The following is a 115,343-nucleotide window of genomic DNA, read 5'->3' on the forward strand; positions in this document are numbered from 1 at the left end:
CCCCGCGGCGATGTGGCCGACCTCGTGGCCGATGACGAACCGCAGGGCGTCGGGGTCGGCCAGCCGTCCGCCGACCTCGAACAGGTCGCTGTTGATCGCCACGTACCTGCGCAGTCCGTGGCCCGAGGCGAACGCGTTGAGCACCCCGTTGCCCAGCACGATGTAGGCCTCCGGCGGCCGCCGCATGTGGAACGCGGCGGCCGCCTCCACGACCATCCGGTACGCCTCGGGGAACTGCGCCTCGGTGACGCGCACGCCGTTGACGCGCTGTCGCGCGAACAGCTGGCCGCGCACGAAGTACACGAGCGCGGGGACGCTCAGCAACAGGAGCGGCTCGTTCGGGTCGCCCCCGTAGGCACGGCTGACCGCGCCCACGACGGCGAGCAGCGTCACCATGCCGCAGGCGATCAGGAGGGGGACCTCCCAGGGGTGCCGCAGCGACGCGCGCACACGGCGGTCACCCCATCGCCAGGGGGTGTCCCCCATGCCCGGTCAGAGTCGGTACTGGGAGCCGCCGTCGTCCGGCCCCTGGGGTGGTGGCGGCGCGTCGTGCGCGTCGCCCTGGGGCGGCGGACCCGAGTACGCCGGACCGGTGGGCGGGCCCTGGGGCGGACCCGGCACGGGCGGCGGGCCCTGGGACGGGTCGTCGTCCAGGAAGGCCGCCATGTCGGCGGACAGGGTGGACTCCTCGGCCTTCTCCGAACGCCACTCATCGTCCTGGGACCGCATCACGGCGCGGATGTCGGCGTCGTGCGTGACGTGGGCGGGGTCCTCGTGGTCGGGATCGTCCCAGGAGGAGGCCAGGTAGGCGCTGTCGTAGGCGTCGTTCGCGCCCGTGTGCGCCGAGGGCGCGGACGGCTCCGGGTCGCGGACGGGTTCCGGGGGCGGGCCGGGGAAGGCGCCGCCCACGGGGGCGCCGACGGGCGGCGGCGCCGGGAAGGGCGTACCCGCGTCCGCGGGCGGCGGGCCGGGAACCGGCGCCTCCTCCGGGACCGGCGTCCCCAGCGGCACCGCCGGGGTCCGCTCCTCACGGCCCAGGTAGGACAGGGCGGCGACGGTGATCGCGGCGAGCCCGGCGCGCAGGGTGGGTTCGCGGGCGGGCGCGAAGTACGGGGAGTGGGGGCTGGGGACGTTGGACATCTTCTCGTACGGGCTGTCGCCGGGGGCGGCCTCCCACACGTCGTGCGGCGTGGCGCCGACGAACCAGAGCACGTACGGGATGGGCTGGGGGTCGTCGGGCAGGCCGAAGGCCCCGAGGTCCTCGCTGCCCGGCGACGGGTCGGGCAGGTGGATGACGTAGTCCTCGCCGAAGTAGGCCAGGTGCGCGGCGGAGACGGACTCGGTGCTCGCCGCGTCGTTGCGGGTGACCCCCACTGCCTGGAAGGGCTCGATCTCCGGCTCGCGCGTGGCGCCGGAGGCCGCGGCCTCGGCGCGCACGATCCGCCCGATCGCCGCCTCCAGGTGGGCGATGACGCCCTCGTTGAGCGCCCGGGTGTTGATCTCCAGGTACGCCTCGTCCGGGATGACGTTGGCCCTGGTGCCGGCCTGGATCCTGCCGACCGTGATCACGGCCGTCTCGCCCGGGCTCACCTCGCGGGCGACGACGCCCTGGAGGCGGGTGACGATGGTGGCGGCGATGAGCACGGGGTCGACCGTGGTGTGCGGCGCGGAGGCGTGGCCGCCCTCGCCGTACACGCGCACCCGGTAGGAGCGCGCGGCGCCCATGATGACGCCCGCGCGGTGGGAGATGAGCCCGGCGGGCTGGGGTCCCAGGTGCTGGGCGAGGATGACGTCGGGGCGGCCGAAGCGGTCGAAGAGGCCGTCGTCGAGCATGGCCCGGGCGCCGTCGATCGTCTCCTCACCGGGCTGGGCCACGATCATGACCGTCCCGGACCACTCGTCGCGGGTCTCGGAGAGCAGGTCGGCGGCTCCGACCAGGCACGCGGTGTGCGCGTCGTGGCCGCAGGCGTGCATCACGGGGACCTCGACGCCGTCGGGGTCCACCGCGCGCGCCGTGCTGGCGTAGGGCAGCCCGGTCCGCTCCTGCACGGGGAGGGCGTCCATGTCGGCGCGGAGCATCACGGTCGGGCCGGGACCGTTGCGCAGGACGCCGACCACGCCGGTGCCGCCGACGCCCGTGTGCACCTCGTAGCCGGTCTGGGTCAGCCACTCCGCGACGCCGCTGGCGGTGCGCTGTTCGGAGTGGGAGAGTTCCGGGTTCTTGTGCAGGTCGACGTAGAACCCCTCCACGAGCGGGAACAGCTCGTCGAGGAGTCGCATGACCACGCTCCCGTGCTGGGCGGCACGGTTGGGGTCCACCGCGTGCGGCACGGTTTCCACCGCCTTCTTCGTTCTCGACTGTGTGGGCGCTGCCCGCGGGCACTGCCGGGGTCAGCCTATCGGCGCGCACGTCACCGCCCCACACCGCGTCGGTCACCCAGGGTCCGCGCCCACCGTCGGATGGGTTATTGTCTGCACACGCACGGCGACCCGGGATCTGGTCGGTCGCACCCGTGCGCGCCGCGCCGCACGGCCTCCACGACCACGTCGCGACACTCCGGGAGCCTCGGCGGATTTGTGTGAACTCCTGGCGTGACGCAGTATGTCTCAGTAAGGTAACGCTGCACCCGACGGGTTCACCCGACCACCCGGTACTCCCTCCCCGCCGCCTTCCGCCACGGCCTCGCGCACACGAGGACCGCGCTCGGCGGGGGCCACCGGACCCGGCGAACCCGCGACGGCCCAAGGAAACACACCCGGATCGGCTCGGCCTCCGCCCGTTCGGCGTCGTTGTCGCCCGTACGGACCGGGGACCGTGCACCCGTCCCAGAGACCAGTGAACTCGGAGTCCACCCGTGGCCCCACCCATGACCAGTCCGCCCTCCCGCCAGCACGGCGCCGGCACGGCCGCCGCCGCGCCCGCGACCCGTGGCGCGGGTTCGGAGACGGCCCCCGCCACCGGCAGGGACGCCCGCCTGGACAACGCCAAGTTCGTCCTCGTCGCGCTGGTCGTGGTCGGCCACGCGGTCGAGCCGTTCGTCGGCGAGTACACCCCCGCCGGCGCGCTGTACTACTGGATCTACTTCTTCCACATGCCCGCGTTCATCCTGATCAGCGGGTACCTGTCGCGGAACTTCGACGCCTCGTCGAACCGCGTGGAGAAGCTGGTCCTGTCCCTCGCGGTGCCCTACCTCATCTTCTGGACGGCCCACCAGACGATCTACGCCGTCGAGCGCGGCGGCCTCCCGGAGTCCCTGTCGGTGCTCAAGCCCACCTGGACCCTGTGGTTCCTGGTGGCCCTGTTCCTGTGGCGGCTGAGCGTGCCGGTGTGGCAGCGGCTCCGCTGGCCCGTCGGCATCGCCGTCGTCATCTCCGTCTTCGCCGCCACCGCCGACCTCGGCACCACCCTGTCGCTGGGGCGCGTGCTCAGCTTCCTGCCCTTCTTCGTCCTGGGCCTGAGCCTGCGCCGGGAGCACTTCGCCTTCCTCGACCGGTGGTGGGTGCGAATCGTCTCGGTCGCGGTCCTGGCCGTCACCGCCGTCCTGGCCGTGCCGATCTCGGACCACCTGAGCCGCGACTGGCTGTTCTGGCGCGAGAGCCTCACCGACCGCGACATCGACCCGCTGCTGCCGAGCATGGGCCTCCGACTGGCCTTCATGGGCCTGGCCCTGCTGATGAGCGTGTCCGTGCTCGCGCTCACGCCCAGGCGCCGCACCTGGGTGACGAAGCTGGGCGCCTACTCGCTCTACGTCTACCTGGGGCACTCGGTGGTGCTCCTGCTGCTCAAGGACTCGGCCTGGTACGACGTCATGACCGGTCCCGTCGGCATGACCGCCACCGTCGCGTTGGCGCTGGTCGTCACGTTGGCGCTGTGCACGCCGTGGCTGCGCGTGGGACTCAGGTGGGCGGTCGAACCGCAGCTGACGTGGTTCCTGAACGAGGACTCCCCACTCCGTGGGAACCGGCGGCCCGTGGGCGCGCTCGCCCGGCGGACGCGGAGGAGGGGCACGAAGGAGACCGGCGCCGGGACCCGGTGACGGTCGGGACGGCGAACGGCCCCGGGGGCGCCCCGGGGCCGTTCGCGCGTGCGGATCGGGTCAGCTCCCGCTGGAGACGGGCGCCGAGGCCGCCAGCTCACGGGAGCGCGCCTCGAACCGGCGGGTCTCCTTCCACAGCCGGGCGACCAGGACGGCCTCGAAGAAACCGAGCGCCGCGCAGGAGAACACCGCGACCGGCAGGATCAGGCTGTCCAGGGGCGTGACGAAGGCGACCAGGACGGTCACCGGGGCGACCACGCACAGGAACATCTCGAACTCGATCCCGCTGAACAGGTGCGGGCGCACGCGGTGCCGGAGGAGATGGTCGCGGACCCGGGGGTACAGGCCGGTCGGCGCGGGAGCGCCCTCCCGGGCCGGGGCGTCGGCCCCGTCGTTCTCCGGGTCCTCATCGGCGGCGGCCTCGGGTTCGGTCTCCCCCGCCGCCTCGGCCAGGGCGCGCTTCATGGACCGGCGCGTCTTGGCGACCTGGGACGCGTTGAGGTAGCGCAGCAGGTCGAAGAAGACCACGACCGGAGCGGCGATCAGGTAGGCGACGCTTCCCGTCACGGCCCACTGGCCGACGAGCAGGGCCATCACACAGCCGAAGAAGCGGATGCGGTCGAAGACGAAGTCGACCCACGAACCGAACACCGAGCCGGTGCCCTTGAGGCGGGCGATCTTGCCGTCCATGCAGTCCAGCACGAAGCTGAGGTGGAACAGCAGTGCGCCCAGCAGCAGCCAGGCCCACCCGGTCGGCCCCGCCCACGCGGGCGCGGCGAAGCACAGGGCGGACAGCAGGCCGAGCACACCCGCGCCCAGGGTGAGCTGGTTCGGGGTGATGTTCGTGCGGTTCGCCGTCCAGACCACCAGTCGCCCGGCGAGCGGGTCGACGAGGAAGACCGTCCACCAGGCGTCCCTGGCCTTGTAGGTCTGCGCCTGGACGTGTGCGAGCGTGAAACGCGGCATGCGGGCTCTCCAGAAGCGCCCGTCCCGAGAAGACAAGACCCGGCGGCACGCGGCGTGGGGCCGGGAAGGGCTGTGACAGCGGGAATCCGGCCCATCATGCCAGATGGGGGGTCGTGCGACCTAATCGATGACGGCATACTTGACAGGTAAGAGGGGGATCAACAGGCGCCGCCTGCCGTGAGCGGCAGCGGAGTGGTCCACCCCCTTCGGTCTCGACCGAGGTAGAGGCATTGCGTTTTCTCAACGACCAGGTCCCGCAGCAGGACCTGACCTACAGCGACGTGTTCATGGTCCCGTCCCGCAGCGCCGTGGGCTCGCGGCTGAGCGTGGACCTGTCGTCGCAGGACGGCACCGGCACCACCATCCCGCTGGTCGTGGCGAACATGACCGCGGTGGCCGGCCGCCGGATGGCCGAGACGGTCGCCAGGCGCGGCGGCATCGCGGTCATCCCGCAGGACATCCCCATCGAGGTGGTGTCCGACGTGGTCGCCTGGACCAAGGAGCGGCACCTGGTCCACGACACCGCCATCACGCTCAACCCGACCAGCACCGTCGGCGAGGCGCTCAACCTGCTGCCCAAGCGCGCGCACAACGCCGTGATCGTGATCGACGACGCCCGCCGCCCGCTCGGCGTGGTCACCGAGGCCGACTGCTCAGGCGTCGACCGCTTCGCGCAGCTGCGCGACGTGATGACCACCGAACTGGTGACCATCCCGGCGGACACCGGGTCCCAGGAGGCGTTCGGGATACTGCACGACCACCGGCACCGCCTGGCGCCCGTGGTCGACGCCGACGGCGCCCTGGTCGGCGTGCTGACCCGGACCGGCGCGCTGCGCTCCACCCTGTACACGCCCGCCGTCGACGGCCGGAACCGCCTCCGGGTGGCCGCCGCCGTGGGCATCAACGGGGACGTGGCGGGCAAGGCCGCCGAGCTGCTGGCCTCCGGTGTGGACACGCTGGTGATCGACACCGCGCACGGCCACCAGGAGAAGATGGTCTCCGCGATCGCCAAGGTGCGCGCGCTGTCGCCGTCCGTGCCGATCGTGGCGGGCAACATCGTCACCGCCCGGGGCACCCGCGACCTCATCGAGGCGGGCGCCGACATCATCAAGGTCGGTGTGGGCCCCGGAGCGATGTGCACGACCCGCATGATGACCGCGGTCGGCCGACCGCAGTTCTCCGCCGTGCTGGAGTGCGCGGAGGCCGCCCGTGAACTGGGCAAGCACGTGTGGGCGGACGGCGGTGTGCGGCACCCGCGCGACGTCGCGCTCGCGCTGGCCGCCGGCGCGTCCAACGTCATGGTGGGCTCGTGGTTCGCGGGCACCTACGAGTCGCCCGGCGACGTCATGCGTGACGCCGAGGGCCGGCAGTACAAGGAGAGCTTCGGCATGGCGTCGGCCCGCGCGGTCAAGCTGCGCACCGCCGACGACTCCCCGTTCGACCGCGCCCGCAAGGCGCTGTTCGAGGAGGGCATCTCCACGGGCCGGATGTACCTGGACCCGGAGCGGCCCAGCGTGGAGGACCTCATCGACCAGATCGTCGCGGGTGTGCGCAGCTCGATGACGTACGCGGGGGCCACCTCGCTCGCGGAGTTCCACGAGCGCGCGGTCGTGGGCGTGCAGAGCGCCGCGGGCTACAACGAGGGCCGTCCGGTACCGACCAGCTGGTAACCGTGTTCTCCGCGCCCTCGCGAGCTCGGCCGGGGCTCGGGGCGCGGAGAACCGGGATTCCGCGCCCTCGCGAGCTCGGCGGGGGCCCGAACGGTCAGCCGGAGACCTGGCGTGCGGCGAGCGTCGCCTTGCGGTGCTCGCCGCACAGCCGGTCGGCGTGGCGGACCGGCTCGGGCACGCGGTACCTCGGTGACAGCCGCAGCACCAGGTCGGCCGCGCCGTCCAGGTCCACGCGGTGGCCCACGGAGACGTAGACGGGCTTGACCCGCTCGCGGGTGCGCAGCACGCGCCCGATCACCTCGCCGCCCTCGGCCGCGAGCGCCGCCGAGTCCTCGACCGTCTCCGAGCGCCCGGCGACCATCGGCGTCCACGCGCCCCGCTCGGCGCCCGGTTCGCTGTGCTTGCCGTACAGCACCGACTTGGCCGAGCCGACGACGGGCAGGTCGAGCAGGACGCCGAGGTGGCAGGCGACGCCGAACCGCCTCGGGTGGGCGAGTCCGAAGCCGTCGCACAGGTAGACGTCGGGCGTGACGGTGAGCGCGCCCAGCGCCTCCAGCACCGGGGGCAGCTCACGGAAGGCGAACAGCCCGGAGACGTAGGGGAACGCCGGTTCGGCGGAGATCACGGCCGAGTCGACGACCTCCAGCGTGCGGGCGTCGAGGACCACGGCGGCGGCCGACAGCGCCGAGTCGTCCTTGGCGTAGCTGACGTCCAGGCCCGCGACCAGTTCCACCGCCTCCGCGTCGAGCGGCTCCTCGCGCACCCGGTCGGCCATGCGCCGTTGCAGCGCGGTGGCCTCGCTCGGCACGCTCGGCCACAGCTCGGGATCGTCCAGCACCCGCCTGACGCGTTCGGCGATCTCCGACACCCTCGTCCCCCTTCACCTCATCCGTCACCGGTTCACCACCATCCAACCGCCCCTGGGCCGTGGGACGGACGTCGGCCCCCGCCCGGGCAAGGCCCCAGCCAATTCTCCGCGTGGTTTGGGCGGGCTCCGCGTGCGCCGCGTTGTGCGGCACTCCACAGTCCCGGACGCTCGTGCCGTCCGGGAGCGGCAGTACGCTGGAGCCAGAATTTGCACTGACCGGTCAGTTCAAAAATGGGAGGTTGAATGCGTCGGGCCACCGGAGCTCGCGTCCACGCCGAGGGCGTCACACTCACCACCCGTGAGGGCCCCGTCTACACGGACGTCGACTTCACCGCGCGCCCCGGGACACTCACCGTCTTCCAGGCCGACTCCGGCGGCGGGCGCAGCTCCCTGCTGCTCACGCTGACGGGCCGGATGCGCCCCTCGTCCGGGACCCTGTTCGTGGACGGCTACGCACTGCCCCGGCAGGCCCGCAGGGTGCGGCGGATCAGCTCGCTCGGCCTGATGGACGAGGTCAACGCCCTCGACGACCGTCTCCGTGTCCGCGAGCACCTCTCCGAGGGGATGCTGCTGCGCTTGCGGCCCGGCGTGCGCTCCCTCACCGACGAGTCGATGGCGGCCGTCGGCCTCGCGGACCTGGACCGGAACACACTGGTCAAGGAGCTGACCATGCTCCAGCGACGACGGCTGGGCGTCGCGCTCGCGCTCCTGCCCGAGCCCCGGCTGCTGGCGGTCGACAACGTCGACGGCGGCCTGAGCAGCGAGCACCAGGCCGACATGTGGCGCACGCTCAAGGACCTGGCCGACGAGGGGCTCACGGTGGTCGCCACCTGCGCCGACACCGACGAGGTGCACACCGTCGCCGGTCCCGACACCCAGGGACCGATCCCCATCCGCCAGGGGGAACCCGCCGGGGCGGCCGAGGGCCCCGAGCGGACCGGGCCCGACGCCGTCCGCCTCGACGCACTGTTCGACGACACGCCCGGCGACGACCGCGGCGAGGACGAGGAGGACCCCCGTGGCCAGGCGTAGACTCCCCCGCGCGCCGCGCGTGCGCCCCTTCGCGGTGCCCCGTCTGGGGCTGCTCACCATGCGCTCCTTCCTGCGGTCGCCGCTGCCCACGGCGGCCCTGGCGGCGCTGCTGCTCATCCCGCTGCTCTACTCCGGCATGTACCTGTGGTCGTTCTGGGACCCGTTCGGCCGGATGAGCCACCTGCCGGTCGCCCTCGTCAACGAGGACGTCCCGGTCACGGTCGAGGACGAGCGGATCGACGCGGGCGCCGAACTCGCCGACACCCTCATCGACGGTGGCGACCTGGACTGGCAGCCGGTCGACGCCGAGGAGGCCGCCCGCGGGCTCGGCGACGGCACCTACTACATGACCCTGACCATCCCCGCCGACTTCAGCGAGAACCTGACCTCGCCCTCCCGGGACCACGAGGAGCCCATCCCGGCGATGCTGGAGGCGCACTACAACGACTCCAACAGCTTCATCGTCCGCCAGCTCGGCAACAGCGCCTTCAAGGAGGTGCGCGACGCGGTCGCCGACTCCGCGATCGACGGCTACCTCGACGAGATCTTCCTCGGCTTCAACGAGATCCAGGGCCAGACGGAGGAGGCGGCCGACGGCGCGGGCCAGATCGCGGGCGGGGCGGGTGACGCCGAGGAGGGCTCGGGCGAGCTGTCGAACGGCATCGACACGGCGCACACCGGCGCCGGGGACCTGAGCAGCGGCCTGAACGAGCTCTACACGGGCTCGCGGACGCTGGCGGAGGGCGCCGACACCGCCTCCGAACAGGTCTCGGCCAAGGCCGACCGGCTCAACGAGCTGGCCGACGAGTACCTCCCCCGGTTGGAGGAGGACATCCCGACCATCCAGGAACGCGCGTCGCAGATCGCCGTGGTCGCCAACGGTCTGGTGACGGCCCTGGACGCCCTGCCCCAGGAGATCGACACCGCCCGGATCTCGGCGGCCGACCAGCGCCTGGACGCCTGGATGGAGCAGCACCCGGAGCTGGAGACCGAGCAGCCGGAGCTGTACGGCATCCTCACCGAGGCCCAGTACGTGACGGACACCGCCCTGTCCACGGCCGCGTACGTCAACGACAACCGCGAGGAGATCGACACCACCGCCCGGGAGGCCGCCGACCTGGCCGCGCAGGCCGAGAGCGTCTCCGAGGACCTGCCCGGGTACGTGGACCAGGCCGAGGCCGCCCGCGACGACGTGAACGACCTGGACGAGGGGCTGGCGGCCCTGGCCGAGGGCGCGGCGGAGATCCGCGACGGTCTGGCCGTGGCCTCGGGCGGCGCGAGCGACCTCGACGACGGCCTGGGCCAGCTCAGCGGCGGCGCCGGTGAGCTGCACGAGGGGCTGGGCGAGCTCGCCTCCGGGTCGGACGAGCTGGCCGACGGCCTGACCGAGGGCGCGGAGGAGATCCCCACCTACTCCGACCAGGGGCGCGAGACCGCCGCCGACATGATGAGCCAGCCCGTGCGGCTCGACACCCAGATCGAGAACGAGGCGCCCAACTACGGAACCGGCTTCGCCCCGTTCTTCGTTCCCCTGTCCCTGTGGGTGGGGGCGATGGTGGTGTTCATGGTGCTGCCCGCGCTGTCCTCCCGTGCGCTGGCCTCCTCCGCCTCCTCCTGGCGGGTCGCGTTCGCGGGTCGGGCCGTGCCGCTGCTGCTCGGTTTCGGGCAGGTGCTCGTCATGCTCGGCGCCCTGCACGCCTTCCTCGGCCTGGACGCGTGGGACTGGCCGCTGCTGCTCGCGTTCCTGCTGCTGACCTCGGCCGCGTTCACCGCGACGGTGCAGTACCTGAACGTGCGGTTCAACGCGGCCGGACGCGTGGTCGCCCTGGTCCTGCTGGTGCTCCAGCTGACCTCGGCGGGCGGCACGTACCCGATCGAGACCAGTCCGGGGTTCTTCCAGGCGATCGCGCCCTTCCTGCCGCTGCACTGGGCGGTGACGGCGATGCGCCAGCTGCTGGGCGGCGGCGACATGTCCATCGTGTGGACGGCCTTCGGCGTGATGTCGCTGTGGCTGGTCGTGCCGCTGCTGCTGACGTGGCTGGCGGTGGAGCGCAAGCGGGTCTGGACGATGACCTCCCTCTACCCCGCATTGAAGCTCTGATGGCGGGTACGGCCCGACGCGGAGCGGAAGGGATCGGATGAGTGTGAGCACATCCAACGGTGAGCGCCCCCGGAGCGGACGGCGCGAGGCCACCCGGCAGCGCCTGTTCGAGGCGGCGGTCGCCCTCATCTCCGAGCAGGGGTACGGGGCGACGACCGTCGAGGAGATCGCCGAGCGCGCCGGGGTCGCCAAGGGCACCGTCTACTACAACTTCGGCGGCAAGAGCGAGCTGTACACGGCCCTCATGGAGTGGGGCGTGACACGGCTGGCCGACACGCTCAAGGACGCGGTGCCCGACCCCGAGCGCGACGTCGGCCCCCGGGAGGCGCTCGCCGAGGTGCTGCGCGCCGGCGTCGTCTTCATCGGGACGCACGAGGCGCTCGCCCGCCTGCTCATGGCCGAGGCCTGGCGGACCAACCGGGCCTGGTACGCGACGGTGCGGCAGATCCGTACCACGGCGATCGGCGTGATCACGGACCTGCTCGACGCCCTCGTCGACGAGGGCCTGGCCCGGCCGGACCTGGACACCTCCCTTGCGGGATCGGCGCTGTTCGGCATGGTGGTGTCGGTGGCCCTCGACTGGCGGACACTCCAGCCGGACCGCCCGGTCGAGGACATCCACACCACCCTGGCGCACATGGCGGAGGGGCTCGTCGCCCCGTCGCGTCCGCCGGTGCGGTGACACCCGCACAGTTCACGAGAGGGCTCCGCGATGGCCGACCTGTATCCCCTGCTCCCGCTCACGGCGGGGGTGATCGCGCTCTGGCTGGTGACCAGGGACGCGCGTGTGGACCTGCGCCTGAGGCGCCGCGGCGTGCGGGCCAAGGGGCGGGTGATCGGCTACAACGAGACCTCGTCCTCCTCGCGGATGATCGTGCAGTTCCGCACCGAGGACGGCGTGGAGGTGCACGCCGAGCACGAGAACACCGGGTGGACGGCCTCACGCGCCGGGGAGATCGTCACGGTCTCCTACGACCCGGACGCCCCGGAGCTGGCCCGCATCATCTCCGCGCCGTGGCTGAGCCGCTGGGTGCGCGGGCTCTTCGGCGCGATGGGGACGGTGCTGGTGCTCAGCGGCCTGCTGCTGGGCTACCTGGCGTGGACGTGACGTCCGCCCCGGGCTCCGGCAGCGGCGGACGGTAGCAGACCAGGCGGTCGGGCAGCCCGCCGTCGAGGGTCGAGCGGGTGCGCACGCGGACTCCGCACACCAGGTCGGCCGCGCCCGCCCGGTCGCGCCGTACGACGGCCGTGCTGACGTGCACGAGGGCCACGGCCAGGGCGGCCCAGGGCCACCCGAGCGCGACGAGCGCGGTGACCGGCGCGTGGAGCAGAAGCGCGCGGAGCAGGACGCGCCACCGCGCGGCGGGTCGCGGGCGGTCCCGTTCGGACAGCGCGAGGCGCAGGAGCACCGCCGCGGGGGTGCACCGGTCGCGCCGGAGCAGCGGAACGACCAGGCCGAACACGAACGCCGTCCCGAACAGGACGAGGGTCCGGACGGCCTCGCCCTCGGCGGGGCGGACCAGGCCGAACAGTCGCGCGACGGCCGTGAGGGTGGCCGCCCCGTACCACCACAGGCCGAGGTCGAGCAGGCAGGCGAGCGCCCGACGGGAGGGTTCGGGCGCCGCGCGGTCGGCCACGGCGGAGGGCCAGCCCCGGACCGGGCCGCCCGGCCGCAGCGGCGGGAGCCAGCGCGCCAGCACCCATCCGAGGAGGACACCGACCACGCCGAGCCCCGCCACCAGCGGGGACGTCGTGGCGTACGCGCACGGGTAGACGCCCAGCAGTCCGGTGGCGCGCACCGCGCTCGCCGCCGAGGCCAGCGCCCCGCCGAGGGCGAGCGTGGTCCCGAGCCCCAGGCGGAAGCGCTCGCGGGCCAGGAACCCCACGGGGAGGAGGACGGCGCAGCCCAGGAGCAGCTCACGCGGCGCGTGGGCGGGGTGGGACCAGTCGGTGGGCTCCGAGCGCACGCCCCCGCCGGGGGAGGAGCACAGACCGTCGACGAAGGCGGGCAGCGGCCAGACGGCGTAGGCGACCACGCCCACGCAGCTGAGCAGGGACGCCACCGTGAGCTGACCGCTCCAACCGCGCACCAGACCGTAGCGCCGGTGTTGGCCGCCCAGGGCGAGTGCCGTCCCGGCCACGAACAGCAGCGGTACGGCCACGACGGCCACGTCGACCGCGGCCTGTCCCCCGCCGAGCGGTTGCGCCATGCACGTCTCCTCGCCTGCGCGCGCGAGGCCCCGACACCGCCCGAACGACGACCCCGGGAGGGTTCGTCTCAGGGGGAACGCGACCTGGGCCCTTCACTCCGGGGCGCAACGCTAGTACGCTCCGGCGAAGCGTGGAACCAGAACGCGCCTTTGTCCTGGTACCGTCCAATAGCGCTGAAGACGACCACTTGGCACAGGGAGAACATCCCCTCGCCCTACGTGACCTTTGTCCCACCACCCCGCCCTCAGACAAGGGATGTCGCGCGTGTGAGCAGTTGACGAGTGCGCCCCCACCCCCCGAAGACCCCCGCCCAGAGTCCCCCGGATCCGCCGAACAGGCCGTTCCGAGATAGCATCCCCAACGCCAAAACGGCGCAAATGTGGTTACTCTGCGGTAAGTCCCGCGTCGCCCCGGCCACCGGACGCGACCAGCGGAGCGGTGGGCCTCGCGCGAGACGCCCCACGGTGCCACCCCCTCGGCACCCGAAGGCGGGCCGACCCCCGGCACCGCACCGAGACGACTTCGACGCGGAGCGACAGGAGAACCGTGCAAGCAGTACAGAAGCGACGCCGGCGGACCATCGCCGCACGCATCCGGTCCATGGTCATGATCCCCACCGCCGCGCTGCTCGCGCTCTGGCTGATCATCACGTTCATCCTGGCCTGGGAGGCGATGTTCCTGATCCTGCGCGCCAGGGCGACCCACGAGCTGGTGACCCCCGCCGCCGTCGGCCTGGTGCGGGTGATGGACGAGCGGTCGGCGACCATCGCCTACATCGAGCGCCCCGACGACGCCGCCCTGGAGGAGGCGGTGGCGGAGGCGCGCGAGGAGTCCGACGCCACGCTCGGCGTGGTCATCGACGACCTCATCGGCTTCGTCGACATCGCCCCCGGCCGTTCCGCCGACCGCATCGAGGAGCTCTACGACCAGTACGGCGACATCGGCCAGATCCGCGCCGCGGTCGACTCCGGATCCGCGTCCCGTGAGGCGGTCCTGGCCTACTACGACTCCCTGATGATGGCGGGCGCCGACGTCTTCGACGCGCAGGGGCGCGACGGCAACACCGGCACGGCCACCAGCTCCGGCTTCACCGCCGTCTACATGTTCCGCACCGTCGACGCGTTCGCGCGCAGCGACGCCCAGCTCCAGCGCGCCTTCGCCACCGGGGAGCTCACCCACGAGGACCAGCACGTGTTCACCGAGCAGGTCGGCGCCTACCAGAACCTCCTGGAGTCCAACGCCCACTACCTGGAGGGCCCCGGGCAGCTGGAACGCTACGAGGCCCTGATGGTCAGCCCCGAGTACGCGGCGCTGCTGGACATGCAGCAGGAGATCATCCACCGGGAGATCTCCACGGAGACCGCCTTCGACCCGACCACGGGTCAGGAGGAGACCGTCCAGGACCTCACGATGCCCGTCGACGAGGAGGAGTGGGCCGAGGCCTACGACCACACGCTGTCGGAGCTGACCGACCTCGGCGCGAACGAGGCCCTGAACTCGGCCAACGTCACGAGCGACTACGCCTGGTCGCGGGTGTTCTGGGCCGCGACCGTCAGCCTCGGCTCCGCCGCCGTGCTCGCCACCGCCTTCATCCTGGCGCGCAGGTCCTCCCGGGATCTCACCGATCAGCTGCTCCGGCTGCGCGACGACTCCATCGACCTGGCCGAGACACGGCTGCCCGACCTCATGCGCCGCCTGCACGCGGGGGAGCGCGTCGACACCCGGGCGGCCATGCCCGAGCTGTCCACCGCCGACGACGAGATCGGCGACGTCGCCAGGGCGTTCAACACCGCCCAGCGCGCCGCCGTCGACGAGGCCGTCCAGCAGACCGAGCTGCGCCACGGCGTCAACCGGGTGTTCCTCAACATCGCCCACCGGAGCCAGACGCTGGTCCACCGGCAGCTGCGCCTGCTGGACAGGATGGAGCGCGAGCAGGAGGACCCGGAGCAGCTGGAGCAGCTGTTCAAACTCGACCACCTGGCCACCCGTTCCCGCCGCAACGCGGAGAACCTGCTCATCCTCGGCGGGGAGGCGCCCGGTCGGACCTGGCACCGCCCGATGCCGCTGATCGACGTCCTGCGCGGCGCCATCTCCGAGTCCGGTGACTACACCCGCGTCAAGCGTGAGCGCATCGCCCGCGTCCATCTCAACGGCCCCGCCGTCGCGGACGTCATCCACCTGGTCGCCGAGCTCGTCGACAACGCGGCGATGTTCTCGCCGCCCCACACGCACGTGCGGCTGAGCAGCGAGGACGTGCCCAACGGAGTGACGATCGAGATCGAGGACCGCGGTCTGGGCATGACCGACGGCGAACTCGCCGCGGCCAACGCGCTGCTGTCGGATCCGCCCGAGTTCGACGTCATGCGGCTCAACGAGAAGATGCGCCTGGGCCTGTTCGTGGTCTCCCACCTGGCGCACCGCCACGGCATCCGGGTCCACCTGCGCCCCTCCCCCTACGGTGGCGTGCAGGCGATCGTGCTGCTGCCGCACGAGCTGATCTCCGGCGACCGTCCGCAGTCCCCGACCGCCGTGGAGGAGGACATCTGGGAGGTCCGCGCGATCACCGACCGCCCCTCCGGCGACAGCGTCAAACCGCTGCTGACCCCGGTGGCGGATGCCCCGTCCGACGGGTCGGCCGACGACGCGGCCGATGACGACGAGGCGGCCCCGCGCTCCGGCGCCACCCTGGCCGCCGCGCCCGACCCGGCCGACGAGGCCCCGCCTGAGGAGACGGACGACGCCGACGGCGCCCCCGCCGACACGGACGGGGGCCCAGAGGACGACGGCGGCGCCACCGTCCCGGACACCTCCGGTGCGGGTGAGGACCTGCTGAGCACGAACGGCGACGGCCCCCTCCCCTCCCGCGTCCGCCGCCCCGGACCCGCCTCGTCCTCCACCGCGGACGCCCGTCCCCCCCTGCCCGTGCGCGCGCCCGGCGGCGCCTCCCCCATCGTGGTCGAGGCCGGCGGCGGCCGTCCGCCGCTCCCCAAGCGGCGCCCGCAGGAGAACCTCGCCCCGCAACTGGCGACCGACCCCTCCGACGAGGGGACCGGACCCGCCGCGGGGCTGGGCGGCACCAACGGCGGAGCCAAGGACGGTTCCCCTGACGGCGCGGAGCGGCTCGCACGCCTGCGCCGGAACATGTCCGCGTTCCAGAAGGGGACGGACCGCGGACGGCGCGAAGGCAAGCAGCAGACCCACGACACCGACAAGGACGCCTAACGTGACGAGCACCCCTGACAGCGCCGACCTCGGCAACGGCGCGGGCAAGAAGGACATCGACTGGCTCCTGGACGAGCTGCTCGACCGCGCGGTCGGGTCGCGGCACGCGATCGTGCTGTCGGCCGACGGACTGCTCATCGGCCGCTCGCGCGACCTCGTCAAGGAGGACGCCGAGCACCTCTCCGCGGTGGCGTCCGCCTTCCAGAGCCTGGCCCGGGGCACCGGCCGCCACTTCGGCGGCGGCGAGGTCCTCCAGACCGTCGTGGAGATGGAGAGCGCCTACCTGTTCGTCACGGGCGCCGGGCGCGGGGCCTGCCTGGCGGTGCTCGCCGAGGAGAGCGCGGACGTCGGGCTCATCGCCTACGAGATGAACGTCCTGGTCGACCAGGTGGGCCGGTACCTGAACGCCGCCCCCAGGCACGAGGGCGCGACCGGGGAAGCCACGCGATAGGGGACGGTTATGCAAGCGCACAACGAGCACGATCCCGGCGAGACGACGCACGGCCTCCCGCACCGCGACGCGGTCGGCGGCTTCGGCCCCGACGCCTCCGAGGCCGACGGTCAACAGGAGGCCGGTCCCCTCGTCCGTCCCTACGTGATCGCGCAGGGCCGCGACCACGCGGACTCCGTGCGGCTGGACATGATCAGCGTCGTGATCGCCGCCAAGCGGGCCGAGGTGGACGAGATGGCGCTCGAACCGGAACAGCTCCGCATCCTGGAGCTGTGCCGCCGCCCCCAGTCGGTGGCCGAGGTGTCCGCGCACCTGGACATCCCGGTCGCCGTCGTCAAGGTCCTGCTCAGCGACCTCCTCAACCGCGGCCTCGCCCTGGCCCGCGCCCCCTACACAGCGAAGAGCCCGGTGAGCCGGGACGTACTCCAGGCGGTACTCGATGGCATCCAGAGACTCTGAGAACGACGACCACGCGCCCGTCCCGTCGGCGCTGAAGATCCTCGTGGCGGGCGGCTTCGGAGCCGGGAAGACCACGCTGGTCGGCTCGGTGAGCGAGATCGCCCCGCTGCGCACCGAGGAGGTGATGACCGAGGCCAGCTACGGGGTCGACGACCTGTCGGGGGTCGAGTCCAAGGCGACCACCACCGTGGCGCTGGACTTCGGTCGCATCACCATCAGCCCCAGCCTCGTGCTGTACCTGTTCGGCACCCCGGGCCAGGAGCGGTTCTGGTTCATGTGGGAGGAGCTGTCCGAGGGCGCGCTGGGGGCCATCGTCATCGCCGACACGCGCCGCCTGGAGACGTGCTTCGCGGCCGTGGACTTCTTCGAGCGGCGCGGCGTGCCGTTCGTGGTGGCGGTGAACTGCTTCGAGGGCGCCGACCGGTACGAGGTGCACGAGGTGCGCGACGCGCTCAGCCTCGACCCCGCGATCCCGGTGGTGCTGAGCGACGCCCGGAACCGCGAGTCCTCCAAGAAGGTCCTGCTCACGCTGGTCAACCAGGTCGCCGCGCGGATAGCCGCCTAGCCGCGCTGGTCGGCGCGGCCGGGAACCCCACCGGCCGCGCCGGAGCGGACGGATTCCGCTCCTGTTGACATATGGCGCTTCCAGGTAAAGTTCGGGCCGTGAAGCACGGCGTGTACGCGCGTGGCACATCTTCGCGGACCCCCGCCCGGGGGCGCTCGGGCCCGCGCCGAGGCGACTGGAGAAGAGCATGAAGCGGTTCGAGTGGCGCGACCGGATCCACGCGCTGGACGCGGAGGCGGACTGCGAGCGGATCGTCACCATCCTCGGCGCCCACGAGTTCCCGTGGGACATCGAACAGGCCCTGGGGCTGGCGCTGTACCGGACGTACGCCGTCCCGAGCATCGGGGAGCTGCTGGCGCGGACGAAGGAGTTCACCTCCCGCACCCAGCACCGGTACGACGACACCGCGCTCATCCTCAACGACATCCTGGAGCACGGTTTCGGGCCCGGACGGGGCCGCGACGCCCTGCGCCGGATGAACCAGATGCACCGCTCCTACGACATCGGCAACGACGACTACCGCTACGTCCTGAGCACCTTCGTCGTCATGCCGGTGCGCTGGATCAACGACCACGGCTACGGCTGGCGGCGTCTGACCGAGCACGAGATCACCGCCAGCACGAACTACTACCGCAAACTCGGCAGGCACATGGGAATCAAGGACATCCCCGAGACCTACGCCGAGTTCTACGAGCTCTTCGACTCCTACGAGCGCGAACACTTCGCCTACACCGACGGCGGTCGGGCGGTCTCCGACGCCACCCTCGCGCTCATGGCGGACTTCTACCCCGCCTGGCAGCGGCCGCTGATCCGCCCGTTCACCCAGGCCCTCCTGGACGACCGCCTCGTCCGGGCCTTCGACTACCCCGAGCCCTCCCGCGCCTGGCGCGTACTCGCCCACGGCGCGCTCCGACTGCGGGCCAGGGTCGTGCGACGCATGAAGCCGCGCGAGGAGCCCCGTCGGGCCCGGCAGAGCCCGAACATCCGCAGCTACCCGGACGGCTACGACCCCAGCCGGATCGGCACCTTCCCCCAGGGCTGCCCGGTCCCGCACGACCTGGCCACCGTGGAGGTCCCCGGCACGGGGGCGCACGTGCCCGCGCCCGGTCAGGCGCTCGCCCCCGCGGCCTCGCCGGCCGCCGAACACCAGGCCCCGGCTCCGCGGACCGAGCCCCCCGCCGCCCAGCCCGCGGAGCCGTCCGAGCGCTGAGCGGAGCCCTCCCCGGCCATGTCCCAGCCGTGCTCCCGTGCCCCTCCCGTCCGAGGGCCCGGTCGCGTCCCCGCCCGACCGGGCCCTCGGCGTGCCCGGAATCCCCGCCGCGGCACCGTCGCCCCATCCCCCACGCTCCCCCGCCCCCACACCACCCCCGACGAAGGAGTGTCATGAAGCGCTTCGACCTGCGCGACGAGATCCACCGCCTGGATCCCGAGAAGGACTGTGTCCGGATCGTCCAGATCCTCACCTCCCAGGAGTTCCCCTGGGACATGGGCCGGGCGCTGGGCATCGCCCTGTACCGCACCTACGCCGTCCCCAGCATCGGCGAACTGCTGGGCAGGACCGACGAGTTCACCGGGCAGACCCAGAAGCGGTACGACGACACCGCCCTGATCCTGGGCAACATCATGCGGCACGGGTTCGAGCCCGGGAAGGGCCGCGACGCCCTGCGCCGGATGAACCAGATGCACCGCTCCTACGACATCAGCGACGACGACTACCGCTACGTCCTGAGCACCTTCGTCGTCATGCCGGTGCGCTGGATCAACGACTACGGCTACGGCTGGCGCGGGCTGTCCGACCACGAGGTCTCCGCGATCACGAACTACTACCGCAAACTCGGCAGGCACATGGGGATCAGGGACATCCCCGAGACCTACGAGGAGTTCCGCGCGCTGCTGGACGCCTACGAGGACGAGCACTTCGCCTACACCGACGGCGGTCGGGCGGTCTCCGACGCCACCCTCGACCTGATGGTCACGTTCTATCCGCCGCGCGTGGCCGGGCTGGCACGCAAGTTCTCCATGGCGATCCTCGACGACTCGCTCATCCGGGCCTTCCGCTACGACCCGCCGAGCCGCGCCTGGCGCCGGGCCTCGGACATCGCGCTCAGACTGCGCGCCAAGGTGGTGCGCCGGATGAAGCCGCGCGAGGAGCCGCTGTGGGCCGACGACAACCCGAACGTGCGCAGCTACCGCGGGGGCTACGACGTCAACCGGATCGGCACGTTCCCCGCGAGCTGCCCGGTGGCGCACGACGTCGACCCGGTGGCCCACGTCGAGGCTCCGTCGAACGGTTCGGCGTGACCGCCTCCGGCCCCCCGGCCGTCGACGACCGGCCGTTCCCGTCGCAGGAGGGCGGCCCCGGCCCCCGGCGCGGGCGCGCACTGCCCCGGTCGGTGCACCTCTGGTACGGCAGCGGGGCCGTGGCCACCAGCGTGTTCAACACCGTGCCGGGCCTGCTGCTGCTGATCTACCTGACCGACTCCCTCGCGGTGAGCCCCGCGCTGGCGGGGATCGTGGTCTTCCTCCCCAAACTGGTGGACCTTCTGGTCAGTCCGTACATCGGCATCTGGTCAGATCGGACACGCTCCTCCTGGGGTCCCCGCCGCCCCTGGATGCTCGCCGGTGCGCTGACCCTGCCGGTCCTGTTCGCGGCCGTGTTCGCGGGTCCCCCGCTCCAGGGCGACACGGCGGCGCTCTACGTGGCGCTGCTCTTCGTCGCGGCCGCCCTGGCCGGGTCGATGTTCCAGGTGCCGTACACCGCGATGCCGGGGGAGATCACCGACGACTACCACGAGCGGTCCACGTTCAACGCGTGGCGGACCGCGTTCGTGGGGCTCGCGCTGCTGCTCGGAGGGGCGGCCGCGCCGGTCATCCAGTCGTCCTTCGGCGACGACGCCACGGGGTACCGGGTCATGGGCCTGGTGATGGGACTGTTGCTCCTGGCGTCCATGCTCAGTGCCGTCGTGGGCACGCGGCGGGCCCCGAGACCCGCGTACGTCCACCGCTCCGAGGGACTCCTGCCCCAGCTCCGCGTCGCGTTCGCGCACCGGCACTTCCGCGTGCTGTTCCCCGCCTTCCTGCTCATGTCGGTCGCGGGCGGGACGATGGTGGCGGGTGTGCCCTACGTGACCGCCAACGTCATGGGCGAACCGGCGTACACGAGCATCCTCATGGTGTGCGTGCTCGTGCCGCTGATGGCATCGGCCCCGCTGTGGAAGCGGCTGTCGGTACGGATCGACAAGCGGGGCGCCGCCGGGTGCGCGGCCGCGGTGTTCGCGCTCGGGGGTCTCGGGCTGCTCCTGATCCCGCTCTGGGGGGTGCCGGCGGCGGTCCTGTCGTCCGTGCTGGTCGGCATCGGACTGTCCGGGACCACCCTGCTTCCGGCGTCGATGCTGGCGGACTGCCTGGCCGCCACGGACGAGGCGGGGCGGCGCCAGGGCGGCGTCCTCGCGGGGCTCTGGACGTCCGGTGAGGCGATGGCGCAGTCCGTGGGCACGGGGCTGCTGTCGCTGTCCCTGGCGGTGAGCGGGTACGTGGAGTCGAGCGCGGGCGAGGTCGTGCGCCAGAGCGACGAGGCGCTGCGCGGCATGCTCGTCGGAAGCACGCTCGTGCCCGCCGTGGTGATGCTCTCGTGCCTGGTGCCGCTGGCCTTCTACCGGCTGACCGCCGCCCGGACGAGCGAACCCGACCGCGCGGCCGTGTGACCGCGCCTCCCGGGTGTCCGCGCCCCCACGCGGACACCCGGTGCGCCCCGCCCGGGGCCGCGTCACGGGCCGGTCAGGCGGAGGGCCCGGTCAGCTCCCCGAGCTCCGCCAACGCCGCGTCGAGGTCGACCCTCGCACCGCGCAGCGTCGCGTCGAGGAAGACGAGCGTGGCCCGTGCGGTGATCCGGTGCACCGCGGTCCGGTCGCCCGTTCCGACCAGTGAGGGGACGGGCGGAAGGTAGAGGGGTGCGTCGGTGAAGCTCAGGTGCGCGGCGTCCGGGACCGTGAGCCGGTAGCTCGGCCCGGCGCTGGCGCCGAGCACCTCCTCCAGGCTCTCCTCGTAGCGCCGGTCGCCCTCGGCGTCGCCCGTCCCCGCGCCCGCGACGAGCGCCAGCAGGGGCTGCGGGTACGCCGTGGTCTCCACCCGCCCCGGATAGCCGTCGAGGTCGATCACGGCCGCGAACCCGTGGTCGCGGACCGCGGCCGCGATGGCCGCGGCCCCGCCGAGGGAGTGACCGGCGGCGGCGACGCGGTCCAGGTCGAGCCGACCGGCGAACGGCCCCCGCCCGGAGTCGTTCGCCTCGCGAAGACGGGCGAGCGCCAAGCGCATGTCCCGCGCACGGATCGACGTCCACTCGGCGGCGCGCCGCTCGTCCTCGTCCGTCTCGCCGGTCGCCGCCGCCCGTCCCCGGACGACCGTCCCGTCCTCCAGGACGACCACCGCCGAGTCATGGGGGTGGTCCAGCGCGGCCACGACGTATCCGTGGCTCGCCAACTCCTGCGCCCACGCCGTGTTCTGGGAGCGCACGCCCCCGAGGCCGGGCGAGAAGACCACCACCGGGTACCGCGGCCGACCCTCCGCGACGTCGGCGTCCGCGGTGGCGTGCGTGCCGGCGCGGGCGGCGTCGTCCAGCAGGAAGCCCGGGACGCCGAACGCGCCCGCCAGTCCGTCGGCGACCACGCGCGCCTCCTCCGCGCTCCACCCCAGGTAGGGGGCGCGGGTGCGCCCGTCCTCGGGCCGCTCCGCCGGGTACCAGATCTGGGCGACGACGACCCGGTGGTCGTCGGGGTCGTCCGTCCACGTCTCCTCCCGGCCTCGGTCGTCCCACTGCACGGTGGTCGTGCCGACCGCGTACTCCCCCGTCGGCTCCGGGAGGTCGACCACCGGGAAGGACCACGCCGCCAGGGCCCCGACCGCCGTCACCGCCAGGGACGCGGCCGCGGCGGCCGTCACGGCGCGTCGGGACGCCCGCCGTCGCGCGCGTCGGCTCGCCGTGACGGCCACCAGGGCGAGGACCGCGCCGGCGATGATCGGCAGCCACTGCCAGCGCGGTTCACCGAACACGACCAGTCCGGCGCCGGCGGCCAGGAGCAGGACGACCGCGACGCGTGCGGACGACCGGTGGACGCGGGACGGCGACCAGACCGCGAGCGACGAGACGGCGGTCGAGCAGACGAGCAGGACTTCGGGCGGTGGCACGGGGGCTCCCTCGGTGGACGCGACGCTGACGTGGCCACCGAACCTACGGATCGTCACGGCGGCGGGGATCGGCCCGGAGTCCGAACCCCGCGGCCCCGGCCTACGACCGCGGTCCCGGGGGCCGCCGCGCGGCGGGGCGGGCGCCCTCGGTCGACGCCTCCGGCGCGGCGCCCGTCCTGTTCGGGGAGACCAGCCCGGACTCGAAGGCGAAGAGCACCAGCCCCACCCGGTCACGGCGGCCCAGCTTCGCCAACAGTCGGCCCACGTGGGTCTTGACGGTGCCCTCGGCCATGTGCAGGCGGTCGCGGATCTCCCGGTTCGTCGCACCGGCCGCGATCTCCCGGAGCACCTCGGTCTCGCGCGGTGTGAGCGTCGCCAGCCGACGGGCGTGCCCGCTCCGCGCGGGGCCGCCGGGCAGCGTGTCGACGACCCGGTCCAGCAGGCGCCGGGTCGGCCCGGGCGCCAGCACGGAACCGCCGTCGGCCACGCTCCGGACCGCGGACAGCAGGTCCTCCTGGCGGGCGTCCTTGAGGAGGAACCCCGCCGCTCCGGCCCCGAGCGCCGTGAAGACGTACTCGTCGAGATCGAACGTGGTCAGGATCAGGACCCGCGCGGGGTTCCCCGCGCGGGTGAGCCTCCTGGTCGCCTCGACGCCGTCCATCACCGGCATGCGGATGTCCATCAGGACCACGTCCGCCCGGACCCCGCGCAGGGCCTGGACCGCGTCGGCCCCGTTCCCGGCCTCCCCGACCACGGCCATGTCGTCCTGGGCGTCGATCATCATCCGGAAACCGTCGCGGACCAGGTGCTGGTCGTCGGCCAGGAACACGGAGACGGTCACGACCGCGCCCCGTCCGCCGTCCGCAGCGGAAGCACGGCACGCACCTCGAATCCGCCCCGCCGCCGCGGGCCGCACACCAGCGTCCCCCCGTGCACGCGCACCCTCTCCCCCATGGCGGGCAGTCCGTGGCCGCGACCGTCGTCGCGGGCGGCCGAGCCGAGGCCGTCGTCGATCACGTGGACCTCGACCGTCTCGGCGGTGACCGTCACGGCCACGTCGAGGAGGGCGCCGGACCCGGCGTGGCGCAGGAAGTTGGTCGCGGACTCCTGGACGAGGCGGTAGACCGTGAGGCCGAGCACCGGCCCGACCGTCGACGGTCGGCCCTCGACGCGCAGCCGGGCCCGCCCGCCGAGTCCGCCGACGAGTTCCCCAAGATCGGCGATCCCCGGTGGGGGCCGGTATCCCGCCAGGTCCCCGGGGGCGTCGCCCCGCCGCAGCAGCGCGACCGTCTCCCTCATGTCCTCCAGTGCCTCGCGCGCGGTCGCCGAGATCACCGACATCGCCTCCGCGGCGCGTTCCGGCTGGCGCGAGGCCAGCGCCCGGCCTCCCTCCGCCTGGACGGCGATCACGGACAGCGAGTGCGCCACGATGTCGTGGACCTCCCGTGCGATCCGGCCGCGTTCCCCGGCCACCGCCTCGGCGGCGGACCGGTCCGCGCGCTCGCGGCTCCGGCATCCGAGGACGTACGCGACGAGGACCACGCCCGCGTGGGCGGCCACGGTCGTCGCCACGTCGCCGAGGGTCGGCGTCCCGTCCCCGGTCGTCAGCCACCGTACGGGACCGGCCAGGGCTCCCGCCAGCGCGACTCCGAGCCCGGCCCGGGCCAGGGCCCGCCCGGACCACCGGGCGAGTCCGTGGACCAGGACGGGTACCGCGACCACGGCGGCCGTGGGTCCGGTCAGCAGGAGCGCGTGCGCGACCGCCGCGGCGGTCGCGCACGCCAAAGCCGCGGTCGGGGCGGTCCTGCGCACCGTGAGGGAGGCGCCCAGGGCCGCGCCCAGCGCCGCGCCGAGGGGGTCGGGGAGCGCGAAGGCGATCGCCACGGACGCGACGCCGCCCGCGAGCACGGCGTCCTCGGCCCACACGCGGCGGTCGGCGCCGACGTGCCGTGACGGAAGGGGTCTGCGGTCGGACATACCGGCTGATGCTAGTCAGACCGTGGCCGCCCGCCATCCGACCACGGTCTGACACCGGTCAGCGGCTCAGGCGCCGCCACACCGGCCGGGGGAGCACGCGCATCACCGCGAACACCGGCCCCAGCACGCGCGGAGACCACACGGTGGTGGCCCCGGAGCGCAAGCCGCGCGCGACCGCGTCGGCCACCTGCCCCGGTGTGGCCGGGAAGGGCGCGGGTTCCACGTGCGCGGACATCTGGGTCGGCACGTAGCCCGGGCGCACGACCAGCACGCGCGCGCCGGTGCCGTGCAGGGAGTCGGCCAGACCCTGGGCGAAGCCGTCCAGCCCGGCCTTGGCCGACCCGTACACGAAGTTGAACCGCCGCACGCGCACCCCGGCCACGGACGAGAGCACGACCAGGGCGCCGTGGCCCTGGGCGCGCAGCCGTGCGGCCACGGCGAGATCGACGGACACGTGCCCCGTGTAGTTGACCGCGGCCGCGCGGGCGGCCGACGCCGGATCCGCCTCGTACTCGGCCTGGTCGCCCAGGACGCCGAACGCGTCCACGACCACGTCCAGGTCGCCGACCAACTCCACCGCGCGGTCGACGGTCGCGGTGTGGGTGTCGGGGAGGGTGGCGTCGAAGTCCACGGCGTGCACCGTGGCCCCGAGCGCCGTGAGCACGCTCGGCGGGGCGTCCACCCCGCCCCGGGCCGCGAGCACCACCTCGCGGGCGCCGTCCCGGACCAGCCGTTCGACGACGGCCAGGCCGATGTCGCTGCGGCCGCCGAGCAGCAGCACGGTGCGCACGGTTCCCACCGAGTCGCGCATGGGGAATCCTCTCGTGTTCGGGGCCGCCGTGGTCGGCGTCGCCCTCAGACCAGGCGCAGGCGGCGGGCGAGGTCGGAGACGAGCACCCCGTCGGGGTCGACCCGGTCCCGGGTCCGCCGCCACGCGGGCAGGCCGGGGTACATGGCGTGCACGGTCTCGGCGCTGGCTCGGCTGTCCTTGGCCAGGTACAGACGGCCGCCGACCTCCAACAGGCGTTCGTCGAACCCGTGGAGCAGCCGCCCGAGCCCGGGCAGGTCGGCGGGCAGGTCCAGGGCCAGGCTCCAGCCCGGGCGCGGGAAGGACAGCGGCGCGGGGGTGGGGTCGCCCAGGCGCTTGAGGACCGCGAGGAAGGACGGCGCCCCCGCGTCGGCCAGGCCGGTCACGATGTCGGTGAGGGCGTCCTCGGCCCCGAACGGCACGACGAACTGGTACTGGACCAGGCCGCGCGGGCCGTAGATCCGGTTCCAGCCGCGCACGGCGTCGAGCGGGTGGAAGAAGGAGGACAGCGGCTGGACCCGGCCGCGGCGGCGCTCGGGCGCGGCGGCGTGGTAGGCGGCGTTGAACGCGCCGACTGACCAGCGGTTGAGCAGGCGCGGGGGCGCCCAGGGCGGCGTCGGCAGGGGCGCCGTGGGCCGGTGCCCCAGGGGGGCGCGGCGCAGCGCCCGCGGCAGGTCCGCGACGCGCGCGTGGTGGGCCCGGGTGAGGACGCCCCTGCCGACCGCCGCGCCCCGGGCGAGCAGGTCCAGCCAGCACACGGTGTAGGGGTGCTCGGCGCGCGCCATGAGGTCGAGGGTCGCGTCGAGCCCGCTGGTGCGGTCGGTGTCCACGCGGGCGTGGGCGGTCTCGACGGGGCGGACGGCGAGGGTGGCCTCGGTGACGACCCCGGTCAGCCCCATGCCGCCGACGGTCGCCCAGAACAGGTCGGCGTCCTCGCCGTCGGGGGTCAGTGCGCGCACGCGGCCGTCGGGGGTGACCAGGGTGAGGGCGCGCAGGTGCGCGCCCAGGGAGGACTCGACGTGGTGGTTCTTGCCGTGCACGTCGGCGGCGATGGCCCCGCCGAGGGTGACGTGGCGGGTCCCGGGGGTGACGGGGACGAAGTGGCCGCGGGGCAGCAGGTGGTCGATGAGCCGTCCCATACTCGTACTGGCGGGGGCCGTGACCTCACCGCGTGCGGGGTCGAGGCGGAGGGGGCCGGTGAGTTCGGTGCAGTCCAGGACGAGCCCGCCCGCGGTCTGGGCGGCGTCCCCGTAGGAGCGGCCGAGGCCCCGGGCGACCACCCCGCGCGGACCCGCGCTGGCGAGCGCGTCGGCGGCCTGCCGGGCGTTGCGGGGTCGGACCACGCGCGCGGCGGTCGGCGCGGTGCGGCCCCAGCCGGTGAGCAGGGTCGGGGGGTTCACAGGTGGATCCCTGCTGCGACGAGGGCCACGAGTGTGACGAGCGTGAGCTGGATCGGACGGTCGCGCAGGGCGATCTCCTCGGGTTCCTCGCCGACGCCCCGGTCGACGAGCAGGTTGTAGCGCAGGACGAACATGACGAACGGAACGATGCTCAGGGTGTGCCAGAGCGTGGTGTCGCCCGGCTCCAGCGCCCACAGGAAGTAGGTGACGATCATCGCCCCGGAGGCCATGGTGCGGGTCTGGGTGAGGTAGCTCCTGGTGTACCCGCACAGGGTACGGCGGACGGGCGTGCCGGACCCGGCGGCGCGCAGTTCGGCCTCACGTTTGCCGACCACCACCAGCAGTGCGCCCAGGGAGAGGACGAGCACGAACCAGGAGGTCAGCGGGACGCCGACCGCGACGCCCCCGGCGACGGCGCGCAGGACGTGGCATCCGGCGACCACGACGAGGTCGCACAGGATGACGTCGCGGAGGTAGCGGGTGTAGGCGAGGGTGAGGAGGACGTACCCGGCGAGCAGCCCGGTCACGCGGGGGTCGCCCAGGGCCAGGGAGGCCAGGGGCGCGGCGGCGCCGAACAGGACGCCCGCGGTGACGGCCACGGGAACGGGCAGGGCGCCGGACGCGACGGGGCGGTGGCGCTTGCGGTCGTGGGCGCGGTCGGCGGGGGCGTCGTGGACGTCGTTGAGCAGGTAGGTGCCGCTGGCCGCCAGGCAGAAGAGCGCGAACAGGCACACGCACACCAGGAGCGCCCGGGGCTCGTCGAGGGCGCCGGCGGCGCCGGGTGCGGCGAACACCAGCAGGTTCTTCAGCCACTGCCGGGGGCGGCAGGCCCGGACGAGGGCGCCCGCGAGACCGGTTCCGCGCACCCGTTCCCCCACACCCGCCAGGGGCTCCGGGGCCCGTTCAGTCACCATGGCGGCGGGCACCGACGCGCCCGGCTCTCCGGGCCGGGCACGTCGGTGACGGGCGGGGCGGACACGGGGAATCAGCCGACGTTCGCACTGCGGAGCCCGGTGTCCGTACCGCGGCGCCCGGTGGCGAGGAGGACGGCGGCGATGGCGACGAGGCCGAGTCCGAGGATGACGCCGCCGATCGGCAGCGTGGTGCGCAGCAGCGGCAGGTAGGTGCGCGCCGCCTCGGTCGACTCGATCTTGCCGTCGATGCTCGCCTGGTCGAACGCGAGTTCACCGCTGAGCAGGACCAGGACCTCCTCGCCGCCGACGACGACGGCGCGGTGCTGGTTCTCGACGATGTTGAGGGGGGTGCCCGAGACCGGCTCGACCCAGTAGGTGCGGGTGATGGAGAAGACCTCGTCACCGGTGACGTCGCCGTCGCCCTCCAGGCCGGCGACCGAGCGGGGGATGGTGCGCTCGCCGACGACGGTCGGTTCGACGGTCTGGACGAACCGGTAGGCCTCGACGCCCTCGACCTCCTCGACGCCGTCGTACTCCATCGGGACGACCTCCTGGACGGTGGTCTCGAAGAAGTCGTAGTCCCGCTGCTCCGTGAGGAAGGGGAACTTCCAGAGCTGGCCCGCCTGGACGACCGACTCCTCGTTGATCATCGCGTCGCAGCAGTCGACGGCCTCGCCGGTGACGCGGTCGTGTCCGGCGCGGCGGCTGCTGGAGGAGATCCCGAAGTCGCGGTCGTCGTCCCGGATCCAGGTGAACTGGTCCCAGACGACCGTCTCGTCGGTGCTGGAGGCCACGTCCGCGCGGATGGTGGCGTGGGCCTCGACGTTGGCGTTCTCGACGGACTCCACGTCCTCGATGTTGAAGTAGTCGACCTCCCCGACGTTGACGGTTTGGCTGTAGTAGTCCAGCGGAGTCCTCATCAGGGAGTTCGCCAGCCATGTGCGCATCATGGGGGCCATGGCGAGACAGAAGACCCCCAGCGCGATGAGAACGACCGCGGCGATACGGCGCATGTGCCCTCCTGGGCGGATGAGAGTCAGGATCCGAAAGCAGACTGGAACTAGCTTCAGTTCCAGGTAGAGTACTGCCCAGTAGTGAACAACGTCACCAGGGCGTGTCTGAATTTTTATAACACGTTCTAGTGCATCGCGTTTCAACGGACTCCCGCTCTGGAAGGCCCCATGGCGCCCACTCCCACCGCGCCCGAGGACCCCGCCGGGTCCCCCTCGGGGGGCGCGCGAACCGCCACCCGGACCGTCGACCCCTCGCTCGTGCTGCCCCAGGTCGACGGCCGCCACGAGGCCCTCGACGGCATCCGCGCCGTGGCCGCCGTGATGGTGCTCCTGTTCCACGTGGCCACCGAGACCGGCGACGCGCTCGCCCCCGGGGTGCTCGGCGGGCTGCTGGCCTCCATGGACCTGGCCGTCCCGCTCTTCTTCGCGCTCTCCGGGGTCCTGCTGTACCGGCCCTGGGCCCGCGCGGTGCTGGACGGCGTCCGGGGACCGCGCACCCGCCCCTACCTGTGGCGGCGCGCGGTCCGCGTGTTCCCCGCCTACTGGGTGGTGGCCGTGACGGCGCTGCTGGTCTACTCGCGGGAGGAACTCGGGTCCCTCCTGTACTGGGGCGAGGTGCTGACGCTCACCTTCCCCTTCGACACGGACCCGCCGTGGCTGGGCACCGGCCCCTACGGCCTCGGCCAGATGTGGAGCCTGTCCGTCGAGGTCAGCTTCTACCTGCTGCTGCCGCTGATCGCCCTCGCCCTGTCCCTGTGGGCCCGGCGCGGCCGGACGGTCGACGTGCGGGGTCGGCGGCTCATGGTCGGGCTGGCGTTGATGACCGCGCTCGCCTTCGGGGCCCTGGTCCCGCAGTTCTATCCGGAGGCGCGCGAGTACATGCACGCCTGGCTGCCGCGGTCGCTGGGGCTGTTCGCCGCCGGGATGGGGCTGGCGGTGCTGTCGGAGTGGGCCTGGCGCGAACCCGGACCGGACGGCCCGGTGCGGCGGTTCTGCCGGACCGTCGCCGCCTCGCCCGGAGTGTGCTGGCTGGTGGCCGGGGCGTTCTACGTCCTCAACGCCACCCCGGCGGCCGGCGGCCGGTTCATCGGCGCGGGCGACGTCTGGAGTTCGGCGCTGAACTCGGCGACGGGGATCGGGTTCGCCTTCTTCGTCATCGCCCCCGCCGCGCTGGCGCCCAGGCCGACCGGGGCTCCGGCCCGGCTGCGCGACGCGCGTGTGTGGACCGGCGGCCGGTGGATGGACGCGCTGCTGCGGCACCGGGTGTGCCAGTTCCTCGCCCGGATCTCCTACGGGGTGTTCCTGTGGCAGTTCATGGTCCTGTACCTGTGGCGGGACTTCACCGGACAGGAGATCTTCACCGGCTCGTTCTGGCTGGACGCGGTGCCGGTGACGCTCGTGACGGTGCTCCTGGCCTGGGCGACGTTCCGGTGGGTGGAGGAGCCCAGCCGCCGGTGGTCGCGCGGGAACGCGCCGAGGTTCGTGCGCTAGGGGCACTGTGCTTGCCTTGGGCCTCCGCTTCGCTTCGGCCCGTGTTCGGGCGCCCCAAGGCCAGGGATGCTTCCTCCTCGGCCACGCCTGACGCTCGTTCCTCGCTAGCGGCTCGCCTCGCCCACCCGTCGCCCACCACCACCCTCAAACGACGCCTCCGGCGCAGCCTCATCCTCAAGCACCCTGGCGGCGCCCGAACTACTCCGCCTCCCAGGGGTTGCCCTCGACCGACGGCGCCATCTCCCCCACCGACACCCAGGTCACGCACAGTTCCTCGGGGTCGGTGTGCAGGGTCAGGCGCTCCCCGGGCGAAGCCACGGGCACGTACCAGTTGGCGCCGCCCTCGGCGGCGGGCAGGTCGAGTTCGAGCCAGGAGTCGCCGAGCAGCAGCTCCGCCTCGGTGTCCTCCTCGGCCGTGTAGCCGATGGTGACCACCTGCTGGACGCCGCCGTAGACCCGCACCGGCCAGGACAGGCCGCCGCCCCAGGTCTCGATGCACTCGTCGGCCACGCCCGGGCCGAAGACGTATCCGCCCTCGCCGGGGCGGGCGTTGACCAGGTAGCCGGCGTCGTTGAACACGTAGGCGGTGTCGGACTGCTCGGGGGCCCGCATGCGCTCGGCGACGTCGGGCGGAGCCAGCGGCGCCAGCACCCAGGAGCTGAGCCTGCGGGGTCCGTTCCACTCCAGGACGATGTCCGACGGCACGGGCCGCGAGTACAGGCCGCCCTCCTCCGGCGCGGAGGCCACGGAGTTGCGCACCGTGTCCAGGTACCAGTGCAGGCGGTCGCCGTTGAGCGTCCCGGCGTAGGCGTGCGTGGAGTACCCGGCGGCGACCGCGTACACGACCGTCGCGAGGACCGCCGACACCCGCGCCGCGCGCCCGGGGCGGGCCCGGTAGGGGTGCGGAGGTGGGTCGTCCGTCCCCTCGGCGGCGCGGTCGCGTTCCTCGCGGGCGGGCAGGTAGGCCAGGGCCAGGCACAGCGCGAACACGAGCGCGGCGTCGGCGACGTACCGGGGGTCGGCGGCGGCCACGTCCTGGAAGCGGCCGCGCGCGATGATCGTCGGGATGATGTCCGCGCACAGCAGGTAGCCGAGCAGCAGGGCCCACGCCCGCCAGGCGCGGCGCCGCCACCACAGACTCCCCAGGACGATCCCCGCGAGGACCGCCCAGGAGCCCAGCACGATCCAGCCGCTCGGGTCGACGAGCCCGCCGGCCGGGGTCAGCGGGCCCCATTCCAACGGCCCGCCGAGCGCACCGACCGGGAAGACCTCGGTGAGCAGGCCGCGCAGCATCGCGAACGCGGGTTCGCTCTCGGGGACTCCCGCGCCCTCCCCGGTGTCGCTCACGCGCATCCGACCCAGGTACAGCAGCGTGTATCCGGCGAACAGGCCCGTCATGGCGCCCCAGAAGGTGCGGTGCGTGCGCCAGGCGCGCCGAACCGCGGTGGTCAGGCTCCCGGGGTACAGGTAGGCGACGGCCACGGCCAGGAGCAGCGGCGGCAGGAACATCCCCTTGACGGAGAACAGCATGCCGAACACCACCGACCCGCCCGCGAACCAGCCCGCGCGCTGGTCGCCGGTGCGCACGTACCGCACGGTCCACAACAGGGCGAGCGCCGTCGCCAGCTGGAGCGGGACGGCGTTGAGCGCGGCCGCCCACCACCCCAGGACGGGGACGGTCAGCGGGGCCAGCGCGAGCACGGTCAGCGGGACGAGCAGGGCCCACCGGCGGCCGAACAGCTCCCACAGCAACCGGAGGAAGACGACGAGGGAGAGCGTCTGGAGCACGAGCATGACGCCCGCGCTGATCCACCAGTCGAAGGGCCAGAAGGCGGTCTGGAGGTAGACGAGGAACATCGCCCCCGGCATGAAGTGGCCCTTGTGCAGCTCGAAGAGGTACTCGGGGGTGAGGTCGGAGGCGTGCGCGGCGGCGAAGAAGAGGTAGTCGTCCTCGACGAAGTAGGACGCGTCGAGCACGAGGACCCGGAGGGCCGCGGCGACCGCGATGACCGCCGCGGCGGCCAGGACCACGCGGTCGCGCACGAGCCCGCCGACCACGGCGGTGGAGGGCCGCCGCCCGGGTTCCCGTTCCTCCCCACGTACGCTGGAGTCGGTGTGCGGCGCCTCCACGGTGCCCTCCTCGCCGGAGGTGGGGGATACAGGCGGCATGGATGTCCTCCCGGCCCAGATTGGCCAACCCACAAAATGGGTGCCAGAATACAACACGTTCCACTTTTCCTCTCGAACGCCGCGTTGAACCAGGAAGACCTGTCCATCAGGAACAGGAACACGATCCATCCAGTGCGGCCCGGGAGCAGAGCACCGTGGGGGTGATGTCGGTGGGGCTCGAACAGGTCCGCCGCGACTGGACCCGGCTGGGTTCCACCGAGCCGCTGTGGGCGGTGTGCGTGGATCCGGCCAAGCGCGACGGAGGGTGGGACGACGACGAGTTCCTGGCCTCGGGCGCGGCCGAGATCGACCCGGCCCTCGCCCGCCTCCGTGAACTGGGCATCCACCCCGGCACCGGTCGCGTCCTGGACTTCGGCTGCGGCGCGGGGCGGCTGTCCAACGCGCTGGCCGCGCACTTCGACCAGGTGGTCGGCGTGGACATCTCGGCGCCCATGCTCGCCGAGGCACGGCGGCTCGACCGCTCCGGGGGACGGATCACCTTCCAGCTCAACGAGCGCCCGGACCTGTCGGCCTTCGACGACGACTCCTTCGACCTCGTCTACACCGACCTCGTCCTCCAGCACCTGCCGCCCGACCTGGCCGACGGTTACCTGCGCGAGTTCTCCCGCATCGTGCGGCCCGGCGGGGCCATGGTGATCGGGGCGCCCGAGTCCGAGCGCCGCACGTTCAAGGGGCTGGTCTTCCGCTACGCCCCGTTCCCGCTCATCCGCCTGGCCCAGCGGGTGATCCTGCGGTACCCGGCGCCGATGCGCATGCACACGCTCAGCACCGACCGCGTGGCCGCCCAGGTGCCCGGCGGCCGGATCGTCGCCTCCGACGAGTACTGGGGCGGCGACCACTGGCGGCACCTGCGCCACTTCATCGCCATGGACGGGAAGGCCTCCGGATGATGACCCGCCCCGACGACGGCACGGTCCCCTTCCGCGCCACGCTCGGCCGGTCCGTCACCCTGTTCTCGGCCTTCCGCAAGGAGCAGAGCGACCCGGCGTTCTTCTACGGGCTGCTGGCCCGCGACACCGTCGCCCAGCTGCGCTCGTACACGCCGCTGGACGGGCGGCTCGTGGTCGACGTCGGGGGCGGGCCCGGCTACTTCGCCGACGAACTGCGCGCCGCCGGGGCGCGCTGCCTGTGCGTGGACGCCGACGCGCACGAGATGCGGCTGCACGGGCGCGAGGCCGACACCCACGGCGTGCAGGGCAGCGCGCTCGCCCTGCCGCTGCGCGACGCCTCGGTCGACGTGTGCTTCTCCTCCAACGTCCTCGAACACGTCCCCGACCGGGTCCGCATGGCCGACGAGATGGTCCGCGTGACGCGGCCCGGCGGACTCGTGTACCTGTCGTACACCCTCTGGCTGTCCCCGTGGGGCGGCCACGAGACCTCCCCCTGGCACTACCTGGGCGGGTCGTACGCGGCCGAGCGGTTCGCGCGCCGGAACGGGCGGCGGCCCAAAAACGACTTCGGGCGCACGATGTACGCCGCGTACGCCAAGGAGATGCTGGACTGGGCGCGCGGGCGGACCGACGCGGACGTGGTCGACATCCGCCCGCGCTACCTGCCGACGTGGACGAAGCCGATCCTCCACGTGCCCCTCCTGCGCGAGATCGTCACGTGGAACCTGCTCCTGGTACTGCGCAGGCGGTGAGGCGGGGCTACTCCTCCGGATCCTCCGCGTGCGTCCGGGCCCGCTGCAAGGTGCGCTGCGCCCTGTTCCGGACCCGGTCGAGCTCGCTCCGGGTGCTCGCGTCGCGGCAGGCGTCCTTGAGCTCGGTGTAGGCGTTCATCAACCGTTCGAACTCGTCGAGCCGTTCCGGTTCGGGCGTCGGCGCCTGGGCCAGGACCTCGCCGAGTTCGGTGATGATCTCGTCGGTCCGCGGCCGCATCCGCTCCACCCACGCGGCGTCGCGCGCGGCCTGCTCCTTGTCCTGGGCGGCCTTCCGGGCGGCGTGCTCGCGGTCCTGCTGCGTGATCCGGCTACGTGCGCTCGCGGGCCGCCTGCTCGACGTCTTGCCCGCCGTCGACCGGCCCCGCCGGTTCCCACGCGTGCGGGCGCGACCTCTGGCGGCTCTCGTCTTCGTGAACTTGTACAGCTCGACCAGACCGATCGGAATCAACGGCCAGCAGCAGGAGAGCACACTCCCGACCACGAATAGCAGCACGAACGCCACCCAAACGGGGAGACCCAGCAATCTCGGTTCCCGGTCGGTGCCGAAGAAGCCGTCCGCCTCCTCTTCGAAAGCGGTGAGGATCTCCCTGGCACCGGCGTCACGCCCCACGAAATGGGCGTGGCCTCTCAGCGTCTCCGTCTCGGACACCTCCAGGGAATCCTCGCCCAACGGATCGACCAGGTACACGGCGACGTCACCGCCCGTGCCCTCGGCCAGCGCCTCGGCGACCCTGTCCCTGTTCCGGGCCAAAAGGATCTCCTCGCCCAGTACTCGCTCGACCGCCTGACTCGGCAGGATCGCCACCCGCAGGTCATTCTGGTAATCGGCCAAGGCTTCGGCGGCCCGGCCGAGTTCGGCCTCGGTGAGCCCGTCGGCGACCATCGGATGCACGTACAGCGCGTCCTCGACGAGAGCCGCCCCGGCCTGTTCCATCACGTCCGGGCCCAGAACTGCACCCAGTACCCGTGCCGCCCCGACCACCTGTTCCGGATTGTCGGATCCCCAGAGCAGGCTCTCGACGTCGGCGGCGGGCATGGCCTCCGCTCCGGAGGCGACGACGGCTTCGAACCCCCAGCGATCCCAGCTCATCAGGACCGCCATGGCATCGTCCGGGGCACCCTCCAGCATGTCCAGGGCCAGGTTCCGCTCGATGGTGTCGGACACCGGGGAGAGGTCCTCCTCAGAGTCCGACGCGGCGACACCGGCGACCACACCGAAGCGGACATCGCCCGCACCCTGCAGAGCCACCTCGATCTCCGCCGCGTCGACCTCGGGAAAGGCCGCCGACACCGCCGGATCCACGTACACGCCGCCGCCATCGGCGAGCGCGCGCAACTCGGCGCTCACCCCACCGTTGACCAGGTCGGGAACCGCGGTCAGGAAAGCCTGTCCCGGATCCACGTGGTGCAGGCGGGCGAGGGCCTCGTCGGTGACCCCGTCGCCGATCACCGCCCAGGACGTGTCAGCGACGTACCAACCGTAGCCCTCGGGCAGGTAGGTGTGCACGAGGTAGACGCCCGGCTCACCCACCGCCGCAGCGAACTCCTCGGCGACGCGATTGTCATCCCACCGGTCGCCGAAGTTCTCCCTGACCAGGGCGAGGCGGATCGGCACCTCGGACCGGTCGTAAGCCTCCTCCAGCAGAACGATCGTCTCCGGCGACAGCATGTCCCCGAAGTCGTCGGCGTCCCACACACCCGGTCCGTCCGCGAGCGCCTCGGCGGCCTCGGCGATCTGACCGCTGGCGTGCGCCGGAGGCGGCGACGCACCGAACACGGTGAGGAAGCCGGTCAGGGAGGCCAGGGCGAGGAGAGCGGCGAGGCGCCGGAAGGTGTCGCGCACGGGGAGTCTCCGTTCCAGCACAGAGCGGGGGATCGGCCTGTGCACTCCCTTGGACTCCGTGGACCCGGATCCGGTTCTCGGATGAGCGCGACGGCTCCTCCCGCAGCCGTCACCCCAGTCCTCGCAGTGCCTTCCTCGGCGACCGGGCGTGCCGCCACATCCCGGCGAACGGGCACTCCTCCCACCGCAGATCGACGGTGAACGCCCTCGCCGAGGTCAGCCCGTCCAGTTCCTCCCAGGTCACCGGTGCCGCGATCGGCGCCCCCGGCCTGGCGCGCACCGAGTACGGGGCGACCGCCAACTGGTCGCGGCCGTTGCGCAGGTAGTCGACGAACAACCGTCCCGCGCGCGCCTTCTTGCGCACTTTCGTCGTCAGCTCGTCCGGACGCCGTCGCGCCACCCGGTCCGCGATCGCCCGTGCCAGCTCGCGGACCTCCTGGTCGTCGACCTCCGGCCGCAGCGGCGAATGGATGTGCAGACCCCGCGAACCGGTGGTCATCACGTACGCCGCCAGGCCCAGGTCCTCCAGCACCTCACGCGCGTCCCACGCGGCCGCGCGGCACGCCTCGAAGGCCTCCTCGCCCTCCCCCGGCGGGTCGAAGTCGAGCATCATCCGATCCGGACACCCCAGATCCGGTTCCCGCGACGACCACGTGTGCAGGGTGATCGCCGCCTGGTCGGCACACCACACCAGCGCGGCGGCGTCGTCGCAGACCATCATCGTGCCGGACTCGACCTCCACGGTCCGCACCCAGTCCGGAGTGGACGGGTGCTTGACGAAGAAACCCTCCTCCCCGATGCCGTCGGGATAGCGTTCCAGGGCGACGGGACGGCCGCGCACGAGCGGCAGCATCAGCGGCGCGACGCGCGCGTAGTACGCGGCCAGGTCCTCCTTGGTGGGGCCGCCCGGCCCGAACAGCTCCTTGTCCGGCCTGCCCACCTCGACGGTGCGCCGACCGGCGCGGATCTCGGTCGCCATCGCCCCTCCCCCGATCGGAGCCGGTGGCTGCCTCCCGTACCCGGGCCGCGACCAGCGGAAACGCGGTGCCCTCACCCCTTGAGCAGGTCACCTCTCCGATCCATGTGCGCCCGGCCGGGGGCACCCCCGGCCGGGCACAACCATCACGCGCCCACGAGCGCCGCCCGGACCCGCCAACCGCCCTCCACGCGCCTCAGCACCGGACACAGACTCTCGTGCCCCGGACACTCCGCCTCCCTCCAGGCGTCCACCCACCCGCGCACCCTGTCCACAGCGCCCGACGCCCCGACATGGACGACGTCCCCGCCAACGCCCGGCGCGAGCACGGCGATCCCCGTCGCGTCCGCGAAGCCGAAGCCGGACCCGGCCGCGCCCATGCCCACCACGCTGAGCTCATCCGCCCGCGTCGCGTACAGATAGGCGGTGAAATCCCCCGCGGACTCCCCCTCGACCAGAACGCGGTGACGGACGGGCTCCAACACCGAGAGCGTCCGAAGAGCGTCGGTCGCCGCCTCCGGATCCTCCTTCGCCCACTCAGCCGCGATCCACCACTCCGGCCCGCCATCAGAGCGGACCAGGGCGTCAACCCCACGCGGAGGAACCAGCCACTGGTCCAGCACCTCGTCGTGCATTTCCACATAGCGCCCCTGCGTCAGCTCCTCACCGTGCAACCGCCCCTGGGCGTCAACGTGAGCCCGCAGAACAACGCTGGACTTCACACGCGGCGTGACCTCCACCGGAGTGACGATCACCGCTCCCGGAACGCTCTGGGCAACCCACGCCTCCGGAACCGCCTCCGGCGTCGCCCAGGCCACGATCCGGTCGAACGGGCCATGATCCGGCGCGCCACCGGCACCGTCCCCCGTGATCAGCTCGACGTTGACCCGCCCCTGGGCCTTGTGCAGCTCACGCGCCCGCTCACTCAGGTCGGCGACAACGTCCATCGACACCACCGAACCCGTGGGCCCGACCAGCTCCGACAGCAGAGCGCCGGAGAAGCCCGACCCGGTACCGATCTCCAGGACGCGCATCCCCGGTCGCACGTCCAACTGGTCGAGCATCCTGGCGATGAGGTCGGCGACCGTGCTCTGGGTGACGAGCCGCCCGTCCGGGCGCAGCGTGTAGAAGTCCTCGTCGACGGCCGCGAGAGCGGATGCGACATTGGCGCTGTATGCCATAGATGTCCCTTCGAGAGTGGATTCAGGTTCGTTGCAGCAGGAGGTAGGGGTGGTCCGGTTCCCGAGGCTCGCCCGCGGGCTCATCCGAGACCTCGATCCAGGCGTGTGCCGCGTACGGCATGAGTCGAGCGCCGATACACCAGTCGACGCGACGGCGTATCAGGAGAGTGGTGATCGTGGCGGCCAAGGAGTTCTCCGGGCAGGTCGCTCTGCCCGGGAGCCAGCCCGGACCCAGGAGGTGTACGTCGGCGCCTGCGGCTCGGGCGCCGACCGCGACCGCCCAAAGCCATCGTTCGATCCCGCCGTATCCGGCAGGGGGAAAAGCGTATCTACCGGGAAAGTCGCAGACGCCGACGAGCACTATGCCTCCGGTGTTCCATCCGCCGAGACACGGCGGAAGCCGAGATACGGGACGAGTGATTCGGGCAGGACGATCGATCCGTCCTCGTGCTGGCACTGTTCGAGCAGCGCGGCCAGGGTGCGGCCGACCGGAAGCCCCGAACCGTTGAGCGTGGCGACCAGCGTGGGCTTTCCGTCCGTGCCGCGGGTACGGATGTTTGCCCGTCGTGCCTGGAAGGTGCCGAAATTCGAGACCGACGAAATCTCGCGGTAGGTGTTCTGGCTCGGGAACCAGACCTCCAGGTCGTGGGTGAGCTGGGCGGAGAAGCCCGTGTCACCTGCAGCCAGGGTCACCACGCGATAGGCGAGGCCCAGCTCCTTCAGGCAGGCTTCGGCGTGACCGAGCATCTTCTCAAGCTCGGCGTCGGCCTCCTCCAGATCGCAGATCCGCACCATCTCCACCTTGGTGAACTGGTGCTGGCGGATCAGGCCCCGGGTGTCGCGGCCGTACGAGCCGGCCTCGGAGCGGAAGCACGGAGTCTGCGCGGTGATCGCGACCGGCAGCTCCGCGCGCGGGATGACCTCATCGGCGTAGAGGTTGGTCAGGGGAACCTCGGCCGTCGGGATCAGGAACAGCTCGCGATCCGCGACGCCGGTCCTGAACAGGTCCTCCTCGAACTTCGGCAGCTGGCCCGTGCCGGTCATGGTCTTGCGCGTGACCAGGTACGGAACCGAGTGCTCGACGTAGTCGTGCCGACGCGTGTGAAGGTCGAGGAAGAACGTGGTGAGCGCTCGCTCAAGAGCGGCTCCGGCTCCTCGCGCAACAGCGAAGCGGGGGCCTGACAGCTTCGTGGCCCGAGCGAAGTCGAGGATGCCAGTGGCCTCGCCGAGATCGACGTGGTCCTTCGGGGTGAATGAGAACGACGGCGGAGTGCCGACCCGGCGGACCTCGACCGCGAACTCCTCGGAGTCACCGTCGGGCGACCGGTCGTCGGGGAGGTTCGGGATGGTGAGGAGGAACGTGCGGAGCTCGTCCTGCACCTTCTCCAGATCGACCTCGATCTCGCGAATCTGTTCCTTGATCTCGCGGGCACGCTTCTTCAGCTTGGAGATGTCGCCGCCCTGCTTCGCGGTCTGCTGAACCTCGCTCGCCACCCGTTTGGACTCTGCCCGCAGCTCGTCGGCCGAGCGGATGTTCTGGTTGCGCCGCGACTGGAGACCCTCCAGCACGGACAGGTCCAGCGAGTACCCGCGACGGGCGAGACGACGAACTGCTTCGGCACCCATGTCGATGAGGGCGCGGGCATCATGCATGAGGACGTTCCTCTTTCTCCGGCGAGTGGGCTACAGCCTCGAAAGTAGCGGCCGGTGAACCTCGGCCGAGCAGCAATTTTGCGGCACCGCCGCGTACGTCCTGATCTCGTAGTTCCTCCTCGCCGAATCTCCTCGACGGGGATACGGGAGGTCCGAGCGGCCGTAAGCAAGTGCCGGGTTCGTCGAACCAGGAGATAGGGACAGCGCGGACCTCCCCGGATCACCGAGCGAGGCCCCCTCACCTACGACCACTGCGGCCAGGTCACTGCCCGAACATCTGCTTGACCAGGGACGCCCCCTCGAAGTCGGCGGGGATCGCGTCCATGTGGACTTCGTTGACCCGCTGGCCGAGCCACACGTTCGAGTCCCGCCGAACGCCCTGCTTCTTGAACCCCGCTTTCTCGTAGGCACGGATCGCCTTGGTGTTGGGTTCGAGCACGGTCAGGTAGACACACGCCATGCCCGCCACATGGAAGGCGTAGTCCAGGACGAGCCGGGTGGCCTCCGTACCGATCCCCTGACCGTGGTGGCCCGGGTCCAGGGTCACGAGGTATTCGGCGTGGCCGCGCGCTGTGTCCATCGCCAGCTTCGCCAGCCCCACCGGGGCCTCAGGTGTCTGGGAGACGTCGTAGATCGTGAAGCGGATCTCGTTGCTGCTGCCACCGTCGATGAGGATCGCCCGGGTTGTCCTCATCGGTTGGGGGCTCTGGCGGTTGTAGCCGACAATCGTGGTGATCTGCTGGTCGAGCCGCCAGTACGTTTCCAGGAGGTCATCCCGGATCGGTCCGAGTCCCGCGACCTTTCCGCGAAGCCAGATCCACGGTTCCTTGTCATCGCTCATGTAAGGTCCTTCGTATTTTGGGTCGGGATCGTCAGGAGGGCCGCGCATCGCCGTGTGCTGGGCGGTTCGGCCACCGGCTCACCGTCGAGCGAGACCCATGCATGCAGCACGACCGGGTCCGGACGGACTCCGTGATGCCAGGTGACCTTCCGCCCTTGGAGGGCGAGCGCGACGACTACAGCCACCGATGATTCCAAGCAGGCGATGCGCATGGGCAGGAATTCGTAGTACCGGACCGCGTTCGCCGCTTCCTCAACGAGCGACTTGACGGCGTACGCCCGGGGCAGGGAGGCCGCGAGGTAGACCAACCGCACCAGGCGACGCATCCGTTTCCTGCGTGGGCCGAGCTTCGCGGCCGCCACCGTCGCCATCAGGCCCACGCCGACGGCTGCGCGCACTCGCAAGGACACCGGGGGCGGAGGCTCCCACCCGAAGGGCACTTCGTGAGTACCGCGCGACGGTGCCCATGGCACACGCTTCACCGAGTAGACGTCGGAAGAGCAACGCCACCGCTCAGCCGCCACCGGGTCAAGCAGCCGCGTGGACCCGTTCAGATAGTCCACGACGACCAGCCACCCGCCATCCAGTTCGCACGCCCGCTCAAGGTTCGTCATCGCTGTACGCCTGCCTCCCATGGGGTACGTGCCATGGCCCGCCACCACGCCTCGAAGGCGACGATGGGTTGGACGGTCCCGAGACTGCCTGCACCCGCCGCGATCCTGCGGAGGTTCGCCCGCATGGTCGGTACGTCAAGCAGGCCGACCTCGGCGAGGTATCCGTCGAGCAAGGCGTCCACCTGTGCCAGGGAACGCCGGAGCCCTTCGTAGTGATCGGCGGTCGTGCTCGCCTTGGTGACCCGGCGCTGCAGGGCAGCGGGGAGCACATCCCGCATCCCCTCGATCAGGAGCGGCTTGTACCGGGCAGGCTCGGGCATCTCCTCCAAGGGCAGAGACAGATAGGCGTCGATCACCTGAGCGTCGAAGAAGGGGTTCTCCAGCCGAACACCGAGCGTGGCCGCCAGTTCGACATCGGCCCGCGCCGACCGCGCGCTGTCGATGAGAGCAGCCAGCGCGGCGTGGTGGGTTCGGCTGGAAAGCACCAGCCCCGTGTTCCTCGGACGAGCGGCGCGAGCGTGGGTCAGGGCTTGACGGAGAGACAGGCGGCGCACCTGAGCGAACCGGCTTGCCGCCGTGAAAGCCGTGAACATGCGGCGGTGCTGGAGCATCTCGGCGATGTAGGAGGGGCGCGTCACCAGCAGGGCGTCGCCCCCGTCGCCGGTCATGTGAACCTCACAGCCGTGATCAGCCACCCAGCGCATCTGCGCGGTGAAGCTGGCGACGGAGATCGCGCTCACAGGTGGCTCGTCGGTCGGCGGCAGGGTGGACAGATCCCGGTAAGGGGCGGCGCTTTCGGCCAGGCCGATCCAGGCGTGATCGAGCCCTGGAGCCGTGCCCGCCGCCGTGGCGTAGTCCATGTCCCCTCCGGTCGTGATCCCCGCAGGATGCAGCGTCGTGCCGATGATCGTCCGTCCCACAGGAGCGAGCCGGCGGGCGGCAAGCAACGCGAGGCTGGTGGAGTCCAGCCCTCCGGAGAAGTCGCACGCGGGGTGTTCGGCACCGTCCACACGCACAGCCACGGCGGCCTCCAACGCTCGGCGTAGTCTGATCGCGGTCGGAGTAGGCGACGGGTGGGGTGCCCATACCGGGGTCGCTGACCAGCCGCCCCGCTTCAGCCGGACGCGGTGACCGGCAGGAAGGCGTTGGACGTCAACGAACAGCGAACCCGCGATCGGCTCTCCCTTGATGAACGCCGTTACGGCACCGAGGTCGAGCGCTGGAGCGGTGTCAAGGGAGGCGAGCGCGCGGGCGCTCGTGGACCACATGACCTCCCTGTCGCTCACCCCGCGGACATAGACGGGGACCGACCCGAGGTCGGTCCAAACCTCCAGCCCGTCGGCTTCCACGTGCACCACCACGTAGGCGCCCGGCCATCTCCAAGCGATGTCATCGGGGACACCCTGGCGGGCGGCCGACCGTACTTGGGTTCTGGTGGCACCACACACTCCGATCGCCACGAGATGACCGGTCCGTGTGGCGACGACGATCGGCTTCGTGTCCTCGCCGACCCACATCATCGGAGTCTCGGACAGCGCCCGGGTACCGGTGGGGCGTCGAGTGGGATGGGGGTTGGTCGTCCCTCCGAACAACGGGTATCCCCTCTGTGAGAAGGGGCGCCCGCCCGGCAGCGGACGCCCCGGTGAGCAGACGGTCAGCAGTAGATCTGACGCTTGTCCTCGTTGTCGTCCGAGCCTTCGCCGAGGGTCAGGTCAGCGGCGTCGCCGAGGTCGACCACCATCGGGGGTTCGTAGGTCTGGTCCTCCACGTCCACTCCTTCCGAGGTCACTGAGGGAGATCCCCTCAACACTGAAGAGACTATTCTCAGAAACCATCTAGGTCAAGGAATAGTCATGTGCCCACTCGGCAAGGTCCGAACATCGAGAGTCAAGGGGGGACGCTCAGGAGTGCTCTCGGGTCAACTCCGCGAGGAAGGCGCGCGCCTCGTCGTCGTGGATCGCGGCGTCGGCGTACATCTGGAAGATCTCCAGGTAGAAGCGGATGTCGCGCGGTTCCGAGATCGACCGGTGCGTCGTGAAGCTCTCCACCGCCACCTCGCGATCATCAAGCACCGTGAACCCGTTTTTCGGAACCTGCGGCACGAAGACGCTCCACGGCAGCAGACCGAGCCGAACGTTCCCCAACGTCGACAGGTTCGCCAGACGATCCATTTGGGCCTTCATGGTCATCGCATCACCCAGACGCCAGCGAAGAGCCGCTTCCGTGATGACGAAGTGGAACTCACGCTCCGGGTCGAACAGCAGCGCTTGGCGGTCCAAGCGGGCTCGCACCGCCTGGGGGACGTCGGTCCCGGCCGTGGACAAGGGTTGGCTGAAGACCTCGCGTGCGTACTCCGGGGTTTGGAGGAGTCCCGGCACCAAGGAGGGCTGGAACGATCTGATCACCGAAGTGGACTGGGCACTTCGCCCGATGTCCTCCTGGACCCTGTGGAGACCTCGTTTCCGCAGCATGCGCAGGGAGGCGTAGCGGTCGTTCAGGGTTTGTGCCCGGGCCTCCAACTCTTCCCGCTCATCCGCTGGTGCCTGGTAGAGCTCGATCAAGGACTGAACATCCGCGGTTGAGGCTGTGACCTTGCCCGTCTCGATCTTGGAGACCTTCGCCTGACTCCACCCCAGCCGCTCGGCCACCATGACCCCGGACATGCCGGAGGCCGCGCGGAGCTGACGAAGGCGCTCAGCCAGCTCCGCGCGGTCCCGTTCAAACGATTCAGGTATTGCCATCAGTCCCGGTGATACTGCGGATGCGCGCTCCAATACTCGTTGAAGGGTACGGCCTTCGCCATCGCGAGATCACGCTGGGCGCGGTAGTGGTCCAGGTCTGGCTGCTCCAGCAGGTCCTTGCCAAGGATCTCGCCGTCGTCCCGGTAGTGCATCCGTACCACGTGGGTGTCGTCGAAGAACCAGAAGTCCTCATCGACGAGCCCCTCGGGGCGACCGTGTTCGGCGGTGTCGAGGATGAGGATCTCCTCCCCCGCTTGGGAGGTGAAGGTGTAGCCCCACTCCATCTCATAACGGAGGTAGTCCGTCAGGGGACTGTGGACGACATGGACCCGATAGCGTCGAACGCCCTGGTTCACGTGCTCCGTCACCTGGCTCATGTACGGGGTGGTGATCCCAACCCTCGGGCAGGGGTCGCCCGCCAGGTAGGACTTCAAAGGGGCGGCCTCTGACACCGGGTTGTAGACAGGCAGTGTCTCCAACCGGAACACACTCCTGGTGGCATCGTCGAACAACGCGTCGAACTGCTCACTGCTCAGAGGCAAGGTGGATTCCCTTCAGCATCTCGACGGGCACCTCGACCGCGCTCTCTCCGTTTGGCAGACCGAGGTCAGCCAACACCTTCGGATCACTGATCGTGTAGCCCTGCACGATGTAGGTGTCTCGGTCGGTCGCATAGACGGCAGGGCAGTCACCGTCCCAGCAGTCGCCACTGATCCTCTTGAGTTCCAAAGGAGGCTCCTCAGTCGGGGGCTTGGGCCATGACAAGATTATTCTGTGAACTTCGACATGTAAAGGAATAGTTTGCGAGGGTGAGCCTGTACAGGTCACAGCAGCGCGAAGGCGACCTGACCGACGGTCACGCCCACGACGACCGCGAGGCCATGCGACGCCGCGAGCCACCATGACGCCCCACGCTGCTTCCTGTGCCGCCCGGGTGACTCGCAGCGCCGCGTACCTTCGCCGTGCTTCGACCTGTCGGGCCGGTCCGCCGTGACGTTCATCCACGGCGGGAGGGGACCGTGTTCGATGCGGTACTCGACCCGGGGGTTGCCGCGCATCTGGGCCAGCATGGCCCTGCCGCGCGGGCTGAACCACGGGTCCTCACCCCTCCTACGAACAGCAGCCCCGGGAGCGAACCTCCGACCCCGGGGAGCGTCGAAGACGTTCCTCATCCGGGGGTTCAGCGTCGCCGCGCTCATCGGATCGCCTCCGCCAGCGTGAACTGCGTCCACACGGCCGTCCCGAGGTCAGCGCAGAAGGGGAAGGGGACCACCGGGTAGGTGCCCCACGCCGACGACAGCGTCTCGATCAGGAACAGGCCGCGCCCCCGTTCGGCCTCCTCCCACTCCCGGTCCGTGCGCTGACGCGGAACCTCCGGCTTGCTCTCCCGTGCCCCGTCGTCCACGACCACCAACCGCAGGGTCCAGGGGGTGGGGGCGTACAGAGCGCGGAGGACCCGACCACCGTCCTCGCCGGAGCGGGAGTGTTCGGCGGCGTTGGCGAAGGCCTCGCTGGCGCACAGGACGATGGTCTCGGTCAGGTCGTCAGGCAGGTCGAGCATCTCCGCGAGGTCTGCACGGAGATCAGCCCGAACCCGTGAGCACTGGGACAGGTCACCCGGGTACATCCGCGCGGGCCAACGGTGCCCCTGGACGGTGGGCAACGGCAGGATCGGGAGTCGTGGCTGTGCAACGATGGACATGCCGGTATTTCCTTCTCGGTTTTTGTTACTGGCCACGCCCTGGGAGTGCTTAGAACACCCGCCAGGGCCTTCCTTCTTCAGCGGACGACGCGGACGTGACCGCCCGCGTCCCTCGCATCCGCCATCGGCTCCGCGTCCTGCTTCGGCTCCGTCTCTGACTCCGGCACGAGGCTTTCCAGCAGCTCCAGGGACGCGGTTCGGGACAGAGCTTCGCCTTTGAGCGCCTCGAAGAGGTCGGCGTAGGCAGCGGTGAGACCGGGCTCGGTGATCAACTGCCCCGGCCCGCACGGCGCGGGCACGTACGCGGCCAGCCGGTGCGGGCTGAACGAGAGCACCCGGAAGGGTCCGGAGCGGCAGGGGTGCAACCGGGTGCCGCTGGGGATGACATGGAGGCTCACGTGGTCGAGGCTCACCATGCGGGCCAGGTGCAGGTGCTGTTCGCGCATGGTCTCGGGACCGCCGATCTCCTCCCTGAGCGCGGACTCGTCCACGACCACGCAGAAGTAGGGCTGGATACAGGCGTTGTGCGACGAGACCCGAACGCGCCGGGCCCGACTCAGCTCCGAGTGGGACAGGCTGGCCTCCAGGGGGCGGGCGGCCTCGCCCAGCGCCCGCGTGTAGGCCTCGGTCTGGAAGAACTCCGGGATCACCCCCGGATTGAACTCACGGAGCTGCCAGGCCTGACGCTGGAGCGGTTCGATCGGCCCGCCCTCGGCCAGGTGGGACTGGACGAGCGCCCGCGCCCAGGCGTCCAGCAGCACGCCGTCCATGCCGATCTGGTGTTCGAGGTAGGTGACCAGGTGCCGGTCCGGAGCGAGATCGCCCGCCTCGATCCGTTGCACGACGTCGGGGTCGCACACCTCCCGCAGAGTCAGGTCGTCCGGGGAGAGGCCCGCCCGGGTGCGCGCCTCCCGGACCCGTTCCCCGAACCTGGCCCATTCCAACCTCTCCACACGCTGCTCACTCCTGGACGCGTTCGTCCGAATTTCGTCGGTTCCAGAGCGCGCACGCACCATGCTTCCCCCTCAGTCCTACTGACCACCAACAGCTAGAATGAGTGAAGCATTTATTCTCATCGCATGCGAGCACTTCGGCGAGATTGACCTTACGAGACAGCTTCTTCTGGCCGGAAGGTAAGGAACCTGCGTCTTGGGCCTCGCTAGGCTCGCCACATCACGCCGCGAAGCAGGAGGTCTTGTGGGATCGAAACAGCCCACCGTAGCGGGACGCAGCCTGGGCGCGGAGCTCCGGTCAATCCGCGTGGCTCGCAAGCTCAGCAGCACCGCCGTTGCGAAGCAGCTCGGGTGGCAGCAGTCCAAGATCTCCAAGATAGAAACTGGCAAGCAGGGCATCACGCCCGCAGATGTCTCCGCCCTGCTCGTGGCCTACGGAGTCGTCGGCAACGAGCGAGACCAGCTCATCGAAGCGGCGGAAAAGGTCGATGAACCTGGCCTGTGGGAGAAGCAGGATGCAATGTCACGTGACTCACGCACCCTCATCCGGTTGGAGAGCGAGGCCACCGAGATCGTCAACCTGGAACCGCTCATCATTCCTGGTCTGCTCCAGACGCCGGACTACATCCGGGCGCTGATGAAGGCGTGCGGGGTCGCAGATGCTGACCTCGAAGCCAGGGTGTCCGCCCGCATGGCACGTCAAGCACTCCTGACCCGCGATTCACCGCCCATCCTGGACTTCATCGTCGACGAGTCCGCACTTCGCCGTCCTCTCCTGCCAGCGCAAGGGATGTCCAGACAGCTGCGGCACATCGTAGAAGCCGCTGAACGACCCAACGTGTCAGTACGCGTCTTGCCGTTCGACCTGGGCGGTCACCGTGGACTCGATGGGTCGTTCATGCTCCTGGGCTTCAACAAGGCGAGGACCGTCATCCACGTGGAACACAAGATCTCCACGTTCTTCCTCGAGGATGAGCGAGAGATCGCCTTCTACCGCGACGAGATCGATAGCCTGAGAGCAGCTGCGATGAATCCTGACGAATCGTCCGATTTCATAGCGGCCATCGCTCACGAACTCGGCTCCGGACAAGGAACACAGCAATGAACGCGCCATCCCATCACGAAGTCATCTGGCGCAAGAGCTCCTACAGCGGCAGGAACACCAACTGCGTGGAGGTCGCGTACGCTCCGGAGTCCTTCCGGAAGTCCAGCTACAGCGCGACCGAAAGCCACTGCGTCGAGGTCGCCGACCTGGCCTGGGGCGCGGCCATCCGGGACACGAAGCACCGCGACCTCGGCGCCCTGGCCTTCGACTCCGCCGAGTGGCACGCCTTCCTCGACACCGCCAGGCGCGACACCCCCTGAGACACCACGAAGGGTGGGCTGACCGCCTTCTGCGGGCAGACCCACCCTTCAACACTCAACGGCTGGGAACCATCAGACATTCGCGAGTTCGGCAGCGTCAGGAAGCCGGGCCGTCCTCCAAGTCCTCTCGTACTCGCTCAATCAGCCGAACAGCGGCGGAACCACGAACGGCACTTCTCGACAGCTCGGCGAACGTTCGCCGATAGGGCTCGACCGCGTCGCCATCCGTCAGGCAGAGCTCGGCGCTGACCGTCTCCACCAGGACCTTGCGGTTGTCATAGATCCAGAAACCGTGCATCGGCGACGTGGTGAGACCCGCATCCAAAGGCACGATGCCGATACCGCCGCGTCCTCTCCTGACCGAGTCCGCCAGGTCATCGAGCTGGTCGAAGAGAACGCTCACGGGGAACTGACGCATACGGAGAGCAGGCTCCCAGATGAGCGTCTGGAACTCCCGAGAACGATCATCCAGGACACGACGCCGCTCCATCCGCTTCCGGACACCCTCTTCCACATCGTCCGGTAGGCCATGCAGATCCACCACCCGCTGGATCATGTACCGGGCGTAGTCCGCTGTCTGGAACAGTCCGGGCACGCACACCGATTCGAAGATCTGAACGTGACGACTCCGACCCTCCAACTCGACAGCACTCTGCTGGCGCGCTCGGGTCCCCCCGGACAACCGCCTCCGCCAGCTCGTGTAGTGCGTCTCCAACGACCGGCGCTGCGCCACGAGTCCCTCGGCCGCGCCCGACTGACCACACGAGCGTGCCCACGTGCGCAGATCCTCCACCGTGGCGGTCTGCTTGCCGTGTTCCAGTCGAGACACCTTGGACGGATGCCAACCGGCCCTCGCGGACAACTCCCGGCCAGACAGCCCCGCCTCACTACGGAGTTCACGCAGGCGCGCCCCGAGTGAGACGCGGGCCGTCTGGTAGTCGGTCATTCCACCCTTGTCGCCATGTACTCCGTGAAGGTCAGGGCATGGTGCCACGCGGCGTCCCTCGCCTGCAAGGCGGCCAGGACCTCGGTCGGCTCCTCACTCAGCACGGCCCCGAGGACGTTCCCCTTGTCATCGAACTCCAGGCGGGCGACCATGCGGCTGTCGAACACCCAGAAGTCATGGTCCGGGAGTTCGTCCACGATCGGGTGTTCCCGGGGAAGGTAGCGGATGTCCTCCCCCACCCCGAGGTTGTAGGGGGTGCCCCACAACTCCCACCGCAGGTAGTCGGACGGCGGATCGTCGACCAGCCGGACCCGCTCCATGCGTTTCCCGGTAGCCAACTCCTCGCGCATCATCCGCAGCCACGGCGCGAACCACGAGAGATCCGAGTCGTCTCCGACCAGCCACCTCTGGAACGGCTCGTTCTCGTGCAGGACTCCGTAGAAGGTCCTGGTCTCCAGCCGCCACGCGGTATGGCGGTACGCGCGGAACAGCTCGTCGAAATCCTCACCGGATACCAGATCGGGCACGTCACTCCTTGGGGGCGAAGCGGGTCAGCAGTTCACGGGGAATCACGACGAACTCCTCGTGCGGCAGGACATCGGCCAACTGCGACAGCGCCTCGGGATCGGTGAGGCGATCGCCCTGAACGACGATGTCTCCTCCGTCGGTCTCGTACAGGGTGGGGCAGTTACCGCCGTGCGACGTGGTGCCGAGTGTGCGGAGCTTCATGGTCCTCCTCGTACATCGGGGCGAAGCCAGTATCTCGGGCCAAGCAACGCCGCGGGAGGCCGTTGACGCATCCTCGCGCGCAATCTCGCGCAACTCTCCGCGTCGGAGAGATCACCGCTTCTATTCTCCAGGAGACCCCCTGTCGGCACGAGGAGAGGCGGCTCGGTGACGGACGACGCTCATGCCCCTGACACGACTCCACGAATCCTTGCCCCCTATGTCCGGATCGGCATGCAGGGCCAGACGCTCTTCCTGGGTTTCGGGTCGATCCAGCAGGCCGTGACCGACGCACGCCTGTGGGAGCCCCTGATTCGGCTGGCCGACTACCAGTCCACACCGCGCACCCGATCCGAGTCCCTGACCTTCCTCACCCACGACCTACAGCTGGACACCGCGTCGGCCGAGGCCCTGGTCCTGCTGCTGGAATCCGGCCGGTTCCTGATCCCCGCCCAGTCCTACGATCCACGCGACCGCTACAGCAGGCACGCTTTGTTCTACGAACTGTCCGGCGAGGACTCCGCGCGGGTACAGAAGAGACTCGCGGACTCCCACGTCTTACTCCTCGGCTGTGGCGGCATCGGCAACCTGGTGGCGACCACCCTCGCGACGGCCGGAGTCGGCACGCTGACACTGGTGGACGACGACCAGGTGGAATTGAGCAACCTGACCCGCCAGTTCCTGTTCACCGAGGCCGACGTGGGCCAGCCCAAGTGCGAGGTCCTGGCCAGAGAAGTCACCCGCCGCAACTCCCACTGTCGGGTGCGCGCCTTCACCACGGCCGTCACCGACCGGACAGACCTCGCCGCCCTCGCCGTGTCGGATCTGCTCGTGGTCTCTGCCGACTCCCCGGGGCTCACACGGCTGGTCAACACCCACGCCGTCGCCAGCGGACAGGAGTGGCTCAACGTCTGCTACGTCAACGACATCGCGGTGTGGGGTCCCCTGGTCATCCCCGGGGTGACCGGTTGCTGGGACTGCCAGCCCCTGACCGCACACCCACCGCACGACGACCCGGATCTGGCCGCGCTGATCAAGCGCGTCAATTCCCGCTACCAGGCACCCTCCAACGGGCCGGTCAACATGGTCGCCTCCGCCCTCGCCGCTCTGGACGTACTACGTCGGCTGGGCGGCTTCGGTGTACCGGCCTCCCTGAACCGCAGGGTGGGCGTGTGGTCGCACGAACTGACGCTCGACGAACAACCCGCCGAACGCGATCCTCTGTGCCCGACCTGCGCGCGAGCCACACCAACCGCTACCGACCCCCGAGCCACCGAAGGAGCCAGGTGAACACCACACCCGCCGCCCCCGACTGCGTCTTCTGCCGGATCACGGTCGGGGACGCACCCGCCCACCGGATCTGGGAGGACCGGCACCACCTGGCGTTTCTGTCGATCTTCCCCAATACCGAGGGTTTCTCCGTCGTCATCCCGAGGGACCACCAGCCCAGCTACGTGGTCGACATGGACCCCGACCGCTACACGGCGCTGCACCTGGCCGCGCGCACAGTCGCCGGGCTCCTGGACCAGGCCTTCCCCGACGTGGCTCGCACCGGGATCATGTACGAGGGCTACGGAGTGGACCACGCCCACGCCAAGCTCTTCCCCATGCACGGCACCGCCGGGAACGCGGGCACCGACTGGCGCGAGGTCGCCTCTCCCATCGACGGCTACTTCGACCGCTACCAGGGCTACCTGTCCTCCCACGACCACCACCGCGCCGACGACACCTGGCTCGCCGAGGTCGCCCGGCGAATCAGAGCCGCGGAACGCTGAACCTCATCGGTCAGAGACACGGAAGGCCGGGACGGATCATGGTCCGCCCCGGCCTCATGCGGTCAGTTGTTACCGTCGTCGTTCATCGTGCCTCCCTGGGGTGAGAAGAATCGGGAACCGAGGCCAAGCGTTCCAAGAGGTGAACGACCTCGACGACCATGGAACCTCTCCCCAACACGCTCGACAACGGGGTTGCTTCGGATTGCGCGCGTCCCCGATCCGCCGGAGGGCACATCCAACGGGCTTGGCACACACGAACGCCCGGCCGGGGCACTCCCCCTGGCCGGGCGTTCGGGAACCGTGCGCGAACTACTTGCGCTTGTTGATCTCCTCGGTCAGCTGCGGCGCGACCGTGTGCAGGTCGCCCACGACACCGAAGTCGGCGAGCTCGAAGATCGGCGCCTCGGGGTCCTTGTTCACCGCGACGATGTTCTTCGAGGTCTGCATACCGGCGCGGTGCTGGATCGCACCCGAGATGCCCAGCGCGATGTACAGGTTCGGGCTGACCGTCTTACCGGTCTGACCCACCTGGAACTGGTTCGGGTACCAGCCCGAGTCGACGGCCGCGCGGGACGCGCCCACGGCGGCGCCGAGCGAGTCGGCCAGGTTCTCCACCACGGAGAAGTCCTCCGAACCCACACCGCGGCCACCGGAGACCACGATCGCGGCCTCGGTGAGCTCCGGGCGCGCGCCCTTCTCCTGCACGACGCGCTCGACGACCTTGGCGGCCTTGGCGGCGTCGGACAGCTCCACGGACACCGCCTCCTCGGCGGCGGCGCCGGCGGCGGCCTCGGCCGGGACGGAGTTCGGGCGGACCGCGATCACCGGGACACCGGTGGTCACGCGGGCGTGCGTGACCGTGGCGCCGCCGAAGATGCTGTGCTCGGCCACCAGCTCGGCGTTGACGTCGACGACGTCGGTGAGCACGCCGGAGCCCAGCTTCACGGCGGTCCGACCGGCGACCTCCTTGTTCTCGGCGGTGGCCGAGAGCAGGATCGCAGCGGCGGACTTGTCCTGCGCCAGCTTCGCGAGCAGCTCGGCCTTGGGCGCCACGACGTAGTCGTTGAGCTCGGCCGGAGCCACGTACACCTTCTCGGCGCCGAACTCGGCCAGCACGGCCTTGCCCGACTCCACACCGTCGCCGACCCACACCGCGGCGGGCTCGCCGATGCGGCGGGCCGCGGTCAGCAGCTCGGTGGTGACCTTCTTGACCTGTCCGTCGACGTGGTCGACGAGGACGAGGACCTCAGCCATAATCCTTGAACCTTCCTGAGTCTCTCGCCTGCGCCTACACGAACTTCTTCTCGGCGAGGAAGTCGGCGATCTTCGCGCCGCCGTCGCCCTCGTCCTTGACGACCGTGCCCGCGGCGCGCGGCGGCGCGGCGGCGAAGTCGACGGTCTCGGTGGTGGCGTTCGCCAGGCCGACCCTGCCGGTGTCGATGCCCGCGTCCGCGGCCGACTTCTTGTCGACCGGCTTCTTCTTCGCCTGCATGATGAGCTTGAACGACGGGTAGCGCGGCTCGTTGATCTTCTCGACCACGGAGACGACCGCCGGGAGCTGGGCCTCGACGACGTCGTAGCCGTAGTCGGTCTGGCGCTGGATCTTGATCGCGCCGCCGTCGATGTCGACCTTGCCCGCGAGCGTGAGCTGCGGCAGGCCGAGGTACTCGGCGAGCGCCGCGCCGACGACGCCGGTGCGCGCGTCGGTGGACTCGGAGCCGAGGACGACCAGGTCGTACTCGACGGTGCCCAGGGCCTGCGCGAGCGCGTAGGCGGTCTGGAGCGCGTCCGATCCGTGGAGCGCGTCGTCGTTGACGAAGACGGCCTTGTCCGCGCCCATGGACAGGGCCTTGCGGATGGAGTCCGTGGCCTGGTCGGGGCCCATCGTCAGGATGGTGACCTCGCCGCCGTGCTTCTCCTTGAGCAGGAGCGCCTCTTCGATGGCGTACTCGTCGAGCTCGTTGATGACGCCGTCGGACGCTGCTCGGTCGAGCGTCCTGTCATCGGCGTTGAGCTTCCGTTCGGTCGCCGTGTCCGGGACCTGCTTGACCAAAACGACAATATTCATGGCCGGTGGCCGACCTCCCTGCACTCCATGATCCGCCGTGCGGCGGAGCGGACGCTGGCGCGCCCCGTACTGCCAACAATGCCGAATGCCGTTCGGTCATCCGACGGCGGGTCGAAGTTCACGTCAACCCCGTCCCGCGGTGTCCTGATACCCAGATGTTACTGGCTAGTAGCTTCACAACCAACCCGCGCCCCCCGGATCAACTTAGGAATACCTCACTCGCCCTGGGGCGCGGAGCCCGGGGTCCCGGAAGTCGCGGTCCCACCAGCACCCACAGCCCTGGTGAACGCGTATCCCGTCCCCTCCCTCCACCATAGGCGGGCGCCTCGGCCGCGCCCGGCACGTCCTCCCCGACTCCGCCCCCGACACGGCGGCGCCCTCCTCCCCAGGGAGGGGAGAAGGGCGTCCGGGGAGCGGGCGCGTCTAGGAGAACCAGTCCGAGGGACCGCCGAGCGGCGCCCAGCTCGGGGCGGCGGTCAGCCCGATGGACAGGATGAGCATCATCAGCAGGACCGTCGCGACGACCACGCCGATGTAGAGGTAGAGGTTGGTGAAGTGGACCCGCCCCACGAGCCAGACCGCCTGGTGCCGCGCCTCCCGACCGCTCGGCATGATGTAGGCGAGCAGCACCATCACGAAGATCGCGAAGGCGCCGGTCCAGTTCGCCCCCTGGTTGCCGGTCTCGACGAACTGCGCGTACACCATCCCGACCAGGATCCCGCCGATCAGGTAGATCAGCGAGAACCCGAGCGTCCGCAACAGCATCCGCCCGAGGGCCCAGGGGAAGCTCAGCGCCACCACCATCGTGTCGGAGTCGCGCGGGCCCCGCGTCTGGAGCCGCCGCGCGTGCTCGGCCTTGACCACGTCCAGCGCGGACAGGACCGAGATCACCACGACGCCCAGCCCGAAGCCGAACCACGGGAACCACAGCGCCACACCGGCCAGCGCGACCATGAGCGGGATGAGCGTCAGCGGGTGCATCCGCCACCCGGGGTGCTCGTACTCGTCCTCGTACTCGTCGTCGTCCTCGTCCGCCTGGCCGCCGCGGAAGTAGTCGCCGAGGCGGTCGGTCCGACCGCTCCGGAACCGGCCCAGCAGCCCGCCGCGCTCCTCCTCGTACCCGTCGTCGTAGTCGTCCTCGCCGAACTCCTGCGTCTGCCCGTGCGAGCGCGCGTCCCCGACGGGGGTGAGGATGTCGCCGAAGTCGGCCTTGTGCAGCGGCGAGTTGAAGAACTGCGTCTGGGGCGCGTCGTTCGGCGGCGCCTCGTAGGTGGTCGTGCGGTTGTCGACCGGCCGCTCCTGGGAGCCCAGGATCGTCGTCCCCTGGGGGTCACCGGCCACGGGGTCCATCATCCGCGTGCCCTGGGTGTCACCCCGCTCGGGCAGCTCGTCCGGCTGGATCCGCTGCGTGCCCTGGGGGCCGCCGGAGGCGTGCGCCGCCTCCTCGTCCGCGTCCCGGAACGACGCGGCCGGTCCGGACAGGTCGTCGGTGACGCCCCCGTCGTCACCGCGCGCGGGCGCGACGGGTTCGACCGGCTCGGTCCAGGAGCTGGCGGTCGGCGCCTGCTGGGCGCCGCTCGCCGTGTGCGAGGGGCTCCAGCCCCCGTCCCCCTGGGCGGCCCGGTTGGCGAGGTATCCGGCGGCTCCCCCGGCCACGGCGCCGGCGGCACCGGCCGCCGCGGCTCCACCGAGACCGATCCCGCCGCCGGCGCCTCCGCCCGCGCCCAGGCCCCCGGCGTCGTTCCCCGGCCCGGCGCCGTACACGGTGTGGTTGCCGGTCAGACCGGTGGACCCCGTGCCCGCGTCCTCCGTCCAGGGCAGGTCGAGGTTGAGGCGGCTCGTCTCGGCGACCAGGTCGGCGGCGCTGGGACGGCGGGCCATGTCGCGGGAGACGGCGGCGTTGACCAGCGGTCGCAGCGCCTCGTGCATCCCGTCCATGTCGATCTCGCCGTTGAGGATCCGGAAGAAGATGACCTCGAAGCTTCCCGCGCCGTAGGGCGGGCGGCCCGTGCAGGCGAAGGCCACCGTCCCGCCCCAGGCGTGGATGTCGGTGGCCGAACCGAGGTCCGTCCCCTCGATGACCTCGGGCGACAGGTAGCTGGGGGTGCCGACGAAGGTGCCGGTCTGCGTGAGCTTGGCGCCGTCCACCGCGTGCGCGATGCCGAAGTCGATGACGATCGGCTCGCCGTTGGAGATGATCACGTTGCCGGGCTTGAGGTCCCGGTGGATCACGTCCACGGCGTGGATGTCCTTGATCGCCCGGGCCAGTCCGGCGACGAAGCGCGTCAGGGCCCGGCCGCGCAGGGGGCCGTGGTCGGTGACGGTCGCGTCCAGCGTGGGCCCGGGGATGTACTCGGTGACGACCCACGGGAGCTCGGCCTGGGTGTCGGCGTCGATGACCTCGGCCACGTTGGGGCTCTGCACGCGGCGCATGGTCTCGACCTCGCGCGCGAGCCGCGCCCGCGCGATGTGGTCGCCCGCGACCTCCGGCTTGAGGACCTTCACCGCGACGAACTGCTCGGTCCGGGGGTCCTCGGCCTGGTACACCACGCCCATGCCGCCCTGCCCGATGCGGCGGCGGATCACGTAGTGGCCGATGCGCTCCGGCAGCTCCTCACCCGTGGGGAAACCTGCCGACATTGCCATCGAGAACTCATCCCCTCAAAAGACCGCATTCCACCTCGGCCAGCCTACCGTCCGGGGGGATGGGTCATCGTTGGCTCATGGGCCCTGGCCCGGGCCCGTGTGGTCGTGTCACTACCGCCAGGCTCTGGGGTTCCGGCGATCCGTCCGCGGTCCGTCGTCGGAAGGGACCACCTCGAGTATGACGGAAGATCCGGGCGTCTGGTTCCGCCGAATCGTGTCCGGGAACCCGCTCCTCGGCCCGAGCGGCGGGGCCGGACACGCGATCCGGCCGCCGCCGCCCCGCGGCGAGTGTGAGCAGTCCGTCAACGACCCGAGAACTCGGCCTTGCCCGGCCCCCGCTCGATGAAGCTGCGCATGCCGGTCTTCTGGTCCTCGGTGGCGAACAGCCCGGAGAAGTGCAGGCGCTCGATCTCCAGTCCGCTGTCGAGGTCGGTCTCCAGCCCCCGGTCGACGGTCTCCTTGGCGGCGGCCAGCGCGACCGCCGGGCCGTCGGCGAACCGCGCGACCCTCGCCACGGCCGCCGCGTAGACCTCCTCGTCCGCGACGACCTCGTCCACCAGCCCGATCTCCAGGGCCTCCTGGGCGCGCACGTGGCGGCCGGTGAAGATCAGGTCCTTGGCCCTGGCCGGGCCGACCAGGCGCGGCAGCCGCTGCGTGCCGCCCGCCCCCGGGATGACGCCGAGCGTGATCTCCGGCAGACCCAGCTTCGCCTTCGCGCCCGCGACCCGGAAGTCCGCGGCCAGCGCCAGCTCGCACCCGCCGCCGAGCGCGTACCCGCTCACGGCCGCCACGACCGGCTTCGGGATGCGGGCCACGGCCGTCAGGGCGTTCTGGAGGCCGCGCGAGTACTCCAGCATCTGGGCGTGGCCGAGGTCCGCCATCTCCTTGATGTCGGCACCGGCCACGAACGCGCGCTCCCCGCCGTAGAGCACCACGGAGCGCACGGACGCGTCCGCCGACACCCCGGCCGCCGCCTCGGCGATCTCCCTGGTCACCTGAGCGTTCAGCGCGTTGAGCGCCTTGGGCCGGTCGATCCGGATCACGGCGACCGCGGAGTGCTCCTCGTCGGTCTCCACCCGCACGAACTCGCCCACGAGCTCCACCTCACTTCCTTCGCTGACGAAGTCTTCGGACTACCTACTACTCGGACTGCCTATCACCCGCGTCAGGAGAAGAGCAGCACCAGGGTCCCCAGACGCTCGGACACCGTGTAGGCGACCACGAGCAGCACGACCGAGGCGACCAGCAGCAGGCTGTCCGAGCGGCGCCAGCGGCTCTCCCTCGCCCACGACCGGGGGCCGGTGCCGAACCCGCGCGCGTCCATGGCGGTGGCCAGCAGCGTTCCGGTCCGGATCGAGCGCACCAACAGCGCGAACAGCCGTCCGAAGAACAGCGACACCACACGCAACGGGTGGTACCCGGCCTCCAGCCCGCGCGCCCGGCGGGCGAGCGTGATCGTGCGCCACTGGTGGGCGAGCAGCGGGATCAGCCGCAGCGCCGCCAGGACGCCCATCGCGGGCCGCTCGGGCACCCGCAGCTTCTGGACGAGTCCGTCCGACATCTCCGTGGGGTCGCTGCTCGCGGCGGCCAGCAGCCCCGGCAGGGCGATCGCCAGCAGCCGCACGGCCGCCCCCACCGCCCCCTCCAGCCCGTGCTCGCCGTAGAGGTAGTTGACCGCGCCGCTGGACAGCCCCATGAGGAGGAAGGGACCGCCCAGGACCACCAGCGTGCGCCGGTCGATCCCGCTGAAGGGGACCGACAGCACGACCGCCGCCAACACCACCCCGCCGGTGACCGCGTCCACGGCGGGGACCAGGCCCAGGGCGAGGATCAGGGCGGCCAGGAGCTTGGCCGCGGGGTTGAGCCCGGTCATCCAGTACCGGACGCCGCCTTCCCGGGGCACGTCCAGGGTCATGGTGTCGCCCGCCGTCGCCTGCGCGGGACGCTCCTTCCGCGCGCTCACGCGGTCCCCCCTTCCGGGTCGGCGGCGACCGCGTCCACGGGCGCCACGCCGCCGTCCGCCACCCGTACCCGTGTGTCGGTCAGGTGCCGGAGCAGCAGTTCGTCGTGGGTGGCCATGACGACGGCCCGCCCCTCGGCGCGCAGCGCGCCCAGCAGCTCCACGAGCTCCGTCCAGGTCCGGGTGTCCTGGCCGAAGGTCGGCTCGTCCAGCGTCAGGACGTCCGGCGCGTGCGCGGGGCCCGAGCTGAGCGCGGTGGCCACCGACAGCCGTCGCTTCTCCCCTCCGGAGAGGGTGTAGGGGTGCACGTCGGCGAGCCTGGTCAGCCGGAGCCGCTCCAGCAGCTCGTCGACCCACGCGTCGGCCGCGCCCCGGTCCATCCCCGCCCGCAGCGGGGCGAAGAGCAGCTCCTCGCGCACCGTGGGCGTGACGAACTGGTCCTCGGCGTGCTGGAAGACCGTGCCGACGTGCCGCGCCAGTCGGCGCGCGGGCCAGCGCCGCAGCGGGCGCCGGTCGACCTCGGCGAGCGGGCCGCGCGGGTGCACGGCGCCGCGGTACGGCTTACTCAGTCCGGCCAGCAGCATCAGCAGCGTCGACTTGCCCGCGCCGTTGGGCCCGGTCAGCGCGGTGGCGGTCCCGGCCTCGACGGCGAGGCCGACCCCCGCCAGCACGGTGCGCGGGGGCGCCGACCGCGCGCCCAGTTCGACCGGGGTGCGCGCGGCGACGCCGACCGCCTCGAGCAGCGTCGTGCCGCCGGGGGCCGGGGAGAGGTCGGGCTCGGGCTCGTTCCCGGGGATCCACACGCCCTGGTCGGCCAGGGCGCGTCCGTGCTCCGCGAAGACCGTCTGGGGCGCGCCGTCCGCGATCACTCCGCCGCCCGGTTCCAGGACGACCACTCGGTCGACCAGGTCCACGACGTCGGCCACGCGGTGCTCGACCAGGACGAGCGTCGCCTCGGTCTCGGCCAACAGCCGTTGGAGCACGCCGCGCACCAGTGCGGCGCCGGCCGGGTCCAGGTTGGCGGTCGGTTCGTCGAGCAGGAGCAGTCGCGGGCGCATGGCCAGCGCCCCGGCGATGACCAGGCGCTGCTTCTCGCCGCCGGACAGGGCCCCGGTCGAGTGGCGCCGCCCGTACGGGAAGCCGACCTCGGCCAGGGCGCCGTCGACGCGCGGCCAGATCCGGTCCGGGGCCGCGCCCAGGTTCTCCAACCCGAAGGCGACGTCGTCCCCGGCGCGGGCCATCACGAGCTGGGTCTCGGGGTCCTGGCTGACCAGGCCGACCACGCCCCGACGCCGGTCGGCGGGTTCGCCGTCCACCAGGAGCGTGCCCTCCTGGTCGCCGCTGATGGCGCTGTCGGCGCCGGTGAGCCCGGCGAGCGAGTGCAGCAGGGTCGACTTGCCCGCGCCCGAGGCGCCGAGCAGCAGCACACGTTCGCCGGGTTCGACCGTCAGGTCCACGCCGCGCAGCGCGTGCGCCCGGCGACCGGAGTGACGCCAGCCCCAACCGGAGAGTTCGACGCGCGCGCCGGGGCCTCCCGCCGTACGAGAGCCCACCCCGGTCAGCCCTTGGCCGACGGGAAGGGGGCCAGCGCGCCGGTCCGGGCGAGCGCCGTGGTGATGAGGCGGGCGCCGACACCGGCGATGACGGCGGCGCTGGCGATGACGATGAGGCCGTAGGCGAGCTTGAACTCCAGCGGCCAGGCGACGTTGTAGGTGATGTTGTCGCGGATGGCGGGGGAGATCCCGGCGACGGCTGCGGCGAGCACGGCCACGCCCATGCCCCAGCGGCGGTAGCCGAAGGCGAGGAAGACCAGCTCGGGCAGGATGCCCTGGAGGGTGCCGTCGAGGATCACCATGATCCCCCACTGGGTGCCGAGCACCGCCGAGACGGAGGCGGCGGCGATCGAGGTGAGGAGGGCGGCGCCGGGCCTGCGGATGATGAGTCCGCCCAGCACGCCGGAGATCAGCCACATGCCGTAGACGACGGCCTGTCCGGGCGGGAAGCCCACGAACAGCGGCGTGGTGACCGTCCACACGATGTTCCACAGCCAGAAGACAACGCCGATGGCGACGCCGATGACGGCGGCGACCACGATGTCGACCGTCCGCCAGCCGCGCAGCCGGGTGAGGACGTCCTGCCAGAAGCCGGACTTGGTGGTGTCGGTGCTCATTCCTGTCCCTTCGTCGGGTGACGAGGGGTCGCGGCCAAGAGCGCCTCCGGCCGCGCGCGGCGCGCACCGGACTCGTGCCGGTGCGCGGGACACACGCCACCGGCGGCGGTTCCTACGACTTCCTTCGCTGGCATGACCCAGATCAGGTGTGTAAGGGTCTGCGGCGACGGTGCCGCACTCTCAGCGCTCATGCGCTCCCCTGTCGGTTATGCACCATTATGCGGGACGTACTGCCTGGTGGTGACACGCACCACCCGGCACACGCCGCCAGCCGCCCCCGACGAGGGCCGCCCGTCGTCGCCGACGAACGCCCGCGAGCCCGGCCGCCACGGCGGTCCCGCGCTCCCCGGCGCCCCGCGGCACGCGTGCGCCGCGCTCCGGAAAAGCCACCCAGTTCACGGACCTCACAGCCGTCCCCGGCTTCAACCGCCCGCGGATCCCTCGCTCCGCGTGTCGCCCTCGGCTTCCCCAGCACCGCCGAGACCATCGGCATCCTCCGAGGGGTCCTCGTCTCCTGCGTCGCTGGCGTCCCCGGTGCCGCTCTGACCGCCCTCGGACGCCTCGGCACCCCCGGTGTCTCCCGTTTCTCCGCTGTTCTCGGTCTCCCCAGTGCTCTCTGAGGGCTCAGCACCACCAGCACCCTCCGCGAAATCAGCGTTGCCAGCACTTTCCGGGGGCTCGACACCACCAGCACCCTCCGTGGAACCAGCGTTGCCAGCACTTTCCGGGGGCTCAGCACCACCAGCACTTTCCGGATGCTCAGCGTTGCCAGCGTTCCCTGAGGGCTCAGCATCCCCAGGAGCCCCACCCTCGTCGAAAACCCCGCTCCTCTCGGCGCGCCCGGAATCACCGTCGCCCCCATCGTCGAACGGCTGGGCGTCCGGGGCGCCATAGGCCTCGGGCGAGGCCGCGAACCCCTCCGCCGGGAGCGACGCGGTCGCCCCGCTCATCGTGTCCCGCCAGATCGGGCCCGGCAGCGTCCCCCCGTAGACGATCCCGTAGTACCGGCCGCCGATGGTCACGCCCTGGAGCGGGTGCCGCTCGCCGCCGCGCACGTCGCCGACCGCGACCGCCGCCGCCAGGTTCGGCGTGTACCCCGCGAACCACGCGTAGGCGGCCCCGTCGGTCGTCCCCGTCTTGCCCGCCGCCGGACGGCCGATGCCCAGCCCGTTCGCGGTCCCGCCGTCGAACGGCTCCTGGAGGAGGTGGTTCACCCCGTCGGCCACCCGCTGGTCCACCGTGCGCTCGCACTCGGCCTCGACCGGGATCTCCTCGTCGTCGCCCGTACCCGACCGGTCGATGACCACGGCCGTGACCGGCACCGGCACGCAGTGCACTCCCCGGGCGGCGAACGTGGCGTAGGCGGCGGCCAGGGTCAGCGGTGAGACCTCCTGGTCCCCCAGCGTGAACGAGCTCCACACCCCCAGCGGCTCCCCGTCGGCCCGGTGCACACCCGCGCGCTCGGCCATCGTCGCCGTCTCGCACAGGCCCACCCTCCGCTGGAGCTGCGCGAAATAGGTGTTCACCGACCCCCGCGTCGCGCTGACCATGGTGTGCGACCCAGAAGAACCCTCCCCCACGTTGCGCACGTCCCACGGTTCCATCCGGCCGCCGTCACAGTTCCTCAGCCCGCTGATCGAGATGGTTCCGGGCGACCGAAAACTCGTCCCGTAGCCCATTCCGGCGTCCAGCGCGGCGGCGAGGGTGAACGTCTTGAACGTCGATCCCGCCTGGTAGCCGGTGGTGCCGCCGTCGCGCCGGTCCACCGCGAGGTTGATCGCGGTCGTGCCCGGGTCCGTCTCGTCGAACCCGTACCGCAGGTTCTGGGCGAGCGCCCGCACCCGCCCGGTCCCGGGCTCGACCACCGCCTCGGCGGCGAACCGCGTCGACCCGTCGCTCGGCACGTGCCGGTCGACCGCCTCCTGGGCCGCGGCCTGCGTCCGCGGGTCGAGCGTGGTCCGCACGCCGATGCCGCCCTGGCGCAGCACCGCCCGCCGCTCCTCCTCGGTGTCGCCGAGCACGTCCGTGCGCAGCAGCCAGCGCGTGACGTAGTCGCAGAAGAACGGATACGCGCTGTGGTAGCAGCTCCCGCCGCGCGGTGTCGGCGCCAGCCCGAGGTCCCGCGCCAGGTACCCGTCGGCCTCGGCCCGACTGATCCGCCCCACGGCCACCATCCGCTCCAGGACGAGGTCACGCCGCTTCCGGGCGGCCTCCGGGTTGGTCAGCGGGTCGTAGTAGGAGGGCGCCCGCACCAGGCCGACCAGCGTCGCCGCCTGCCCCGGGTCCAGGTCGGCGGCGGGCACCGAGAAGTACCGCCGCGCCGCGATCTCGATCCCGTGCGCGCCCGCGCCGAAGTAGGCGAGGTTGAGGTAGCCCTCCAGGATCTCGTCCTTGGTCAGCCGCCGCTCCAGACCCACGGCGTACCGAAGTTCGACCAGCTTGCGCGCCAGGCTGCGCTCGCTCGCCCGGGCCGCCTCCTCCTCGGTGTCCGCGGACTCGATGAGCAGGTTCTTCACGTACTGCTGGGTGAGCGTGGACCCGCCCTGCGTGTCGCCCAGGGCGGTGAGCAGCGCCGCCCGCAGGACACCGCGCGGGTCGAAGCCGTGGTGGTCGTGGAATCGGTCGTCCTCAATGGCGAGGAGGGCGGCGGGGACCCAGGGGCTGACCTCGTCGAGGGAGACCACCTCGCGCTCGCGTTCGGCGATCTCGGCGAACGGCCGCCCGTCGACGTCGGTGAGCACGACCCGCTCCGACAGGTGGGGCACCTCCAGGTCGGCGGGCATCGCCATGAAGAGCGCGGCGGTGTCGCGGCCGAGGACGCCCAGCGCCCCGGCCCAGGGCAGGACCAGGGCCGCCGCCAGCGCCCCGGCGAGCACCGACACACCGAGCAGTCGCGCCAGCGCGCGCGGCCTCACCGCGCGCGCTGCTCCCCTCCCCCTCGATCCCGCCACGTCGCCCCCTCACGCCGTGTTGGCTCGCGCCGCGCACGACGGGTCACGAGCTCCGCGCCGACCACCCTCCCAGGGCGACCGCAAAGGGCGGACCGGCGTCTCCGGCGTGTCCATGAAAAGCTTCCTCAATCCATGGCAAAACGCGCAGATCGACCATAGGTAGCGCAAGCCAACAAAACCACATCATCGCCGCGAAGTGGCCACGAAAAGACTCGACATCAAGAGGAATCCGACACCGGGGCGCCCCGCATCCGACCGAATCCGATGCAAACGCTCCCAGGGGGGACACGCCGGACCGCTGGGGATGTCCGGAATAGGACCCACCGAACCAGGGCCGCATTCCATCATCCCTACCCAGGGCGGCCCGGAGTCCAACATGACCGTGGAGTTTTCCGACTTATCTCCAGAGAACTCCACGAACCCCCCACAGAGACCCCCGCATTCGCCGTTGCCCTATGCCCCGTTTGCGAGGTTTGCCCAGGTGAAACCAGCCAAATACCAGGCATGAGCCCGAACAGCCAGTGTGATGAGGATCACATAAATTATCCGGCCCCGACACTCCGCCAAACCCCACAAGAGGGCAGACGATAGACAGCGGAGGGCACCGAAGCCGTAATCCGGACAGTTTTGTCCGGACTCTTCGTTAACCCTGCCTTTCGTTGTATTAACAGCACGTTATTTCCACTCGGGACCCAGCCACCCACTGCCCATAACGCCCGAACCACGACAATGACGGTGTAGCCAGTGATCGGACGCCTGCCCATACTTGACATCTCTCCAGACAACGATCTCGGTCCCGTGAAAGCCGTTCCCGGAGAACGCTTCACCGTGGCCGCGACGGTCATCCGCGAGGGCCACGACTCCCTCGCCGCCGGGGTGGTCCTCCACTCGCCCGAGGGCCGCCGCGAGGCGCTCGTGCCCATGCGCGAACGCGTCCCCGGCACCGACCGCCACGAAGCCGAGGTCAGCCTGCCCCGCGAGGGCACGTGGTCGTTCTCGGTCGAGGCGTGGACCGACCCCTTCACCACCTGGCACCGCGCCGCCCGGGTCAAACTCCCACTGGACCAGGACACCGACGTCATGCTGGAGGAGGGCGCCCGCCTCCTCGCGCGCGCGGGCCGCCGCGTCCCCCGCGACCCGGTGCTGACCAGGACCGCCAAGGCCCTGCGCGACACCTCGCTCCCACCCATGGAACGGTTCGCCGCCGTGACGCCCGAGGTCGTCGAGGCGATGGCGGCCCACCCGATCCGGCAACTGGTCACCCGCTCCAGGCGGACGCAGGTGGCCGTGCACCGCGAACGCGCGCTCTTCGGCTCCTGGTACGAGTTCTTCCCGCGGTCCGAGGGCGCCCAGGTCGACACCGCCCCCGGCCACGAACGCTCCGGCACCTTCGCCAGCGCCGCCAAGCGACTGCCCGCCATCGCGGACATGGGCTTCGACGTCGTCTACCTGCCGCCCATCCATCCCGTGGGCGCCACGCACCGCAAGGGGGCGGGCAACGCCCTGACCGCGGCGCCGGGCGAACCCGGGTCGGTCTGGGCGATCGGGTCGGCCGACGGCGGCCACGACGCGGTCCACCCCGATCTGGGCACCCTCGCCGACTTCGACGCGTTCGTCGCCGAGGCGGCCGAGCACGGCCTGGAGATCGCGCTGGACCTGGCGTTGCAGTGCTCCCCCGACCACCCGTGGGTCACCGAGCACCCCGACTGGTTCGCCCGCCGCGCCGACGGCTCCATCGCCCACGCCGAGAACCCGCCCAAGAAGTACCAGGACATCTACCCGCTGTGCTTCGACACCGACCCCGACGGCATCCACGCCGAGGTCCTGCGGGTGGTACGGCACTGGATCGACCACGGCGTGCGGATCTTCCGGGTCGACAACCCGCACACCAAGCCGGTCGCCTTCTGGGAGCGCCTGCTGGCGGACGTCGCCCGCGAGCACCCCGACGTCCTGTTCCTGGCCGAGGCCTTCACCCGCCCGGCCATGCTCCGGACCCTGGCCAAGGTGGGCTTCCACCAGTCCTACACCTACTTCACCTGGCGCAACGGCAAGGAGGAGATCCAGGACTACCTCACCGAACTCAGCCAGGAGACCGCCCACTACCTGCGCCCGAACCTCTTCGCCAACACGCCCGACATCCTGCACGCCTACCTCCAGCAGGGCGGACGGCCCGCCTTCGCCGTCCGCGCCGTCCTGGCGTCCCTGCTCTCGCCGACCTGGGGGATCTACTCCGGGTTCGAACTGTGCGAGAACGTGCCCGCCGCGCCCGGCGGCGAGGAGTACCTGGACTCGGAGAAGTACCAGTACCGGCCACGCGACTGGGCGGCCGCCGAGGCCTCGGGGACGACGCTGACCGGGCTGATCAGCACGCTCAACCGCCTGCGCCGCGAGCACCCGGCCCTGCGCGAACTGCGCGGCCTCCGGTTCCACCACGTCGACCAGCCCGAGCTGCTCTGCTTCTCCAAGCACCGGCCCGCCGAGCGCCCGGGTGACCCCGACGACCTGGTCATCGGGGTCGTCAACCTCGACCCGCACCACGCACGCGAGGCGACGGTGCACCTGGACCTGCCGTCCATCGGCCGCACCTGGGAGGAGGAACTCACGGTGACCGACGCGCTGTCCGGCCAGACGCACGTCTGGCGTGCGGACAACTACGTCCGGCTCGACCCGGCGATCACCCCCGCGCACGTCTTCACCACCACCGGCAGATAGCGGCCCCGGACGGAGGGGGGTCGGCCACCGCGCCGGCCCCCGGTCCGGAACGCCCGTTGACCCGAAGTCGAACCTTTCTTGGTGGGGAGCAGTTGATGAGCACAGACGAGTCCGGACCGGACGGCCACGGTCACGCCGAGCACGGTCCGCTCGCCCCAGCCACCGGGGCCGCCACCGGCCCGCTCATGTCCTCGGGTGGTACCAGTGACCCCCACTGGTACAAGCACGCGGTTTTCTACGAGGTCCTCGCCCGCGGCTTCTTCGACTCCAACGGCGACGGCACCGGCGATCTCGCCGGACTGGTACAGAAACTGGACTACCTCCAGTGGCTGGGCATCGACTGCGTCTGGCTGCTGCCGATGTACCAGTCCCCGTTGCGCGACGGCGGGTACGACATCTCGGACTACTTCACGATCCTCCCGGAGTTCGGCACGACCGCCGACTTCGTGGAACTCCTCGACGAGGCGCACCGACGCGGCATCCGCGTCATTACCGACCTGGTCATGAACCACACCAGCGACCAGCATCCGTGGTTCCAGGCCTCCCGCACCGACCCCGAGGGTCCCTACGGCGACTTCTACGTGTGGTCGGACACCGACGACCGGTACGACGACGCCCGCATCATCTTCGTCGACACCGAGACGTCCAACTGGACCTACGACGAGGTCCGCGGCCAGTACTACTGGCACCGCTTCTTCTCCCACCAGCCCGACCTCAACTTCGAGAACCCGGCCGTCCAGGAGGCGATCCTGGAGGTCCTGCGCTACTGGCTCGACCTGGGCATCGACGGGTTCCGCCTGGACGCCGTGCCCTACCTCTACGAGCGCGAGGGCACCAACTGCGAGAACCTCAAGGAGACCCACGAGTTCCTCAAGCGCGTGCGCGCCGAGGTCGACCGCCTCTACCCCGACCGCGTGCTCCTGAGCGAGGCCAACCAGTGGCCCTCCGACGTCGTCGACTACTTCGGCGACTTCGAGTCGGGCGGCGACGAGTGCCACATGAACTTCCACTTCCCCCTCATGCCGCGGATGTTCATGGCGGTGCGCCAGGAGCAGCGCTTCCCGATCTCGGAGATCCTCGCCCAGACCCCGAAGATCCCGAACGACTGCCAGTGGGCGATCTTCCTCCGCAACCACGACGAGCTGACCCTCGAAATGGTCACCGACGAGGAACGCGACTACATGTACGCGGAGTACGCCAAGGAACCCCGCATGCGCGCCAACGTGGGGATCCGCCGACGGCTCGCCCCGCTGCTGGACAACGACCGGGACCAGATCGAGCTGTTCACCGCCCTGCTGCTCTCGCTGCCGGGCTCGCCGATGCTCTACTACGGCGACGAGATCGGCATGGGCGACAACATCTGGCTCGGCGACCGGGACGCGGTACGCACCCCCATGCAGTGGAGTCCGGACCGCAACGCCGGGTTCTCCCGGGGCGACCCCGCCCGCCTGTACCTGCCGCTGATCATGGACCCGGTCTACGGCTACCAGGCGATCAACGTGGAGTCGCAGCGCGACAACCCCGGCTCGCTCCTGCACTGGACGCGCCGGATGATCCAGATCCGCAAACGCCATCCCGTGTTCGGCACCGGGGCGTTCACCGAGCTCAACGCCACCAACCCGAGCGTCCTGGCGTTCATCCGCGAGCACGGGGACGACCGCATGCTGTGCGTCAACAACCTCTCCCGGTACCCGCAGCCGGTGGAGCTGGACCTGGCGCGCTACGCCGGGGTCAGTCCGGTGGAGTGCGTCGGCGGCGTGCGGTTCCCGGAGATCGGTGAGCTCCCGTACCCGCTCGCCCTGCCCGGACACGGCTTCTACTGGTTCCAGCTGCCCGCGGCGGCCGCCGCCGGGACGCACGGGCGTGACCACGACGGTGTGCCCTCCTACGGGCTGCCCGCGGCCGGCGTCCGTGTCCGTTCCACCGACGAGGGCCCGCTCGTCCGCGCGCACCCCGACGGCGCGCCTCCGGCGCCCGCGCGGTCCGCCGCCCCCGTCCCCGGGACCGCGGACCCGGTGTCGGAGCGCTCGGACCGGGGCGGTGGCGGGAACGGAAACGGGGCTGCCTGACATGTCGAAACTCGAAGAACTCCTGGCCGCCTGGCTGCCCCGACAGCGCTGGTTCTCCGGCAAGGGGGTGCCCATCCACGACCTGCGCGTGGCGAGCAGGCACACCCTGAGGGCCGCGCGGGGGGACGCGCCCAGCCTGGACGTCCTCGTGGTCGAGGCCCAGCAGCGGGGGCGCTACTCCCGCTACCAGGTGCTGATGGGCTCCCGACCGCCCCGGTCGCTGCCGGGCGAACTGGCGGCCGAGACCATCGGGGTGTGCCGCGTGGCGGGAGGCCGTCCGCGCGCGGTCTACGACGCCTCGCACGACCGGGAGCTGAGCGCCGTCCTGCTCGAACGGTTCTCCGCCCCGGCCGCGCCCGGGGACTCGGCGGGGGTCCGGTTCCGGACCCTGCCCGGGGCCCCGGTCCGGGTCGGCGCGCACGGCCGCGTCCTCACCGGCGAGCAGTCGAACACGTCCCTGGTCTTCGGCGAGGACTACGTGCTGAAGACCTTCCGCAGACTCTGGCCGGGCCGCAACCCGGACCTGGAGCTGACCATGGCGCTGACCGGTTCCCCGTACGTGGCGCGCACGTGCGGGTGGATCGAGGCGGACCTGCCCGGATACCGGGAGCCCACCACGCTGGCGATGCTCCAGGCCTACGTGCCGCAGGCCACGGACGGCTGGGTCCTGGCCACCCGGAGCGTGCGGGCGCTGGTGGGCGAGGCCACGGCCGACGACGAGACGGCGTTCACCGCCGAGGCCGAGCGCCTGGGCCGGACCACCGCCGAGGTGCACCGGTCCCTGGCGCGCACACTGCCCACGGACGTGCTCACACCGGTCGCGGCGGCCGAACTCGCCGAGGCGATGATCGAGCGCCTGGCCATGGCCAGCGCCGAGGTGCCGGAGCTGGCCCGGCACGCGCCCCGGGTGATGGAGGCCTACACCGAGTTCGCCCGGGTCCGCGAACCGCTGCCGATCCAGCGCATCCACGGCGACTACCACCTGGGCCAGGTGATCCGCACGGCGACCGGGTGGGTGCTGCTCGACTTCGAGGGCGAGCCCACGGTGTCGGTCAGCGAACGCCAGCGCCTGGCCAGCCCGCTGAGGGACGTGGCGGGCATGCTCCGCTCCTTCGACTACGCCGCCGGTTACCTGCTGGTCCGGCACCCGGACGACCCCGCACTGGAGTGGGCGGCCCGCTCCTGGGCCCGGCACAACCGGGCGGCGTTCTGCGCGGGGTACGCCGACGCGGGCGGCCCCGACCCCGACAAACACCTGACGGCCCTGCGCGCCTTCGAGTTCGACAAGGCCGTCTACGAGGTCCTGTACGAGGCACGGAACCGGCCGAACTGGCTGCGGGTGCCCCTCGACTCCATCGCCGCGGCCGCCTCGGGCGCCACCGCGGCGGCGGCGCCACCCGTGCCCGGCTGATCCGGGACGGCGCGACGGCCGGCCGCCACCCCACCGATCGGGGCGGCGGCCCCGCGCGATGCCACCCATCCGACCGACCACCACGACCACGACGGAGCCGTCTTGACCACGCCGGAACCGCGTCCGCGCACCCGAAAGACCACACCGACCAAGGACACCACGGCCGCCAAGGGCGCCAAGGGAGCCACAAAGGCCACAAGCCCGCAGGCGGCGAAGGCCACGAAGACCGCGAAGGCGGATAACGCCCCCAAGGCGGCCAAGGCCACGAGGACCGCCAAGGCCCCGAAGACCACCGTCGCCGCGGACACCGCGAAGACGGCCAAGGCCACCGCACGCAGGCGTCCCGCACGCGGGGCCGCCGGGCGCGCCGCCGGGGCCGCCCGCGCGTCGACCGACCCCGCGCTCCTCGCCGCCGTCGACCGCGTCGTGGACGGGCACCACCACGATCCGCACTCGGTGCTCGGCGCCCATCCCGACGGCGCCGGCGGCACGGCGGTCCGCGTCCTGCGGCCGGGCGCCCTGGAGGTGGGCCTGGTCCTGGCCGACGGCGCCCGCGTCGCCCTGACCCACCTGCACCGCGGCGTGTTCGCGGGCACGCTTCCCGCGGGCTCGGACGGCGCCGCGGACTACCGTGTGGTGACCCGGTACCAGCCCGACGGTCCCGAGGTGACCGCCGCCGACTCCTACCGGTTCACGCCCACCCTGGGCGAACTCGACCTGCACCTCATCCGCGAGGGCCGGCACGAGGAGCTGTGGCGCGCACTCGGCGCCCACGTCCGGACGATCGACACCCCGATGGGCGAGGTGTCCGGCACGGGGTTCGCGGTCTGGGCCCCGGACGCGCGCGGGGTCCGCCTGATCGGGGACGCCAACTTCTGGAACGGTGAGGGCCACCCCATGCGCAGCCTGGGGGCCAGCGGCGTGTGGGAGCTGTTCGTTCCGGACGTGGGCGAGGGCGCCCTCTACAAGTTCCAGGTGCTGGGCTCCGACGGGCACTGGCGGGACAAGGCCGACCCGATGGCGCGCCGGACCGAGTGCCCTCCCGCGACGGCGTCGGTGGTGACCGCCTCGACCCACGAGTGGGGCGACCAGACGTGGATGGCCGAACGCAAGGGCAAGGAGTGGCACCGCGCGCCGATGAGCGTGTACGAGGTGCACCTGGGGTCGTGGCGGCCGGGCCTCGGCTACGCGGAGCTGGCGGACGAGCTGGTCGAGTACGTGTCCGACCTGGGGTTCACGCACGTGGAGTTCCTGCCGGTGGCCGGGTACCCGTACGACGGGTCGTGGGGCTACCAGGTGACCTCCTACTACGCGCCCACCCCGCGCTTCGGCTCCCCGGACGAGTTCCGCCACCTGGTGGACTCCCTGCACCGGGCCGGGATCGGGGTCCTGCTGGACTGGGTTCCGGCGCACTTCCCCAGGGACGAGTGGGCGCTGGCGCGCTTCGACGGGAGCGCGCTGTACGAGCACCCGGACCCGCGCCGGGGCGAGCACCCGGACTGGGGCACGCTGATCTTCAACTACGGGCGCACCGAGGTGCGCAACTTCCTCATCGCCAACGCGCTGTACTGGCTGGAGGAGTTCCACGTCGACGGGCTGCGGGTGGACGCGGTCGCGTCGATGATCTACCTGGACTACTCGCGCGACTCCGGCCAGTGGGAGCCGAACGCGTTCGGGGGGCGGGAGAACCTGGAGGCGATCGACTTCCTCAAGGAGCTGAACACGACCGTCTACCGGCGCAACCCGAGCGCCATGATGATCGCGGAGGAGTCGACGGCCTACCCGGGCGTGACCCGGCCGGTGGACCACGGGGGGCTCGGGTTCGGGTTCAAGTGGAACATGGGGTGGATGCACGACACCCTGGAGTACGTCAAGAAGGAGCCGATCCACCGCCAGTACCACCACGACGAGGTCACGTTCTCGATGGTCTACGCCTACAGCGAGAACTACGTCCTGCCGCTGTCGCACGACGAGGTGGTGCACGGAAAGCAGTCGCTGCTCAACAAGGCGCCGGGGGACGAGTGGCAGCGGACGGCCACCGTGCGGGCGCTGCTGGCCTTCATGTGGTCGCACCCGGGCAAGCAGCTGCTGTTCATGGGCGGGGAGATCGCCCAGGGCGACGAGTGGTCGCACGAGGCCGGGGTGCCGTGGTGGCTGCTCCGGTTCGACCACCACGCGGGGGCGCGCCGGTTGGTCAGGACGCTCAACGAGGCCTACCGGCCGCGGTCGGCGCTGTGGTCGCTGGACACCGATCCGGCGGGCTTCCGGTGGCTGGACGGCGGTGACCGCGAGGGGAACACGCTGTCGTACCTGCGTCACGGCGAGGACGGGTCGGTGCTGGCCTGCGCGGTGAACTTCTCGCCGGTGCCGCGCCCGGGGTGGCGGGCGGGGCTGCCGTCCGGGGGCCGGTGGAACCTCGTGCTCAACACCGATGAGGAGCGGTTCGGCGGTTCGGGCTACGCGGTGCCGACCCGGGTGAGCTCCGAGGAGCGGGAGTGGCACGGCCAGCCGTTCTCGGCCGAGATCACGATCCCGCCGCTGGGCGCGGTCTGGTTCGAGCCCGACCGGTAGGAGGTCTCTCACCGACCGCCGGGGGCGGTACCCGCCCCCGGCTCCGGAACCGTGTCCGGAAGGGAAGCCAGCCCACGCCGCCGTCCGGGCGGGTGCGAGTCGAACGGGGGTACCGCATGCGCGGACGAGCGGTCCCGCTCGCCGTCGGCGTGTTGGGCGGGGTCCTCGTGGGGGTCCTGTCGGGGATGAGCAACGTCGTCCCGCCCGCTGGGTGGGTCGACCACACGCCCTGGAGCGCGACCGCCCAGTACGCGGCCGGGGTGGCCAACAGCCTGGTCGTGTGGTTCTGGGTCCCGTTCGCGATCGGACGCCGGGGGCCCGCGTCACGTGCCGGGGCCAGTGCCCTGGGGGCGCTGTTCATGGCGGTCGCCTTCGTCACCCACGAGACGCACGGATGGCTCGTCGGTCACGCGTCGCCCGGTGTCGTGCCCGCGCCGCCGATGGCCGCGGTCGCCCTGTGGACGACGCTCGGGATCGCGATGGTCGGCGGGGTCGTCGCCGGACTCGGCGGATTCCTGTCCCGGACCAGGCCGATGGCCGCGCTGGTGTTGGTCCTCGCGGTCGCCGCCGAGTTGGAGCGCCGGGACGCCGACTCGTGGCGGAACGGCATCGGCGCGGCCGAGAACACGACCTTCGTCCTCCTCGCCTGCGCGGTGATCGCCGCGCTGGTCGTCCACGCCGCACGCGCGCGCCCGGAGACGGCGGGCCGCTAGGGCGGCGCCGACCATGTCCCGATCCCCCGCTGGCCCGATGTGGCCACGTGGAACATGGACATCGGATAACGGTACCCAATACCATTCCCATTGTAAACATCCGACGACAATGCGTGACATTCGTCGTTCCCGTCTACACGTGGGAGGCTGACGTGCCCTTTGTGATCCTGGGCCCCCTGGGCTATGAGGATCCGAGCAGATGGATCAGAGTCCCCCAGGGCAACTCGGCCGTCGTCCTGGCGATGCTGCTCGTCAACACGGACCGGGTGGTCCCGGTCGACTCCCTCGTCGCCGAGGTCTGGGGCGACATGCCCGTGGAGACGGCGCGCAAGCAGGTCCAGATCCTCATCAGCGGTCTCCGCCGCCGTCTGTCGCCCCTCGGCGACGTCATCGGGACGGTCGCCACCGGGTACACGCTCAGGGTCGGCACCGAGGACGTGGACGCCCGGGTGTTCGAGCAGCGCGTCGCGGAGGCGCGCGCCGCCGTCGGACGGGGCGAACCCCACCTGGCCGCCAGCCTCTACCGGCAGGCGGACCGGTTGTGGCGCGGCCAGGCCGCCCTCGCCGACGTGCGGACCGAGACCCTGGAGGCGGAGGCCCTGCGCCTCGGCGCCCTGCGCGGACAGGCCCTCATGGAGCGCGTCGACGTCGAACTGGAGCTGGGATGGCACGACGCGCTCGCCGTCGAACTCGACCCCCTCGTCCGGGAGGACCCGCTCAACGAACGGCTGCGCGGGCAGCTGATGCTGTCCCTGCACCGCGCGGGACGCCACGTCGAGGCCGTCGAGGTCTACCAGGACGGCCGGGAGCTCGTCGAGGAGACCGTGGGGCGGCCCCTCGGCCCCGGGCTCCGACGGCTCCACCAGCGCATCGCCCGCCACGACGCGAACCTCGGGCACCCGGCGGACCGCCCCCGTCGCGTCCCCCGGGACCTGCCCGCCGGGGCGTGCCGCCTCATCGGCCGTGACGCGGAGCTCGACACGATCCGCCGGGCGCTCACCCCGGAGGCGCCGGACGCGGTCCCGGCCGTGTGCGTCACGGGACGCTCGGGGATGGGCAAGTCCGCGCTGGCCGTCGCCGCCGCGAAGGACCTCGCCTCCGCCTACCCCGACGGCACCCTGTACGTCGACCTGGCGCGGGAGCCGAACCCCCCTCGCGTCCTCACCGGGTTCCTCCGGGACCTCGACGTCCCCGACGCGGACATCCCCGGGGACCCCGACCGGCTCACCGAGGCCTTCCGCCAGGCCACGGCCGAACTCCGCGTCCTGGTCGTCCTCGACGGCGTGCCCTCCGCCGACCTGGTGGAGGACTTCCTTCCCACCGGGTGGGGCAACGGCATGATCATCACCAGCCGTGTCGCCCTGGCCGAGCTCTCGGGACCCGTCCGGATCCCGCTGGGAGCGCTGTCCCCCTCCGCCTCCCGCGCCTTCCTCGCCGAGGCGATCGGGGGGCGGCGCGTCGAGGCCGAGCCGGAGGACGCGGGCGCCCTCGCCCACCTGTGCGAGGGTTTCCCCCTCGCGCTGCGGACCGTGGGGGCGCGGCTGACCGCCGCCGACCACCGTCCCCTGCGTTGGCTGCTCACCCGGCTCGCGGACGAGGGGAACCCGCTGGACGAGCTGAGCTTCGGCGCGCTCTCGGTGCGCTCGGCGCTGGCGGCCACGCACTCCCTGGCCACCGACGCGCAGCGCTCGCTCCTGCGGCGGCTCGCCGAGCTGGGGCCGCGCGGCTTCGGCGCCGAGGACGCGGCGCACCTGGCCGGGATCCCGCACCGCGAGGCCGAGGACCTCCTCGACCAGCTCGCGTCCCTGTACCTGCTCGACACCGACGACGGCACGACGTTCCGCTGTCCGCGGCTCCTCCTGACCTTCCTCACGGAGCACCGCCGGGCGGGGGCCGCCGCCGAGGCCGAGCACGACGCGGCCGGGTGCACCGCCTCCGCGTCCTGACCTCGCACGCGTCGAGGTCGTGGACGCCCGCGCGAGGCCCTGAGGTACGGGAGTGGAGAGGGGAGCCCCTCCCCACCCCGCACCGCTATCCGTCGCCCTTGCGCCAGCCGGTCAGACGCGCCACCGCCTCGTCCAGCACCTCGTCCCGTTTGCAGAACGCGAACCGCAACAGGTGCGCGCCCTCCTCCTGGCGGTCGTAGAAGACCTTCGCGGGCACCGCCGCCACCCCGGCCTCGCGGGGCAGGGCCCGGGCCACGTCGACCCCGTCTCCGTACCCCAGCGGGCGGATGTCGGCCATGAGGAAGTACGTTCCCTCGCACGGGTGCACGTCGAAGCCGGTCCGACGCAGCCCGGCGGCCAGCCGGTCCCGCTTGGCCTGGAGCGCGACGCGCTGGGCCTCGATCCACTCGCCCTCGTGGTCGATGGCGTCGGCGATCGCCAGCTGGAGAGCGCCGTTGGCGGAGAAGGTGAGGAACTGGTTGACCGTGCGGACCGCGCGGACCAGCGGCTCCGGTCCCATGACCCAGCCGGTCTTCCAGGCGGTGACGGCGAACATCTTGCCCACCGACGACACCGACAGCGTCCGCTCCCGCATCCCCGGGAGCGTCGCCAGGGGCACGTGCGGCAGCCCGTCGAAGGTGAGGAACTCGTACACCTCGTCCGTGAGCGCGATGAGGTCGTGCTCACGGCACACCTGGGCGATGGTCTCCAGCTCGTCGGCCGTGAACACGGTGCCCGTCGGGTTGTGCGGCGAGTTCACGATGATCATCCGGGTGCGCGGCCCCACCGCGGCGCGCAGCTCGTCGGGGTCGAAGGTGAACGCGCCCCTGACGGGGTCCGGACGCAGGGTCACCGGCCTGCGCACACCTCCGGCCAGGGAGATCATGGCCGCGTAGGAGTCGTACATCGGCTCGAAGACGACCACCTCGTCGCCGCGCTCCACGAGGGCCAGGAGCGACGCGGCGATCCCGGCCGTGGCGCCGACGGTCACGTAGACCTCGGTGTCCGGGTCGAGCTCGACGCCGTAGTGCCGTGCGCGGTAGCGGCTCACCGCCCGCCGCAGCTCGGGCCGCCCGGGTCCCGGCGGGTACTGGTTCACCCCGTCGAGGATGTGGCCGGTGGCCGCCCTCAGCAGGGATCGGGGCCCGTCGGTGTCGGGGAACCCCTGGCCGAGGTTGACGGAGTCGGTCTCGACGGCCAGGCGGGTCATCTCGGCGAAGACGGTCTCACCGTAGGAGCGCATGCGTTCGATCAACGGTTCATCCACGCACCGAGCGTATCCGCCCGACCGCCGCCGTGGTGGACCGCCCTCCAGGGGACCCCCGTGACCGGCCGGTCCGCCGGAAGGGCGCGTCCGCTCGTCACAGCAGGACGCCGAGCACCACCCACACCACGGGTGCCGCGATCAGCAGGGAGTCCAGGCGGTCCATCAGCCCGCCGTGCCCCGGCATGAAGCTGCCCATGTCCTTGACGCCGAGGTCGCGCTTGAACAGCGACTCGATGAGGTCCCCCACCGTGGCCGCCAGCACCACCGCGAGTCCCAGCACCACCCCGACCCACCAGGGCCCGTCCAGCATCAGGACGACGCACAGGGCTCCGGCCACCGCGCAGCCGACGACCGACCCCCCGAAGCCCTCCCACGTCTTGTTCGGACTGATCACGGGCGCCATCTTGTGCCGCCCCAGCAGGATCCCGGCGAAGTACCCGCCGATGTCGCTGGAGATCGTCACGACGATGAACGTCACCAGGCGGAACTGCCCGTCGTCGGGGTGCGAGATGAGCAGCTGCCACGTGCCCAGGAGGAAGGGCAGGTAGACGAGGGTGAACAGGTTCGCCGCCGCGTCCGCCACGAACCCGTCGGAGCCGCCGCGCAGCCGCCACACAAGCAGCGCGATCGCGGTCAGCGCGGTCGCTCCGACCAGCCACTCGGTCCCGCCGAAGTAGGCGCAGATCTGCATGGCGACGCCGCCGACGACCATCGGCGCCAACGCCAGGCGCATGCCCTTGCCCGCGAAGGCCCGGTTGACCTCGCGCAGGCCGATGAGCACCGCCAGCGAGGTGATGATCGTGAACAGCTGGGGCCAGGGGAAGATCGAGAAGAACACGAGTGCGCCCAGGACGCACCCGCTGGCGATGGCCACCGGGAGGTTGCGACCGGTCTTCACCGGCTCACCTCCCGGCTTGTGCAGCACGAATCGCTGTCCGGCGGCCTGGTCGGCGGACGAACTCTCGTCGGGTCTGTGCTCCGGCGAGAGGTCGTCGCCTCCGGAGCCGCTGGAAGGAGTGGTCACCGACTAAACCTCGAGCAGTTCCGCTTCCTTGTGCTTGAGCAGCTCGTCGATCTTGGCGACGTAGGTGTGGGCCAGCTTCTCCAGTTCGGCCTGGGCGCGGTGCGCCTCGTCCTCACCGAGCTCGCCCGCCTTCACGGCCTTCTCGAACGCGTCCTTGGCGTGACGGCGGATGTTGCGGATCGAGACCTTGCTGTCCTCGGCCTTGGTCCGCGCCACCTTCACGTACTCCTTGCGGCGCTCCTCGGACAGGTCCGGGAACACCACGCGGATGACCTGGCCGTCGTCGGAGGGGTTCACGCCCAGGTCGCTGTTGCGGATGGCGTTGATGATCTCGGTCCGCGAGTTGACGTCGAACGGCGAGATGACGACCATGCGCGGTTCGGGAACCGAGAACGAGGCCAGCTGGTTGATCGGCGTCCTCGCACCGTAGTAGTCCACGGTGATCTTGTTGAACGTCGCGGGCGTCGGACGACCCGTGCGGATCGTGGAGAAGTCCTCCTTGGCGACCGTGACGGCCTTCTCCATCTTCTCCTCGGTCTCGAGGAGGGTCTCTTCGATCATTGTCAGCGCTCCCGGAATCGACTCTGGTGTTCGTGGCTTGCTGGGGTGGCGCGCCCGCCTCAGGCGGGTGCCGGTCCGACGATGGTGCCGATCTTCTCACCGCGCACGGCGCGCAGGATGTTTCCCTGGCTCATCAGGTCGAACACCACGATGGGCAGCCCGTTGTCCATGCACAGGCTGACCGCCGTGGCGTCCATGACCTTGAGGCCGCGGGTGAGGACCTCGTTGTAGTTGAGCTTGTCGAACTTGACCGCGTCCGGGTTGCGCTGGGGGTCGGAGTCGTAGACCCCGTCGACCTGGGTGCCCTTGAGGACGGCCTGCGCTCCGATCTCCAGCGCGCGCTGGGCGGCCGTGGTGTCGGTGGAGAAGAAGGGCGCGCCCAGACCGGCGCCGAAGATGACCACGCGGCCCTTCTCCAGGTGGCGGACGGCACGGCGCGGAATGTAGGCCTCGGCGACCTGGCTCATGTGGATCGCGGTCTGCACGCGGGTGTCCACGCCGAGGCGTTCGAGGAAGTCCTGGAGGGCGAGGCAGTTGATGACGGTGCCGAGCATGCCCATGTAGTCGGCGCGGCCGCGCTCGATCCCGCCCTCGGTGAGCTGCGCGCCGCGGAACATGTTGCCGCCGCCGACGACGACGGCGACCTGGATGCCCTCGGAGACGGCCTCGGCGATGGACTCGGCGACGTACTGGACGACCTCGGGGTCGATGCCCAGGCCGCCGCCGCCCGCGAAGGCCTCTCCGGAGAGTTTGAGCATCACACGCTTCCACCCGGAATCGTGCATGGCTGTTGCGGTGCTCATCGCGTTGTCCTCCGACACGGCCCTTGGCCTCCCTTGTCATCCCCGAGCGGCACAGGGACCCCCGAGTAGCTCCTGCCGCGGGCGGACGCCGCACTGACGCGTCCGAACCCGCCCGAATCCGCCGAAGGTGCCGGGGAGCACTCTCCCCGGCACCTCCATCATGTCAAAACCTCTAGGCCTGGCCGACCTTGAAGCGGACGAAACGCTTGACGTTCACGCCGGCCTCGTCGACGACCTTCTGGACCGTCTTCTTGCCGTCCTTCACGAACGGCTGGCCGAGGAGGGTGACCTCCTTGAAGAAGCCGTTGACGCGACCCTCGACGATCTTGGGGATCGCCTGCTCGGGCTTGCCCTCCTCGCGGGTGGTCTGCTCCGCGATGCGGCGCTCCTTCTCCACCACCTCGGCGGGGACGTCGTCCTTGCCGACGTACTGGGCGGCCAGCGCGGCGATCTGCTGGGCGAGGTCCTTGCCCACCTCGGCGTCGGCCTTGTCGAGCTCGACCAGGACACCCATGGTGGGCGGCAGGTCGGGGTCGGACTTGTGCAGGTAGCTGGCGACGAAGGCGCCCTCGAACTTGGCGATGCGGCGCAGCTCCAGCTTCTCGCCGATAACGGCGCCCTTCTCCTCGATGAAGGACTGGAGGCTCTTGCCCGCCTCGATCTCGGCGGCCGCGATGGTCGCGAGGTCGTCGCCGTCGGCGGCGGCGACGAAGTCGGCGACCTGGTTGGCCAGCGCGATGAACTGGTCGTTCTTGGCGACGAAGTCGGTCTCGCAGTTGAGCTCGATGAGGGTGGCCTTGCCCTCGCCCTCCTGCTTGAGGACGACCATGCCCTGGGCGGCGGTGCGCTCGCCACGCTCGGCCTGCTTCTTGGCGCCCTTGATACGGAGGGCCTCGACGGCCTTGTCGAAGTCGCCGTCGGCCTCGGTGAGGGCCTTCTTGCAGGCCATCATGCCGGAGCCGGTCATGTCGCGCAGCTTCTTGACGTCCGCGGCGGTGAAGTTCGCCATGACTGTTCTCGGATTCCCTTGGAGTGGAGCGTCGGTGGACTGGGGTCCCGGGCGGCACCCATGGACCCGCGTGAGCCGCCCCACCCGTGTGCGGTGGGGCGGCGGGGTGGGACGGACCCGGTGCCCTACTCGGCGGAGGCCTCGGGGGCCGGGGTCTCCTCGGCGGGCTTGTCGTCGGCCGGGGCCTCGGCCGGAGCGGCCTCGGCGGCCGGAGCCTCAGCCGGAGCGGCCTCGGCGGAGGCGGCCTCGCCCTTGCCCTCCAGGAGCTCGCGCTCCCACTCGGCCAGGGGCTCCTCGGCGGCCTTCTCCTCACCGGCGGCCTCGGCGCCGGCGGCGCCGGAGCGGGCCAGCAGGCCGTCGGCGACGGCGTCGGCGACGACGCGGGTGAGCAGGCTGACGCTGCGGATGGCGTCGTCGTTACCCGGGATCGGGTAGTCGACCTCGTCGGGGTCGCAGTTGGTGTCCAGGATCGCGACGACCGGGATGTTCAGCTTCCGGGCCTCGCTGATCGCGATGTGCTCCTTCTTGGTGTCCACGATCCACACGGCGCTGGGCACGCGGGACATGTCGCGGATACCGCCGAGGGTGCGCTCCAGCTTCTCCTTCTCGCGGCGGAGGTTGAGGAGCTCCTTCTTGGTGAGCGAGGAGCCGGCGACGTCGTCGAAGTCGATCTCCTCCAGCTCCTTGAGGCGCTGGAGCCGCTTGTGGACGGTGGAGAAGTTGGTGAGCATGCCGCCCAGCCAGCGCTGGTTGACGAAGGGCATGCCGACGCGGCGGGCCTGCTCGTCGATGGCCTCCTGGGCCTGCTTCTTGGTGCCGACGAACAGGATGGTGCCGCCGTGGGCGACCGTCTGCTTGACGAACTCGTAGGCCCGGTCGATGTAGGCCAGCGACTTCTGGAGGTCGATGATGTAGATGCCGTTGCGCTCGGTGAAGATGAAGCGCTTCATCTTCGGGTTCCAGCGGCGGGTCTGGTGCCCGAAGTGAACGCCGCTCTCCAGGAGCTGGCGGATCGTCACGACTGTGGCCATGACCTGGTCCTCCTTGCGGTGGCGGAGTGTGCACTCCGCCGTCGGTTGTGCCTGACGCCCCGGCCGTACCGCCACCCCGCCGAAGCGGTGTGGACCGTGGGTGCGGCCCCTCCCGGAGGAGGCGCGTGGACGTGCGAATTGTGGTCGGCCCGATGGGCCGCAGACGATTCTATCGTCCGTCGGGGATACCCAGGACCTGCGCTCTGTGCATGGGGAATCGACCACCCGTGGACGCGTTGTCCACAGCTTCCCCACTCACCCTGGCGGACCACCCCCGTCCCCCCGACCCTGGACGGTATGCGCCCTCTCATCCGTCTGCTGCTGGCCTTCTCCCTTCTGCTCTTCCCGCTTTCCCCGGACCGAACCTCGTGGCGGTGGCCCCTGGAGCCCCCGGTGACGGTGCTGCGCGGCTTCGACCCGCCCGCGCGGCGCTGGCTCCCCGGCCACCTGGGGGTGGACCTGGCGGCCGAACCTGGGGACCGGGTGTACGCGACCGGCCCCGGGCGGGTGCACTTCGCCGGACCCGTGGCGGGGACGCCCGTGGTGAGCGTCGTCCACGGCGACCTGCGCACCACCTACCTGCCGGTGGAGTCGGCGCTCGCACGGGGCGACCCGGTCGACGCCGGGGAGGTGATCGGGACGCTCGCGGACGGGCCGACGCACTGCGCCGACCGCCCCTGCCTGCACTGGGGCCTACTACGGGGCCCGACCCACCTGGACCCCCTGGCGCTCCTGGGCCACGGCGAGGTCCGACTCCTGCCCCTCGATACGCCACCGTGATCCGCGCGTCACCAGGGGTGCATTAGTCTCTCCGACCGATAAGGATCTCTTAATTCCCCGCACACGAACAGGGGCACCAACCCCCTGGGTAACCCCGAAAATGAGGAGGCTGTGTTGCCCGGTCACGAGGTCGGAGTCAACGCACATGATGCCCACGGAGCTGGATCCAACGCTGAGGCCTACGCGGCGGGCTTCGTTGGGCTCGGTGCGGACTTCAACGAGACTCTGCTGGCAGCCAAGGCTGCTTGTGACCATGATCCCAAGGTTACGGGCTGGGGCGGTTACGGAGAGGGCCAAGCGAGCGCGATCGCTCGGGTGGAGAACCATGGCCTGTCCCTGTCGGAGAACATCCAGGGAGGCGCGTCGGAGGCCGCCTTCACCGACCAGGACAGCGGCGTAGAGTTCACAGCGATAGACGTCCCCCTCAGTCGCGACCCCAACATCAGCTTCCACTGATGGATTACCAACATCCTATTAGGAATACGTGACCCATGATTTTCTCCCCCCGGGTTCGAGAATCTTGATTCAGGCAGCCCCTTCACAGCCGGAGCGGAGAACGGAACCCTGCAAGGGCTCCTGGACTCAGCTCTCCAGGATGAGGCTGTGAACCGGACAGCCAATGAGGATGAAGCTGCGGAGTCCACAGCAGATCGGCAGCGTCGGGCAGCGATGCTCGTCACGGAGATCGCGCTGGGCGTCGCTAAAGTACCGGTCTCTGCGCACCCCGCTGGAGCCATTGGGGCGGAAATCGAAGGCTTCGCAGAAGCACGGGGCGACGGATTCACACCAGCGGACGATGTTCGCAGGAATGCTTCACTCTATCTGCTCAGCCAGCTTGTTGATTCACCCAATTCGGACCTTGAGCTGAGCGACATCGACGATCTCGCCATCAGCGAAAGCAGCGACGGCACACGAAGAGTCGCATCCGGGATTCACGAGATCTACTCGCGTGACCTGTCCATGATGGACGCGGAGATCAATCCCACCCTGAAGGAGAACGAGATCATACTGAATCAGAATGAGCTCAGAGAGAACCCGGACGCAGCACCAGAAACCGTGACCGCCCATGAGTTCATTACGAATTATACTCAAAGCCACGGCGAGCAATATGACGAGATAATTGAAAACCATCGAGCACGAACTGCACAAGAGATCGCTGAAATGATCGGCAGGTGATGGCGGACCTGTTCCGATCGAAACAGAATCATGGAGCTGCAATATGAATGAAGATCAGACCAACAGCCGGGAGTCGAGTCACTCCTTTCAGCAACATACCGCACGTTTCGGGCGGGCCACGGTGATCAGTCTCGGTCTCGCGGTGATCGGAGTGATCAGCATAGTCCTGCTCCTCGGGACACCCTCCGTCCGCTTTCCTGACGCGGATCACCCCGTCGACTGCCGACCCGCCGCAGAGTGGGGTTTCTTGCCCAGTGACAACGACTTCGGTGGCGACAGCCCAGGAGAAACTCTCCGGGATTCCTGTGACCGCAACCGGCAGACCAGGATCGCAACGGCGGTGCTGGTGGCGGTGCCGACGGCGATCGCCGGGTCAGTCGGGATGACCGCCCTGGTCTTCCGTCGGCGGCTGTCCGTCCCCGAGGCGGACAGGGGCACCGAAGGGTAGTCAGGCGCGGGGGTGCGCCCGCCGGTAGGTGTCGCGGAGCCGCTCCACCGACACGTGCGTGTAGACCTGGGTGCTGCGCGGGCTGGCGTGGCCGAGGAACTCCTGGACGCTGCGCAGGTCGGCGCCGCCGTTGAGCAGGTGGGTGGCGGCGCTGTGCCGCAGGCCGTGCGGGCCGCTGTCCACCCCGGCGGCGCGCAGGTGGGCGTGGACGTCCTCCCGGGCCTGGCGCACGCCCAGGCGGCCGCCCCGGGCGCCGAGGAACACGGCCGTTCCACTGGCCGCGGTGGCCAGTGCGGTTCGTCCCCCGGTGAGCCAGGCGTCCAGGGCGTCGAGGGCGGGCGCGCCCACGGGTACCGTGCGTTCCTTGTTCCCCTTGCCCACCACGCGCACGGTGTTCCGTTCGCGGTCCACGTCGTCCAGGTCGAGGGCGCACAGCTCGGCCACGCGCACACCCGTGGCGTAGAGCACCTCGACGACGGCGTGCCGACGAAGGTCGGTCGGCGACTCGGCGGGCGCCCGGGAGAGCGCGTCGGCCGCCTGGCGCTCGTCCAGCACCGTCGGCAGTGCCCGCCGTTGGGCCGGGGTGGCCAGACGGGGGCCCGGATCGGTGGACAGGACCCCCTCGCGGTGCAGGTAGCGGGTGAACGCCCGCACGGCCGCCACACGTCGGGCGATCGTGGCGCGGCTGGCCCCCGCCGCGCGGGCGCGGGACAGCCATCCGCGCACGAGGGGAACGTCCAGTTCCGCCACCTCGTGACCGGTCTCCTCCAGGTGGGCCAGCAGTGAGCGCAGATCCGCGAGGTAGCCGCGCACCGTGTGCGGCGACCGGCCCAGCTCGCCGGTCAGGTGGGCGGCGAAGGGCTCCAGCACAGCTACCTCCGGGGGAGGCAGGCGACGGCGTCGACCTCGACCAGGTAGCTGGGGTTGATCAGCCCGCTGACCTCCACCAGGGTTCCGGCGGGGCGATGGTCGCCGGGGAGGCAGGAGATGAGTGCGGGGCGGAACTCGTCGAGGTCGGTGATGTGCCGCAGGTAGTAGGTGAGTTTCACGACGTGGGTGAGGTCCGCGCCGTGGCGGGCCAGGACGGCCTCGATGTTGCGGAAGATCTGGCGGGTCTGGCCCGTCACGTCTCCGGCGACGCTCCCGTCGGGAGCCTGCGGAACCTGTCCGGAGACGAACAGGAGGGGGCCGTCGGCCAGCAGTGCGTCGCTGTACGTGGAAGCCATGGCATCACCGTACCGTTCCTCTTCGTTGAGCGGGAGTGGGTCCTGGGCCCATGTCCCGTCACCGCGCGAGCCCCGAACGGTTCTGGATGCGCTGGTCGCCCGCGTTCCCCGTGTCCCCCCGTCCGGGCGCGCGGCTCGGGGCCGTGGTCCGTGGCAGGGCGGCGGGTTCCCTCACGCGACAGCTGACAACCCCCCGGAGCATCGGCGGAACGGCCCGGTCAGCGCGGGAGCCGCCAACCGCTCGGGCACCGCTCCACATGGCCGGCGGCGGCCAGCAACCCCAGCGAACGCATCGCCCGCTCAAGAGTGACGCCGCCGCGCGCGGCGATCGTCGCGGTCCCCGCCCCCGTGCGGGGCACCGCTTCCAGCACCCGTGCCGTCTCGGGGTCGAGGTCGGCGGCCACCCGGAAGGGCCCGGGCGGAGGCGGCTCGTCGTCCAGCGGCGTCACCTGGGCCAGTACGTCATCGGCGCACGTGACGCACCCGGCCTGCCAGTCACGGAGCAGCGCGTGGCACCCGACCGACATCGCCGACGTCACCGGGCCCGGCACCGCCATCAGCGAGCGGTGCATCTCCACGGCGTGCGAGGCGGTGTTCAGCGCGCCGCTGCGCCGCCCCGCCTCCACGACCACGGTTCCGGGGGTGAGCGCGGCGATGAGCCGGTTGCGCACCAGGAAGTCCGGCGCGCGCGGTGTGGCGCCGACAGGCCGTTCGCTCACCAGCACACCGGACCTCGCCACGTCCGCGAACAGACCGGCGTGCCCCCGCGGGTAGTCCACGTCCAGCCCGCAGGCGAGCACGACCACGGTGCCGCCGACCGCGTGCGCGGCCCGGTGCGCCGCCCCGTCGATCCCGTACGCCCCACCGGACACCACCACGACCGAACGCGCGGCCAGATCGTAGGCGAGCTCGGCCGCGACGTGCTCCCCGTAGGCGGTCGCGGCACGCGCGCCCACGATCGCCACCGAACGGAGGCACAGGTTGCGCAGGTCGCCGTGGCCCCGCACCCAGAGCCCGTGCGACCGGCTCCCGCCGGGCAGCTCCAGCGCCTCGAGCCGCCCCGGCCACTCGGGATCGCCGGGCACGACCAGCCGGATCCCGGCCTCCGCCGACGCGCTCAGCAGGGAGTCGGCGTCCACGGCCCCGGCCCGGCGGCTCCACCGGTCCCAGCGCCGCCGCAGCCGTTCCCGCGTGATCGGGTCCGTGTCGGCGGTGCTCGACACCGTGGGCGCGAGCGCACCCGCCGCCAGGTCAGCCCACACCCGGTCCGCGCCGTGCTCGACGAGCATCTCCCCCACCCACGGGTCGCCCGGCGGCACCACGGCCGTCAGGCAGGCCCGTGCGCGGGCGTCCGCCTCCTCCTCACCGTCCCGTCCAGCCACCGATCCCTCCTTCGCCACGCCGTCCCGACGTCAGTTCCCTCGACCACCGCGTCGTCGCACCCACGTGCCTCCCGGCAACCCACCGCGATCGTTCCGACCGTGCCCAGCCCCCTCGCATCGCCGCACCCAACCGACGGCACCCGCCGTCACGCCGTCCCTCGCCCCCGCGATGTCCCTCCCTCCGTTCGACGCCTCGTGACCGCGCTCCCTCCGTTCTGTGGCCCACGATCGCGCCCCTCCGCTCGGCGTCCCGGAGCCGCTGCCGTCCCTCCGCCTCACCACGCCCGGCCCGACCACAACGCGAAGGCGTACGCGGTCTCCTCCTCGCCGGGGCGGTCCCGGTCGGCGAGGTCGGCCAGCGTCCAGGCGACCCGCAGCGCCCGGTCCACACCCCGGGCGCTGATCTGTCCCCGGTCCATCGCCCCGCCCAGGACCCGCAATGCCTCCGGTTCGACCGGGAACTCCCGGCGCAGCCGCGCCCCCGGGATCTGCGCGTTGGTGGTCCACGGCGTGTGCGCCAGCCTCTCCGCCGCCCGGACCCGGGCCTTCTCCACCCGTGCGGCCACCACCGCGGACGACTCGGCGAAGGCTCGGTCGGCCAGGAGCTCGGCCCGGGCCACGGGTTGGAGCTCCACCTTGAGGTCGACCCGGTCCAGCAGCGGCCCCGACAGGCGCGACAGGTAGCGGCGCCGCTCGCCCGGCGGACACGTGCACAGGGAACCGGGCTTGGCGCAGGGGCACGGGTTGGCCGCCATCACCAACTGGAAGCGGGCGGGCAGCACCACCGTGGCCGAGGCGCGGGCCAGCACGACCTCGCCGCGTTCGAGCGGCTCCCGCAGGGAGTCGAGCACACCCCTGCTGAACTGCGGGGCCTCGTCGACGAACAGCACACCGTGGTGGGCCTTGGACGCCCATCCGGGCGTGGGGTGGCCGCTGCCGCCGCCGATGATCGCGGCGCGGCTGGCCGAGTGGTGCGGTGCGGCGAAGGGCGGCGAGGTGATCAGCGGCGCGCCCCTGGGGAGGGTTCCCGCCACCGAGTGGATCGCCGTCGCCTCCAGCGCCTCGGCCGGGGTCAGCCGGGGCAGCACCGTGGGCAACCGTTCGGCCAGCAACGACTTCCCCGTTCCCGGCGGTCCCAGCATCATGAGGTTGTGTCCGCCCGCCGCCGCGATCTCCACCGCCCGCCGGGCGACCGGCTGGCCGAGGACGTCGGCCAGGTCCACCCCGGAACAGTCCGGGTACCCGGGGCCGGGCGCGGGCGTGGCCTCGGGCTCCTCCAGCGGCTCCCCGCCGCGCAGCCAGTGGCACACGTCGGCCAGCGCGTCCACGGCCCGCACCTCGATCCCCGGTACGAGGCGGGCCTCCTCCGCGTTGCCGCGTGCGACGACGAAACGGTCGTGGCCCCGATCGACCGCCGCCACCACGGCGGGCAGCACCCCGCGCACCGCACGCACCCGTCCGTCCAGGCCCAGTTCGGCGAGGAGGACCGTCTTGTCCAGCCGGTCCATCGGCACCTCGCCCGAGGCGGCGAGGACGGCACCGGCGATGGCGAGGTCGAAGAGGCTGCCGGACTTGGGCAGGCTGGCGGGTGAGAGGCTGACGGTGATCTGGCCGCTGGGCCAGCGCTCCCCGCTGTTGACCACGGCGGCGTGGATGCGGTCGCGGGCCTCCCGCAGTGCGGCGTCGGGCAGCCCGACCAGGGTCACCCCGGGGTTGCCGCCGCCCAGGTGGACCTCCACCTCCACGACGTGCCCCTGGACGCCCACCAGAGTGACGCAGTGCGCGCGTGCGAACGACATCAGCCCACCCCGCGTTCGTGGCTGACGAACACGCGGTCACCGACCACCAGGACACCGACGCCGTCGACGCGCAGTGGTCGGCCGGGAACGCGGTGCCGGGCCGCCCAGGCCAGGCCGAGGCGGCGCAGCCGGAGGCGTCGGGCGGGGGTGAGGGCGTCGAGCGGATGGCCGAAGCGCGCGCAGGTGCGGGTCTTGACCTCGGCCACGACCAGGGTGCGCCCGTCGCGGGCCACGATGTCGATCTCCCCGGCCGGGACCCGCCAGTTGCGGTCGAGCACCCGCATCCCGACACGCTCGAGGAACACCACCGCCAGGTCCTCACCACGGACACCCAGCACGCGGCGGTACACGGCCCGCTGGTCCATCGGCGACCACCTCCCGTTACCACGGTCGGTGATCGGGGGTCAGCGCGCCAGGGGCAGTTGTTCGGCTGTGGACAACGGACGGCCCCGCGACCCGCGACGGAGGAACGCCCCGTGTTCCCGGGCGGGGGAGACCCCCGGATCCGGAGCGGCTCGCGCCCGGCGGGCCCGAGGTCGGTCGAACCCGCCCGGGATCAGGAGCCGTCGCCCTCCGTGGGCGGCACCTCCAGGTCCGCCTTGGTGATCTCCTCCACGTTGACGTCCTTGAACGTCACCACCCGCACGTTGCGCACGAATCTGGCGGGCCGGTACATGTCCCAGACCCAGGCGTCCTCCATCACCACCTCGAAGTACATCTCCCCGTTCTCGGTGGAACGCGGCTGGAGGTCGACGTTGTTGGTGAGGTAGAACCGGCGCTCGGTCTCCACCACGTAGCTGAACAGCCCGACGACGTCCCGGTACTCGCGATAGAGCTGGAGCTCCATCTCGGCCTCGTACTTCTCCAGGTCCTCAGAACTCATCCACGCGCTCGCTTTCGTCGCACTCTCCCGGTCGCTTCGACCCCCTGTCCCATGGACACCACCGGTCCCCGGCTTGTTCCCGCCGGAGCGGCGGACCCACGGACGGGCGACGTGAGGACGACCCGGATTCCATCATGCGTCACGGAGGGCCCCCGTGTACTCCGTCGGACGGATTTCCTTCACCGACCGGTCACCCGGGGCGCCGCCAGGACCCCGGACGGCCGTCCGCGCGGGACACGGCGGACCGGTGCCCCGCCGTCCGCGCCGGGAACGCCCGACGCGGCCGGCGCGCCTCAGTCGTCCGCGGCGTTGAGCTCCTCGAAGGTCTCGGGCACGCCCAGCGACCCGAACTGGCTGAACGGCCAGATGATCACGAACGCGCGCCCCTCCACGTGGTCGATCGGGACCGCGCCGCCGCCCGGGTTGTTCTGGTTGCCCCGGGAGTCCACGGAGATCGCCCGGTGGTCCCCCATGAGCCACAGGTGCCCCTCCGGCACCTCGATCGGGCCGAACTCGGTGTGGCTCTCCACGCTGCCCGGGAAGAGGTAGGCCTCCTCCTCCAGGGGCACGCCGTTGACCATGATCCGGTTCTGCTCGTCGCAGCACTCCACGACGTCGCCCGGCAGGCCGATCACGCGCTTGATGTACTCCTTGCCGGTGGGGGCCGCGCCCAGCTGCTGCTGCACCCACGTGAAGGCGCCGGCGACCGGGTTGGTCGGCTCGGGCACCTGCACCGTGCTCGGGTCGTCCCACGAGTTCTCACCGTTGAAGACGACCACCTCACCGCGCTCGATGTCGCGGAGTTCGTAGACGACCTTGTTGACGAGCACCCGGTCACCGACGAGGAGCGTGTTCTCCATGGAGCCGGAGGGGATGTAGAAGGCCTGCATCACCCATGTCCTGATCACGAAGGCCAGGACGAAGGCGATGACGATCAGGATGGGGAGTTCCTTCCAGAACGACCCCTTCTTCTCACTGCTCTCGGACTTGCTCATCTCGCTGTCCGCCCCCTTCTCCTGCTCCGGACCGTCGGCGGCGGAGACACGACTGGCTCCCGAGTGCTCGTGCACTCGGGAGCCAGTGTCGGAGCCGTGCTCCTCCGGGCCCGGTCGGGCGGAATCCTCGTCCTGGACCCCGTCCTCGACGCGGTCCCTGTCGTCTTTGCTCATCGCCCGAAGCCTATCCTGCCTCCCGTGCGGAGGCCGTGAGGTTGGGGGCGGAGCGGCGGGAGCGCCAGGACTACTTGGCGGCGGGCTCGCGGCGCTCGCGGATGCGGGCGGCCTTCCCGCGCAGGTCGCGCAGGTAGTACAGCTTGGCGCGACGCACGCGGCCGCGGGCGGCGACCTCGTACTTCTCGATGGCCGGGGTGTGGATGGGGAAGGTGCGCTCCACGCCCACGCCGTAGCTCACCTTGCGGATGGTGAAGGTCTCGCGGTTGCCCGAGCCCTGACGGCGGATGACCACGCCCTTGAAGACCTGGACACGGGTCCGGTTGCCCTCGGTCACGCGCACGTGAACGTTGAGCGTGTCACCGGGGCGGAACTCCGGGACGTCGGTGCGAAGCTGAGCCTTCTCGAGCTCCTGAATGGCGGTGTGCATCTCGCGAATCCTCATCGGTAGCGCTCCGCGTCCTGTCCCCGGCTCCGTGGCCGGGAAGGGGTGCGCGGGCGAGGGCCCTCATGGGTCTGACTGTCGTACCGCCCGGGTGACCGTCACAGAGGCCGACGTCGTGCCGCCGGCATGCGGATGCGGCCGATCACCAAGGGGAACTCACCTAGTTTGCCACAGGTTGGCCATCGTCCCGAACGGCCTCCTCGGCGAGAACCTCCCGGTCACGCCGGTCCAGGCGTTCCTCCGGCGTGGCCGCCACCAGGTCCGGCCGGTTCCGCGCGGTCTTGCGCAGCGCCTGGTCACGTCGCCAGCGGTCAACGGCTCCGTGGTTGCCCGACAGCAGGACCGGCGGCACCTCCCGCCCCCGCCACGCGGCGGGCTTGGTGTAGACGGGGCCCTCGACGAGGTGCTCCATCCCACCCGAGGCGAAGGAGTCCTGCACCGCCGACTCCGTGTTCCCGAGCACACCGGGCAGCAGCCGTGTGATCGCCTCGACCATGACCAGCGTGGCGGACTCGCCCCCGTTGAGCACGTAGTCGCCGATGCTCAGCTCCTCGACGGGCATCCGCTCGGCCGCGTCCACCGCCACGCGCGCGTCGATCCCCTCGTAGCGCCCGCAGCCGAAGACCAACCGCTCCTCCCCCGCCAGCCGCTCGGCGTCGGCCTGGCGGAACGGTCGCCCGCTCGGGGTCGGCAGGATCAGCCGCGCGGGCCCCTCCCCCACGACCTCGTCGAGCGCCTCGCCCCACGGCTCGGGCTTCATCACCATGCCGGGGCCGCCGCCGTACGGCGTGTCGTCGACGGTGTTGTGCCGGTCGTGGGTCCAGGACCGCAGGTCGTGGACGTGGACGTCGAGCAGTCCGGCGGTGCGCGCCTTGCCGATCAGCGACAGGTCCAGGGGGGCGAAGTAGTCGGGGAAGATGCTGATGATGTCGATGCGCATGGGGCGCCCCTTCACTCGGCGAGGTCGAGCAGGCCGCTCGGCGGGTCGATGACGAGCCGCCCCCCGGCCACGTCGACCTCGGGGACCAGGGCGGACACGAACGGCACGAGGATCTCGCGCCCGTCCGCGGCGGTGACGACCAGCACGTCCTGCGCGTGGTGGAGCACGTCCTCCACCGTACCGACGGGCTCCCCGCCCGTGGTCTGCACGGCCAGTCCGATGAGCTCGTGGTCGTGGAACTCGTCCGGGTCGTCGGTCGGCGCGATGTCGGCGGAGTCCACGAGCAGGGTGGTGCCGCGCAGCTCCTCCGCGGCGTCCCGGTCCGCGACGCCCTCGAAGCGCACGATCAGCTTCCCGCTGTGACGGCGGCTCGCGGTGACGCGCAGCGGCCCCGCGTCGGCGGGGTCGGTGGTGAGCACGGAGCCCACGGCGAACCGCTGCGCCGGGTCGTCGGTGCGCACGTCGACGGCGACGTCACCGCGCACCCCGTGCGCACGGCCGATCCGGCCGACGACGAGCAGCATGGGGCTCCATCCCTCCCTGGTGCCCGACCCCGTGGGGCCGGGACGACGGCGCCCGGGGTACGGACCCCGGGCATGACTGCGGGGCGCCGACCGGCCCGGTCGGCGCCCCGAGAGGCGGGTCAGCGCACCTCGTGCAGATCCAGCAGGTCCACGCGGACGTAGCGGCCCCCGGCGAGGGAGCCGATCACGGTCCGCAGCGCCTTGGCGGTGCGGCCGTTGCGGCCGATCACCTTGCCGAGGTCGTCGGGGTGGACCCGGACCTCCAGGACCTTGCCCTTGCGGAGCCTCCTGGCTCGCACCTGGACGTCGTCGGAGTTCGCGACGATCCCCTTCACGAGGTGCTCAAGCGCCTCTTCCAGCACGTCAGGCCTCGCCCTCGGACTTCTCCGCCTCAGCGGTCTCGGCGGGCTTCTCGGCCGCCTTGTCCGCCTTCTTCTCGGACTTCTTGGCCTTGCCCTTGGGCTCGCCGCCGGGGAGCACGAGCTCCTTCAGCGCGGCCTGGAAGGCGGCCTCCTTGGCCTCGGGGTCCTTGGGCTCGGCGACCTGGAGCGGAGCCGGAGCGGGCAGGCCCTTGAACTTCTGCCAGTCACCGGTCTTGCGCAGGAGGACCTTCACCGCGTCGGACGGCTGAGCGCCCACGGACAGCCAGTACTGGGCCCGCTCGGAGTCGACCTCGATGAGGCTCGGGTGCTCCTTGGGGTGGTACTTGCCGATCTCCTCGATCGCCTTGCCGTCGCGCTTGCTGCGGGCGTCGGCGACGATGATGCGGTACTGGGGCGTACGGATCTTGCCCATACGCTTGAGCTTCAGTTTGACAGCCACTGGAGTGGTCTTCTCCCGATTAACGGTGTTAGGCGCCCGGCGACGAACCACGTGGGGCTGTGGCACCCGCCAAGGCTGACGTGGGTGGCGGACGAGTTAGAGGGCTGGCCAGCCACCGTTAGTCGACTACTCATTGTGCCAGACGTCGGCGGGTTCCTCGGACACGACACCGGGCGCGTATCGTCACACCTTCGACGGACGTGCGGCCCGCCTCCGGCGGACGCCGGAGACGGGCCGCACCCGGGAGTCGGACCGCCCTACTTCTTCTTGGGCAGCTTGAAGTTCGACAGGTCCGGCATGTTCGGACCGCCGAGACCGGGCGGGAGCTGCGGCTGACCGGCGCCGCCGCCGAGGCCCGGGGGCAGCTGCGGCATGGTCTGACCGCCCTCCTCCTGGCGGCGCTGGCGCTGCGCGGCGCGCTCGGCCTCCTGCTGGCGGGCCTTCATCGGGTTGCCGCTGCGCTGCTTGCCCTTCTTCGCCTTCTTGGCCTGGGCCTTGGCCTTCTTGCGGTTGGCGCCGGCGCCCATACCCGGCATCCCGGGCATCCCCGGCATGCCGCCGTTCTTCATCTTGCGCATCATCTTCTGCGCCTCGAAGAACCGGGTGACCAGACCGTTGACGTCGCCGACCTGCGTGCCCGAACCGTTGGCGATGCGCAGACGGCGCGAGCCGTTGATCATCTTCGGGTTGGCCCGCTCGGCCGGGGTCATCGACTGGATGATGGCCTGGATGCGGTCCAGGTCCTTGTCGTCGATGCCGTCGATCTGGTCGCGCATCTGGCCCATGCCGGGCATCATCCCGAGCAGGTTCCCGATCGGGCCGAGCTTGCGGACCATCGACATCTGCTGGAGGAAGTCGTCCAGCGTGAAGTCCTCGTCCGAGGCGATGGTCGAGGCCATCTTCTCGACCTCGGCCTCGTCGAACGTGCGCTGCGCCTGCTCGATGAGGGTGAGGACGTCACCCATGTCCAGGATGCGCGAGGCCATCCGGTCCGGGTGGAAGAGGTCGAAGTCCTCCAGCTTCTCACCCATGGAGGCGAACATGATCGGACGGCCGGTGATGTGCCGGATGGACAGCGCCGCGCCACCGCGCGCGTCACCGTCGAGCTTGGTCAGCGCGACCGCGTCGTAGCCCACGCCGTCGAGGAAGGCCTGCGCGGTGTTGACCGCGTCCTGACCGATCATGGCGTCGACGACGAACAGGATCTCGTCCGGCTTGACCGCGTCGCGGATGTCCGCGGCCTGCCGCATCATCTCGGTGTCGACACCGAGGCGGCCCGCGGTGTCGATGATGACCACGTTGTGGTTGTTGCGACGCGCGTGCTCGACGGACTCCCGGGCGACCTGCACCGGGTCGCCGACGCCGTTCCCCGGTTCGGGGGCGAACACGGGCGTGCCGGCCCGCTCCCCGACCACCTGGAGCTGGGTGACCGCGTTCGGACGCTGGAGGTCGGCGGCGACGAGCAGCGGGGTGTTGCGGTCCGCGCTCAGCCACCGGGCGAGCTTGCCCGCCAGGGTGGTCTTACCGGCGCCCTGGAGGCCCGCCAGCATGATGACGGTCGGCGGGTTCTTCGCGAACCGGATCTGCCGCGTCTCGCCGCCGAGGATCTCGACCAGTTCCTCGTTGACGATCCTGATGACCTGTTGCGCCGGGTTGAGGGCCTTGGAGACCTCCTCCCCCCGCGCGCGCTCCTTGATCCGCGCGATGAACTCGCGGACCACCGGAAGCGCGACGTCCGCCTCCAGGAGGGCGAGACGGATCTCCCGCGCGGTCGCGTTGATGTCCTCCTCGGACAGGCGACCCTTGCCGCGCAGCGAGGAGAAGACCGATGTCAGCCGGTCGGAAAGCGTCTCGAACACGAGTGTGGCCAGTCCTTCGTCTCGGAATTGGTCTCCTAGGTTACCTGCCCTCGACCCACCTGGGCCGGGCTCAGTTCCCGGAGCCCTCCTCGGCGGGCGACTCCTCGGCCTCGGCGCCGTCGCCGGCCTCGTCGTCGGCGGCGCCCTCGCCCGACAGGGTCGCCTCGCGCTGCTCGCGCAGGGCGGTCAGGACGGCCTCCTGGTCGTCGCCGCTCATGCCCCGGGTGGAGAGGCGGGCCTCACCGTCGACGGAACGCTCCTGCTCGGAGGTGCTGACGTGGTCGTAGTCGGCGCTGCACGACAGCTCCAGGGTGCTCCCGGCCTCCAGGGTGCCGCTGTCGCTGCACTCCAGCTGGCCGAGCTCCTCCTCACTGAAGGTCACGTCCATCCGGACCGAGACGCTCCCGCCCTCGGCGGCGCCGGAGTCCGCGACGGTGCCGGACCACGTGCAGTTGGGCCCGTCCTCACAGGTGAGGTTGGGGTCGCCCGCCCAGGCCACCTCGACGCGCGCGTCGCGGGAGCTGGTCAGCTCCTCCTCGACGGTGGTGATCAGGCCGTCGTAGAGCTCCTCGATCTCGGGCCGTTCCGCCTGGGCCAGGTCCAGGCGCACCTGGGGCCCGGTCCCGGCGCCCTCCGGGACGAGCTCCTCGACGGCGATGCGCTGGATCTGGTTGGTCTCGGCGTCGATCCACACCTGGTCGCGCTCGCCCGCCAGGTCGACCCGGTAGGTGAGCGTGCCGTCGAGGTTCTCCTCGACCGCGTCCGCCTCCTCGATCTCCAGCCCCCCGAGGATCGCGGCCAGGTCCGCCGGGGCCAGGGTCGTCGCGGGGTCGATCCCGGTCTGCCTGGCGGAGGTGCGTACCCAGTTGCCCTCGAAGTCGTCGAAGTCCGGGCCGAAGACGCCGCGGTCCAGCCAGAAGTCCTCGGCGGCGCGGACGTAGGTCCGGCCGTCGACGCTGATCAGCTCACCCTCGGCGCCGTTGACCTGGACGGTGCCGCGCGTCGCGCCGCTGTCGGCGACGGTCAGGGCCGTGTCCTGCACCTGGCCGCCGACGCTCTCGGCCACCTGCCCGGTCGCCGTGAGCGCGGGGTAGGCGGCCAGATCGGCGAGCGCCTCCTCCAGGAGCGGAGCGGCGTCCACGGTCTCCGTGGGCTCGGGGCTGGGCTCCTCCTCGCCCCCGCCGCCGGGCAGCAGGCCGCTGAGGGTCGAGCACCCGGTCAGAGCGAGCACGACGACCGTGCCCGCCGCGGCGAACGCGGTCCGACCACTCCTGCGACCCCTGTTGTGACTCACCGGCGCCATCTTGCCTCCTGACCCCGACCGACGCGGGGCACTGTACGAATACGCATGGGTTCTCGGGGAGGGGGGACCGCGGACGCGGGTCCCGTCCCTGGCGTGGGATGCGGCTCCATGGCTCGCGGTCGCGCCGATCGCGCTCCGGCCCGGGATCCGGGCCGTCCTCCGTGTCCCGCCCACCCTCGAGTGGGCTCCCACGGTCTCCCGGCGCTCCCGGCGCATCGCTTCGAAGGGTATCGAATCGTGACACCCGACGCGTCCGGTCCTCGGCGCGCGTCGCGGGCGCACCCGCGCGGGAGCGCCGAAACGGGGCCGACGGGGATCTCTCCCCGCCGACCCCGAGGGTCACCTCACCGCCTCAGCGGCACAAGACCCGCGACCTCAGCGTCGAGGCTAGGACTTGACCGGCGATGAGGCCGTCTCCCCGCCCGGAGGCGTCGGCGAGGAGACCGCTCCTTCCTCCAGCTCGTCGAGTTCCTCGAACGCGTAGGCCGTCTCGGCGTGCAGCTCGTGGTCGAGGCCGTTGGTCTCGACCTCCTCGGGGAGGCGGAAGCCCATGACGAGGTCGATGACCTTGGCGATGACCCAGGTGACGACGAAGGAGTAGGCGATCGTGGCGGCCACGGCGATCAGCTGGACGACCAGCAGGTCGATGCCTCCGCCGTAGAAGAAGCCGTCGGCGCCGGAGGAGCCGACCGCGGAGGCGACGAGGCCGATCATCAGCGAACCGATGACGCCGCCGACCAGGTGGACGCCGACCACGTCGAGCGCGTCGTCGTACTTGAACTTGAACTTCCAGCTGATGGCGTAGGCGCAGAGGGCGCCGGAGACCAGGCCGACGGCGATGGCGCCCACCGGCGAGACGTCCGCGGCGGCCGGCGTGATGGCGACCAGACCCGCGACGGCGCCCGAGGCGAACCCGAGGGCGCTGGCCTTGCCGTAGCGCAGCTTCTCGACGAGCATCCAGGCGATGATCGCGGCGGCCGTGGCGACCTGGGTGTTGACCAGTGCGAGCGCGGCGACGCCGTCGGCGGCGTAGGCGGAACCGGCGTTGAAGCCGAACCAGCCGAACCACAGCAGGGCGGCGCCGAGCAGGACGAAGGGCAGGTTGTGCGGGCGCATGGACTCGACGCCGAAGCCCTTGCGGCGGCCGAGGACGACGGTGAGGGCCAGGGCCGCGGCACCGGCGTTGATGTGGACGGCGGTACCGCCCGCGAAGTCGATGACGCCCGCGTCGCCGATGCCGATCAGCTCGAACCAGCCGCCGCCCCAGACCCAGTGGGCGACGGGGAAGTAGGCGAGCAGGGCCCAGACGGGCACGAAGATCAGCCAGGCGCCGAACTTGGCGCGGTCGGCGATCGCGCCGCTGATGAGCGCGACGGTGATGATGGCGAACATCATCTGGAACCCGGCGTCGACGAGGAGCGGGTAGCCGCCGCCACCCTCGCCGTCGGACGGCTCGATCTCACCGATGAGGCTGGTGAGGCCGAGGTAGTCGAAACCACCGATGAAGTGGTTGAGCGCTCCGGGGCCCTCGGCGTAGGTCAGCGAGTGGCCGATGAGCACCCACAGGACGCTGACGATGGCGATGCTCGCGAAGCTCATGAGCATCATGTTGAGGACGCTCTTGGCCCGCGACATACCTCCGTAGAAGAAGGCCAGGCCCGGGGTCATGAGCATCACCAGCGCGGCGCTGATCAGCAGCCACGTGGTGTTGCCGGTGTCGATCATGTCGTCGCCTCCGTTGGACGGACGGGGGATGTGTCGGAGAGGGCGGCAGTCAGCGAGCGCATCTTCGGGCCCGATGCAGTACCACGGACGCCACTGTCCGACCTGGGTGTTTCTCGCCCTGAGCCGACATGTTGCGCGCGTGTAAAAGGACTGCCAGGAGTGTTAAGGAGCCGTGAACCGATGACCCAGTTCGCGCGAACGGTCGCGCACCGGTACGGACCGGCCGCGATTCCGTGGACGATGGGCGACGATTCGACCACTCCGCGTCAGATCTCAGGTCGATCTCACGTCGGTAACGAAGTCTCCGACAGGTTCCGCGCCCCGGTGTTTCCGCGTGGTTTCCGCCGCATGACGCCGGTCACATCCCCACGGCACGGCGACGGCCGGGCCCCTCCGGGAGCCCGGCCGTGGTTTCTCGGAACGTCGTCCGAACGCTCAGTCCGTGGCGAGGATGGCGTCGACGAAGACCTCGGGGTCGAAGGGGGCCAGGTCGTCGGGGCCCTCGCCCAGTCCGACCAGCTTGACCGGCACGCCCAGCTCCCGCTGGACCTGCACGATGATGCCCCCCTTGGCGGTGCCGTCCAGCTTGGTCAGCGCGATCCCGGTGACGTTGACGACCTCGGCGAACACGCGCGCCTGGCGCAGGCCGTTCTGCCCGGTGGTCGCGTCCAGGACCAGCAGGACCTCGTCGACCCGCGACTTCTTCTCGATGACCCGTTTGACCTTGCCCAGCTCGTCCATGAGCCCGGTCTTGGTGTGCAGGCGTCCGGCGGTGTCGACGATGACCGTGTCCGCGCCGTCCTCGACTCCTCGGGAGACCGCGTCGAAGGCCACGCTGGCCGGGTCGGCGCCCTCCTCCTTGCGCACGACCGGGGCGCCCACCCGGCTGCCCCAGGTCTGGAGCTGCTCGGTGGCGGCGGCGCGGAAGGTGTCGGCCGCGCCCAGCACGACGCTGCGGCCGTCCCCGACCAGGACGCGGGCGAGCTTGCCCGTGGTGGTGGTCTTGCCGGTGCCGTTGACGCCGACGACCATGATCACGGCGGGCCGGTCCCCGTGCGGTTCCGTGCGGACCGTGCGGTCGGTGTCCCCGCCGATCTGGTCGAGCAGCTCCTCGCGGAGCATGGCGCGCACCTCGTCGGTGTCGCGGGTGCCGAGCACCTTCACCCGCGTGCGCAGGTGCTCGACGATCTGCGCGGCCGAGGTCACACCGATGTCGGCGGTGATGAGCGTGTCCTCGATCTCCTCCCACGTGTCCTCGTCGAGGGTGTCGGAGGACAACAGGTTGAGCAGCCCCTGGCCGAGGGTGCTCTGCGAGCGCGCCAGGCGGGCGCGCAGACGCACCATCCGGCCCGCGGACGGCGGCGGCGTCTCCAGCGCCGGTTCGGCGGGCTCGACGGCCGCCTCCTCGGCGGGCGGGGCCTGGGCGGGTGGCGTGGCGACCGCCTCCGCGCCCCGGTCGCGGTCCTCGACGGGGGCCGCCGCCGGGGGCTCCCCGGTGACCTCGGGCTTGGTCTCCTCCTTGCCCGGCGCGACCGGACGTCGGGTCGTGACCAGGAAGGATCCGCCGATCACCAGGAGCGCGACGACGATGATCAGGATTGCGAGCACGGTGATGTCCATATCAGCTCCAGTATCCCAGAGTGGCCGCGCGGCTCGTCGGGCCGCCCGCGTGCGGCGCGGCTCAGGTGGCGCGGTGGCGCGTGGTGCGCAGGATGAGGAGGAAGAAGGGCGCGCCGAGGAACGCCGTGACCACGCCGATCGGCATCTCCGCCGGAGCCACCACGGTACGGGCGACGATGTCGACCACGACCATGAACGCGCCGCCGAAGAAGACGCTCACGGGGAGAATCGCCCGGTAGTTGGAGCCGACGAGGCGGCGCACGATGTGCGGGACCACGATCCCGACGAAGCCGATCAGCCCGCTCACCGCCACGGCGGCGGCGGTGGCCAGTGACGCGGCGCTGATGACGACGATGCGGACGGCGGACGGGTTGAGGCCGAGGCTCACCGCCTTGTCGTCGCCCAGGGCGAGCATGTCCAGCAGGTGTCCGCACACGAGCAGGACCGCCAGGGCGACCACCGTGTACGGCGCGACCATCCTGACGTCGTCCCATCCGCCCCGGCCCAGCCCGCCGAGCAGCCACGAGAAGATCCTCAGGAGCTGGTCCCCGCCGATCTGCTGGGTGAGCGTCTGGGCGGCGGACAGGAACGACGACACGACCACGCCCGCGAGGATGAGGGAGGCGGTCCCGCCCCCGCCCGCCGTCGCGCCGAGGGTGTAGGCCGCCGCCACGCCCAGCAGGGCGCCGACGAAGGCCGCCACGGGGACCAGGGCACGGGGCGCGTCGGTCACCTCCTGACCGAAGACGATGACGAGCGTCGCCCCGAGCCCGGCGCCCGCGGCGGCGCCGAGCAGGTAGGGGTCGGCCAGGGGGTTGCGGAAGACGCCCTGGTAGGCGCCGCCCGCGGTGGCCAGGAGCGCGCCGACGACGGCGCCCATGACCACCCGGGGCAGCCGCAGTTCGACCAGGAGGGCCTCCTGCCGCTCGGTCAGCGGGCTCTCGGCCGTCGGCGACACGAGGCTGAGCAGGTGGCGGACGATGTCGGCCGCGCTGATGTCCGCCGCGCCCGCCGAGACGCCGAAGAGGGCGGCCGCGACCAACGCGCCGAGACCGCCCGCCAGCCAGCCGATCCTGGCTCCGACCCCAGGTCCCACCTAGGAACCCGCGTGTTCGGTGACGGCCGCGCCGACCGCCTCCGCGAAGTCGACCACGCGCGGACCCCAGCGGGAGGCGACGTCCGCGTCGAGCTGGACGACGGCGTCGTTCTGGACGGCGTCGACGGTGTCGAACGCGGGCCGTTCGGCGACCGCGCCGACGGCGTCCTCACCCGTGTAGGACAGGAAGATGAGGTCGGGGTTGGCGTCGACGACGTACTCCTGGGACAGCTGCGGGTAGCCGCCCGCGGTGCCGTCGTCGGCCTCGTCGGCGATGTTCACCAGGCCGAAGGACGCGTAGATCTGACCGACGAAGGTGTCGGAGGTGGCGGAGTAGAGGGTGTCGTCGAGCTCCTGGTAGAAGCTGAGCCCGGCGTCCCCGGCCTCGGCGCACACGCCCTCGACGACCTCGTTGAACTCGCTCTCGATCCGGTCGGCCTCGGCGTCGGCCTCGTCCGCCATGCCCGTGGCGTCGCCGAGCAGGCGGATCTGGGCGTAGACGTCCTCCAGGTCGACGGCGGCGTCCAGCGTCAGGGCCGGGATGTCCACGGCCTCCAGCTGCGGGACGGTGTCCTCGGCGCTGCGGGCCAGGATGACCAGGTCGGGGTCGTACTCGGCGATCGCCTCGACGCTGGGGGTGAACCCGCTGAGGTCGGTGGTGGGCGCCTCGGCCGGGTGGTTGGAGTACTCGTCGGCCGCCTCCACCTGCTCGCCCGCGCCGATGGCGAAGAGCATCTCGGTGTGGCTGGGCGACAGGGAGACGATCCGCTCCGGAGCCTCCTCCAGGGTGACCTCGCCGAGCGCGTCGGTGAGGGTGACCGGGAAGGTGCCGTCGCCGACCGTCGCGCGGTTCGGGTCGGCCTCGGGCGGGCCGCAGGCGACGGAGGGGCTCTCCGCGGGCTCGTCGGTCGCGGTGTCGGTCTGGGGGTCCTGGCCGCCGCACGCGGTGAGCGCGAGCGTGGCACCGAGGAGTGCGAGGGGGAGTTGGCGTGCGATCCGCACTGTGCTCCTTGGGTGGGCAGGGGGAAGGGGAGCACGGCCCACGGGGGGACGGCCTGTCCTTCCCACGAGGACGGGTGCGTCGGTGTGGGCGAGGCGACCTGGCTCGTCCCCGCGCGGAGCGGGGCCTCACAGTTGCGGGACAGCGCCGGATTGGCGGCCGGAGCCGCGTGACCGGACTTCGCTCGGTCCACACCGTCGGGCCGCCAGCGGCGACCCGACGTCACCACTGTAACTCGTGAGCCCTTTCGTCCCTGTTCAGACCCTGGAAGATGCCCCTTTCCCACCACTACCGACCCCCATCGGAACGAGTGACCGGATGCACATCACCACCCCTCGTCCACCCCCGATCGATTCTTCCCTTTTCTCCCAATAAAAGCCTTGTCTGTCCGTTTTGATGATCACTGAGAAACATGATCACTAAAGGGAAATTTCTACCCCCGCGTGGCCGAATTGAGGCTCGGAGAACATTGACACTTTTATGACTCACCGCAATGATCTCGGTGCTATGTGCGTCGAAAAACCGAGAACGGACACCACACGGGCTATCCCCCGGTACACGAGAATCCGTCACCGTCTGGGTCGCTCGCTCCCCCGGTGTTCCGCGGCGCACGCAGAAGGGATGTGTTGACAAGGTGGTACCCCACCGCTCGCACCTGGCGTCGATCGCCGGGCTGACCCTGATAGCGGGACTCGTCGCGGCCACCCCCGCCAGCGCCGACGACGGATCCGAGATCGCCCCCCTCCATCCGGCCCCCAGCGCCGAGAACGGCGAGATGACCCACCAGGCCGACGGCCTGTGGTTCATCGAACTGGAGGGACCGCCCGAGGCCGAGGGCAACTCCGAGGCCGCGGTCGACGAGGAACAGCGCGCGTTCCGCGCCGACGCCGAGGAGCTCGGACTCCAGTACGAGGAACGGCACGCCTTCGGCGAGCTGTGGAACGGCTTCTCGGTCGAGATGGACGACGCCCAGGTGGGCGCCGCCCGGGAGATCCCCGGGGTGAACGCCGTCTACCCGGTCATGCGCTACGAGGCCCCCGAACCGGACCAGTCCCAGCCCGACCTGGAAACCGCCCTCAGCATGACCGGCGCCGACATCGGCCAGAACGAGCTCGGCCTGACCGGCGAGAGCCTGCGGGTCGCCGTGATGGACACCGGCATCGACTACACCCACCCCGACCTCGGCGGACCGGGCGGCTTCCCCAACGACCGCGTGGTGGCCGGGTACGACTTCGTCGGCGACGACTTCAACGCGGGCGACCCCTCCACCGTCACCCCCGTCCCGGACGAGGACCCCCAGGACTGCCACGGGCACGGCACGCACGTCGCCGGAATCGTCGGCGCCTCCGGCCAGGTCACGGGCGTGGCGCCCGAGGCCGAGCTGGGCGCCTACAAGGTGTTCGGCTGCGGCGGTTCGACCACCGCCGACATCATGATCGCCGCCATGGAGCTCGCCCTGGCCGACGACATGGACGTGCTCAACATGAGCATCGGGTCCTCCCACACCTGGCCCGGGTACCCGACGGCGGTCGCCTCCGACAACCTGGTCGACGAGGGCGTGGTGGTCGTCGCGTCCATCGGCAACGAGGGCGACACCGGCCTGTACTCGGCAGGCGCCCCCGGCCTGGGCGAGAACGTGATCGGCGTGGCCTCCTACGACAACACCCACATCAGCGCGGCGTCCGTCATCGCCAGCCCCGGCGGCGAGGCGCTGCCGTTCATGCCGATGGGCGACGCCACCCCGCCGCCCACCGAGGGCGAGACCGACGAACTCGTCTACATCGGCCGCGCCTGCTCGTCCCTGGGCGACCAACTCGAGGGCGACCCCGAGGGCCGCACGGCGCTGATCGTCCGCGGCAGCTGCACGTTCGCGGAGAAGTACGACACAGCCCTCGACGCGGGCGCCACCGGCGTCGTCGTCCACAACAACGTCCCCGGCATGTTCGCGGGCGGCGGCATCACCGACCGCGGGGCGTTCTCCATCGGCGTCTCCGACGAGGCGGGCGCCCACCTGAGGGAGCTCCTGGAGGGCTCGGATCCGGTCACCCTGACCTGGACCGACGAGACCGTGCGCACCCCCAACCCGACCGGCGGACTGATCAGCTCGTTCAGCTCCTACGGCATGTCCCCCGACCTCGACCTCAAGCCCGACATCGGCGCACCCGGCGGTCTGATCAACTCCACCTACCCCATGGACCAGGGCGGATACGCCACCATCAGCGGCACGTCCATGTCCTCGCCGCACGTGGCCGGCGCCGTGGCGCTGCTCCTCCAGGCCCGTCCCGAACTGGCGGCGGGCGAGGTGCGCACCGTCCTCCAGAACAGCGCCGACCCCAAGGCGTGGTGGGGCAACCCGGGCCTCGGGTTCCTCGACAACGTCCACCGCCAGGGCGCGGGCATGGTGGACGTCCCCGGCGCGGTGCTGGCCACCACGACCGTCTCCCCGGGCAAGCTGGCGCCGGGCGAGACCCAGGAGGCCGTGACCGAGACCGTCACCATCACCAACGACGGCGACGCCGAGGCCACCTACGACCTCGGCCACGAGGCCGCCCTCGGCACGCACGGGAACACGTTCACGCCGTCGTTCAACGACGCCTTCGCCGAGGTGTCCTTCAGCGCCGACTCCGTGACCGTGGGCGCGGGCGCGTCGGTGGACGTCGAGGTGACCATCACCCCGCCGACCGCGGAGCTCGTCCAGCCCGTGTACGGCGGGTACGTCACGGTCACCCAGGTCGACGGCGAGACCTACCGCGTCCCGTACGCCGCCTACGCGGGTGACTACCAGGAGATCGAGGCGATGACCCCGATCACCGACGGGGACGGCAACGTCCAGGAGCTGCCCTGGCTGACGCGGATCACCCAGTGCGAGGTGTTCGTCGGACTGGAGTGCGCGGCGGCGGGCGGCGGCACCTTCGCCAACCAGCCGGACGGGGCGGCCTACACCCTGTCGTGGGTCGACGGCCTGCCCGACTACCCCTACGTCGTCGCACACTTCGACCACCACGTCTCCCAGCTGGAGATGAGGGTGATCAGCGAGCGCACCGGCCGTCCGGTGCACCCGACCCGCAACGTCGCCGTGGACGTGGCCAACGTCGGGCGCAACGCGACGTCGACGGCGTTCTTCTCCTACGTGTGGGACGGGACGGTCAGCGACGCGCGCCGGATCCGCGAGGTCCGGGACGGTGAGTACCGTCTGGAGGTCCGCGCGCTCAAGGCCCTGGGCGACCCGGACGACCCCGACCACTGGGAGACCTGGACGTCACCGGTGATCACCATCGACCGGGGCTAGGCGGTGTTTGCTTTGGTCCTCCGCTTCGCTTCGTCCCGCCCGTCGCCCGCCACCGCCCGGGGGCCGCTTCGCGGCGGGGCGGGCACCCTCAACGGACGCCTTCGGCGCGGTACTCGCTCTCGTCGGGCGCCCCAAGGCCAGGGATGCTTCATCCTCGGCGGCGCCTGACGCTCGTTCCTCGCTAGCGGCTTGCCTCGTCTTGCAGCACCCTGGCGGCGCCCGAACGGCAAACCCCCTGGGGTGACCGTTCCAAGAACAGGCAGGACCCTCCGGGGCCGCCCTCCACCGCGGGGGCGGCCCCGCCGCGTGCGCGGAGGCGGACGTCAGGCTGGGCGGTCGAGCTTCTGGCTGATCACCTGGGAGATGCCGTCGCCCTGCATCGTGACGCCGTAGAGGGCGTCGGCCGCCTCCATCGTGCGCTTCTGGTGGGTGATCACGATGAGCTGGGACGACGAGCGCAGCTCCTCGAAGATCACCAACAGGCGCTGGAGGTTGGTGTCGTCCAGGGCCGCCTCGACCTCGTCCATGACGTAGAACGGCGACGGGCGCGCCTTGAAGATCGCGGCCAGGAAGGCCACCGCCGTCAGCGACCGCTCGCCGCCCGACAGCAGCGACAGCCGCTTGACCTTCTTCCCCGGCGGGCGCGCCTCCACCTCGATCCCCGTGGTCAGCATGTCGTCCGGGTCGGTGAGCAGGAGCCGCCCCTCACCGCCCGGGAAGAGGCGGCCGAAGATCGCGGCGAACTCGCGCTCCACGTCCAGGTAGGCGGAGGAGAACACCTCCTGCACCCGGGCGTCCACCTCCTGCACGATCTCCATCAGGTCCCGGCGGGTCTTCTTCAGGTCCTCCAACTGGGCGTTGAGGAACGCGTGCCGCTCCTCCAGCGCCGCGAACTCCTCCAGCGCCAGGGGGTTGATCTTGCCGAGCTGGTTGAGCTGGCGCTCGGCGCCGCGGGCCCGCTTGGCCTGCACCTCGCGCACGTACGGCGCGGGTCCGGCGTCCTCCCCCGCGTCGGCGGGCGGCGGCACCGGGGCCTCGGGGCCGTACTCCGCGACGAGGGTGGGCACGTCCACGCCCATCTCCTCGGCCGCCCTGGTCTCCAGTTGCTCCAGGCGCATGCGCCGCTCGGCGCGCGCCACCTCGCCGCTGTGCGCCGAGCTGGTGAGCTTCTCCATCTCGACCGACAGCTCCCGCACCCGCGCGCGCACCGTCCGCAGTTCGGCGTCGCGCGCCTCCTTCTCGGCCTCGGCGGCGGTCCGCTCGCTCTCAGCCGCGGCCAGGGACACCCGGATCCGTTCCAGGGCCAGCCGGGCGCTCTCGGCGACGGCGTCGGCGATGGTGGCCTGGGCGGCGCGGGTCCTGCGGCGCTCGGCGGCGCGCTCGACAGCGCGGCGCTCCTCGGCGGCCTGGGCGAGCAGGGCCTCGGCCCGACCGGCGACGGAGCGCGCGCGCTCCTCGGCGGTGCGTACGGCCAGTCGGCGTTCCATCTCGGTGGCGCGGGCGCGCGAGGCCTGGGCGGCGAGGGCGTCGCGGGTCTCGGGGTCGGGGGCGTCCTCCTCGATGGAGGCGGCCATCTCCTCGGCCTCGGCCAGCTCCTCCTCCAGCCGGGCCAGCTTCCCGACGTCCTCGCCCCGGGTGGCGGCCGCCTTGGCCGCCGCGGCGGCGTAGCGCTCGGACTCGGCCTCGGCGGACCGGGCCTGACCGGCGAGTTTACCCAGGCGCTGGGCGGACTCGTTGCGCTTGCGGTCGCTCTGGCGGCGGCGCGCGGTGAGCTCGTCGGCGGTCGCGGCCAACTCGGCGCGTGCGCGCTTGCCGGCCTCCAGGTCCGCCGCGGCCCGTTTGGCGGTCTCGGTGGCCTCCTCCAGGCGTTCGGCCGCCTCGTCCACGGCGGCCTGGACCTCCAGGAGGCTGGGGGCGGCGGCCGAACCGCCGTAGACCATCTCCGCGCCGAAGACGTCGCCGTCGGGGGTGACCGCGCGGACGCCGGGCAGGGTGGCGACCAGCCGCTGGGCGTGCGCGGCGTCGGTGGCCAGGGCCGTGCGGTCGAGCAGGACCGTGACGGACCCGCGCAGGTGGTCGGGGGCGACGACCGCGTCGGCGGCGTAGCGCGCGCCGTCGGGCAGGGCGGGCCAGTCCTCGCGCGGCGTGGCGGGGACCGCGTCCGCGATCACGATGCCCGCGCGGCCCGCGTCCCGGTCCCGGAGCAGCCGGACGGCGGTGGCGGCGGTCTCCGGGGACGCCACGGCCACGGCGCCCGCGGCCCGGCCGAAGGCGGCGGCGACGGCGGTCTCGTGGCCGGGGTCGACCTGGACGAGCGCGGCCAGGCTGCCGAGCAGTCCGTCGGGAGCCGCCTCCAGCAGGGTGCCCGCGCCGTCCTTGTGCGCGAGGCCCAGTTCGAGCGCCTCCTTGCGGGCGGCGAGCGCGGACCGCTCCCGCTCGGCCGTACGCTCGGCGTCGCGGAGTTCGTTGAGTTCGGCCTCGGTCGCCGACAGCAGCCGGGCGGCCCGCTCCTGGGCGGTGTCGAGTTCGGCGTCGCCCTCGTCCAGCCCGGCGGACTCCTCCTCCGCCATCTCGTACTCGGCCTGGGCCTCGGCCGCGCGTTCGGCGGCCTGGCGGGCGGCCTCCTCCAGCCGGGCGATCTCCGCCTCGCCCTCGCCCAACCGGCCGCGCAGGCTCTCCACCCGCGCGCTCAGGCGCACGATCCCCTCGCGGCGTTCGGCGGAGGCGCGCGTGGCGGCCGCCAACCGCTTCTCCTCCCGGTGCAGGGCGTCCTCGGCGGAGGTGCGCTCCTCGACGGCGGCCTCCAGGGCCTCCCGCACCTCCTCCAGGCGGGTGAGCAGCTCCTCCTCCTGGGCGGCGGCCTCCTCGGCCTCCATCTCCAGTTCCTCGGGGTCGCGGCGGCTCACCGGCTCGTCGGTGACGGAGACGAGGTTGCGGTGGCGCTCGCTGGCCAGTCCGCGGACGGCGTCGAGGCGTTCGGCGAGGCGGGAGAGCGCGTGGAAGGTCTCCGACGCGCGCGCCAGGACCGGGGCGGCCTCGGCGGACTGGGCCTCCAGGGCGGTCTCGCGCCGCTGTGCCTGGGCGAGCGCGGCCTCGGCGGCGGCGCGGCGTTCGAGGACCTCCTTCTCGTCCGCCTCCTCCTTGGCCAGCTGGTCGGTGAGGGTGACGATGTCGTCGGCCAGGAGGCGGAGCCGGGCGTCGCGCAGGTCGGCCTGGATGACGGCGGCGCGTCTGGCCAGCTCGGCCTGGCGGCCCAGCGGCTTGAGCTGGCGGCGCAGCTCGGCGGTGAGGTCGGTGACGCGGTCCAGGTTGCCCTGCATCGCGTTGAGCTTGCGGATCGCCTTCTCTTTGCGCTTGCGGTGCTTGAGGATGCCCGCGGCCTCCTCGATGAGCGCGCGGCGTTCCTCGGGTCCCGCGTGCAGGACGGTGTCGAGCTGCCCCTGGCCGACGATGACGTGCATCTCGCGGCCGATGCCGGAGTCGCTGAGCAGGTCCTGGATGTCGAGGAGACGGCAGGTGTCGCCGTTGATCGCGTACTCCGAGCCGCCGTTGCGGAACATCGTCCGGCGGATGGTGACCTCGGTGTAGTCGATCGGCAGGGCGCCGTCGGAGTTGTCGATGGTGAGGCTGACCTCGGCGCGGCCCAGCGCCTGGCGGGTGGACGTGCCCGCGAAGATCACGTCCTCCATCTTGCCGCCGCGCAGGGACTTGGCCCCCTGTTCGCCCATCACCCAGGACAGGGCGTCGACGACGTTGGACTTGCCGGATCCGTTGGGGCCCACCACACAGGTGATCCCGGGTTCGAAACGCAGGGTGGTGGCCGACGCGAACGACTTGAAGCCGCGCAGCGTCAGGTTCTTCAGGTACACCCACACCTCCCACACCGGCCACCGGGCCCGCGCGGGCCGCCTCGACGATGGCGCGAACGCCCTCGTGGGACGCCGCGCACAGCATCATCCAAGGGTGCCACGAAGCCGGGGGCAGCGGGCGCGGTTCACGCGGACGGGCCCGATGAGGTGGGCCACGGTCGGATCCTGGGGGGGAGCTCCGGCGAACACGGAGGGTTGCGTGGGTGTCCGCCGGGTAGGTAAACAATGCCGCAAGGAAAAGGAAAGGAAGTCTGCGGCCGAGGGTTCGGGGAACGAAGCGCTGGGTCGAGCGGACCGCGGAGCGGCTGACGGAACTACCGTCAGGGACGCCTTGGGTGCTGCGTACGGCGTCCCGTCCGTGGTTCACGTGTCACGCGGTCGACCGGGTGGCTGCCCGGTGGGTCGACGGCGCTGGTCAGGCGAGCGCGGGCTCGCGATCCGTCGCGCTGACGGCGACGTCGGTGACGGCCATGCTGAGCTGGTCGTTACGTGCCTGGAGGCGGCTGATCTCGGCCTCGAGGTCACGTACTCGATTCTGAAGCCGTCGCATCTCCTGGACCATACGAGGGTCGGAGCCGCCGACGTGGCCAAACAGAGCCTTCGCCATGATGTGGGTCCTCCACACTGAGTGACCAGTGATGAAACGCGCACACGACATCCCGAAGATCGTCGACTTCTGAGTCGAAGCCACGGGTGGAAGATTGCGCGATGTGCCTTCCAGAGTCTCACTCCGCGCGCCGCTGGTCAAGATTGGATTACAACAGTCCGTAACGACCACACCCCGGGCCGGAACGACCTGGGCACGTGAGGTCACACGACCCGGACGCACCCACCCCCGTGTCACACGCCCCGAAGACGCGCGCGGAGCGGGCCGACGTCGCGGTGCCCCGTGGGGCCGCCGCGACCGTGGACCGAATCGCGTTACGCCACAAGCATACTCACCGCTCGACGAATCCGGTGAACGTCCCCCCAGGCGATGACCAACGTTCCACCACGGAGTCCACATGACCGGGTGTGCGACCGCTCCTCAGGTGCTCCAGGAGCCGAGTGCAGTCGCCGCGCGGCCCTTCCGCGACCACCTCCACCCGCCCGTCGGCGAGGTTGGTCGCCGCCCCGCTCAGCCCGAGTTCGAGCGCCCGAGACCGCGCCCACCAGCGAAAACCCACTCCCTGGACCCGGCCGCGCACCCACGCGGTCAGCCGGACCAACTCCTCGTGGTTCTCCACGCGCCGCACCTTCCCTTACCTCACGGAGACACTTTCCTCACCAACACGCCCGACCTGCCTGTCCCTGTCGATCACGGGCGCACGAGACCCCCGGACCACGGGTCAGCGACGAGCCCTCGGCGCCCGCTGACAGCGCGGGCAGCTGAACGACGAGCGGTTCATGAACGCCTCCCGCACGATCGGCGCACCGCAGCGCCCGCACGGCCGGTCCTCGCGCCCGTAGGCGTTCAGACCGCGCTCGAAGTACCCGCTCCGCCCGTTGACGTCGACGTACAGCCCGTCGAAGGTGGTGCCGCCCACCGCGAGCGCCTCGTTCATGACGTCGCGCACGTGCCCCAGGAGCTCGGTCGCCTGGAGGAGGGACAGGCCCCGGGTGGAGCGGGCCCAGTGCAGCCGGGCGCGCCACAGCGCCTCGTCGGCGTAGATGTTGCCCACGCCGCTGATGAGGGACTGGTCGAGCAGCGCCCGCTTGACCTCGGTCCGGCGCGCGCGCAGGGCGCGGACGAAGACCTCCGGCTCGAAGTCGGGGTCCAGCGGGTCCAGCGCGATGTGGTCGACCGAGGCGGGGACGCCGTCCCGCTCGCCCGGGGCGTCCACCAGCAGGTGGCCGAAGGTGCGCTGGTCGACGAAGCGCAGCTCCTGGCCGTCCGACAGCGGCAGCCGCACCCGCAGGTGCTTCTCGTCGGGCTTCCCCACCGGCTGGACGAGCATCTGTCCGCTCATGCCCAGGTGGGTGAGCAGTATCTCGCCGCTGTCCAGGGTCAGCCACAGGTACTTGCCGCGGCGGCGGGCGGCCGTGGGCACCCGCCCCTCCAGGCGGGCGGCGAAGTCCGCGGCGCCGGGGACGTGGCGGCGCACCGACCGCGGGTGCAGGACCTCGACGGCGCCGACCGTCCGGCCCAGCGCGTGTGCGGCCAGGCCGCGGCGCACGACCTCGACCTCGGGGAGTTCGGGCACGTCAGCTCCGGTTCTGGCCGTTGGAGGAGGACTGGGCGTCGTCGGTCCGCGCGCGGATGGCCTTCCACGCGGACTCGGCGGCCTGCTGCTCGGCCTCCTTCTTGCTGCGGCCCTCGCCGAGGCCGTAGCTCTCGCCCGCGACGCGCACCGTGGCGCGGAAGGTCTTCTGGTGGTCGGGGCCGCTCTCGTCGACGTGGTACTCGGGGACGCCGAGCATCTCGGCGGCGGTCAGCTCCTGGAGGGAGGTCTTCCAGTCCAGCCCGGCGCCCAGCCCCGAGGCCGTCGCGATGAGCGGGTCGAAGAGGCGGTGCACGAACTCGGAGGCCACGTCCAGCCCCCGGTCGAGGTACACGGCGCCGATGATCGCCTCGAGCGTGTCGGCGAGGATCGAGGACTTGTCGCGGCCCCCGGTGCCCTCCTCGCCCCGGCCGAGGCGGATGTAGGCGCCGATGCCCAGGCCGCGGGCCACGTCCGCGAGGGCGCGCATGTTGACGACGGCGGCGCGGAGCTTGGCCAGCTGCCCCTCGGGCAGGTCGGGGTGCTTGCGGAACAGGGTGTCGGTCACCACCAGGCCGAGCACGGAGTCGCCGAGGAACTCCAGGCGCTCGTTCGTGGGCAGCCCGCCCTTCTCGTAGGCGTAGGACCGGTGGGTGAGGGCGCGGAGCAGGATCTTGGGATCGACCTCGACGCCGATCGCCCTGTGGAACGCCCTGGCCTCGGAGACGGAGAGTTGGCTTGCCACGCGAGTTCACTTCCCTGTTCTGACGCGCCCCGGGGAGGACGCGCATCCTGCGTTCGGGTGCGGATCCCCGGCTCGACAGGGGTGCTCGAACACGAGGTGATCGTCGCGGGAGCGACGCTCCCCCGGCAGCCACCACGAACTCGGGAACCCGTGGGAGCCCGGATCACGACTGGGTGCTTCTGCGGTTCTGGTTGTCTACTGCCCACGCTGAGGCGGGTCACTCACCCTACGGACTCCCTCCGACAGCACTTCGGGGCGGACCCGGCGTGCGGGTCCGCCCCGAGGCGAATCGTCGGGTGTGGACCCGAGGCCTGACACGAGTGTGTTACGCCGGGTTGGTGACCTGACGGTTGTTGTAGGTGCCGCACGTCGGGCACGCGATGTGGGGCTGCTTCGGGTCACGGCAGCGCGGGCAGTTGACCAGCACCGGGCGCGACGCCTTCCACTGGGAACGGCGGGTCCGGGTGTTGCTCCGCGACATCTTCCGCTTCGGGACGGCCACTTCAATCCTCCTGGGTCACCCCCGCGGTCGCGGGAGGTCGCTTATCTGGTCACCCCGCGCGCTGCGGCGGGGAGGGTGTGCTCCCGTCACGAGGGCGCCCGACGGGCGCTCCGTGACCGGTTCACGAGCTCATCGTTCTCCGGGATCCTCCGCGATGGCGCGAAGAGCCTCCCAGCGTGGGTCGACGGCGTCGCCGTGACCGTGGTCGGGACCGACCTCGGCGAGTCGGACACCGCACTCCGCGCACAGCCCGGGGCAGTCCGGTACGCACAGCGGCGAGAGCGGGAGGGCGAGCACGACGGCGTCCCTGACCACGGGGCCGAGGTCGAGCAGATCGCCCTCTAGATAGTAGTCCTCATCCTCGTCGGACGCGTCCTCCTCGACCCGGGCGGACTCGCCGTCGTCGGCGGAGTAGCGGTACAGCTCCTGGAAGCCCGCTTCGAGCTCGTCCGACAGGGGGTCGAGGCAGCGCGAGCACTCCGCCGTGAGCTGTCCGCTGACGGTGCCGGTGACGAGGACGCCCTCCATCACCGCCTCCAGCCGGAGGTCGAGTTCGACCTCGCTGCCCTCGGGCACGCTCGCCATCGCCCCGGAGAAGGCCTCCGGCACGGTCACGATGCGGTTGACGGTTCGCATCGACCCCGGCTGGCGGCCCAGCTGACGGGTGTCGACCACGAACGGGTCACGAGGTTCAGGACGAGACAGGGTAATCGCGCTTTCACGAGAGGTTCGGAAGATGCCGGGCACGCGGGACGGATGACGGGTCCGGCGTGACCAGCCCGCGCGCACGCCAAGTACGGCGACGCTCAGGGTCAAACCCAGATTCTACCTATCATGGGCCCGACCACCCAAATCAGCCGCCGGGGCCGGCCCCGGCGAGGGCGTCGGTCCCGGAGCGGGCGGCCGGTCAGCCGCGCGAGCGCTCCTCGTACTTGTCCCGGAGGCGGTCCTGGACGTACGGCGTCACCAGGCTGGACACGTCCCCTCCGTGCTGGGCGATCTCGCGCACCAGGCTGGACGACAGGAACGAGTACTGCGGGTTGGCGGTCATGAACACGGTCTCCACGCCGGAGAGCCGGAAGTTCATCTGCGCGATCTGGAGTTCGTAGTCGAAGTCACTGACCGAGCGGAGGCTGCGCACGATCGTCTCGATGCCGTTGGCGCGGCAGAAGTCGACGAGGAGTCCGTCGAAGTCGGTGACGCGGACGTTGCCGAGGTCGGCGGTGCTCTCCCTGAGCATGTCCAGCTTCTCGGGGACGGTGAACAGCCCGCGCTTGTTGACGTTGTTGAGCACGGCCGCGACGACCTCGTCGTACTGCTTGGCGGCTCGTCCGATGATGTCGATGTGTCCGAAGGTCACCGGGTCGAAGGAACCCGGGCAGACGACTCGGCGCACGGTGGATCGCCCCTCTCAGGAGTTACTCTCGAGTACCGCGATCGTAGGGGTTGCCTCCGGCGCCGATCGGGGCGACACCCGCATAACGGAGTTCCACCGCCGCCGGTCCGACCCGCGGGGAGGCGCGCCGCGGGGTCTCAGGGGGCGGAGGGCCGGGCGTACCAGAGCACCGCCTCCCCGTACCCCCGCTTCCGGTCCCGCTCCAACCCCTTCGGCCAGACCGGTTCGGCGCCGCGCTTGGAGCGCTCGACCACGACCACCGCGTCCTCGGCCAACCACCCGTTCCGCACGAGGTCGGCGAGCACCCCGGCCACCTCCTCGTCGGCGACCGCGTACGGGGGATCGGCCACGACCAGGTCGTAGGGTTCGCCCGGGTGCACGGCGGCGACCACCCGTTCCACCCGGTCGGCCACCAGGCGGGCGCCGGGGAGGCCCAACACGCCGATGTTGTCCCGGACGACCCCCGCCGCCCTCCGGTCGGCCTCCACGAGCAGCGCGTGCGCGGCGCCGCGGGACAGCGCCTCCAGCCCGATGGCCCCCGACCCCGCGTACAGGTCCATGACACGCAGCCCCTCCAGGGAGCCGAGGTCGGACTGGACGGAGGCGAACAGGGCCTCGCGCGCCCGGTCGCTCGTGGGTCGGGTGGTGCGGCCGTCGGGCGCGGCGATCCGCCGTCCGCCCGCCGCTCCGGCGATGATGCGCGTCATGCCTCCACGTTAGGGCGTCCGGGCGGCGGCCCCGCTCCCCTCAGGCCTTGTCCAGGTACTCGGCGCGGTCCTCGGGCAGCAGCTCCGCCAGCGCGTCGGCCAGCGGCGGGTACGCGGTCAGGTCCGGGTCGCCCTCGACGTAGGCCGCGGCCTCCTCCCGCGCCTCGCCGATCAGCTCCTCGTCCTTGAGCAGGGTGAGCATCCGGAGGGAGGAGCGGGCGCCGGACTGGGCCTCGCCGAGGACGTCGCCCTCCCGGCGCGCCTCCAGGTCCACCCGGGACAGCTCGAACCCGTCGGTCGTCGCCGCCACGGCGGCCAGCCGCTCCCGCGCCGGGGAGCCCTCCTCCGCGTCCGTGACCAGCAGACACAGCCCCGGCAGCTTCCCCCGGCCGACGCGCCCGCGCAGCTGGTGCAGCTGCGAGACGCCGAAGCGGTCCGCGTCCATGATGACCATCACGGTGGCGTTCGGCACGTCCACGCCCACCTCGATGACGGTCGTCGAGACCACCGCGTCGGTGCGCCCCTCCGCGAATCGGCGCATGACCGCGTCCTTGTCGTCGGGGGCCATCCGGCCGTGCAGGACCTCCACCGCCAGGTCCGCCAGCGGCCCCTCGGTCAGTCGCGCGGCCACGTCGAGCACGGCCAGCGGCGGTCGGGCGCCCGGGTCCTCCGCGTCCTGGTCGCCGCCGACCTCCTCGTCGGCGTCCTCCCCGCCGTCCTCACCGATGCGCGGGCAGACCACGAAGGCCTGGCGGCCCCGGGCGGCCTCCTCCAGGATCCGCTCCCAGGCGCGGGTCAGGTAGTGCGGTTTCTCCCTGGCCGGGACGACGTGCGTGGACACCCCCGCGCGGCCGGTGGGCAGCTGCGTGAGCGCGACCACGTCGAGGTCGCCGTAGACGGTCATGGCGACCGTGCGCGGGATCGGCGTGGCGGTCATCACGAGCACGTGCGGACGCCCGTCGACCGCCTTCTCGCGCAGGGCGTCGCGCTGCTCCACCCCGAACCGGTGCTGTTCGTCCACCACGACCAGGCCCAGGTCGGCGAAGGACACGTGCTCCTGGAGGAGGGCGTGGGTGCCCACGACGATCCCGGCCGCGCCGGAGGCGGCGTCGAGCAGGGCCTCGCGGCGCGCGGCGGTGTTCATGGAGCCCGTGAGCAGGGCCACCCGCGTGGCGTTGTCCGCCCCGTCCAGTTGCCCGGCGCGGGCCAGCGGACCGAGCATGGCGCTGATCGATCGGTGGTGCTGCTGGGCGAGGACCTCCGTGGGGGCGAGCAGGACGGCCTGCCCGCCGGAGTCGACCACACGGAGCATGGCGCGCAGCGCGACCAGGGTCTTGCCCGCGCCCACGTCGCCCTGGAGCAGGCAGTGCATCGGGTGGGCCGCGTCCAACCGCTCCGCGAGGCGGGCGCCGACCTCGCGCTGGCCGTCGGTGAGGGTGAAGAGCAGCTCGGCGTCGAAGGCGTCGAGGATCCCGCCCTCGACCCCCGGGCGCGGCCTGGCGGGCAACTCCTCGGCCTGGCGGCGGCGCCGGGCCAGGGCCAACTGGAGCACGAAGGCCTCGTCCCACTTCAGGCGGCGTCGGGCGCTGCCCACGTCCGCCCACTCCGAGGGTCGGTGGACGCGTTCGAGGGCGTCCCGGACGCCGGCCAGGCGGTGGCGTTCGCGCACCTCGGGCGGGAGCGGGTCGGGCAGGTCGGCGGCCCGGGCGAGGGCCAGGTCCATCGCCAACGCGATCCGGGACGAGTCCAGCCCCTTGACCGCCGGGTAGATCGGGATGAGCTCCTCCGCGAAGGCGCGGGCGCGCTCGCCCTCACTGCCGTCCTCGTCGATCAGCTGGTACTCGGGGTGGTCGAGCTGGCGGCGCCCGCGGTAGGTGGAGACCCGCCCGGAGAACAGCGCCAGCCGCCCGGGGACGAGGGAGTTCTGGTGGTAGGCCCCCCGGTTGAAGAAGGTCAGGTGCAGGCGGCCGGTGCCGTCGGTGACCGTGGCCTCCATCATGTCCATCCG

At 71.5% G+C, this 115,343-nt stretch carries 104 protein-coding genes and 1 riboswitch (2 of these 105 running past the window's edge); of the genes, 31 read left to right on the top strand and 73 right to left on the bottom strand.

What is annotated here, in order from left to right; translation table 11 throughout:
- Together AB0I72_RS11545 and AB0I72_RS11550 are read right to left on the bottom strand one after the other, a co-directional pair.
- Positions 1-486, bottom strand: the 5' portion of a protein-coding gene (locus tag AB0I72_RS11545; RefSeq protein ID WP_358565963.1) for a M48 family metallopeptidase. 318 nt of this gene lie to the left of the window's left edge; 486 of the gene's 804 nt are visible here — the first part of the coding sequence; its start codon is at positions 484-486; the stop codon falls past the left edge of the window.
- A 6-nt stretch (positions 487-492) separates the two neighbouring features.
- A complete protein-coding gene (locus AB0I72_RS11550) occupies positions 493-2,340 on the bottom strand; it encodes an amidohydrolase (protein WP_358565966.1) in 1,848 nt (615 codons plus the stop codon).
- Between the two features lie 527 nt (positions 2,341-2,867).
- Between AB0I72_RS11550 and AB0I72_RS11555 the strand changes: the two genes are divergently transcribed.
- Entirely contained in the window at positions 2,868-4,037 is a 1,170-nt protein-coding gene (locus tag AB0I72_RS11555) for an acyltransferase family protein (protein ID WP_358565969.1), read from the top strand.
- A 60-nt stretch (positions 4,038-4,097) separates the two neighbouring features.
- Here AB0I72_RS11555 and AB0I72_RS11560 read toward each other — a convergent pair whose 3' ends face one another.
- Positions 4,098-5,003 carry a CDP-alcohol phosphatidyltransferase family protein gene (locus tag AB0I72_RS11560; protein ID WP_358565972.1) on the bottom strand — a complete coding sequence of 302 codons (906 nt, stop codon included), beginning with the start codon at positions 5,001-5,003 and terminating at the stop codon, positions 4,098-4,100.
- Between the two features lie 230 nt (positions 5,004-5,233).
- Here AB0I72_RS11560 and AB0I72_RS11565 point away from each other — a divergent pair, with 230 nt between their 5' ends.
- Positions 5,234-6,673 (top strand): GuaB1 family IMP dehydrogenase-related protein, encoded by a 1,440-nt coding sequence (locus AB0I72_RS11565; RefSeq protein ID WP_358565975.1) that lies wholly within the window; start codon positions 5,234-5,236, stop codon positions 6,671-6,673.
- A 94-nt stretch (positions 6,674-6,767) separates the two neighbouring features.
- Here the strand turns inward: AB0I72_RS11565 and AB0I72_RS11570 are convergent, their stop codons facing one another.
- Positions 6,768-7,541, bottom strand: coding sequence for an endonuclease V (locus AB0I72_RS11570; protein ID WP_358565978.1), 774 nt, complete (start codon positions 7,539-7,541; stop codon positions 6,768-6,770).
- A 243-nt stretch (positions 7,542-7,784) separates the two neighbouring features.
- Between AB0I72_RS11570 and AB0I72_RS11575 the strand changes: the two genes are divergently transcribed.
- The 4 genes from AB0I72_RS11575 to AB0I72_RS11590 are packed head-to-tail and all read left to right on the top strand — an operon-like array spanning position 7,785 to position 11,782.
- On the top strand, positions 7,785-8,573 hold the full coding sequence (locus AB0I72_RS11575; protein WP_358565981.1) for an ATP-binding cassette domain-containing protein: 789 nt from the start codon (positions 7,785-7,787) through the stop codon (positions 8,571-8,573).
- Positions 8,574-8,631: 58 nt separating this feature from the next.
- Complete coding sequence (locus AB0I72_RS11580; protein WP_358566652.1) at positions 8,632-10,674, top strand: YhgE/Pip domain-containing protein; 2,043 nt, start codon at positions 8,632-8,634, stop codon at positions 10,672-10,674.
- Positions 10,675-10,711: 37 nt separating this feature from the next.
- The gene (locus tag AB0I72_RS11585; RefSeq protein ID WP_358565984.1) at positions 10,712-11,356 is read left to right on the top strand and encodes a TetR/AcrR family transcriptional regulator; all 645 of its coding nucleotides are present in this window, start codon (positions 10,712-10,714) and stop codon (positions 11,354-11,356) included.
- A 30-nt stretch (positions 11,357-11,386) separates the two neighbouring features.
- A complete protein-coding gene (locus AB0I72_RS11590) occupies positions 11,387-11,782 on the top strand; it encodes a DUF3592 domain-containing protein (RefSeq protein ID WP_358565987.1) in 396 nt (131 codons plus the stop codon).
- On the opposite strand, the gene AB0I72_RS11595 is transcribed toward AB0I72_RS11590, so the two are convergent.
- The gene (locus AB0I72_RS11595; protein ID WP_358565990.1) at positions 11,745-12,884 is read right to left on the bottom strand and encodes an antibiotic resistance protein VanZ; all 1,140 of its coding nucleotides are present in this window, start codon (positions 12,882-12,884) and stop codon (positions 11,745-11,747) included. The two genes, AB0I72_RS11590 and AB0I72_RS11595, sit on opposite strands and share 38 nt — an antisense overlap.
- A 547-nt stretch (positions 12,885-13,431) precedes the next feature.
- Between AB0I72_RS11595 and AB0I72_RS11600 the strand changes: the two genes are divergently transcribed.
- The 7 genes from AB0I72_RS11600 to AB0I72_RS11630 all read left to right on the top strand — a co-directional run bounded on the left by AB0I72_RS11600 (position 13,432) and on the right by AB0I72_RS11630 (position 21,286).
- Positions 13,432-16,107 (top strand): nitrate- and nitrite sensing domain-containing protein, encoded by a 2,676-nt coding sequence (locus AB0I72_RS11600; RefSeq protein ID WP_358565993.1) that lies wholly within the window; start codon positions 13,432-13,434, stop codon positions 16,105-16,107.
- 1 nt (position 16,108) lies between these two features.
- Positions 16,109-16,558: a roadblock/LC7 domain-containing protein gene (locus AB0I72_RS11605; RefSeq protein WP_358565996.1), complete on the top strand. Its 450-nt coding sequence runs from the start codon at positions 16,109-16,111 to the stop codon at positions 16,556-16,558.
- A 9-nt stretch (positions 16,559-16,567) separates the two neighbouring features.
- Positions 16,568-17,017 carry a DUF742 domain-containing protein gene (locus AB0I72_RS11610; protein WP_358565999.1) on the top strand — a complete coding sequence of 150 codons (450 nt, stop codon included), beginning with the start codon at positions 16,568-16,570 and terminating at the stop codon, positions 17,015-17,017.
- Positions 16,998-17,582: an ATP/GTP-binding protein gene (locus AB0I72_RS11615; RefSeq protein ID WP_358566002.1), complete on the top strand. Its 585-nt coding sequence runs from the start codon at positions 16,998-17,000 to the stop codon at positions 17,580-17,582. The genes AB0I72_RS11610 and AB0I72_RS11615 overlap by 20 nt, the downstream gene beginning before the upstream one ends.
- A gap of 187 nt (positions 17,583-17,769) precedes the next feature.
- Positions 17,770-18,792: an oxygenase MpaB family protein gene (locus AB0I72_RS11620; protein ID WP_358566005.1), complete on the top strand. Its 1,023-nt coding sequence runs from the start codon at positions 17,770-17,772 to the stop codon at positions 18,790-18,792.
- Between the two features lie 173 nt (positions 18,793-18,965).
- Entirely contained in the window at positions 18,966-19,883 is a 918-nt protein-coding gene (locus tag AB0I72_RS11625) for an oxygenase MpaB family protein (RefSeq protein ID WP_358566008.1), read from the top strand.
- A gap of 80 nt (positions 19,884-19,963) precedes the next feature.
- Positions 19,964-21,286, top strand: coding sequence for an MFS transporter (locus AB0I72_RS11630; protein ID WP_358566655.1), 1,323 nt, complete (start codon positions 19,964-19,966; stop codon positions 21,284-21,286).
- Between the two features lie 73 nt (positions 21,287-21,359).
- On the opposite strand, the gene AB0I72_RS11635 is transcribed toward AB0I72_RS11630, so the two are convergent.
- The 7 genes from AB0I72_RS11635 to AB0I72_RS11665 form a co-directional block, all read right to left on the bottom strand.
- Positions 21,360-22,766 carry a dienelactone hydrolase family protein gene (locus AB0I72_RS11635; RefSeq protein ID WP_358566011.1) on the bottom strand — a complete coding sequence of 469 codons (1,407 nt, stop codon included), beginning with the start codon at positions 22,764-22,766 and terminating at the stop codon, positions 21,360-21,362.
- Between the two features lie 100 nt (positions 22,767-22,866).
- A complete protein-coding gene (locus AB0I72_RS11640) occupies positions 22,867-23,607 on the bottom strand; it encodes a response regulator transcription factor (RefSeq protein WP_358566014.1) in 741 nt (246 codons plus the stop codon).
- Positions 23,604-24,743, bottom strand: coding sequence for a histidine kinase (locus AB0I72_RS11645; protein WP_358566017.1), 1,140 nt, complete (start codon positions 24,741-24,743; stop codon positions 23,604-23,606). Before AB0I72_RS11645 ends, AB0I72_RS11640 begins: the two co-directional genes overlap by 4 nt.
- 58 nt (positions 24,744-24,801) lie before the next feature.
- Complete coding sequence (locus tag AB0I72_RS11650) at positions 24,802-25,554, bottom strand: SDR family NAD(P)-dependent oxidoreductase (protein ID WP_358566020.1); 753 nt, start codon at positions 25,552-25,554, stop codon at positions 24,802-24,804.
- Between the two features lie 44 nt (positions 25,555-25,598).
- Complete coding sequence (locus tag AB0I72_RS11655; protein ID WP_358566023.1) at positions 25,599-26,951, bottom strand: FAD-binding oxidoreductase; 1,353 nt, start codon at positions 26,949-26,951, stop codon at positions 25,599-25,601.
- A complete protein-coding gene (locus AB0I72_RS11660) occupies positions 26,948-27,865 on the bottom strand; it encodes a decaprenyl-phosphate phosphoribosyltransferase (RefSeq protein ID WP_358566026.1) in 918 nt (305 codons plus the stop codon). Before AB0I72_RS11660 ends, AB0I72_RS11655 begins: the two co-directional genes overlap by 4 nt.
- A gap of 71 nt (positions 27,866-27,936) precedes the next feature.
- Entirely contained in the window at positions 27,937-28,878 is a 942-nt protein-coding gene (locus AB0I72_RS11665) for a DUF3068 domain-containing protein (RefSeq protein WP_358566029.1), read from the bottom strand.
- A gap of 168 nt (positions 28,879-29,046) precedes the next feature.
- Between AB0I72_RS11665 and AB0I72_RS11670 the strand changes: the two genes are divergently transcribed.
- Entirely contained in the window at positions 29,047-30,369 is a 1,323-nt protein-coding gene (locus tag AB0I72_RS11670) for an acyltransferase (protein WP_358566032.1), read from the top strand.
- Positions 30,370-30,567: 198 nt separating this feature from the next.
- On the opposite strand, the gene AB0I72_RS11675 is transcribed toward AB0I72_RS11670, so the two are convergent.
- Positions 30,568-32,538, bottom strand: a complete 1,971-nt coding sequence (locus tag AB0I72_RS11675; protein ID WP_358566035.1) for a hypothetical protein — start codon at positions 32,536-32,538, stop codon at positions 30,568-30,570.
- A gap of 164 nt (positions 32,539-32,702) precedes the next feature.
- On the opposite strand from AB0I72_RS11675, the gene AB0I72_RS11680 reads away from it, so the two are divergent.
- Positions 32,703-33,449, top strand: coding sequence for a methyltransferase domain-containing protein (locus tag AB0I72_RS11680; RefSeq protein ID WP_358566038.1), 747 nt, complete (start codon positions 32,703-32,705; stop codon positions 33,447-33,449).
- Entirely contained in the window at positions 33,449-34,201 is a 753-nt protein-coding gene (locus tag AB0I72_RS11685) for a class I SAM-dependent methyltransferase (protein ID WP_358566658.1), read from the top strand. Before AB0I72_RS11680 ends, AB0I72_RS11685 begins: the two co-directional genes overlap by 1 nt.
- Before the next feature lie 7 nt (positions 34,202-34,208).
- Here the strand turns inward: AB0I72_RS11685 and AB0I72_RS11690 are convergent, their stop codons facing one another.
- The 15 genes from AB0I72_RS11690 to AB0I72_RS11760 all read right to left on the bottom strand — a co-directional run bounded on the left by AB0I72_RS11690 (position 34,209) and on the right by AB0I72_RS11760 (position 46,726).
- The gene (locus AB0I72_RS11690) at positions 34,209-36,065 is read right to left on the bottom strand and encodes a hypothetical protein (protein ID WP_358566041.1); all 1,857 of its coding nucleotides are present in this window, start codon (positions 36,063-36,065) and stop codon (positions 34,209-34,211) included.
- Positions 36,066-36,174: 109 nt separating this feature from the next.
- Positions 36,175-37,044, bottom strand: a complete 870-nt coding sequence (gene ligD / locus AB0I72_RS11695; RefSeq protein WP_358566044.1) for a non-homologous end-joining DNA ligase — start codon at positions 37,042-37,044, stop codon at positions 36,175-36,177.
- A gap of 143 nt (positions 37,045-37,187) precedes the next feature.
- Entirely contained in the window at positions 37,188-38,222 is a 1,035-nt protein-coding gene (locus tag AB0I72_RS11700; RefSeq protein ID WP_358566046.1) for a methyltransferase domain-containing protein, read from the bottom strand.
- A gap of 22 nt (positions 38,223-38,244) precedes the next feature.
- Entirely contained in the window at positions 38,245-38,679 is a 435-nt protein-coding gene (locus AB0I72_RS11705) for a lasso peptide biosynthesis B2 protein (RefSeq protein ID WP_358566048.1), read from the bottom strand.
- A complete protein-coding gene (gene serS / locus AB0I72_RS11710; RefSeq protein WP_358566051.1) occupies positions 38,583-39,875 on the bottom strand; it encodes a serine--tRNA ligase in 1,293 nt (430 codons plus the stop codon). Before serS ends, AB0I72_RS11705 begins: the two co-directional genes overlap by 97 nt.
- Before the next feature lie 262 nt (positions 39,876-40,137).
- Complete coding sequence (locus tag AB0I72_RS11715; protein ID WP_358566054.1) at positions 40,138-40,716, bottom strand: GNAT family protein; 579 nt, start codon at positions 40,714-40,716, stop codon at positions 40,138-40,140.
- Positions 40,713-41,330 (bottom strand): lasso peptide biosynthesis B2 protein, encoded by a 618-nt coding sequence (locus AB0I72_RS11720; protein WP_358566057.1) that lies wholly within the window; start codon positions 41,328-41,330, stop codon positions 40,713-40,715. Before AB0I72_RS11720 ends, AB0I72_RS11715 begins: the two co-directional genes overlap by 4 nt.
- A complete protein-coding gene (locus AB0I72_RS11725) occupies positions 41,327-42,922 on the bottom strand; it encodes an albusnodin/ikarugamycin family macrolactam cyclase (RefSeq protein WP_358566060.1) in 1,596 nt (531 codons plus the stop codon). Before AB0I72_RS11725 ends, AB0I72_RS11720 begins: the two co-directional genes overlap by 4 nt.
- A gap of 62 nt (positions 42,923-42,984) precedes the next feature.
- A complete protein-coding gene (locus tag AB0I72_RS11730) occupies positions 42,985-43,098 on the bottom strand; it encodes an albusnodin family lasso peptide (protein WP_358566063.1) in 114 nt (37 codons plus the stop codon).
- A 133-nt stretch (positions 43,099-43,231) separates the two neighbouring features.
- A complete protein-coding gene (locus tag AB0I72_RS11735) occupies positions 43,232-44,071 on the bottom strand; it encodes a helix-turn-helix transcriptional regulator (RefSeq protein ID WP_358566066.1) in 840 nt (279 codons plus the stop codon).
- Positions 44,071-44,613, bottom strand: coding sequence for a DUF6879 family protein (locus AB0I72_RS11740; RefSeq protein ID WP_358566069.1), 543 nt, complete (start codon positions 44,611-44,613; stop codon positions 44,071-44,073). Before AB0I72_RS11740 ends, AB0I72_RS11735 begins: the two co-directional genes overlap by 1 nt.
- Positions 44,597-44,800: a hypothetical protein gene (locus AB0I72_RS11745; protein WP_358566072.1), complete on the bottom strand. Its 204-nt coding sequence runs from the start codon at positions 44,798-44,800 to the stop codon at positions 44,597-44,599. The genes AB0I72_RS11740 and AB0I72_RS11745 overlap by 17 nt, the downstream gene beginning before the upstream one ends.
- Before the next feature lie 95 nt (positions 44,801-44,895).
- Entirely contained in the window at positions 44,896-45,270 is a 375-nt protein-coding gene (locus AB0I72_RS11750; protein ID WP_358566075.1) for a hypothetical protein, read from the bottom strand.
- Positions 45,267-45,773, bottom strand: a complete 507-nt coding sequence (locus AB0I72_RS11755) for an ATP-binding protein (RefSeq protein WP_358566078.1) — start codon at positions 45,771-45,773, stop codon at positions 45,267-45,269. The genes AB0I72_RS11750 and AB0I72_RS11755 overlap by 4 nt, the downstream gene beginning before the upstream one ends.
- Positions 45,774-45,850: 77 nt before the next feature.
- The gene (locus AB0I72_RS11760) at positions 45,851-46,726 is read right to left on the bottom strand and encodes a Scr1 family TA system antitoxin-like transcriptional regulator (RefSeq protein ID WP_358566081.1); all 876 of its coding nucleotides are present in this window, start codon (positions 46,724-46,726) and stop codon (positions 45,851-45,853) included.
- Positions 46,727-46,970: 244 nt separating this feature from the next.
- On the opposite strand from AB0I72_RS11760, the gene AB0I72_RS11765 reads away from it, so the two are divergent.
- Both AB0I72_RS11765 and AB0I72_RS11770 read left to right on the top strand, forming a co-directional pair.
- The gene (locus AB0I72_RS11765) at positions 46,971-47,831 is read left to right on the top strand and encodes a helix-turn-helix transcriptional regulator (protein ID WP_358566084.1); all 861 of its coding nucleotides are present in this window, start codon (positions 46,971-46,973) and stop codon (positions 47,829-47,831) included.
- Positions 47,828-48,091, top strand: a complete 264-nt coding sequence (locus AB0I72_RS11770; RefSeq protein ID WP_358566087.1) for a DUF397 domain-containing protein — start codon at positions 47,828-47,830, stop codon at positions 48,089-48,091. The genes AB0I72_RS11765 and AB0I72_RS11770 overlap by 4 nt, the downstream gene beginning before the upstream one ends.
- A 97-nt stretch (positions 48,092-48,188) precedes the next feature.
- On the opposite strand, the gene AB0I72_RS11775 is transcribed toward AB0I72_RS11770, so the two are convergent.
- The 3 genes from AB0I72_RS11775 to AB0I72_RS11785 are packed head-to-tail and all read right to left on the bottom strand — an operon-like array spanning position 48,189 to position 49,766.
- Positions 48,189-49,037: a helix-turn-helix transcriptional regulator gene (locus AB0I72_RS11775; protein WP_358566090.1), complete on the bottom strand. Its 849-nt coding sequence runs from the start codon at positions 49,035-49,037 to the stop codon at positions 48,189-48,191.
- On the bottom strand, positions 49,034-49,564 hold the full coding sequence (locus AB0I72_RS11780) for a DUF6879 family protein (protein ID WP_358566093.1): 531 nt from the start codon (positions 49,562-49,564) through the stop codon (positions 49,034-49,036). The genes AB0I72_RS11775 and AB0I72_RS11780 overlap by 4 nt, the downstream gene beginning before the upstream one ends.
- A 1-nt stretch (position 49,565) precedes the next feature.
- A complete protein-coding gene (locus AB0I72_RS11785; protein WP_358566096.1) occupies positions 49,566-49,766 on the bottom strand; it encodes a hypothetical protein in 201 nt (66 codons plus the stop codon).
- Positions 49,767-49,997: 231 nt separating this feature from the next.
- Here AB0I72_RS11785 and AB0I72_RS11790 point away from each other — a divergent pair, with 231 nt between their 5' ends.
- Positions 49,998-51,053 (top strand): ThiF family adenylyltransferase, encoded by a 1,056-nt coding sequence (locus AB0I72_RS11790; RefSeq protein WP_358566099.1) that lies wholly within the window; start codon positions 49,998-50,000, stop codon positions 51,051-51,053.
- A complete protein-coding gene (locus AB0I72_RS11795; RefSeq protein WP_358566102.1) occupies positions 51,050-51,538 on the top strand; it encodes an HIT family protein in 489 nt (162 codons plus the stop codon). Before AB0I72_RS11790 ends, AB0I72_RS11795 begins: the two co-directional genes overlap by 4 nt.
- 309 nt (positions 51,539-51,847) lie before the next feature.
- Here the strand turns inward: AB0I72_RS11795 and AB0I72_RS11800 are convergent, their stop codons facing one another.
- The 8 genes from AB0I72_RS11800 to AB0I72_RS11835 all read right to left on the bottom strand — a co-directional run bounded on the left by AB0I72_RS11800 (position 51,848) and on the right by AB0I72_RS11835 (position 63,297).
- A complete protein-coding gene (locus tag AB0I72_RS11800; RefSeq protein ID WP_358566104.1) occupies positions 51,848-52,792 on the bottom strand; it encodes an electron transfer flavoprotein subunit alpha/FixB family protein in 945 nt (314 codons plus the stop codon).
- A gap of 34 nt (positions 52,793-52,826) precedes the next feature.
- Positions 52,827-53,606, bottom strand: coding sequence for an electron transfer flavoprotein subunit beta/FixA family protein (locus AB0I72_RS11805; RefSeq protein ID WP_358566107.1), 780 nt, complete (start codon positions 53,604-53,606; stop codon positions 52,827-52,829).
- Between the two features lie 423 nt (positions 53,607-54,029).
- Complete coding sequence (locus AB0I72_RS11810; protein WP_358566110.1) at positions 54,030-56,252, bottom strand: protein kinase; 2,223 nt, start codon at positions 56,250-56,252, stop codon at positions 54,030-54,032.
- A gap of 302 nt (positions 56,253-56,554) precedes the next feature.
- A complete protein-coding gene (locus AB0I72_RS11815; protein WP_358566113.1) occupies positions 56,555-57,355 on the bottom strand; it encodes an enoyl-CoA hydratase-related protein in 801 nt (266 codons plus the stop codon).
- 62 nt (positions 57,356-57,417) lie between these two features.
- Positions 57,418-58,167, bottom strand: coding sequence for an energy-coupling factor transporter transmembrane component T (locus AB0I72_RS11820; RefSeq protein ID WP_358566661.1), 750 nt, complete (start codon positions 58,165-58,167; stop codon positions 57,418-57,420).
- A gap of 44 nt (positions 58,168-58,211) precedes the next feature.
- A complete protein-coding gene (locus AB0I72_RS11825; RefSeq protein WP_358566116.1) occupies positions 58,212-59,765 on the bottom strand; it encodes an ABC transporter ATP-binding protein in 1,554 nt (517 codons plus the stop codon).
- A gap of 5 nt (positions 59,766-59,770) precedes the next feature.
- Positions 59,771-60,382 (bottom strand): ECF transporter S component, encoded by a 612-nt coding sequence (locus AB0I72_RS11830; protein WP_358566119.1) that lies wholly within the window; start codon positions 60,380-60,382, stop codon positions 59,771-59,773.
- Between the two features lie 102 nt (positions 60,383-60,484).
- A riboswitch (TPP riboswitch) is annotated at positions 60,485-60,593 on the bottom strand.
- Positions 60,594-60,804: 211 nt separating this feature from the next.
- Complete coding sequence (locus AB0I72_RS11835; RefSeq protein WP_358566122.1) at positions 60,805-63,297, bottom strand: transglycosylase domain-containing protein; 2,493 nt, start codon at positions 63,295-63,297, stop codon at positions 60,805-60,807.
- 780 nt (positions 63,298-64,077) lie between these two features.
- Between AB0I72_RS11835 and AB0I72_RS11840 the strand changes: the two genes are divergently transcribed.
- The 6 genes from AB0I72_RS11840 to AB0I72_RS11865 all read left to right on the top strand — a co-directional run bounded on the left by AB0I72_RS11840 (position 64,078) and on the right by AB0I72_RS11865 (position 74,755).
- On the top strand, positions 64,078-66,045 hold the full coding sequence (locus AB0I72_RS11840) for an alpha-1,4-glucan--maltose-1-phosphate maltosyltransferase (RefSeq protein ID WP_358566125.1): 1,968 nt from the start codon (positions 64,078-64,080) through the stop codon (positions 66,043-66,045).
- Between the two features lie 95 nt (positions 66,046-66,140).
- On the top strand, positions 66,141-68,114 hold the full coding sequence (treS, locus tag AB0I72_RS11845; protein ID WP_358566128.1) for a maltose alpha-D-glucosyltransferase: 1,974 nt from the start codon (positions 66,141-66,143) through the stop codon (positions 68,112-68,114).
- Between the two features lies 1 nt (position 68,115).
- Positions 68,116-69,525 (top strand): phosphotransferase, encoded by a 1,410-nt coding sequence (locus AB0I72_RS11850; protein ID WP_358566131.1) that lies wholly within the window; start codon positions 68,116-68,118, stop codon positions 69,523-69,525.
- A 426-nt stretch (positions 69,526-69,951) separates the two neighbouring features.
- Positions 69,952-72,096: a 1,4-alpha-glucan branching protein GlgB gene (glgB, locus tag AB0I72_RS11855; RefSeq protein ID WP_358566664.1), complete on the top strand. Its 2,145-nt coding sequence runs from the start codon at positions 69,952-69,954 to the stop codon at positions 72,094-72,096.
- A 116-nt stretch (positions 72,097-72,212) separates the two neighbouring features.
- A complete protein-coding gene (locus AB0I72_RS11860) occupies positions 72,213-72,809 on the top strand; it encodes a hypothetical protein (RefSeq protein ID WP_358566134.1) in 597 nt (198 codons plus the stop codon).
- A 152-nt stretch (positions 72,810-72,961) separates the two neighbouring features.
- Positions 72,962-74,755 (top strand): transcriptional regulator, encoded by a 1,794-nt coding sequence (locus tag AB0I72_RS11865; RefSeq protein ID WP_358566137.1) that lies wholly within the window; start codon positions 72,962-72,964, stop codon positions 74,753-74,755.
- 85 nt (positions 74,756-74,840) lie between these two features.
- Here the strand turns inward: AB0I72_RS11865 and AB0I72_RS11870 are convergent, their stop codons facing one another.
- From AB0I72_RS11870 to rpsB, 6 genes are all read right to left on the bottom strand, one after another.
- On the bottom strand, positions 74,841-76,022 hold the full coding sequence (locus tag AB0I72_RS11870; RefSeq protein ID WP_358566140.1) for a pyridoxal phosphate-dependent aminotransferase: 1,182 nt from the start codon (positions 76,020-76,022) through the stop codon (positions 74,841-74,843).
- Between the two features lie 94 nt (positions 76,023-76,116).
- Positions 76,117-77,046: a phosphatidate cytidylyltransferase gene (locus tag AB0I72_RS11875; RefSeq protein WP_358566143.1), complete on the bottom strand. Its 930-nt coding sequence runs from the start codon at positions 77,044-77,046 to the stop codon at positions 76,117-76,119.
- A gap of 3 nt (positions 77,047-77,049) precedes the next feature.
- The gene (gene frr / locus AB0I72_RS11880; protein ID WP_358566146.1) at positions 77,050-77,607 is read right to left on the bottom strand and encodes a ribosome recycling factor; all 558 of its coding nucleotides are present in this window, start codon (positions 77,605-77,607) and stop codon (positions 77,050-77,052) included.
- Positions 77,608-77,666: 59 nt separating this feature from the next.
- Positions 77,667-78,410 carry a UMP kinase gene (gene pyrH / locus AB0I72_RS11885; RefSeq protein ID WP_358566149.1) on the bottom strand — a complete coding sequence of 248 codons (744 nt, stop codon included), beginning with the start codon at positions 78,408-78,410 and terminating at the stop codon, positions 77,667-77,669.
- Positions 78,411-78,582: 172 nt separating this feature from the next.
- Entirely contained in the window at positions 78,583-79,419 is an 837-nt protein-coding gene (tsf, locus tag AB0I72_RS11890) for a translation elongation factor Ts (protein WP_358566152.1), read from the bottom strand.
- 125 nt (positions 79,420-79,544) lie between these two features.
- On the bottom strand, positions 79,545-80,450 hold the full coding sequence (gene rpsB / locus AB0I72_RS11895; protein WP_358566155.1) for a 30S ribosomal protein S2: 906 nt from the start codon (positions 80,448-80,450) through the stop codon (positions 79,545-79,547).
- Between the two features lie 297 nt (positions 80,451-80,747).
- On the opposite strand from rpsB, the gene AB0I72_RS11900 reads away from it, so the two are divergent.
- From AB0I72_RS11900 to AB0I72_RS11915, 4 genes are all read left to right on the top strand, one after another.
- Positions 80,748-81,230: a M23 family metallopeptidase gene (locus AB0I72_RS11900; RefSeq protein ID WP_358566158.1), complete on the top strand. Its 483-nt coding sequence runs from the start codon at positions 80,748-80,750 to the stop codon at positions 81,228-81,230.
- Between the two features lie 114 nt (positions 81,231-81,344).
- The gene (locus AB0I72_RS11905) at positions 81,345-81,686 is read left to right on the top strand and encodes a hypothetical protein (protein ID WP_358566161.1); all 342 of its coding nucleotides are present in this window, start codon (positions 81,345-81,347) and stop codon (positions 81,684-81,686) included.
- Positions 81,687-81,833: 147 nt separating this feature from the next.
- On the top strand, positions 81,834-82,406 hold the full coding sequence (locus AB0I72_RS11910; RefSeq protein WP_358566164.1) for a hypothetical protein: 573 nt from the start codon (positions 81,834-81,836) through the stop codon (positions 82,404-82,406).
- A gap of 43 nt (positions 82,407-82,449) precedes the next feature.
- The gene (locus AB0I72_RS11915; protein ID WP_358566167.1) at positions 82,450-82,854 is read left to right on the top strand and encodes a hypothetical protein; all 405 of its coding nucleotides are present in this window, start codon (positions 82,450-82,452) and stop codon (positions 82,852-82,854) included.
- Here the strand turns inward: AB0I72_RS11915 and AB0I72_RS11920 are convergent, their stop codons facing one another.
- The 18 genes from AB0I72_RS11920 to AB0I72_RS12005 all read right to left on the bottom strand — a co-directional run bounded on the left by AB0I72_RS11920 (position 82,855) and on the right by AB0I72_RS12005 (position 100,649).
- Positions 82,855-83,724 carry a tyrosine recombinase XerC gene (locus AB0I72_RS11920; protein WP_358566170.1) on the bottom strand — a complete coding sequence of 290 codons (870 nt, stop codon included), beginning with the start codon at positions 83,722-83,724 and terminating at the stop codon, positions 82,855-82,857.
- Positions 83,725-83,726: 2 nt separating this feature from the next.
- Entirely contained in the window at positions 83,727-84,080 is a 354-nt protein-coding gene (locus AB0I72_RS11925; RefSeq protein WP_358566173.1) for a RidA family protein, read from the bottom strand.
- A 218-nt stretch (positions 84,081-84,298) separates the two neighbouring features.
- A complete protein-coding gene (locus AB0I72_RS11930; protein WP_358566176.1) occupies positions 84,299-85,462 on the bottom strand; it encodes a DNA-processing protein DprA in 1,164 nt (387 codons plus the stop codon).
- A 275-nt stretch (positions 85,463-85,737) separates the two neighbouring features.
- The gene (locus tag AB0I72_RS11935) at positions 85,738-87,261 is read right to left on the bottom strand and encodes a YifB family Mg chelatase-like AAA ATPase (RefSeq protein WP_358566179.1); all 1,524 of its coding nucleotides are present in this window, start codon (positions 87,259-87,261) and stop codon (positions 85,738-85,740) included.
- Positions 87,261-87,626 carry a YraN family protein gene (locus AB0I72_RS11940; protein WP_358566182.1) on the bottom strand — a complete coding sequence of 122 codons (366 nt, stop codon included), beginning with the start codon at positions 87,624-87,626 and terminating at the stop codon, positions 87,261-87,263. The genes AB0I72_RS11935 and AB0I72_RS11940 overlap by 1 nt, the downstream gene beginning before the upstream one ends.
- Positions 87,627-87,817: 191 nt before the next feature.
- Complete coding sequence (locus AB0I72_RS11945) at positions 87,818-88,144, bottom strand: DUF2469 domain-containing protein (RefSeq protein WP_358566184.1); 327 nt, start codon at positions 88,142-88,144, stop codon at positions 87,818-87,820.
- A 293-nt stretch (positions 88,145-88,437) separates the two neighbouring features.
- On the bottom strand, positions 88,438-89,313 hold the full coding sequence (gene lepB, locus AB0I72_RS11950; RefSeq protein ID WP_358566187.1) for a signal peptidase I: 876 nt from the start codon (positions 89,311-89,313) through the stop codon (positions 88,438-88,440).
- Between the two features lie 70 nt (positions 89,314-89,383).
- Complete coding sequence (gene rplS, locus AB0I72_RS11955) at positions 89,384-89,743, bottom strand: 50S ribosomal protein L19 (RefSeq protein WP_358566190.1); 360 nt, start codon at positions 89,741-89,743, stop codon at positions 89,384-89,386.
- A 175-nt stretch (positions 89,744-89,918) separates the two neighbouring features.
- The gene (gene trmD, locus AB0I72_RS11960) at positions 89,919-90,698 is read right to left on the bottom strand and encodes a tRNA (guanosine(37)-N1)-methyltransferase TrmD (protein ID WP_358566193.1); all 780 of its coding nucleotides are present in this window, start codon (positions 90,696-90,698) and stop codon (positions 89,919-89,921) included.
- Positions 90,699-90,709: 11 nt separating this feature from the next.
- Positions 90,710-91,222 carry a ribosome maturation factor RimM gene (gene rimM / locus AB0I72_RS11965; protein ID WP_358566196.1) on the bottom strand — a complete coding sequence of 171 codons (513 nt, stop codon included), beginning with the start codon at positions 91,220-91,222 and terminating at the stop codon, positions 90,710-90,712.
- A gap of 119 nt (positions 91,223-91,341) precedes the next feature.
- Positions 91,342-91,584 (bottom strand): RNA-binding protein, encoded by a 243-nt coding sequence (locus AB0I72_RS11970; protein WP_017598215.1) that lies wholly within the window; start codon positions 91,582-91,584, stop codon positions 91,342-91,344.
- A gap of 1 nt (position 91,585) precedes the next feature.
- The gene (rpsP, locus tag AB0I72_RS11975; RefSeq protein ID WP_358566199.1) at positions 91,586-92,044 is read right to left on the bottom strand and encodes a 30S ribosomal protein S16; all 459 of its coding nucleotides are present in this window, start codon (positions 92,042-92,044) and stop codon (positions 91,586-91,588) included.
- Positions 92,045-92,301: 257 nt separating this feature from the next.
- Positions 92,302-93,903, bottom strand: a complete 1,602-nt coding sequence (ffh, locus tag AB0I72_RS11980) for a signal recognition particle protein (protein ID WP_358566202.1) — start codon at positions 93,901-93,903, stop codon at positions 92,302-92,304.
- A 70-nt stretch (positions 93,904-93,973) separates the two neighbouring features.
- Positions 93,974-95,206, bottom strand: a complete 1,233-nt coding sequence (locus tag AB0I72_RS11985) for a hypothetical protein (RefSeq protein ID WP_358566205.1) — start codon at positions 95,204-95,206, stop codon at positions 93,974-93,976.
- A 387-nt stretch (positions 95,207-95,593) separates the two neighbouring features.
- A complete protein-coding gene (locus AB0I72_RS11990; protein WP_358566208.1) occupies positions 95,594-96,931 on the bottom strand; it encodes an ammonium transporter in 1,338 nt (445 codons plus the stop codon).
- A 435-nt stretch (positions 96,932-97,366) separates the two neighbouring features.
- Positions 97,367-98,551: a signal recognition particle-docking protein FtsY gene (ftsY, locus tag AB0I72_RS11995; RefSeq protein ID WP_358566211.1), complete on the bottom strand. Its 1,185-nt coding sequence runs from the start codon at positions 98,549-98,551 to the stop codon at positions 97,367-97,369.
- A gap of 61 nt (positions 98,552-98,612) precedes the next feature.
- Complete coding sequence (locus AB0I72_RS12000; protein ID WP_358566214.1) at positions 98,613-99,647, bottom strand: iron ABC transporter permease; 1,035 nt, start codon at positions 99,645-99,647, stop codon at positions 98,613-98,615.
- On the bottom strand, positions 99,648-100,649 hold the full coding sequence (locus AB0I72_RS12005; RefSeq protein ID WP_358566217.1) for an ABC transporter substrate-binding protein: 1,002 nt from the start codon (positions 100,647-100,649) through the stop codon (positions 99,648-99,650). It lies immediately after the preceding gene.
- 632 nt (positions 100,650-101,281) lie between these two features.
- On the opposite strand from AB0I72_RS12005, the gene AB0I72_RS12010 reads away from it, so the two are divergent.
- Complete coding sequence (locus AB0I72_RS12010) at positions 101,282-103,936, top strand: S8 family serine peptidase (RefSeq protein ID WP_358566220.1); 2,655 nt, start codon at positions 101,282-101,284, stop codon at positions 103,934-103,936.
- A 323-nt stretch (positions 103,937-104,259) separates the two neighbouring features.
- Here AB0I72_RS12010 and smc read toward each other — a convergent pair whose 3' ends face one another.
- The 10 genes from smc to recG form a co-directional block, all read right to left on the bottom strand.
- Positions 104,260-107,805: a chromosome segregation protein SMC gene (gene smc / locus AB0I72_RS12015; RefSeq protein ID WP_358566223.1), complete on the bottom strand. Its 3,546-nt coding sequence runs from the start codon at positions 107,803-107,805 to the stop codon at positions 104,260-104,262.
- Between the two features lie 415 nt (positions 107,806-108,220).
- On the bottom strand, positions 108,221-108,412 hold the full coding sequence (locus AB0I72_RS12020; RefSeq protein WP_075927123.1) for a hypothetical protein: 192 nt from the start codon (positions 108,410-108,412) through the stop codon (positions 108,221-108,223).
- Between the two features lie 331 nt (positions 108,413-108,743).
- Positions 108,744-109,031, bottom strand: a complete 288-nt coding sequence (locus AB0I72_RS12025; protein ID WP_358566227.1) for an acylphosphatase — start codon at positions 109,029-109,031, stop codon at positions 108,744-108,746.
- A 102-nt stretch (positions 109,032-109,133) separates the two neighbouring features.
- Entirely contained in the window at positions 109,134-109,988 is an 855-nt protein-coding gene (mutM, locus tag AB0I72_RS12030; RefSeq protein ID WP_358566230.1) for a bifunctional DNA-formamidopyrimidine glycosylase/DNA-(apurinic or apyrimidinic site) lyase, read from the bottom strand.
- Position 109,989: 1 nt separating this feature from the next.
- Positions 109,990-110,730 (bottom strand): ribonuclease III, encoded by a 741-nt coding sequence (gene rnc / locus AB0I72_RS12035; protein ID WP_358566233.1) that lies wholly within the window; start codon positions 110,728-110,730, stop codon positions 109,990-109,992.
- Positions 110,731-111,055: 325 nt separating this feature from the next.
- A complete protein-coding gene (rpmF, locus tag AB0I72_RS12040) occupies positions 111,056-111,232 on the bottom strand; it encodes a 50S ribosomal protein L32 (RefSeq protein ID WP_013151268.1) in 177 nt (58 codons plus the stop codon).
- Positions 111,233-111,361: 129 nt separating this feature from the next.
- Positions 111,362-111,907, bottom strand: coding sequence for a DUF177 domain-containing protein (locus AB0I72_RS12045; RefSeq protein ID WP_358566235.1), 546 nt, complete (start codon positions 111,905-111,907; stop codon positions 111,362-111,364).
- A gap of 232 nt (positions 111,908-112,139) precedes the next feature.
- Positions 112,140-112,628 carry a pantetheine-phosphate adenylyltransferase gene (coaD, locus tag AB0I72_RS12050; protein ID WP_358566238.1) on the bottom strand — a complete coding sequence of 163 codons (489 nt, stop codon included), beginning with the start codon at positions 112,626-112,628 and terminating at the stop codon, positions 112,140-112,142.
- 137 nt (positions 112,629-112,765) lie between these two features.
- The gene (gene rsmD / locus AB0I72_RS12055; protein WP_358566241.1) at positions 112,766-113,335 is read right to left on the bottom strand and encodes a 16S rRNA (guanine(966)-N(2))-methyltransferase RsmD; all 570 of its coding nucleotides are present in this window, start codon (positions 113,333-113,335) and stop codon (positions 112,766-112,768) included.
- Between the two features lie 40 nt (positions 113,336-113,375).
- A protein-coding gene (gene recG, locus AB0I72_RS12060) for an ATP-dependent DNA helicase RecG (RefSeq protein WP_358566244.1) crosses the window boundary here: on the bottom strand, positions 113,376-115,343 show its 3' portion. 234 nt of this gene lie beyond the right edge of the window; only the last 1,968 of its 2,202 coding nucleotides appear in the window; the start codon falls outside the window, past its right edge; it ends in the stop codon at positions 113,376-113,378.

The sequence above is a fragment of the Nocardiopsis sp. NPDC049922 genome, assembly GCF_040660275.1.
GTDB lineage: Bacteria > Actinomycetota > Actinomycetes > Streptosporangiales > Streptosporangiaceae > Nocardiopsis.

Excerpts from the sequence above, each read along its gene's own strand:
- AB0I72_RS11665 (WP_358566029.1), bottom strand. The coding sequence starts at position 28,878 with ATGCGCCGTATCGCCGCGGTCGTTCTCATCGCGCTGGGGGTCTTCTGT.
- AB0I72_RS11670 (WP_358566032.1), top strand. The coding sequence starts at position 29,047 with ATGGCGCCCACTCCCACCGCGCCCGAGGACCCCGCCGGGTCCCCCTCG.
- pyrH (WP_358566149.1), bottom strand. The coding sequence starts at position 78,410 with ATGAGCACCGCAACAGCCATGCACGATTCCGGGTGGAAGCGTGTGATG.
- serS (WP_358566051.1), bottom strand. The coding sequence starts at position 39,875 with ATGCATGATGCCCGCGCCCTCATCGACATGGGTGCCGAAGCAGTTCGT.
- AB0I72_RS11915 (WP_358566167.1), top strand. The coding sequence starts at position 82,450 with ATGAATGAAGATCAGACCAACAGCCGGGAGTCGAGTCACTCCTTTCAG.
- AB0I72_RS11590 (WP_358565987.1), top strand. The coding sequence starts at position 11,387 with ATGGCCGACCTGTATCCCCTGCTCCCGCTCACGGCGGGGGTGATCGCG.
- AB0I72_RS11680 (WP_358566038.1), top strand. The coding sequence starts at position 32,703 with ATGTCGGTGGGGCTCGAACAGGTCCGCCGCGACTGGACCCGGCTGGGT.
- rplS (WP_358566190.1), bottom strand. The coding sequence starts at position 89,743 with ATGCACACCGCCATTCAGGAGCTCGAGAAGGCTCAGCTTCGCACCGAC.
- AB0I72_RS11900 (WP_358566158.1), top strand. The coding sequence starts at position 80,748 with ATGCGCCCTCTCATCCGTCTGCTGCTGGCCTTCTCCCTTCTGCTCTTC.
- AB0I72_RS11580 (WP_358566652.1), top strand. The coding sequence starts at position 8,632 with ATGCGCTCCTTCCTGCGGTCGCCGCTGCCCACGGCGGCCCTGGCGGCG.
- AB0I72_RS11755 (WP_358566078.1), bottom strand. The coding sequence starts at position 45,773 with ATGTCCATCGTTGCACAGCCACGACTCCCGATCCTGCCGTTGCCCACC.
- AB0I72_RS11775 (WP_358566090.1), bottom strand. The coding sequence starts at position 49,037 with ATGACCGACTACCAGACGGCCCGCGTCTCACTCGGGGCGCGCCTGCGT.
- AB0I72_RS11750 (WP_358566075.1), bottom strand. The coding sequence starts at position 45,270 with ATGAGCGCGGCGACGCTGAACCCCCGGATGAGGAACGTCTTCGACGCT.
- AB0I72_RS11770 (WP_358566087.1), top strand. The coding sequence starts at position 47,828 with ATGAACGCGCCATCCCATCACGAAGTCATCTGGCGCAAGAGCTCCTAC.
- AB0I72_RS11830 (WP_358566119.1), bottom strand. The coding sequence starts at position 60,382 with ATGAGCACCGACACCACCAAGTCCGGCTTCTGGCAGGACGTCCTCACC.
- AB0I72_RS11610 (WP_358565999.1), top strand. The coding sequence starts at position 16,568 with ATGCAAGCGCACAACGAGCACGATCCCGGCGAGACGACGCACGGCCTC.
- AB0I72_RS11660 (WP_358566026.1), bottom strand. The coding sequence starts at position 27,865 with ATGGTGACTGAACGGGCCCCGGAGCCCCTGGCGGGTGTGGGGGAACGG.
- tsf (WP_358566152.1), bottom strand. The coding sequence starts at position 79,419 with ATGGCGAACTTCACCGCCGCGGACGTCAAGAAGCTGCGCGACATGACC.
- rpsB (WP_358566155.1), bottom strand. The coding sequence starts at position 80,450 with ATGGCCACAGTCGTGACGATCCGCCAGCTCCTGGAGAGCGGCGTTCAC.
- AB0I72_RS11790 (WP_358566099.1), top strand. The coding sequence starts at position 49,998 with ATGCAGGGCCAGACGCTCTTCCTGGGTTTCGGGTCGATCCAGCAGGCC.
- AB0I72_RS11675 (WP_358566035.1), bottom strand. The coding sequence starts at position 32,538 with ATGCCGCCTGTATCCCCCACCTCCGGCGAGGAGGGCACCGTGGAGGCG.
- AB0I72_RS11940 (WP_358566182.1), bottom strand. The coding sequence starts at position 87,626 with ATGGACCAGCGGGCCGTGTACCGCCGCGTGCTGGGTGTCCGTGGTGAG.
- rimM (WP_358566196.1), bottom strand. The coding sequence starts at position 91,222 with ATGCTGCTCGTCGTCGGCCGGATCGGCCGTGCGCACGGGGTGCGCGGT.
- AB0I72_RS11620 (WP_358566005.1), top strand. The coding sequence starts at position 17,770 with ATGAAGCGGTTCGAGTGGCGCGACCGGATCCACGCGCTGGACGCGGAG.
- AB0I72_RS11720 (WP_358566057.1), bottom strand. The coding sequence starts at position 41,330 with ATGACGAACCTTGAGCGGGCGTGCGAACTGGATGGCGGGTGGCTGGTC.
- frr (WP_358566146.1), bottom strand. The coding sequence starts at position 77,607 with ATGATCGAAGAGACCCTCCTCGAGACCGAGGAGAAGATGGAGAAGGCC.
- AB0I72_RS11820 (WP_358566661.1), bottom strand. The coding sequence starts at position 58,167 with ATGACCCTGGACGTGCCCCGGGAAGGCGGCGTCCGGTACTGGATGACC.
- AB0I72_RS11985 (WP_358566205.1), bottom strand. The coding sequence starts at position 95,206 with ATGGCGCCGGTGAGTCACAACAGGGGTCGCAGGAGTGGTCGGACCGCG.
- rsmD (WP_358566241.1), bottom strand. The coding sequence starts at position 113,335 with ATGACGCGCATCATCGCCGGAGCGGCGGGCGGACGGCGGATCGCCGCG.
- AB0I72_RS12020 (WP_075927123.1), bottom strand. The coding sequence starts at position 108,412 with ATGGCGAAGGCTCTGTTTGGCCACGTCGGCGGCTCCGACCCTCGTATG.
- AB0I72_RS11645 (WP_358566017.1), bottom strand. The coding sequence starts at position 24,743 with ATGTCCGACCGCAGACCCCTTCCGTCACGGCACGTCGGCGCCGACCGC.
- AB0I72_RS11800 (WP_358566104.1), bottom strand. The coding sequence starts at position 52,792 with ATGGCTGAGGTCCTCGTCCTCGTCGACCACGTCGACGGACAGGTCAAG.
- trmD (WP_358566193.1), bottom strand. The coding sequence starts at position 90,698 with ATGCGCATCGACATCATCAGCATCTTCCCCGACTACTTCGCCCCCCTG.
- AB0I72_RS11700 (WP_358566046.1), bottom strand. The coding sequence starts at position 38,222 with ATGGCATACAGCGCCAATGTCGCATCCGCTCTCGCGGCCGTCGACGAG.
- AB0I72_RS11735 (WP_358566066.1), bottom strand. The coding sequence starts at position 44,071 with ATGGCAATACCTGAATCGTTTGAACGGGACCGCGCGGAGCTGGCTGAG.
- AB0I72_RS11785 (WP_358566096.1), bottom strand. The coding sequence starts at position 49,766 with ATGAAGCTCCGCACACTCGGCACCACGTCGCACGGCGGTAACTGCCCC.
- AB0I72_RS11860 (WP_358566134.1), top strand. The coding sequence starts at position 72,213 with ATGCGCGGACGAGCGGTCCCGCTCGCCGTCGGCGTGTTGGGCGGGGTC.
- AB0I72_RS11575 (WP_358565981.1), top strand. The coding sequence starts at position 7,785 with ATGCGTCGGGCCACCGGAGCTCGCGTCCACGCCGAGGGCGTCACACTC.
- AB0I72_RS11585 (WP_358565984.1), top strand. The coding sequence starts at position 10,712 with ATGAGTGTGAGCACATCCAACGGTGAGCGCCCCCGGAGCGGACGGCGC.
- AB0I72_RS11850 (WP_358566131.1), top strand. The coding sequence starts at position 68,116 with ATGTCGAAACTCGAAGAACTCCTGGCCGCCTGGCTGCCCCGACAGCGC.
- AB0I72_RS11560 (WP_358565972.1), bottom strand. The coding sequence starts at position 5,003 with ATGCCGCGTTTCACGCTCGCACACGTCCAGGCGCAGACCTACAAGGCC.
- AB0I72_RS11650 (WP_358566020.1), bottom strand. The coding sequence starts at position 25,554 with ATGCGCGACTCGGTGGGAACCGTGCGCACCGTGCTGCTGCTCGGCGGC.
- AB0I72_RS11805 (WP_358566107.1), bottom strand. The coding sequence starts at position 53,606 with ATGAATATTGTCGTTTTGGTCAAGCAGGTCCCGGACACGGCGACCGAA.
- AB0I72_RS11555 (WP_358565969.1), top strand. The coding sequence starts at position 2,868 with ATGACCAGTCCGCCCTCCCGCCAGCACGGCGCCGGCACGGCCGCCGCC.
- lepB (WP_358566187.1), bottom strand. The coding sequence starts at position 89,313 with ATGAGCAAAGACGACAGGGACCGCGTCGAGGACGGGGTCCAGGACGAG.
- AB0I72_RS11625 (WP_358566008.1), top strand. The coding sequence starts at position 18,966 with ATGAAGCGCTTCGACCTGCGCGACGAGATCCACCGCCTGGATCCCGAG.
- AB0I72_RS11595 (WP_358565990.1), bottom strand. The coding sequence starts at position 12,884 with ATGGCGCAACCGCTCGGCGGGGGACAGGCCGCGGTCGACGTGGCCGTC.
- AB0I72_RS11715 (WP_358566054.1), bottom strand. The coding sequence starts at position 40,716 with ATGAGCGATGACAAGGAACCGTGGATCTGGCTTCGCGGAAAGGTCGCG.
- AB0I72_RS11990 (WP_358566208.1), bottom strand. The coding sequence starts at position 96,931 with ATGATCGACACCGGCAACACCACGTGGCTGCTGATCAGCGCCGCGCTG.
- AB0I72_RS11935 (WP_358566179.1), bottom strand. The coding sequence starts at position 87,261 with ATGTCGTTCGCACGCGCGCACTGCGTCACTCTGGTGGGCGTCCAGGGG.
- AB0I72_RS11615 (WP_358566002.1), top strand. The coding sequence starts at position 16,998 with ATGGCATCCAGAGACTCTGAGAACGACGACCACGCGCCCGTCCCGTCG.
- AB0I72_RS11945 (WP_358566184.1), bottom strand. The coding sequence starts at position 88,144 with ATGAGTTCTGAGGACCTGGAGAAGTACGAGGCCGAGATGGAGCTCCAG.
- AB0I72_RS11685 (WP_358566658.1), top strand. The coding sequence starts at position 33,449 with ATGACCCGCCCCGACGACGGCACGGTCCCCTTCCGCGCCACGCTCGGC.
- treS (WP_358566128.1), top strand. The coding sequence starts at position 66,141 with ATGAGCACAGACGAGTCCGGACCGGACGGCCACGGTCACGCCGAGCAC.
- ligD (WP_358566044.1), bottom strand. The coding sequence starts at position 37,044 with ATGGCGACCGAGATCCGCGCCGGTCGGCGCACCGTCGAGGTGGGCAGG.
- AB0I72_RS11925 (WP_358566173.1), bottom strand. The coding sequence starts at position 84,080 with ATGGCTTCCACGTACAGCGACGCACTGCTGGCCGACGGCCCCCTCCTG.
- AB0I72_RS11810 (WP_358566110.1), bottom strand. The coding sequence starts at position 56,252 with ATGGCAATGTCGGCAGGTTTCCCCACGGGTGAGGAGCTGCCGGAGCGC.
- ftsY (WP_358566211.1), bottom strand. The coding sequence starts at position 98,551 with ATGGACATCACCGTGCTCGCAATCCTGATCATCGTCGTCGCGCTCCTG.